The organism is Halosimplex litoreum (genome assembly GCF_016065055.1).
Classification (GTDB): domain Archaea; phylum Halobacteriota; class Halobacteria; order Halobacteriales; family Haloarculaceae; genus Halosimplex; species Halosimplex litoreum.
On record NZ_CP065856.1, the window covers coordinates 502,705 to 614,362 of the forward strand.

Below are 111,658 nucleotides of genomic sequence, written 5' to 3' on the forward strand. Positions count from 1 at the left end.
CGCCGTGGAGGTCGTCGAGCATCACCGGCTTCGTCAGGTAGTCGTCGAACGCCATCTCGACGATGTCGAAGTCGGGGTCGACGGCGGTCACCATCACGACACGGCAGTCGAGCTGTCGCTCGCGAAGCGCCTCGAGAACCTCGTCGCCGTTCATCTCCGGCATCTGCCTGTCGAGGAAAACGATATCGAGCTCGCCGTCGGCCTGCTCGAGTGCCTCGTGGGGCCCGTACGCTGTCCTGACCTCGTACTCCTCGGCCAGCCAGGTCGAGTACAGGTCCGCGATGTCGCGCTCGTCGTCCACGACGAGGACGGTTTCGTCTTCGGAGTTGCGATTCGGCGTTGTCATCGTGAGTCCCGTGATTTGGACGGACCGATTATCGAATGTCGGGTGAACGAGCGCATAAAACCACCCCATCGATTATCATGTGTGAGAATAGATTCGGCCCAGCCTGGGGGATTCGACCCGTCCGGCCGGTGCTACCGACGGCGTTATACCGGCGAGCGCCTTGGTCTCCGTCGATGGATGGAGCGTCTGACGACCCGCGGCGAATCCGGACGCTGGCGGTGACCGGCGAAGACGTGATCGCCGCGCTAGAAGCCCGAGCGCAGCGCGACCAGCCGGTCGTGTTGCGGGCGACGCCGCCGTTCAGCGGTCGGATGCGGGCCCGTCTGCACGTGGGGACCGGCGAGTACGACGAATCGCCCGCGCCGCTGCACGTCGATCCGGGAACGCTGCTCGACGACGCGGCCCCGACGTACCCACGGCCGGCCGAGACGGAAGACGAGCTCCGGGCCGAGCCCGACACCGAGTACACCGTCGAACGCCACCGCGACCGCCACGAGAACGCCGTCGCGGCCTGGCGGGAGTCGGTCCTCGACCACGTCCGCGACACCGCTCCCGTCGAGACGCCGCGGGGCCCGCACGAAGTCGGGGTCTCGCTGCTCGGCTGAGCCGACCGCCCGACGGATACGTTCGTCACTCTATCTCAGGGGACTCCTCGATCGATCGACGCGACCGGCGTTGCGCGTTCGATAAAACGTCTCGCCGCGTCTCAGTCGGCGATGAAAGGAAGTCGGGGATCCGTAAAACGTCCCTACGCACGCGTCGTTCGTGTGAAACGTTGTGAAATAACCGGAAGACTCGGACGGTTATAAGGTAATACCGGGACACGGTGGAAGTACGAGGTTCCCCCGCATGTCAAGTCGCTCGTCCGACCTCACGTCCTCGCTGGACCAGGCCGATGCCGGCGTCGCAGACGTCGGCAGGAGTATCGTCGCACCGATCACCGGTGCCGCCTTCTGGGCGGCGATCGCACTCCCCTTCCTCCACTTGCCGCTGTTGCTGACGACGGGGCTGTCCGCCGAGCCCTACACCGACGCGTTCGTCGCCCTGCTGGCGTTGAACGTCGTCGCGCTCCTCGTCGGCCACCCGCACTACCGCGACTAACCACCCGAACGACCGCCCGGCGCCCCTCCAGCTGGCCGGTCTTCGGGACCGTCCTCTCGCGGGACGGCTCCACCCGCCTCATCGTCACGTATCGGAGCCGGAGACCGCCGCTCGCAGCCGCGGTATCTCCCGTTCGAGCGCCCGGCGTTTGATCAGGACGAAACCGACGAAGATGCAGCAAAAGCCCGCCGCGGTCCAGCCGTCGACGACCTCTTCCAGGAACAGGAAGCCGGTGACGGCGGCGAACAGTGGCGCCACGTAGGAGACGAGGTTGATCTCGACGGGACCGAGCCGCTCCAACAGGTCGAAGTAGAGGAGGAAGCCGGCGGCGCTGGCCCCGAGCGAGAGATACGTCAGCGACCATAGCGCGGTCGACGACCACGTTATCGCACCGAAGGACTCGCCCAGTCCGAAGCTGAGGAGGTGCATCAGGCCAGCGCCGCCGAGCATCGACCACGCCTCCATGGTCTCGATCTCGACGCCCGCGTCGATGGACGTGGTCACGACGCTGCCGAGCGCGAACGAGAGCGCCGCGGCGAAGACGAGCAACTGCGGTAGCGTCTCCCGGGCCAGAAAGGTCGCCGGGTCGGGCTGGGCGACGGCGACCACCCCGACGAGTCCGAGGACGATGCCCGCGACACCGACGGCCGACAGCCGCTCGTCGGGGAGCAGGCCGCGGGCGAACACCGTCGTCAGCACCGGCGAGAGGCTGACGATGACCGCCGCGGCGGCGCTGGTCGTGCCCTGCTCGCCGACGAACAGGAAGGCGTGATACGCGGCGATCAGCAGGACAGCACCGACGCCGACGGTCAGCCACTCGTCGCGACCGCGCGGACGCCAGCTGTCGGCCCGCAGGACCGCGTAGCCCAGCATCACGGCGCCGGCCACGTCGTAGCGCAGCGCCGCGAACAGGACCGGTGGGAACGCCGACAGCCCCGCCTTGATCGCCACGAACGCGGAGCCCCACAGCGCCGACAGCGCCAGGAACAGCCCGAGGTTCCGGTACCTGGACACGCTCCGTGATTCGGGCGAGCGAGCCTGAAGCTTTCGCATCTGGACCTGCGACGATTTCGGATCCGGGCCTGAGAGGTGGGCCCGACTCCGGTGTCAGAGCCGACCGCGCCGAGCGGCCCGTCTCGTTTCGGCCGGCCTAAAATCCGGAACACATTTATATTATTTAGGTTAGCCTAAAACCATGGGGCTGGAGCCGTGCGCGTGGATCGACGGCGGCGAGCGGCGGGTCTCGGCGGAGGGACGATGAGCGGGGCACCGCAGTATCTCCTGGCGATCTACATCGAAGAACACCGGCGCGGTCCGCCGATTCCGCCGGGACGTCTCGCGGAGATGCTGGAGCGGTCGCCGGCGGCGGCGACGGAGATGTGCCAGCGGCTCGCCGAGGACGGCCTCGTGTCCTACGAGGCCTACGAGGGCGCCACGCTGACCGAGTCGGGGCGCGACCGGGCAGCGCAGTTGCACGAGACGTACGTGACCGTCTCGTGGTTCTTCCGCGGCGTGCTCGACCTCGACGAGTACGAGACGGAGGCGATGGCGTTGGCCGGGCTGGTCAGCCCGACCGTCACCGAGCGGCTCGCGGCGGCGCTCCCCGCCGACGCCGCGGCCGAGTCCGGGGTCGGAGGGTCGGTCGATGGCACCGACACGACGGACTCCGACCCGGACGATCCCGACGACCGGTAGCGCCGGGGCTCGCCCGGCTCGGCTCCGACGTCGACGACTGAACCATCGCCAGAGCGGATCGAACGCTCGCGACCGACGGGCCCGGACTTCGTGGTCGTCGTCCTCTTCGACGCGAGCACCCGGCGACTGACGGCGCTCGTCGGCGGCGACCGGGGGATCGAGGAGAACTTGCTCGACGAGCGATCCGGTGTCGGCGAGCGAAGCGGACCGTCAGAACGCCTCTCGGGTCCCGATCTCGACGCCGTCCCGGCGGAACTGCAGCACGTGCGCGAAGTCTTCGGCGGAGACGAGCCCGACCACGTCGCCGCCGTCCTCGACGAACGCGTACCCCGACGGGTTGGTACTCAGCTCGACGAACGCGTCGAAGGCGGGCGCGTCGAGCGCGATCCGCGGCAGGTCGTCGGCCGCGATATCGCGAACCCGCGTGGTGTCGTGGTCGTTCGAATCCGTCCGCCGGACGGCGTCGAGGGTGACGACCCCGACGGTCTCACCGGCGTCGGCGACCGGGTAGACGGTGCGGCGGTCGCGGATCATCCGGTCGGTGAACGCGGCGACCGACTCGTCGGCGTCGATAGGGTCGACGTCGAGCCGTGCTACGTCGCGCACGGTCAGGTCGGTGAGCAGACCCTGGAGCATCACGGTCCGGGACTCCGTCGAGGCCGCCCCGTAGATGAACAGCGCGAGCAGGAGCAGCATCGGCGCGACACTGAGGACGCCGACGACGGCGAACAGCACGGCGAAGCCGGTGCCGAAGCGGGCGGCGGTCGCGGTCGCCGTCTCGTACGGTCGAGTGCGGGCCAGCAGCGCCCGGAGGATCCGCCCGCCGTCCATCGGGAACGCGGGCAGGAGGTTGAACACGGCCAGCAGGAGGTTCGTGACGACGAGCCAGCCGAAGACGAACCCGACCACGGTAGCCGAGCCGGGGACGGCGAGCAGGAGCGCGTAGCAAGCCACCCCGGTGAGGACGCTCGTGATCGGGCCGGCGATGGCGATCCAGAACTCGCGGTTCCACTCGCGGGGCATCTCCTCCAGGGCGGCGATGCCGCCGAGCAGCCAGAGAGTGATCGACTGCGTGCCGATGCCGTAGCGGCGGGCCGCCCAGGCGTGACCGAGTTCGTGGACGCCGACGCTGGCGAACAGGCCGACCGCGGCGCCGGCGCCGATCACCCACGGCGTCGACCCCGCGGTGAGCGTCGCCACGTCGAACGGCGCCGGCGCGAAGGTGTTGACGATATCGGCGTAGACGTCGATCTGGGTCCCGCTCCCGATGATCCACGCCAGGATCGGGAGGAAGACGACCAGAGAGACGTTGATCCGGATAGGGATCCCCCAGACCGAGCCGACCGTGAAATCTCGCATCGGTCCCATCGACGGGATGAACCCTCAAAAGACAGGGGGACACGCCGACGGAACCGGCGGGGGCGCGTCGACCAGCGGTTCGACGGGGCGCCGCCCGGCTGCCCGGTAGTTTTTCCTGGCTCCTCGGGAGACAGTACGGTCGATGACGACAGCCTATCTCACCGTCGACGACGCTCCCTCGGCGACGCTCCCGGAGAAAGTCGCCGTCCTCGACGACTACGGCGTGCGGGCCCTCTTGTTCTGCGAGGGCCAGCGGCTGGCCGACCACGCCGACCACGCCCGCCGAGCCGTCGAGGCGGGCCACCTGCTCGGGAACCACGCCTATCACCACAACTCCGCCTCCGATATCGCCGTCGACGACTTCGCGGACGAACTCGACCGGACCGAAGCGGCCATCGACGAGGTGTACGAGAGCGCGGGCGTCGACCGGCCCGCGAAGCTCTTCCGGTTCCCCTTCGGCGACAAGGGGGACGACCGCGCCCCGGCGTTCCAGACCGTCCTCGCCGAGCGGGGCTTCCGCCCGCCCGCGGCCGACGCCATCGACTACGACTTCTGGGCCGACCACGCGGGCGACCGCGACTGGTTCTGGACCGTCGACGTGGAGGACTACAACGTCGACACGAAGGAAGCGCTCGCGGCGAACGTCGCCGACGCCGCCGACCGGCTCGACGCCGACTCGAACGACATCCTCCTCTTCCACGACGGCGGCAACTCCCCGGGACAGTTCGAACACTACCTGAAACTGCTCGACGAGCGCGGTGTCGCGTTCGGCGACCCGCTGGAACTGATCGGCGGCGACGCGTCCGCGGACGACTGACCGATGGTGGGCAGCGAGCGAGCGATGGCCGACCTGCGCACCCGCGCACTCGCGACGGTGCTCGTCGGCGAGCGGTCGGCCGCGGTCGGCGCGATCACGGTCGCCGCGGGACTGTTCGGCGCCGCGACGGGTCTCCAAGCGCTCGCGGCGAGCGGTGCCGTCCCGGCGGTCGCAGTCACACCCGTGACAGCGGTGCTGGCGACGACGACGGTCGCAGGGCCGGTGCTGGCGATCGGCGCCGCCTACCGGCGCGGCGGCCTCGCGGGCAGTCTGTCCCTCGCCGCCGCTCCGGTAGCAGGCCGGGTGGCCTACTTCGCGCTGTTCACCCCGAACGCGGTGGTCGCGCTCCCGGGATCGTTCGAGGGGTCCGGCGCCGCGACGTTCTGGGCGCCGGTCGTCCTCGCGCTCGGGGTCGTCGGGTTCACCGTCGGAGCCGCCGCGCGGCGGCTCCTCGACGGGTGAGACCGGGACCGCCGTGTACTCGCGGGTGTGGCCGGGACCGAGTCGCTTTTGCCGACACCGACGCAATCGTCGCTCGTGCTTTCGGTCGAACTCCACGCGCACTCGGCGGCCTCCTACGACGGCCGCGACTCCGTCGACATGCTGCTGGAGCGGGCGGCCGCGGTCGGCCTCGACGCGCTCGCAGTCACCGACCACGACGAGGTGTCGGCCAACGACGTGCTCGTCGACCGTGCGCCGGAGTACGGCCTCGTCGGCATCCCCGGCGTCGAGGTCTCCAGCGCCGCGGGCCACGTCCTCGGGCTGAACGTCACCGACGCCATCGAGCCCGGCCTGCCGTTCGACGAGACGATCGAGCGGATCCGCGACCAGGGCGGGATCGCCGTCGTCCCCCACCCGTTCCAGGAGATGCGCAGCGGCGTCCTCGCGAACGTCGGGAAGGCCGAACTGCGGGCGGCCGACGCCGTCGAGGTGTACAACTCGCGACTGGTGACCGGCTACTCGAACCGGCAGGCCCGCCGGTTCGCCGAGCGTTACGACCTGCCGATCACCGCCGGCAGCGACGCCCACGTCAGCGACATGGTCGGTCGCGCGGTGACGCTCGTCGAGGCCGAGGACGCGACCGTCGAGTCGATCTGCGACGCCGTCGCCGACGGTCGGACGACGCTGCAGACGCGGCGCACACCGTGGCTCGTCAGCGCGCGACAGGCCTACGGGAACACGCGACGGCGGATCCGCCTCGCGCTGGACGGGCTGTTCTCGTGAGCGACGCCCGCGCGTCGGACGCCGACGGCGACCGCCTCCGCGGCGCTGCATCCGACCGCGTCCGTCGGGCGCTCGCAGACGGCGACCCACTTCCAGGGACCGCCGGGTTCGCCGGGAGCGTCGACGACCGGATCGTCCGCGACGTCCTCGGGCGCCAGCCCGTCTTCACCGAGGCGGACGACCCGTCGACGTGGAGTTTCGACCCCGCGGCCCTCTCGGATCCCAGCCCCGTCCCAGCCGGTCACGCCCGCGGCCAAGAGGGAGACGAACGGGTCTGGTCGCTGCCGAACCCGGCCCCCGCGACCGACGAGCGGGCGGCCGTGCGAGCGGTGCGGTCGGCGGTCCGCGGGGCGGTCGACGACACCGCGACCGAGGGGCTGGCGGTCGCGTTCTCCGGCGGCGTCGACTCGGCGGCGCTGGCCGCGCGGCTCGACGCACCGCTGTACGTCGCCGGCTTCCCCGAGAGTCACGACGTGGAAGCCGCCCGGACCGCCGCCGCGAAACTCGACCGCAACCTCCGGGTCGTCGAGGTGACTCACGGCGACATCGAGCGAGCGGTCCCCGACGTCGCGGCGGCGACGGGTCGGACCAACGCGATGGACGTGAGCATCGCCCTCTCCCTCTATCTCGTCGCCGAGCGAGCGGCGGCCGACGGCTACGACCGGCTCGCCGTCGGGCAGGGGGCCGACGAACTGTTCGGCGGCTACGCGAAGGTCGCTCGGGCGCCCGCGGACGACCGCGTCGCGGCCGACACCGTCCGCGGCGCCCGTCGAGAGGTCGTCGGGACGCTCCCGGACCAGCTGGAGCGGGACGTGCTGGCGCTCCGGAGCGCGGGTGTCGAGCCCGTCGCGCCGCTGCTCGACGACCGCGTGGTCGCCGCCGCGCTCGACCTGCCCGGGGACCTCCTCGTGACCGACCGCGGCGAGCGCAAGTGTGCGCTGCGGCTCGCCGTCCGCGAGTGGGTCCCCGACCCGGTGGCCTTCCGCGAGAAGAAGGCCGTCCAGTACGGCAGCCTCGTCTCGCGGGAACTCGACCGGCTGGCTCGGCAAGCGGGGTTCAAACGGCGCATGGACGACCACGTGGGGCGGTACGTCGACTCGCTGTGTCGATCGCCGGAGGGAGACGGCGCGTGACCTATCGGTCGGCTAACGACAGGAGCTAAGGCGGTCGACCCGGTAGCGGCAGTAGGACGAATCGGCGATGACAGGACGCGTACTCGGGGCCGCCGACCGCGCCGTCTCTCAGGAGGGGATGGCCGCGCTCGGGTTCGGCCTCACGGTGTTGATGATCGCCGTCGCCGGCGGACTGTTGATGCAGTCCGGCGACTCGCTGTCCGACGGCGGGCCGATCCTCTCGACCAGCGCCGAGCCGGTCCACGCGACCGGACCGGACAGCGGGTGGGTCCGGGTCACACACGAGAGCGGCGACACCGTCGACGTGGCGGACGTCGACATCGTCGTGAGTCTGCCCGACCACGACAAGCGGGCCAGGTTACACGGTCTCCCGACCGAGCGGCTCACGCAGGACGACTACAGCGGCAACCACGTCTTCACGCGCGGTCGCGCCGGTATCGACGGCGCGATCGCCGTCGCCAGCGGCGACGACGCGAAGCTGGAGGCCAGCGACGAGATCGCCTTCCGGATCGAGCAGCGGCGCGTCCCCCTCGAACCGGGCCAGACCGTGACGGTCACGCTCCGTCACACCGAATCCGAGACCCGACTCGCGAGGGAACGGATCGACGTCGTGGAGTGACGGTCCGGTCGGGCCGAGCCGCTACTCCCGGACCGTCTCGATCGCCCGTTTCCCGATCTCGGCGACGTCCGGGTCGAGCGCGTCGGTCGCTTCGAGGTCGTCGGCCGAGAACCAGCGCCAGGCGTCGGCGGGCTGTTCGCCGTCGGCGGGGTCGATCTCGCGGGTGTCGGCGCGGGCGTAGTAGACCAGATCGACGTGCTGGTGGCCGACGAAGTCGTCGTGGACGTTCACGTCGGCCAGCTGGAAGTGCTGTGGCTTGGGGAGCGCGTCGACGGTCGCCGAGCCGACGTCGTCGCGCTCGGCGACGAGGTCGGCGTCGAGACCGGTCTCCTCGCGGACCTCCCGGAGGCCCGCCTCGTGGGGGAGTTCGTCGCGGTCGACGTGGCCCCCGGGCGGGAGCCACTTGCCGAGCCCGTCGTGTTCGTGGAGCGCGACGGCGCCGTCGCTGACGACGTAGACGGTCGTCGTGTAGTGTCGGGTCGTCTCCATGGGGGCCAGAGGGTCACCCGCGGCTTCGGTATTGTGAAAGCGACCGGCGCGAGACCGCGCTTCAGGGCGCGGTGAACTCCTCTTCGGCTTCGAGGAGCTCGTGGTAGCGGTTGCGGATGGTCACCTCGGAGATGTTGGCGACCTCGCTGACCTCGCTCTGTGTGACCTTCTCGTTGGCGAGCAGCGAGGCGGCGTAGACGGCCGCGGCGGCCAGGCCGACCGGGGACTTCCCGGAGTGGACGCCCTGCTCTTTGGCCGTGTTCAGGAGCTGGCGCGCCCGGCGCTCGACCTCGTCGGGCAGGTCGAGGTCGGAGACGAACCGGGGCACGTAGCTCTCGGGGTCGGCGGGCTGGATCTCCAGGGACAGCTCGCGGACGACGTAGCGGTAGGTGCGGGCGATCTCGTCCTTGTCGACGCGGGAGACCGCGGCGATCTCGTCGAGGCTGCGCGGCGTGCCGGCCTGGCGGGCGGCGGCGTACAGCGCCGACGTGGCTACGCCCTCGATCGAGCGACCGGGCAGCAGGTCCTCGTCGAGCGCGCGGCGGTAGATCACGGAGGCGGTCTCGCGGACGTTCTCGGGCAGGCCCAGCGCGCTGGCCATGCGGTCGATCTCGCCCAGCGCCTGCTTGAGGTTGCGCTCCTTGGAGTCGCGTGTGCGAAACCGCTCGTTCCAGGTACGCAGTCGCTGCATCTTCTCTCGCTGGCGCGAGGACAGGGAGTTGCCGTAGGCGTCCTTGTCCTGCCAGCCGATGTTCGTGGAGAGGCCCTTGTCGTGCATCATGTTCGTCGTCGGCGCGCCGACGCGAGACTTCTCGTCTTTCTCGCTCGCGTCGAAGGCGCGCCACTCCGGACCGGGGTCGATCTCGTCTTCCTCGACGACCAACCCGCACTCCTCGCAGACCGTCTCGCCGTGCTCCGCGTCCGACGCGAGGTTCCCCCCACATTCCGGACAGACGAGCGCTTCGGACTCCCCCTCGTCTCGCTCGCGGGCCTCTTCGCGTTCGCTCGTGTGGCGTCTGATAGTGGTGTCGGTCATTGGTTGCAAACTGTGCGGGGCGAACCCCGCCAAAACCGTCTCACCGGATTATGTGTTGAGTACCAGGCGACTTAAATCTTTCCCAAAATTGGCCCAAGATCGAACGTCTCTGCTCGAAGGTACTTAATCTATCGATCCGGGCAGCCCACAACCGCGGACCCGATGGAAGGAAACGGCCAAAACGGACCGATACAGGCCGTAAGGGCAGCGTATTCGCGTACCGAACACGATCGTTCGTCGCCGGACAGATCCGGTCGTGTTCGTCGACGATCCGGCGATCGGGGGTCGAAATCGGCGTTCTCGTCGGCAATCGCGGCTGGCGCGCGCGGCGGGGTCCGACCGCGATCCGGTGTGTGTGTGGGGCTCGGGGTCCCTCTATCGCGAGCGCGCGGTCGGCAGAGGGCGGGCATCGAAACCCTTACCGCCGGCCCACGCATCGCGTCGGCCATGAGCGAGGAGGAGAACGCGGTCGAACCCGAGGAGGTGCGCCACGTCGCGGAGCTGGCGCGCATCGACCTCGACGACGAGGAGGTCGACCGCTTCACCGACAAGTTCGCCGACATCCTGGAGTACTTCGAGACGCTCGACGAGGTGCCCGAGGTCGACGCCGAGGAGGAGTTGGCCAACGTCATGCGCCCAGACGAGGTGCACGACGGGCTCTCCCAGGAGGAAGCGCTCGACAACGCCCCGGAGTCCGAGGACGGCTACTTCAAGGGCCCGAACGTCTCGTGAGGACCGACCGCCAGCGATAGTTACACATGAGCACGGAGTACAACGGCTACATCACGACGGAGCGAATCGACGGCGCGAACGACGGTCCCCTCGCCGGGACGACCGTCGCCGTCAAGGACAACATCTCGACCGAGGGCGTCCGCACGACCTGCGGGTCGGCGATGCTCGACGATTACGTCCCACCGTTCGACGCGACGGTCGTCGAGCGGATCAAAGATGCGGGCGCGACCATCCCCGGCAAGACCAACATGGACGAGTTCGGGATGGGCACGACCACCGAGACTTCGGCCTTCGGCCCCACCGAGAATCCCGTCGCCGAGGGCCACGTCCCCGGCGGCTCCTCCGGCGGGTCGGCCGCGGTCGTCGCCGCCGGGGACGCCGACATGGCGCTGGGAACGGACACCGGCGGCTCGGTCCGCGCGCCCGCCGCCTTCTGTGGCGTCGTCGGCATCAAGCCCACCTACGGCCTGGTTTCGCGGTACGGCATCGTCGCCTACGCCAACTCCCTGGAGCAGGTCGGACCGATCGCGCCCACGGTCGAGGAGGCGGCGCAACTGCTGGAAGTCGTCGCCGGCCCCGACGAGCGCGACGCCACCACGCGCGACGCCACCGAGGAGGTCGGCGAGGGTGCCTACGACTACACAGCCGCCGCGGACGGCGACGTGGACGGCCTCGACATCGGCGTTCCCACCGAACTCCTCGACGGCGCCGACGAGCGCGTCACCGAGGTGTTCTGGGACGCCGTCGACGAGCTGGAGTCGCGGGGCGCCAGCTACCACGAGGTCGACCTGGAGTGTCTGCGGTACGCGGTGGAGGCGTACTACGTGACCGCCATGAGCGAGGCCTCCTCGAACCTCGCGCGCTTCGACGGCGTCCGGTACGGACAGTCGGGCGGCTACGACGGCAACTGGAACGAGACCTTCGCCCGGGCCCGCGAGGAGGGCTTCGGCGAGGAGGTCAAGTCCCGTATCCTGCTCGGTACCTACGCCCTCTCGGCTGGCTACCACGACAAGTACTACAAGAAGGCCCAGGACGCCCGCGCCTGGATCAAACGGGACATCAACGACGCGCTGGAGGACGCCGACGTGCTCGCCTCGCCGACGATGCCCGTCCCGCCGATGGAGATGGGCGAGAGCCTCTCGGACCCGCTGACGATGTACCTCGCCGACGCCAACACGACGCCGGTCAACCTGGCGAACCTGCCGGCCGTCTCCGTGCCCGCCGGCGAGACGGACGAGGGACTGCCCGTCGGGCTGCAGCTCGTCGGACCGGCCTTCGGGGAGAAGGAGATCATCCGCGCGGGCAGCGCGCTGGCCTGAGTTCGGGCGAGCGGAGCGAAAGACGGTCGGACACGAATTTTCAAGCCGCTGTAGCGACGACACCACCCGTATGAGCGACGGCGACGGCGGATCGACCGACCCGAGCGAAGCGTTCGGGCTGGTCGCGAACGAGACTCGTTTCTCGATCCTGCGGGCGCTGTGGGACCGCTCGGAGTGGGGCGACAGGGCGGAGTCGTTCGCGGCGATCCGTTCGGAAGCAGGCGTGCGCGACTCCGGACAGTTCAACTACCACCTCGACAAGCTCACCCCGGAGTTCGTCCGAGAGGTCGAGGAGGGGTACCGACTGACCGAGGCCGGCCGGCGGGTCGTCGGCGCGGCGGTCTCCGGCGTCTACACCGACCCCGACGTGACCGTCGGACCCGAGCCCGCCGGGGAGTGCCCCGGTTGCGGCGGCGGCCTCGAACTCCGCTACGAGGACGGGTACGTCCGCGTCGAGTGCGGCGACTGCGACGCGATGCTGTTCGACATGTCGACGCCGCCGGTGGTTGCCGCCGAGCGCGACGACGAGGCGGTCGGCGACGCGCTGGTCCGCCACGCGACCGCCGCGTTCCAGCGGATGAACCGCGGCTTCTGTATCTACTGCGACGGGCCGCTCGACCCGGTCGTCGAACCCCCGGACGACGCCGACGACGCGTCGGACCTCCGCGCCGAACTGTCCTGCCGAGCCTGCGGGCGGACCTTCGGCTGGAGCGTGGTCGCGGGGCTGCTCGACCATCCCGCCGTCGTCGCCATGCTCTACGAGGCGGGCATCGACGCCCGGGAGTTCCCCGTCTGGGGCGTCTACACCCGTCTCGACCGGGAAGTCGCCGTCGCGAGCGAGGACCCGATCCGGATCGAGGCGTCCATCGGCGTCGGAGACTACCGGATGGACCTTGTCGTAGACGGGGACCTGACGGTCGTCGACCACGAGCGAGCGCGGTGACTCGGCGGACCGGCCGCGGCCCACGTGCGACCGGCGGGCGGCGGCGGGGGTAACAATCAAGTCGGGGCTCGCGTACACCTCGCCCATGAGCGACGGCGAAGACCGGGCGACCGACCCGGGCGAGGTGTTCGCGGCGGTCGCCAACGAGACCCGCTTCGACATCTTGCGGGCGCTGTGGCACCTGACGAGGGCCTCGGAGGGCGAAGCGGCGTCGTTCGCGGAGATCCGCTCGGAGGCGGGCGTGCGTGACTCCGGACAGTTCAACTACCACTTGCAGGAGCTGATGCCCCGGTTCGTCGCCGAGGCCGACGACGGGGGGTACGTCGTCACGTACGCCGGAGCGCGACTCGTCGGCGCCGTGGTCTCGGGCGTCTACACCGACGACGGGACGAGCGTCGAGCCGCGTCCGGTCGGCGAGTGCCCGAACTGCGGCGGAACCGTCGAGGCGGGCTACGAAACCGAGCAGATGCGCATCGAGTGCGTCGATTGCGAGGTGACGGTCACGGACATGCCCGCCCCGCCGGTGGTCGCCGCGGGCCACGACCCGCAGGATCTCCCCTCGGTCTACAGCCAGTACCTCTACACGGAGACCGAACGGATGAACCGCGGCTTCTGTCCCTCCTGTAGCGGGCGGATCGACACCACCATCCGCGAACCTGACGGGGACGGCTCGGGGCTCGAAGCGTACCTCGACGTGGTCCACGAGTGTCGCGAGTGCGGCGCCCGCTCGCACTCGGCGCTGGGCGCGACGGTCATCGACCATCCCGCTGTCGTCTCCCTGTACCACGACGCCGGCATCGACGTGCGGGAGACGCCGATCTGGGAGCTGGGCGAACTGTTCGACACCCCCGGCGAGATCCTCGGCGAGGACCCGCTCAGAGTCGAGACGACGGTCGAAGTCGACGGCGAGGCGGTCGACCTCCTGCTCGACGGGTCCTCGAACGTGATCGAGTCCGAGCGCCGTCCGGTCGAGGCGGAGGACGACTGACCGGATCGGTTCGGTCAGGGCGCTTTTGTCGGTGCCCGCCCTTGCGCAGGTGTGACGCGGTCGATTCTCGTCTGGCACCGCGACGACCTGCGGACCGTCGACAACGCGGCGCTCGCCGCCGCCGCAGCGGACGGCGAGCCCGCGCCGCTGTTCGTCTTCGATCCGCGGTACTACGGCGATCGGTCGCTGGCCTGCGACGCGCGACTGCGCTTTCTCCACGAGTGTCTCGACGACCTCGACCGCCAGTACCGCGACCGCGGGTCGACACTCGCGCTCCGGCAAGGAGATCCACGCGAGGTACTGCGGTCGCTGCTGGACGCGGGCGTCGTCGACGAGATCTACTGCAACCGGTCGACGACGGCTCGGTACGGCCGCGAGGTCGGGGAGACGATCCGCTCGTGGGACGCGGTCCGGACGTTCTCTGACGACGGGATCCGGCGGACGGACGAGCGCCACCGCGACGGCACGGTCGCGGTCGACACCCGCGAGGGACGGGGCGACGGGGGCGAGAACGCCGTTCCGTGGCAGGACCACTGCGAGGCGTACTTCGAGCGCGAGCCGGCCGAGCGGCCCGAGGGTCTCCCGGACAACCCGGTCGATTCGACGACGAGCGTCGAGGCGGTCGAGGAGCGCTACGACGTGGCGCCGGAGAAGACGGACGTGCCTCGCGGCGGGACGATGGCGGGGAACGAGCGCCTCTCGGCCTTCTGTGACCGGATCAGCGATTATCCGAGGGTCGTCTCGCCGCCGGCGGCCGCCGCCGAGCGCTCCTCGCGGCTGTCCCCGTATCTGGCCTTCGGCGCGCTGTCGGTTCGGCAGGTGTACCGGGCCGTCGAGGCCGCACCGGACTGCCGCGGGAAATCGATGTACCGTTCGCGGCTGTTCTGGAACCGCCACTACACCCAGAAACTCGCCGACTGGCCGGGCTGGGCCGACCGCGCGGTCAACCCGGTGATGCGCGGCTTGTTCCGCGACGAACACGACCTCGAACTCGTCGCAGCCTGGAAGGAGGGGCGCACGGGCTTCCCGATGGTCGACGCGGCGATGCAGGCGCTGGTCGAGACCGGATACCTGAACTTCCGCATGCGGGCGATGGTCGCCTCCGTCTTCCACTACGTCCTCCGCGAGTGGTGGCGCCGGGGCGCCGACTTCATGTATCGACAGCTGATCGACGCCGACCCGGCGATCAACTACACGCAGTGGCAGTCCCAGTGCAACCTCACCGGCGTCCACCCGGTGCGGATCTACGACCCCGCCAAGCAGGTCCGCGAGTACGACCCCGACGGCGAGTTCGTCCGCGAGTACGTCCCCGAGTTGGCGCCGCTGCCGGACGAACACCTGGCGAAGCCCGAGAAAGCGCCGCTGGCGGTCCAGGCGGAGGCCGGCGTCCGGATCGGCGAGGACTACCCCCGCCCGGTCGTCGACTTCGAGCGACGCGCGGCCGAGACGCGGGCGCAGTACGCCGACTTGGCCGACCGAGCCGAGGAAGCGCTGTCGGACGCGCGCGTCCGGCGGCGCGGGTCGTTCTCCAACCGGCGACGCGAGGAGGGAGGGGCCGACGAGGGCGACAGCGACGAGGCGACGGGCGGGGAGCAGTCGTCGCTGGACGATTTCTGACGGGCTCAGACCGTCGCGAGGTAGTCCTCGACGGGCACGGCGCGGTCCCAGAAGTGGGTGTGGATGTCGCGGCCGAGTTCGACGGCACCCTCCCCGGAGCCGACGAGGACGGCGTCCAGATCCGAGACGCCGTCGCGTGTCGGGAGCGACAGGGCGACCAGGTCGGCGGTGACGGTGAAGGAGAAGGGCAGATCGGCGACGCGCTCGTCGATGCAGGAGGGCGCGTCGCCGTCGGCGTAGCGCTCGATGGCCTCGTCGACGAGGCGGTCGTCGGCGACGACCTGGGCGTCGAGGACGCCCCGGTCGGCGAGTTCGTCGACCATGCGTGCGAAACGTGGGTAGTACACCTGCGCGCCGACGCGGAGCCAGTCGGCCTCGCGGAACAGCTCGACCGCCCAGCGTTCGAGGTACTGGGGGTTCCGGGCGGGGTTGCGGTACAGCTCCCACTCGCCCGCGCCGGCGAGGCGCTGTCTGAATCGCCGCGGCAGCGCCGACACGTCGTGGTCGTCCCAGAACTCGTCGTCGAGCAGGTCCTCGACCGCGTCCTGACGGGCCAGTTCGTCCGCGACCAGGCGACCGCGGGCGGACAGTTCCCACCGGTCGGACTCGCGGACGAGCCCGCGATCGGCCAGTTCGTCGAGCGTCTTGTAGACGCCCGACTGGCTCACGTCGAGGTCCGCGTGGAGGGCGGCCGTCGTGCGGGGGTCGCGCTCGACGGCGCGGAGGAGGTCCGAGCGCAACGCCGACCGCGCCACGAAGGTGACCAGGGAATCACCGTTCATACCCACAAAACTGGGGATGGACGACTTTTAATCCGTGCGGTTCGTTCACGGACAGGTCCGTCCGAAGGCCCCGATTTCCCACCGTTCCGGCCTTCACACACCGTAGTACGTTACACGGCCCGTGGAACCGTCCAGCGACCGTCCGCGATTCCACAGAAAATTTAATATAATTTATACTTCCGGGCGCGCCACTCGATGCCATGGACGAGGACAAGTATCCGGCGCCGTCGAGTCGCCGTCGCTTCGTGAAGGGGATGGTCGGCAGCGCGGCACTGGGGTCGCTCGGCGTCGCTGGGTCCGGGGTGACGACGGTGCCGACGAATCGCAGCGGCGTCGGTGGCGGGAACGTCGAGGCGAAGGTCATCAAGAACACGGACGGTCCGGCGCCACGGGGGATGTCCCAGATCCCGGTGACCGTCGAGGACGGCTATCTCAAGGGCGTCTGGCCGACGGCGACCGAGAGCGGGGAGGTCGCCGACGGTGCGGCGAAGACGACGCTGGGCGGCGTGACCTACTCCAGCAAGTGGTTCCAGTACTGCGGCATCCAGACCCACCCGAAGCTCGTCCCCGACAGCGAGGCGGACAACTTCCTGCGGGCCGACCCCGGCGGCCGGTACGACTGGGAAGCTGACCTGGAGCCGGGGACGAAACTCGCCGTCGAACTGTTCGACGACTACGAGGAGTGGGGCAACGGCGTCGGCGACGACGGTCTCGGCAAGCCCGCGGCGGCCACCTGGCGCTCGGTCGAACCCGAGTCGACGCTCCCGGTGCAAGTCATCCGCAGCCCCGAGATCGAGCGCCTCGCGCAGGACGACGAGTGGCTCGCCGCGAGCACCGACCGGGGGTTTCTCGCCTGGCTCAACAAGTGTACGCATCTGTGCTGTGTCCCTTCGGGATTCAAGCAGTCGGCCACCGTCGACGGCGCCGAGAACGCCGTCTACTGTCAGTGTCACCAGTCGATCTACGACCCCTTCGACGTGGTCTCGAAGGTCGTCACCGCCTTTCCCCGCCCATCGAACTGACCGGTCGACGGACGGTCGGGTCCCGATCGAGACCACCGCGGTCCCGCGAAAACGTTTACTCGCTCGCGACTCACAGGAGGTTTTTCAGTATCTACCGTGTAGAATGAGGTGATGCCCCAGATCGAGGTTTCCGAAGACCTGTACCGCCAGATCGAGACGGAGTCGGTCGAGGGCGACATCGATACGGCCCTCTGGAAGATGGTCGGTGCCTACCGCCGCGCGAACAACCCCGAAGCCGACAGGACCTGATCGACCGGCCGATTGTTCGGCTCGGCGCTCGCCGCACCGACAGCGACAGTTATCCCTGCGGTGGTCGTCGTGTCCCCATGGTCGAGGACGCGAGCGGTGGCGAGGAGACCGGGAGGGACCGAACTGACACGGACGAAGCCGACGGCGACGAGGTCGACGGGTCCGGAATGGGAGTGGGGATCGCACTCGGCTCGGGGATCGGCGTGGCGCTGGGGACGGCGATGGACGACCTCGCGCTCGGTATCGCTATCGGGATGGGAATCGGTGTCGCCATCGGTGCGGGGCTGAGCCAGTCCGGCTTCGGCGGAGACGAGGGGTAAGTCAGCGCAACTGGTCGTAGACGCCCGCGAGGCGGTCGACGGAGTGTTCGACGCTGATCGCGTCGCGGCGGGCGAGACACTCCTCGCCGAGTCGGTCGCGTTCGGCGAGCGTCCGCGCGATCACGTCTTGGAACGCCGCCACGTCGTCCGGTGGCGCCTTGTAGCCGGTCTCGCCCTGGTCGATGGTGTCGGCCAGCGCCGCGCTGGCGACGCCCGCGACCGGCGTCCCGCAGGCGTTGGCTTCCAGCGCCGCGATCCCCTGGGTCTCGACCGGGCTGGGGAACGCGAACACGTCCAGGGCCGAGTAGAAGGAGGGCAGTTCCTCGCGGTCGAGCCAGCCGAGAAAGTGCGCGTCGAGGTCCGCGTCGGCAGCCGCTCGTTCGACGTCTTCGCGGGCCGGCCCGTCCCCGCTGAAGACGAGGGTCACGTCCAGGCCCTCGACCGCTTCGACGATGGCGGACAGGTTCTTCTCGTAGCCGTGGCGTCCGGTGTAGCCGACCAGCGGTCCCTCGGGGAGGTCGTGGCGGTCGCGGAACCGTTCGGTCTCGACGGGGCGGAAGAAGTCCACGTCGACGCCGTTGGAGACGACTTCGACCGTCGTCGCCGTGCCCACGGTATCGCGGACGTGGTCGGCGGTCCGCTCGCTGGGCGCGACGACCACGTCCGTCCGGTCGAGGAATCGCCGTTCGTACTCCTCGGCGCTGCGCTCGACCGCCCGCTCGATCGGGCGCGTGAAGGCGAGGTACTCCGCGTACTCGCTGGTGGGGGTGTGATACGAGGCGACCATCGGCAGGTCGTGTTTGCGGGCGAGGCGCAGGCCGGCGAGACCCAGGCTAAAGGGCGAGTGAGCGTGGACCACCTCGGCGCTGTCGACCGCCTCCGGGACGCCCGGGACGCCGACGCGGAACCCCTCGTAGAACGGGAACGGGAGGCTGCTGACGGGGTACTCCCCCTCCACGGGCTCGTGGTCGCTGCCGGGATACACCACGTCCATCCGACCGCCGCGGCGGTGCCAGCGGTCCCGCCAGGTCTGGATCGTGTAGGTGACGCCGTTGTGAGTGGGCAGGTAGGAGTCGGTGAACGCGGCCACCCTCGGCAGGTCCATGCGCCCACCGTATGCCGAGCGGGATTTAATGCGTTGCCATCTCCGCGCGCCGCCGAGACCGGCGACGGACTCCGCCACCGGATCCGGAACGGCTCGACGCCGCCCGAACGCAAAGTATACCTGCCGCTCGGGGACATCTCGGAACGTGGACACCGAGGCCATCGCTCGCGAGCGCATCGACCGCCTGTGCGACCTCGCCAGGGAGGCGACCGTCGACGGCGAGGACGACCGCGCCCGTCGCTACGTCCGCCGCGCCCGCCGCATCGCCGAGCGCAACCGCCTCGCGCTCCCCCGCGAGTTCACCCGCTTCACCTGCGACCGCTGTGACGCCTACCTCCGCCCCGGGAAGAACGCCCGCGTCCGCCTGGGCGACGGCCACGTCGTCGTCACCTGCGACTGCGGCGCCCAGGCCCGCTACCCCTACGACTGACCGATCGCGAGCCGCCACCGCCCGCGGACTGTCCGTGCCGCCGAGCCCCGGCCGCGCCCACCCGTAACCTTTGAACGGCTTCACTCCTACTGGTGGGTACATGAGCGATTCCACACGTGCACAGCGGATCCACGAACTCGACGTGACGGTCTGGGTCGGCAAGAAGGGCCTCGACCCCGTCGAGGCCGAACTCAACGACCAGCTGGCCGAGCGTGAGTTCGTCAAGGCGAAGTTCCACCGGTCGGCCCGCGGGGGGACCACCACCGAGGAGCTGGCCGACGACCTCGCCGACCGCGTCAACGCCGAGGTGGTCCGCACCCGCGGACACACGGCGGTGTTCGAGCGATGATCGGCGGCTTCGGCCCGCTCCAACAGACCGACCCGGAAGTCCTCCCGAACGGTGTCGTCGCCGAGTTCCTCGCCGACTCGTTCGGTCTCGAAGCCACGCTGGCCAACGCCGTCGGCTCGGCGGTCACCTTCGTCGTCGCGTTCGTCGCGCTGTACGTGCTCGGCCGCGTCGTCATCAGCCCCATCGTCGGTCGTTTCCTCTCCTCGCGCGACCTCGACGAGCACGCGCGCAAGCCGCTCCGGAAGCTCACCAACTTCCTCATCGCGTTCGGCGCGCTCGGCGTCGCCTTCGCGTTCGCCGACTACGGCAACATCCTCACCTCCATCGCCACCGTCGCCGCCGCGGCCACGCTCGCCATCGGCTTCGCGCTCCAGGACGTGCTGAAGAACTTCGTCGCCGGCATCTTCATCTACACCGACAAGCCGTTCCGCATCGGCGACTGGATCGAGTGGGACGGCTACGCCGGCGTCGTCGAGGACATCAGCCTCCGCGTCTCCCGCGTGCGCACCTTCGACAACGAACTGCTGACGGTCCCTAACTCCCAGCTCACCGACGGCGTCATCAAGAACCCCGTCGCGAAAGAGGAACTCCGCCTGAAGTTCCTGTTCGGCATCGGCTACGAGGACGACATCGACAAAGCCACCGAGATCATCGTCGAGGAGGCCGACGACCACCCCGACATCCTCGACGACCCGGCGCCGTCCGTGCGACTGACCGAACTCGGCGACTCCTCGGTCGGCCTCCAGTCGCGGATCTGGATCTCGAATCCCAGTCGCGCGGACTTCGTCAAGACCCGCGGCGAGTACGTCACCGCGGTCAAGGAACGCTTCGACGAGGAGGACATCAACATCCCCTACCCGAACCGCACCATCGGCGGCGGCATCGAACTCTCGAACGTCGAGGGAGTCGTCGAACCGACGGCCGGCGACGACTAGCCACTTTTTACTGCGAGGGGTTTCCTCGCTCGCTTCGCTCACGGCGCTTCGCGCCGTTCGCACCGAGGTGCTCCCCTCGGTCGCACCTCGCTCCGCTCGCTGCGGGAAACCCCTCGTTACAAAAACGTGGGGAAAAACTGCCGGTCGCTCCCTGTAGTCGCGACCGGTGAATCGCGCTCGCACGGCTCGCGCGAATGCTGGCCGCAGACCAGCCTGTCCCCGGGTCGCCGACGGAACGACCTCCCGGCCACCGCAACAGCACCGCTCTGCTCTGCAACAGCACCGCTCTGCTCTGCAACAGCACCGCTCTGCTCTGCAACAGCACCGCTCCGCCACCGCAACCGCCGCGACCGAGCTACGCTCCGCTTCCGTCCGACACCTCGGCCGTTTCCGCTGTCTCGCCCGGATAGACCTCCGCCAGCAGTTCGTGGACGGCGTCGGTGACGAACTCGAGGTTGTCGAGGTTCGAGGCGTGGCCGCCGCCCGGAACCGCGAGGAGGGTCGCGCCGCCGATCTCAGTCGCGAGACGACGGGCCTGCCGGCGCATGAACGGCGCCTCGTGCTCACCGTAGCAGACGAGCGTCGGCGCGGAGATCGCTGGGAAGCGGACCTCGGTGCGGTGGAACCCCGCCACCGCACCGATCACCTTCGCGAACTCGTCGGTCGACATCTTGGGTCCCGTCTCGCGGATCCGTTCGATGTTTTCGTAGTCGCCGCTGACGCCCTCGCCGGAGATCCGCTCCTGCAAGCGGACCAGCCAGCGCTCGACGCGTTCGTAGCCGAACAGGCGGACGAACGGCACCGTCGCACGGAGCAACAGCGACCGCTGGAGCCGTTCGCCGACGGAGAGATAGTCGGGTGCGAACGTGTCGGCCAGCACCAGCCCGGCGACCCGGTCGGGGTGGCGCGCGGCGTACACCTGGGCGATACAGCCGCCGGTCGAGAGCCCACAGATGACGGCCTCGTCGAATTCGAGCGCGTCCAGCAAGGCGTCCAGATCGTCGGCGAACAGGTCCACGGAGTAGCGACCGCGCTGGGACCCGCCGGTCCGACCGTGACCCCGTACGTCGTAGGCGATCGTCGTGTACTGGTCGCTCAGCGCTTCGAGCTGGGGGTCCCACTGGGAGTGGTCGACGATGGCGCCGTGGACGAACACGACCGGCGGGCCCTCACCGCGGCGCTCGTAGTACGTCTCGATATCGTTGGTTCGGACGGTGGGCATACCCCCGAATACGCCCTCGGCGGGGATACGGTCGTCGTCGGTCGCGGTGCTGAGCGGGGCGGTTGCGGTTCGGCGCAGTGGTGGTCGCGATGGCCGGGAGGCCGCTCCGTCGGCCGACCCGGGGACAGGCTGGTTTGCATCCAGCATCCGGCGCGAAGCGCCGGTTCACCGCATCGAGGCCGGAGGCCGAGATGCGGCTTTTTCACCCATGTTTTTCGACGAGGGGTACCCGCAGCGAGGCCGAAGGCCGAGCGAGGATACCCCTCGTCGAAAAAGATGGTTGCGTGATGAATGGACGGACTCCCGGGGTTGCCCGGTCGTTCGAGCGCGGGGAATCCCGCTTGCCTCCTCCACCCCGCGACCCTGCGAGCGACGGGTGTCCGAGGGTCCGCTGCTCGCTTCCGCGCCTGACGGAGTGCCCTCGATCAACCGCGGCCGCGCGTCCCTGCAGACGCGAAGCCGCGGACCGCCGTCCCCGCAGGACGAGGCTTCCACGTTGGCTCGCGGGGCCCACGCCCGTCGGACCGGACGCCACCGGTGTTCGGCCCCTGCTAAAGGCCATACCGCAGGTGACGAGCAGGGCCTAGCTGCCCGGCCTAGTCCATCCCAACGTACCCCCGTCCATCATAAGGGCCTTTCGGGTCACTCCGACGCGGCGGTCCCGAGATCGAACGATAGCGGTGGGATTCAGAGCAACCCCAGCGTCCGCGACCACCAGAGACTGGCGACCGGGATCAACGCGGCGACCACGAGCGTCGCCCATCGGTGGGAACTCAGCGCCGCCGGTCCGTCCATGCCGCCGATAACCCCAACAGGAACGGTCACCGCCCACACCGCGACGACGACGACCACGAAGAAGCCGAGCGCGATGCCGACGCCGGCCGCCAGCGGCGGGTCCGTGCGCTCGTCTCGACCCGCGGCGAGGACGATCGCGGCTACCAGCGCGAAGAACCCGCCGACGAGCGGGTTCAGGGCGCCCTCACCGTAGTAGGTCCCCACGGCCGACCCGACCGCGGTCCTGACCAACACGTAGGGGAGACCCAGCGACACGAGCACGAGCAGGCACCCGACGACGCCGACCAGCGGCGCGAGCCGCGTCTGCTTCATGTCCCCGACTCCGCACGCTCCGGGTTTAATCGCCCCGGTCTCGGTCCGCGTGCGCCCGCTCGTCCGACCCCGAGACGACCCGGTGACCGGCCGCCGAGCCGAAACACCGACAACGGGGGGGCCCGAACCCGCGGGCATGGGATTCGGTGACACCGCGAAGAAGATCCAGCGCGTGACCGACATCGCGGAGAAGCTCTACGAGCGACTCAACCAGGTGATCGAGCAGGTACAGGACCTCAAGGAACGCGTCGAGTCGACAAGCGACCAGCTCGACTCGATGGACCGGGAACTGGCCGAACAGCGCGCTATCGTCGAGGCGCTCGCCGAACAGCAGGGCGTCGACGCCGAGGCCGTCGTCGCCGAGCAGCTTCCCGACCCCGACGGCGACGGCCAGCCCGCCGAAACCGCGGCGGAGGGGAGCGGCGACGAAACGGCGTCGAACACCGGCTCGGCTGCAGCCGACGCCGCGAGCAGCGGTGACGCGACCGGTTCGGGCGACTCCGCAGCGACCAACGACTGAGACAGCCGCTCGCTCGTGGTGTCGCCACCGACCCGACGCTAGCCGAACAGCCGTCCGTGTTCTACCTTCAGACAGCGGTCCTGCACGAAGTGCCGACCGGCAGCCTCGGCGCGCTCACCGGCGTCGTCGTGGATGATTCCCAGCTGGAGCCAGACGGTCCCGACGTCGTCGCGCCCCAGCGCTTCGTCGACGATCCCCGGTACCTCGTCGGTCGGCCGGAACACGTCGACGATATCGACCGTCTCCTCGACCTCGGTGAGCGAGTCGTACGGTTCGCGGCCGAATATCTCCTCGGCGTAGGGGTTGACCGGTATCACCTCGTAGCCCTGCTCGCGCATGTACGCCGGGACGTCGTGGGCGGCCTTTCCCGGCGTACTCGACAGGCCGACGACGGCGATCGTGTCCCCGTCGAGTATCTCGCGAAGCGTGTCGTCGGAGTCGACTGGCATACTCGGACCGTGGGCCGAGACGCGCAAAAGACTGCCGGCTACCGCTCCAGGGGGCCGGGTTCCGCGTCGGGGATCGTCGTCGACACCGAGCCGTCCACCTCGACGGCGACGGCGTGGTCGAACAGTTGCTGGAGCGTGTTCAGCGTCTCGTCGTCGTGAGCCGTCGACTCGATGACGTGGATACCCATCGCGTCGGCGTTCTCGATCCGGCTCGTGAACACGTGCATGAACCGGAAGACGGTCTGGACGTCCGAATACATCAACAGCGTCGACAGCGAGTCCACCAGCACGCGGACGTTCTCGACCCCCCGCTCCTGACGAAACTCCTCGACGAACTCGGAGAACTTGATCCCGATCCCGGTCATGTCCTCGGGCGAAGAAGCGTACTTGACGATGTCCGTATCGCGGGCGCTCCGTCCCTGGTGTTTGGTCACGCAGTCGACGATGCCGATGTCGACCGACCCAGGGTCGGAGACCAGCGCCTCGTAGTCGTTGAGGACGCGACTCGCGCTGTCGCGGGTAGTGACCACGATCACTCCTTCTCCGCGTTCGGAACCGTGGGCCAGCACGTCGAGCGCCATGCGACGCTTGCCCGACAGCGGCGGCCCAGAGACCAGCAGGTTCGTACCTGGGGCCACCGTCGCGTTTCCGAACATCGATCCGAGGTCGTACATTCCTACGGGAGACACCACCGTTTCGCCACGAACCGCGACCGGTCCGTTCGATACATGTCGATTAGTCACGGCGGTCGTTAAAATCTTTATTATGCCCCCGGCCTCGCGGGTCGCTCCCACGGACGACCCAATCCACACGAACGTTCGGTATCGTCGAACCGGGTCGTGACCGCACTCCCCAGCACGGATCGGGACGTTTAAACATCGATGCTCGTGTAGAAGTTTGTGAGGGCGCTTAGCTCAGTTTGGACAGAGTGCTTGGCTTCGGACCAAGCTGTCGCGGGTTCAAATCCTGCAGCGCCCATGTTTTCGAAGGGTGTAATCACCAGACAGCAGCGGAGTGACCCTCCTATCGAACGGAGCGCCGTTGCTTTCGTTCGATGGACGAGCGGGGGTGTGATTCCAACCAGGGTTCGCGCACAGCAACCGGGGTTCACGTACAGCCAATCGGGTATCCACGGAAAGAATCAATCGTCGATTTGGGCGCTGGCGAGTTACTCGCCTTCGAGGGCGTCGTAGATGTCCCGGTTAACATTCCGGTCCTCAGCCGCGACCCGCCTGACAAGTTCCCGACGAATGTCCTCCATCACCTCGTCGAGCGGAGAGGTCGTTTCCGTCCCTTCCTCGGTGGCCATATCTGTATATATGCTTCCACCGTCGTTAATCGTTCGGATCCGACGAATCGCCGGTCAACTGGTCGATCCCGTACTGGATCAGATCGTCTCGCCACTCCTCGATTTCACCGGATAGATCCAGCTCTTCGGTGTGGGAGAGGAGATACTGGACGGTTTTTTCCTCATCGACGGCCGCCTCGTCAGTACCGAACCGTTTCAGGATCGTCCTGATTTCGTCGTCGTATTCGAACCGATAGCCGTTGAGGAAGTAGAAGACGACAGTCGAGTTGAGGGCGGTACGCTTGTTCGCATCGACGAAGGGGTGATTTGCGACGAGAAGCCGGAGGAGGTGAAACGCCTTCTGGTGGATCGTCTCGGGTGCCGTACCGAAGCTCCCCTCTTCGATGCAGTTCAGCGCGAACTCGATGTCTCCTCGATTCTGGACACCGGCGGGTGTATCGGGGTACTCCGAAACGATGTCGTCGTGGATGGTCACAACGTCCTCGACCGACGGGTACCACAACGAGTCAGCCATTCGGTTCCACGTCGATGCCGGAGACGTGTAGGGTTTACTATGAACCAGACTGATGAACGAGACCAGGGTCGCTTACGTCGCTGGTCAGCTTCATTCGTCGAGTTTAGGCCGACTCCTGGTCAACGCGCTTGCGTCCGCTCTGGTTGATCTTGTCGGCGATCTCCTGCACGTCGCGCTCGGTAGGTTCGCTCTCGTTTGTGAGTTCGTCCATCACTTCGAGCGCTTCGATTTTCTCTTGGATGGCCTGTCGCGTGACCTCACTCCAGTTGATCTCGGGGTGTTCGTCCATACGCTCTTTGAGGTCGTCGTCTACGTTGACCGTGATAGTCGGCATCTATGGATACACAGAACACTGTGTCTTTGGGTGTATCTGAGATCCGCTGATTTTGGCGGCCCCACGCCTGAAAGGGCGATTCGTTCGACAGTCGAACCGGAGCCTGCAGCGCCCATATTTTCGAGGGGTGTAATCGCCAGACAACGTCGGGGTGACCCGTTACTCGAACGGAGCGTCGTTGCTTTCGTTCGATGGTCGAACGACGGGGGATTTCGACGGGGGTCCGCGTACGTTCAAGCCGGTGGCAATAGCGAAAATCAATCGTTCATTGAGTCAGTGTGTATCGAACGACTCGATCACGTCACTCGTCGAGTGCGCCTCGACGAGGTCCTGTTCGTCGAAGTCGGAATCGTCGCTCCAGATGGCTGCATCGCTGGCTATCGCACACGCCAGATAGAGCACATCATCCGGATCTGTGTCACCGATCGCGTCATCCGCGCTCTCGATAGCCGGATAGAAATCGTCGGCAGGAACGACCTCGATGTACTGGAACAGGAGGTCGATGAACTGTGCCACTCGGTCCGGTTCCATCCCGGACTTCTCCACGATCAGATCTTCGTAGTTCTCGATCTCGTCGTAGACGAACGCGGGTGTCAAGAGCTCGGGTTCGAGCGTGACGATGAGTTCCCGCGTTTTCGAATCGGCGATGAGTGCGGAGATGACGACGTTGGCGTCGATGACCAGCTTCATTCGTCGAGTTTAGGCCGATTCTTCGTCGACGCGCTTGCGTCCGCTCTCGTTGATCTTGTCGGCGATCTCCTGCACGTCACTCTCGGTGAGCTCGCTCTCGCTGGTGAGTTCGTCCATCACTTCGAGCGCCTCAATTTTCTCCTGGATGGCCTGTCGCGTTACCTCACTCCAGTTGATTTCGGGATGCCGCTCCATACGCTCCTTGAGGTCGTCGTCCACGTTGACCGTGATACTCGGCATATAGAATTCTATGGACACACAGAATACTGTGTTTTTCGGTGCGCGTAGAATCCGCTGATTTTGGCCGCCTCAGGCCGCAGAGGTCGATTCGTTCGACAGTCGAACCGGAGCCTGCAGCGCCCATTTCTCGACGGTCGCCGTGGCTCGATACCGACGAGACAGCTGTAGACTGTTCGTCTCGTGTGGATACGCCGCACGAGATGGGGGGGAACCACTTTCACTGCGGGGTAGGCTGGCGTATAAGTACCCGCCGTCGAATGGCGGACACACGGATGAGCAGTGTCCGATGGTGGACCCTGACGTGACGTATCTGGCCGACACGCGCGATGCGACGCTGTCGTCGTTCGGCAACTGACGGCGGGGCCGGGTCGATTCCGCGGGTGTGCATACGGGCCGAATCCGGCGGCACGACGTTGCCGGGCGTACGCTCTCGTGGCGCGCGAGTGTAGTCGGTCGCATGCCGCCAACGCTTCGGGGTGAGGTCGAGGAGACGGACCGATTGCTCGCGCTCTCGGACGGCGTCGTCGCGATCGCGATCACGCTGTTGGTGCTCGATATCTCCGTGCCCGAGGTGCCGCCCGGGACGCCGTCGGCGACCGTGGAGACGCTCGTCTTCGACCAGTGGGACGATTTCGTCGGCTACGTGCTGGGGTTCCTCGTGATCGGGCTGTACTGGACGCTCCATCGGCGCGTGTTCACTCAGATCGAGGCACACGACCGCGGCGTCGTCTGGCTGAATCTGGTCTTCCTGCTGTTCGTGGCGTTCGTCCCGTTCGGGACGAGCGTGTTCAGCGCGCATCCGAACCGCTTCGGCGTCTCGTTCGTCGCCGGGGTGCTGGCGCTCACTGGTCTCAGCCTCGCGTTCCTGTGGCTGTACGCCTCGCGCAAGCGCTTACTTCGCGCGGGACTGGGGTCACGCGCCGTCAGGATCCAAGCGACCCGATTTCTCGTCTCCCCGCTGGTGTTCGCGTGTTCGATCGGCGTCGCGGCGTTCGACCCCGTGTGGGGGATGGCCACCTGGACGCTGCTCGTCCCGATCAACGCAGCCCTGAACTCGCGACTGGTCGAGAGCGCGGAGGCGGCGTCCCGGGCGGCGGAGTGAGTCCGCGGCCCGACTCACCCCACGCTTAACCGGTCGCGGACCAAGTACCGACCGATGACTACGGGCAAGCAGTCGGCGCGGCTCCTCCTCGTCGACGGCTCGGCGTCGGCCGCGGAGACCGGCGACCGGCTGACCGAACGAGTCGGGACGGTCGAGACGGCGGCGACCGTCGACGAGGCGCGGGACTCGCTGACCGGCGAGGGGTTCGACTGTGTCGTCGCGAACCGCGAACTGTCGGGGCGGGACGGGATCGACCTGCTGGCGGCAGTCAGAGAGACACATCCGAGAGTACCGGTCGTCCTGTACGCGCGAGAAGAGGGCGAAGTGACGGCGAGCGAGGCGGTCGTCGTCGGCGCGAGCGACGCCGCCCGGGGATCGAACGAAGCGGACCGTCGCGAGAGCCTGGTGGCCCGAGTCGAGAGCGCCGTCGAGGCGAGCCGTTCGGGCCGCTCCGGCGCGGCCGGTTCGGAGCGCTCCGAGACGGCTCACGACAGGGAGCGACATCTCTACGAGCAGATCCTCGCGGGGATGGAGGAGGGGGCGTGTCTGTACGACCGGGACGGTCGGTTCAGGGTCGTCAACGACTACCTGGCGGAGCTGTACGGGACGAGTCGGGACCGGCTGGAGGGCCGGGAGAGCGAGTTGGTCGAGGCGGTGCGCCGCGAGCAGTCGGGCGACCGGTATCGCGAGCTGCTCGACGGCGAGCGCGACGTGGTCAGGGGTGAGACGGAGATCGAGGTGCCCGGTGCGGGTCGGATAGCCGTGGACTACCGGCTCAGTCCGCTGCGAGTGGAGGGGCGGGTCGAAGGAGTCGTCGGCGTCGCGCGGGACGTCACGGACCAGCGAGCGCGCGAGCGGCAACTGGAACGCGCTCGCGAGGAACAGCAGGCGCTGATCGACGGGATGAACGACACCGCGTGGGTCATCGACACCGACGGGGAGTTCCTAGCGGCGAACGACACGGCCGTCGAGAGGCTGGGGTACTCGCGGGCGGAGCTGCTCGACATGCGGCCCCACGACATCGACGCGGGGCTCGACGACGAGGAGATAACGGGACTGATCGAGGACATGCCCGAGGACGGGCGACAGGTGTTCGAGACGGTCCACCGGACGAGCGACGGCGAGGAGATCCCCGTCGAGATAAGCTCCAGCCTGATACCGTACCACGGCGAGTCGGCGATCCTGAGCGTCGCTCGCGATATCACCGAGCGCAAGCGCTACGAGACGGAACTGCGCGAGCAGAACGAACTCCTCGAGCAGCAACGCGACGAGCTGGACGTACTGAACCAGGTCCTCCGTCACGACTTCAGGAACGACCTGCAGCTCGTGACCGCCTACGCCGAGGTGCTCGCCGAGCGCGTCGAGGGCGAGGAGGCCGAGTACGTCGAGACGATACGCGAGCGGGCCAACCACGCGGTCGAACTGACGCGGACGGCCAGGGACACCGCCGAGATGATGCAGACTCGCGAGGTCGACGACAAGCGGGTCGCACTTCGGCCTGTCTTCGAAGACGAGATCGCGGACCTACGGGAGATGTACCCCGGTGCGATCATCACCGTGGAATCGCCACCGCCGGCGAGTTCGGTCCGGGCCAACGAGATGCTCGGTTCCGTGTTCAGGAACCTCCTGACGAACGCGGTCCAGCACAACGACGCGGACGTGCCCGAGGTGACCGTCTCCGTAGTTGACCGTGACGAACGTGTGGCCGTCCGGGTGGCCGACAACGGGCCCGGCGTGGCCGACGAGCAGAAGTCGCAGATCTTCGGGAAAGGCGAGAAAGGGCTCGACAGCCCCGGGACCGGCCTCGGGCTCCACCTCGTTCGGACGCTCGTCGAGGGCTACGGCGGGAGCGTGGACGTGACTGACAACGACCCGAACGGGGCCGTCTTCACCGTCGAACTCCCGAAGGCCGACTAAAGGGCGGTCTCGCCACCCGGGTCGACGAACCGGCCGAGCGGGGTCCGAATCGGACGGGGTGGCTGAGCGGGGTCCGAATCGGACGGGGTGGCCGAGCGGTGCGCTCGGCTTCAGTCGGCGCGTCGCTCCCGGATCAGCTCGTCGGCCGTCCTGACGGCGTCGGCGACTCGTCGGGACGTGGCGTCGACGGGCTCGAGGTCCATCCCGTGGTCGCAGGCGACCTCGCCGACGGCCGTCAGGTGGGCGTCTTCGACGCCCAGTTCGGCCAGGCTCACGTCTAGGTCGAGCGCGAACAGGAGATCGAGCACCTCGGAGACCACGTCGGGGTCGGCGTCGCGAACGAGGAGTTCGGCGACGGTGCCGAAGCCGACGAGCAGGCCGTGAGGTTCGCGGACACCGGCGTTGGTGAGGCCGATCTGGACGGCGTGGGCGCCGGCGGTGCCGCCGCTCTCGAAGCCCAGCCCCGACAGGAGGGTGTTGGCCTCGACGACGCGCTCGACGGCGGGCGTCACGGCGTCGCGGCGGACGGCGGCCAGCGCGTCGGGTCCGTGCTCGCGGACGCGCCCGTACGCTTCCTCGGCGAGCGCTCGGGCGGCGAAGCTCGACGCCCCGTCCGCGTCGGTGCGGCCGCCGGTGGCGGCGACGGCCTCGGCCTCGAAGCGGGTCGCGATAGCGTCGCCCATGCCGTAAGCGAGGAAGCGGGCGGGGGCCTGGGCGACGACGGCGGTGTCGACGAGGACGAGTTCGGGGTTGCGGTCGCGATAGCGGACCTCGCGGAAGTTCCCGGCGTCGTCGTAGACGACGGCGACGGTACTCGTGGGCGCGTCGGTGCTGGCGATGGTGGGGACGACCGCGAGGCTCGCGTCGATGCGGTCGGCGACGGCGGTGGCAACGTCCATCGCGACGCCGCCGCCGACGCCGACGACCAGATCCGCGTCGGCGGCCGTCGCGGCGTCGACGTGGTCGTCGAGGACCGGGTCGGTACAGCGGTCGACGCCTGCGGCGGTGTGGGAGACCTCGACTCCGGCGTCGGCGAGCCCTGCCGAGACGGTGTCGCCGACGGCTGTGAGCGCGGTGTCGCCACCGAGTATAGCGGCGTGCTCGGCGTCGAAACGGTCGAATTCGGCACTGGCGTCGGCGAGGGCGCCGGCGCCCTGAACGTAGGCGCGAGGGGAGACGAATCGTCGGTGCATGGGCGGCGCTGGGGCGGGGAAGGGGTAAAGCGTTCGGGGGACGCGGTCGCCGGGGTGGTTCGATGGTCGTCGGGGACGAGCCGGCGAGTTCCTCGGTCGCGCGAACGCTTATGCGGGCCACGGACGAGGCGAGAGCATGGCCGGATCAGACCGGATCGTCGTGTTGAACCAGCCCGCACACGGGGTCCCGGCGAGCGAGTACGCCGCGGAACTTCGCTCGCGACTCCCGAGCTATCACGTCAAGCTCCCGCGGACGGAGGGGGAGACCCACGAGACGATCGGGACGGCCCGGATCGTCACGGGGATGCACATGGACGAGGAACTGCTCGCGCGCGCCGACGACCTCGAACTGTTCGCCTGTGGGTCGGCCGGGGTCGGGCACCTGCCGCTGGACGCCTTCCGCGAACGCGGCGTGGCGGTGACGAACGCCTCCGGCGTCCACGGTCCGAACATCGCCGAGCAGGTGATCGGCTGGCTGCTCGCGTTCGCCCGACGGCTCGACGAGGGATGGCGCCGCGAGCGGACCGGCACCTGGCAGCACTTCCGGGCCGACGAGTTCCAGGGCTCGACGGTGACGGTCGTCGGGATGGGCGCGATCGGCGAGGCCGTCGTCGAGCGCCTGGCGGGGTTCGGCGTCGAGACGATCGGTGCCCGCTACAGCCCGGAGAAAGGCGGTCCGACGGACGAAGTCGTCGGGTTCACCGACGAGGAGGCGTTCCAGGGAGCGCTGTCGCGTTCGGAGTACGTCGTCGTCGCGGCGCCGCTGACCGACGAGACGCGGGGACTCGTCGGTGACGACGAACTCTCGGCGATGCCGACCGACGCCGTCCTCGTGAACGTCGGCCGCGGGCCGATCGTCGACACCGACGCGCTGGTCGACGCGATCCGCGGGAACGAGCTGGGTGGTGCGGCGCTGGACGTGACCGACCCCGAGCCGCTCCCGGCCGACCACCCGCTCTGGGAGTTCGACAACGTCAGGATCACTCCCCACAACGCCGGATCGACACCGAAGTACTGGGAGCGACTGGCCGATATCCTGGCCGAGAACGTCGAGCGGACCGACGACGGACACACCGACGGCCTCCGGAACCAGGTCGTCGTCCCCGGCGGGGAGTGACCGCGCCGACCGAACGGCACCCCGGTAGAGCGCGGCGGATCGGTTCTCCCGTCGCTATCTCGCCTCCTGTGAACACGGTGTCTCCACGGTTGCCGTGAGTATTGGTAACACATGTATAAGTCGATCCAGTCCCAAGCTGGTGTCGAGGGTGCGACACCCGGAGGACAACAGATGTCGAGCAACGCAGACAACGACGGGGAACTGCCGGTGACCGCCGACGACGACGTGACCGTGGGTCGGTACCGCGCCGTGTTCACGGGCGCGGACCTCATCATCTACGACGACGAGGCCACCGACGGTTGGATCCAGAGCTCGGTTCCGCTGTGGCTCGACCATTGGCGGTAGGCGGCCGGCGGTCGCGCCGACACAGCACGCCCGGGATCGCCCCCGCTGCGCGTCGGTCGCGCGTCGGCCGGACACGCCACCAGCAGGTATTTTCCCGGACGGTCCCTGGCGGAGGTATGACCGACGGTGACGAGGCGCGGCTGTATCCGAACCGCGGAGAGCGCGGCGGAGCGGCGGACGGCGCCGGTGACGGGCGGGCGAGCGTCTCTCGGCGCGGCCTGCTCGCGGGCTCGGCGACCGCGGGTGCCGCGCTCACCGCAGGGTGTTCGAGCGGCCCCGGCGACGGCGCGACGGACACCGGAACGGCGACCGCGAGCGAGCGCGCCGACGGCGACACGGTCGTCGTCTTCAACACGGGCGACGCGACGGTGAGCCTGATCGACCCCGCCCGCGACGCGGTGGTCGACACCCAGCACGTCGGGCTTTCCTCGTCGTTCCCGTCGAACCAGTACGCCCCCGACCTGACCGCCGCTGCCGAGGATCCGCTGTGGCTGAACGTCGGCCGCGGCGTCCGCGCGGTCGCGGCGGGGTCGCTGTCGGAGGTCGCCCGCGTCGAGACTGGCTCCGGGTCGAACTGGCAGGAACTGACGCCCGACGGGGCGAACGTGGTCGTCAGCGCCCGCGAGCCCGCCCACCGGAACCTCCTGGTCGACGCCGACCGCGAGTCGGAGACGTTCGGCGAAGTGACCGCCGAACTCGACCGGACCGACGAGGGCGGCCGCGGCGACCGGGAGGGACCGGGGCCCTGCGACGTGACGGTCCACCCCGGTGGCACCGTCGCCTACGTCCCCGATCTGTTCGGCGACACGCTGACCGTCCTCCGACTCGACCCGTTCGAGATCGCGACGCAGATCGACGTGCCCGCGGCAGCGAGCGACGCGACCGGCGACTCGACGGACGGTGAGGCCGCGTCGGCACCGTGGATGGGGACGGTCGCGCCGAGCGGCGACCGCCTGATCGTCGAGCATCGGACCGGTGCCGAGAGCGTCTGGGACACGAGCGACCCGGCGAGTCCGGAGTTCCTGGGGCAGCTCACCCCCGGCGCCGACGGGCTCGGCGAGGGCGCGCTCACCAGCGAAGTCGGGCCGCGATCGCGCTACGGCTACGTGTTCACGCCGGGGACGAACGACGTATCGGTCGTCGATATCGAAGCACGGGAGGTGTCCGGCCGCATCGACATCGGCGGGTCGGCGTTCGCGGGCACGTGGGACCCCGCCCGCGAGGAACTGTACGTGCCGGTCCAGACGAACGACGAGGTGGCGGTGATCGACGCGGCTTCGCGGGAACTGGTCGAGCGGATCTCGGTCGGGTCGGCGCCCTACGGCGCGACGGCGGCGCGAGTTCGGCCCGAACCGGACGGGACGGCGAGCCTGCTCGCAGCGATGGCCGCCGTCGGACTCGACGTGGGCGAGGCCGACACGACCTACTGCATCGGTAACTGCGCCTGTGGCCACCGGCTGTGACGACGCGGTCGCGACGCGAGAGCGCCGGCGTGCGACGGGGCCGCTCGCGGCTCAGTGGACGGTGACTTCGCCGTCCTCGACGGTGATGTCGAGCAGGCTGGTCGCCTCGTAGTCGGTGTCGTCGAGGGCGCTGTCGCCGACCTTGTTGAGGACGACGACGATGTCGGCCACGTCGGCGCCGATGTCGTCGAGCGCTTCCGTGATCGCGGCGAGGGTGCCACCGGTCGACAGCAGGTCGTCGACGATCAGGACGCGGTCGCCGTCCTCGATATCGTTGATGTACATCTCCGAGGAGGAGTACCCCGTCGACTTCTCCAGGGAGACCTCTTCTGGGAGCCCGTACTCGCGCTTGCGGATGACGACCAGGGGGATGTCGGTCTGCAGGGAGAGGGCGGTTGCGACGTGGATGCCCATCGCTTCGGGCGCGACGATCTTGTCGACGTCCAGATCCGCGTTGCGGACGATGCCGACGACGACCTCGCGCAACAGTGCGGGGTCTAACATCGGTACGCCGTTGCTGATCGGGTGGACGAGGTACTCGTAGCCGTCCTTGTCGATGATAGGTGCCTCGTGCAGGGACTCGCGGAGCCGTTCCATGCCTGGCGGTATCCGAGCGACGGGAAAAAGCTCATCATTCGCCGGTCGCCTCGCGGCGGCCGACGGACGGTTCGGGGTCCGGGTCTACTCCGGAACGGAGCCCTCGACGCCCTCGACGTAGCTGCCCATGTCCTGGAACAGCGTCGCGTCGTCGGCGTCGGCGAACTTGCTGTCGGCCCACACGTCCGCGTCGCCGCTCTCGATGGCCGAGTGTGTCTCCTCGACGCTCGATTTCACGTCGTCGGGCACCTCCGGCCCCCACTCGGAGAGACCGATGACACCGGAGTCGAGCCCGTCGAAGTAGAAGTCCGACTCCCACGAGCCGTCGTGGACGGCTTCCAGCGTGGGGCCGTAGAACTCCTCCCAGTGCCAGATCGGGGAGGTGACGTAGTTGTCACCGCCCTGTTCGAGCATCGGCGCGTCGTAGCCGGTCGCCCAGATGTCCGCGTCGGCCGCGGCCTGGACCGCCGCCGCCGAGTCCTGATGCTGGGCCATCACGTCGACGCCCTGGTCGATGAGCGCGTTGGCCGCCTCCTGCTCGGTCGGCGGGTCGTACCACGTGTTCGTCCAGCGAACTTTCGTCGTCGCCTCGGGGTTGACCGAGCGCGCCCCGAGCGTGAAGGCGTTGATGCCGCGGACGACCTCCGCGATGGGCAGCGCCGCGACGTAGCCCAGGGAGTTCGCCTCCGTCAGCATGCCCGCGGCGATGCCGGCGAGATAGCGCGCCTGGTACATCCGGCCGAAGTACCGGCCGAGGTTCTCGCTCGTCTGGTAGCCCGAGCAGTGCTCGAAGAGGGTGTCGGGGCTCTCCTCGGCGACCGACACCATCGTGTCCATGTAGCCGAAGGTGTTGCCGAAGACGACGTCGTAGTCCTCCTGGACGTACTGCTCGAAGACGGTCCGCGAGTCGGCCGGCGCGACCGCCTCGGTGTAGGCCGTCTCCAGCCAGTCGTACTCCTCGGCGACCGCCTGTCGCCCCTGGTCGTGCGCCCACGACCAGCCCTGGTCGCCGACCTCGGAGTTGTAGACGAACGCGGCGCGCACGGAGTCGCTGCCGTCCGTGCCGCTGCCGCCGTCGCCGCTGGTGGCCGTGCCGTCGCCGCCCGACGAACAGCCGGCCAGTCCGGTCGCGCCCGCGAGTCCCAGTGCCTTGATCGCCCGTCGTCGTGTGATGTCTGTCGCCATTGTGTGTCCCGTGACTGTCGCCGCCGGCCCGCGACCCGTCGACTGGGTCCCGGCCGACCGCTCCTGTCCGATACGGATCGGTGATGGTCTATAAGGCTGCCTATAGCGGACTACAGAGTTCTATTAGGACTATCGAGACCCTCTAGGGTCTGGCGTCTGCGACCGCCTACCCCGCGAACCTGTCCCACGGCGGCGGTCGCGGAACGGTATATTCAAGGACGTTCGAAGCCGTCCGGTATCGTAATGGACGAGGACCCGTTCCTCCGGATGTCGGGCGTCCGAAAAGAGTTCCCGGGCGTCGTCGCCAACGACGACGTCGACTTCTCCGTCCGCCGCGGCGAGATCCACGGCCTCCTCGGCGAGAACGGCGCCGGCAAGAGCACCCTGATGAAGATTCTCTACGGCCTCTACGACGCCGACGCCGGGAGCGTCCACCTCGGCGGCGAGCCCCTCGATCTGGACTCGCCCCAGGACGCCATCGATCGGGGCATCGGCATGGTCCACCAGCACTTCAAGCTCATCCCGCGCCTGTCGGTCGCCGAGAACGTCGTCCTCGGCGAGCGCGAACCCGCCGGGCCGTTCCGCGATCGAGGTGGAGACGGTGGAACTGCCGGGGACGCCTCCGACAGTTGGCTCCCCGACTCGATCCGACAGAATCGCCTCGCCCGCGGCCTCGCCGAGCGGTTCACCATCGGCCTGGACGCCTCGGCGGCGGAGATCGAGGCGCTGGCCGACGACTACGGCTTCGGCGTGGACGTGCGCGCGCCGGTCGCCGAACTCGACGTGGGCGAGCGCCAGCGCGTCGAGATCCTCAAGGCGCTGTATCGCGACGTCGATCTCCTCATCCTCGACGAGCCGACGGCCGTGCTCACGCCGACGGAGGCCGAGCGGCTGTTCGAGACGCTGCGGACGCTGGCCGACAGCGGCATCTCGATCATCTTCATCACGCACAAGCTCGCCGAGGCGACGGCGATCACCGACCGGGTGACCGTCCTCCGCGAGGGCGAGACCGTCGGCACCGTCGAGACGGGGTCGGTCGACCAGGCGGAACTCGCGCGGCTGATGGTCGGCCGCGAGGTCCTCTTTTCGCTGGACAAAGAGCGCGTCGAACCCGGCGATCCGGTGCTGAACGCGAACGGATTGCGCGCCGAGGACGACCGCGGCATCGAGGCGCTGTCGGGGATCGATTTGTCCGTTCGGGCCGGCGAGATCGTCGGCATCGCCGGCGTGAGCGGTAACGGCCAGCGCGAACTGGCCGAGGCGCTCGCGGGCGTCCGCGACCCGACCGGGGGGACCATCGCGGTCGACGGCCGAGACCTGACCGGCGAGCCGGCGCGGGCGTTCGTCGACGGCGGCGTCTCGTTCGTCCCGGAGGACCGCCACGAGTACGGCTGCGCCGAGGAGCTGTCGGTGATGCACAACGCGGCGCTGAAGGAACTGCGCGACGACCGCTTCGACGACGGTCCGTTCCTCGACTACGACGAACTCGCCCGCTACGCCGAGGAGATCGTCGACGAGTTCGACGTGCGCGGCGTCCACGACGTGCGAGAGGTGCCCGCCGGCGACCTATCCGGCGGCAACCTCCAGAAGCTCATCCTCGGGCGTGAACTCACGCGGGACCCGGATCTGCTGGTCGCTCACCAGCCGACACGCGGCGTCGACGTGGGCGCCATCGAGTTCCTCCGCGAGGCGATCTTGGACCAGCGCGCCGAAGGCACCGGCACCGTCCTCATCTCCGAGGACCTGGACGAACTGTTCGATCTGTCGGACCGGCTGCTCGTGATCTACGAGGGCGAGATCGTCCACGAGACGACGCCCGAGGCGGCCGACCGCGAGCGCGTCGGCATGCGGATGACCGGCGGCGTCGACGACGCCACCGAAGCGAGGAGCGGCGGGGACGGTGACGCCGCCGATCGCGCGATGACGGACGGCGGGACCGGATCGTCGTCCGGAGGTGACCGTCGGTGAACCTCTCGGTCGAGCTGGAGGCCAGGGAGGACGTGCCGGCGTGGCTGGTCTACGGGACGCCCGTGTTCACCGTGGTCGGCGCGCTGGCGCTGTCGGCGGTCGCGCTGGTCGCGCTGTCGGTCAACCCCGTCGCGGCCTACGGGACGATGTTCGTCGAGACGCTGACCAACCCCTTCGGACTGCGCCAGACCGCGACGCGGACCGTGCCCCTCGTGCTGACCGGGCTCGCCGTCTACCTTCCGCTGCGGGCAGGTCTGTGGAACGTCGGCGCCGAGGGACAGCTGTACATGGGCGCGATCGTCGGCACGTGGATCGGTATCAACGTCTCCCTGCCGATGGTCGCGCTGATCCCCCTCGCCATTCTGGGCGCGGGAGTCGCCGGCGGCCTCTGGGCGGGGATCCCCGCCTACCTGCGGGCCAAGTGGGACGTCAACGAGATCATCACGACGCTGCTGTTGACGTTCGTCGCCGTCCAGATCGCCAGCTATCTCGTCCGCGGGCCGATGCAGGGCGGCCTCGGCAACATCCCGGGGAGCGCGGAGCTACTCGACGCGGCGACGTATCCCACCGTCCCCGTTCTGGAGGTCCACGCGGGCTTCCTCGTCGCTCTGCTGGCGGTCGCGGTTACGGCGGTCCTCGTCGCCCGGACGCGGATGGGCTTCGAGGTCACCTTCGTCGGCTCGAACCCCCTCGCGGCCGCCCAGGCCGGGATGAGCACGGCCCGCGTCTACCTGTTCGTCTTCCTCGTTGGCGGCGCGTTCGCCGGGATCGGCGGCTTCAGCGAGATATCCGGCGTTCAGGGGCGGCTCCGGCCCGCGTTCTCGCCGGACTACGGGTTCACGGCGATCCCGATCGCCCTGCTCGGGCGGAACGGCGCCGTTCGCGTCCTGCTCGCGGCGGTATTCTTCGCCGTGCTGTTCGTCGGCGGGTCGCGACTGGAGGTGTCTTACGGCGTCCCGGCGGCGCTGATCGACGTGATCCAGGCGCTGGTCATCCTCTGTCTGATCACCGCGGAGTTCTTCAAACGCTACAGCGTCGACGTGGAACTCGACGACGAACCGGCGCCGACCGACGGCGAGCCCGGAGGTGCGGCCTGATGGTCGGGTTCGCCGCGGGGCTGCTCGACGCGGCCGTCCGGGCGTCGACCGTCTTCATCTTCGCCGCGCTGGGCGAGATCATCAGCGAACGCGGGGGCGTCCTCAACCTCGGCGTCGAGGGGATGATGCTCGTCGGCGCGCTCGGCGGGTTCGCGACGACGGTCGTCACCGGCAGCTACTGGCTCGGCTTCGCCGCCGGCATGGCGATGGGCGCGGCGCTGGCGCTCATCCACGCGTTCCTCTGTATCACGCTCAAGTCCAGCCAGGTCATCAGCGGCGTCATGCTGACGCTCTTGGGGACCGGGCTGACGACCTACTTCGGGACCGACTGGGTCAACAGGTCGATCGACGGCTTCCCTCAGACGACCCTGCCCGTCGTCGGTCGGTACCTCGTCGAGATCCCGATCGTCGGCGAGGCGCTGTTCCGCTCGACCGCGCCGGACTTCATCGCGCTCGCGCTGGTCCCGGCGGTGTGGTGGTTCCTCTTCCGGACGAACCTCGGCCTCGAAGTCATCTCGGTCGGCGAGGACCCCGAGACCGCCGACACCATGGGCGTCGACGTGTTCAAGATGCGCTATCTCTGCGTGTTGCTGGGCGGCGCCTTCGCCGGCGCGGCGGGCGCGCACCTCTCGCTGGCGTTCTCGCAGCTGTGGGCGACCGGGATGGTCGCCGGGCGCGGCTGGATCGCGGTCGCGCTGGTCATCTTCGCGCAGTGGCGGCCCGAGCGGGCGCTGGTCGGCGCGTACCTGTTCGGCCTGCTCGACGCGCTCCAGTTGCGCTCGCAGGGCATCGACCTGGCGCTCGACGCCGGCGCACCGCTGGCGGGCGTCGTCAATCCCGTACTGGAGCTGTTGATGCACCCGACGATCATGTCGACGTACCCCTACCTCGCGACCATCGTCGTGCTGGTCGTGACGGTCGTCCGCTTCGACGACTCGCGACTGGGCGCGCCGTCGGCGCTGCTTGAGCCCTACAGCCGCGAGACGGACTGACAGGGCACCCGCTCGCTACAGGCCGACTCAGACCTTCTGGATCCGGTAGGGGTGGTCGAGCTTGAACGCGCTGTAGGCCAGCACGCCGTGGGCGACGACCATGACGGCGAGGAAGACCACGTTCCACAGCGGGTCGTTGTACCAGATCAGGTCGATCCCCCAGGAGCCGTCGATAACGGGCCACAGCGGCTCGATCGGCGTCGAGATGTCCGGCGCCGAGAGCATGTCGGCGAAGACGTGGCTCAGCCAACCGACGAGGACGGCGCCGGTGGCGAACACGAACGTGCTCGAGCCGTCGAAGTGCTCGTTGTCGACCCACTCGTCGACCCTGTCCGTGAGCAGCCAGGCGGCGAGCGCGCCGACGACGAGCGCCGCAGCGACGGCGAACACGACGGTGTGGGTGAGCCCGTGGTGGTGAAACGCGTCCGGGAACGCCATCGCGAGGTACTTGTCCCCGTCGGGTATCGGTGCCACGAAGACGGCGAAGGCGACGAAGACGGCGCCCACGCGGTCGTGCCAGACGAACCACGCCGGGAGCGCCCAGAGCAGTGCCATCGCCAGATGTCCCATCACGTCGACCATTGCGCCCGCGTTTGGCCGTCGAGCCGAATAGCCCGGCGGCCTGCAGGCGCAACCGACTCGCCGGAGATTCCGGCTCAGAAACCCTATTCGGGCGAATCGCGACCTCGGAGCGCCGCCAGGTCCGCGCGCGTGTTGACGTTCGTCGTCGCTTCGGCCAGCGGCGCCGCGACCGCGTCGGCCGCGACTCGCTCGACGGCCAGTCCGTCGAGCACCGTCAGCAACGCGTCGGTCGAGGAGCGGTCCGCGAGCGCGTCGTCGACCGCACCCCGGCGATAGAGCGCGTGTAACGGTTGGTCGTACCCGTCGACGACCGGCACGACGGCGTCCGCGTCCCCGCGCTCGCCTGCCCGGTCGTCGGCGCTCGCCGCCAGCCGCGCCCGCAGCGCCCCGACGCTCGCGGGCGAGACCAGCGGCATATCGCAGCCGCAGACGAACAGCCAGGGCGCGTCGGTCGCCGCGGCCGCGGCCGCCACTCCCGCCAGCGGCCCCGACAGCGACGGGTCGTCCCGGACCGGCTCGACGGCGCGGTCGCCGAGCGCGTTCGCCAGTCGTTCGCCCTGCTCGTCCGTCGCGACCGAGAGGATCGGCGGTCGCTCGGTCGTCTCGGCAACTGCGTCGACCACGCGGGCGACGAGTGGTCGACCCTCGAGCGTCGCGACGGCCTTGTCCGCGTCGCCGAAGCGGGTGCTCCGACCGCCGGCGAGGACGACGCCGCGGACCCGCGGCCGGTCCGAGTCGCTCATACTTCCCCTGGGACGGCCCCGGATTTGTGGCTGTCCATCGGACCCGTCGCTCGCGGTCACCGCGGTCGAACCGGTGACGCGGAATTTACAAGCCGCCGGGCCGCCGAGTTCGGGTATGCAGGTCCTGGGGATCGTCGGGCCGTCGGACTCGGGCAAGACGACGCTGGTCGAGCGCCTCGTGGGGCGCCTCGCCGACCGCGGAGCCGTCGCGACGGTCAAACACCTCAAAACCGAACCGACCGTCGACACGGAGGGGAAAGACACCGCCCGCCACCGCGCCGCCGGTGCGGCGGCGACCTACGGGATCACCGACGACGCCGGCTGGTTCGCCACCGGCGCCGACCGCTCGCTCGCGGCGACGCTCGACGACCTGGCCGCCGACTTCGACTACTGCCTCGTGGAGGGGTACAGCGACCGGCCGCTCCCGACCGTCGCGCTCGCCGGCCGCGACCACGACGGCGAGACCGTGGCGACGGCCGCCGGCGCCGACGCCGTCGATCTCGACTCGCTCGTCGACGCCCTCGACGCCCTCGAACCGTACGAGTCGCTGGCCTCGCTGGTCGCCGAAGTGACGCGCTCGCCCGACGCCCGCTACGCCGGCGCCGTCGCCACCTTCACCGGTCGCGTTCGGACCCAGGAGGACGCCGACGACGAGCCGACCGAGTATCTCGAATTCGAGAAGTACGACGGCGTCGCCGAGGACCGGATGGCGACCATCCGCGCGGAGCTGGAGGCCCGCGACGGGGTCCAGGAGGTCCGCATGCACCACCGCACCGGCGTCGTCGAGGCCGGCGAGGACATCGTCTTCGTGGTCGTCCTCGCGGGCCACCGACGGGAGGCCTTCGAGACCGTCGAGGACGGCATCGACCGCCTGAAAGACGAAGTGCCGCTGTTCAAGAAGGAGGTCACCGTCGACGACGCGTTCTGGTCGCACGAGCGACCGGAGTAGCGGAACGCTGGCCGAGCGCGAGCGACGTCAGTGGTGGGGTTCCCAGCGCTCGACGGCGACGGACTCGTCGGCGGTCACGCCTTCGAGGCTCTCGGGGACGACGACCCAGCCGTCCGCCGCGGCGACCGAGGAGAGGGCGCCCGCCCCGCCGCGTACCGGTTCGACCGTCCCCCCGCCGGTCTCCCGAACGCGGACGAACGAGCGCACGCCGACCTCGCTCGCGATCTTGCGGTCCAGCGTCGCTTCGAACGTCGGGAACGGCTCGGGGTCGAACCCGCCCGCCGTCGCGACGGCGGGCCGAAGCAGCTGCACGGCGGTCACGAGACAGGAGACCGGATACCCGGGCAGCGTCAGCACGGGCGTGTCGTCGACGACGCCGTAGCCGACGGGGTGGCCGGGCTTGAGCGCGAGGCCGTGACCCAGCACCTCGCCGAGGTCGGCCACCACGTCGGCGATGAGGTCGCGTTCGCCGACCGAAGAACCGCCGGTCGTCACCACGAGATCGTGGTCGGTGTCGCGTTCGACCGCCTCGCGGAGCGCGGCCTCGTCGTCGCCGACGATGTCGCGATACGTGGTCTCGCCACCCCAGCGCTCGACCAGTCGCGAGACGGTCAGGCCGTTGGTCTCGGTCGTCTCGCCGTAGCCGGGATCGAAGTCGACGAGTTCCTCGCCGGTCGGGATCACGCTCACCGTCGGCCGCTCGCGGACGGCCACCGAGCGGTGACCGCCGGCCTTCAGCAGTCCCAGGTCGGAGGGGCGCAGTCGGCGACCCGCGTCGACCAACTGGTCGCCCGCTTCGACGTCCTCGCCGGCCGGCGCGACGTTTTCGCCGGGCGGGACGGCGGCGAACACCTCCACGCGGTCCCCTCGCGTCTCGGTCTCCTCGACTTTCACGACGGCGTCGGCGCCGTCGGGCATCGGGCTCCCCGTGTGGACGTAGCGGGCCAGTCCGGCGCTGACCTCCCCGTCGGTCTCGTCGAGGACGGCCGGTGAGCGGCCGCTCGCGTCGTGTGTGTCGGTCGCTCGGACGGCGTAGCCGTCCATCGCCGCGCGGTCGAACCCCGGTACGTCGCGGCCGGCGGCGACCGGCTCGGCGAGCGTCCGGCCGTCGGCCTCGGCGAGGGGGAGAGACTCGACCCCCTCGGGCGGGTCGACGACCGACAGCAGTGCCTCGCGCGCGGCGCCCAGCCGCGTCACCTCCGTGAAGCCCTCGTGTCCCATTGCCGGCGGTTCGGCGGCGGGGACCTAAAGGAGTCCGGGACCGGCCGCCGGACACCGTCCGGTCCCTACCGCATCGACGCGGCGTCGACCACGAGGCTGCGGTCGACGGAGATCCACGTCGACATGCGCTCGATCCCCGTGGTGTCGGGCGGATGGATCGTACACCGGTCGGGCCGGTCGGCGTACTTGACGAGCACGAGTTCCAGCGTCGGCGGGTGGGCGCGACCGGGCTGGGCGGGGTCGGTCGAGGGGGTTCGGGGCTCGGAAGGGGAGTCGTCCGCTGACCGCGTGCGTCCCGACATCGTGTTACTCACTCGATGGATGGCCGCTAGCCCACAAGAGGGCTGCTATGAACTCACAATAGCCCAACGTAGCGGCCCGGAACCGACGGAACCGCTGGGAGGCCGGGACCGGGTCCGACCGGCCCTCCCGGAAGATGGCCGGCGGTGACCCACCTACGGCCGGACGGTCCGGAGGACCCAGGTCTCGGGGTTGCGCCGCTCGACCTCGAAGGGATCGAGGTCGCCGGGACCGTCGGCCGCGGCCGACAGCGAAGCGATAAAGGAGCGGACCGGCGTCGGGTCGCGGTCGGAGACGAGGACGAACGCCTCGCCGCGGTCGGTCGCGTCGAAGGCCTCGCGGACTCGGTCGTGGCGACCGTCTGCGTCGACGCCGCGCAGGTCGACCGCCTCGTCCGGCGCGTCGACCGACCACACCTCCTCGACGCGGTCGCGCGCGTCCGCGCCCAGTCGCTGCATCTGTTCCGGGAGGTCGCCGGGCCGTGGCGTCGCCTGAACGCTCGGGTCGAAGTCCAGCTCGGCGAGGACCGGCGCGTCGAGGTCCGAAAGCGGCTCGCCGTGTTCGAACAGGTCGTGCTCGTCGCCGCAGGTCGGACAGGTGAACCCCGCCATGTTGACGGCGACGCCGAGGACGGGCACGTCGTTCTCCTCGAACAGGTCCAGCGAGCGCGCGGTGTCGGTCACGGCCGCGTGGAACGGGGTCGTGACGAAGACGACCCCGTCGAGGTGGACCTCCTGCAGCGTCGTGAGCACCACGTCGCCGGTCCCGGGCGGGAGGTCGACCACGAGGGTGTCCAGGTCGCCCCAGGCGGTGTCCTCGAAGAGTTCGGAAAGGGCGTCGTGGGCCATCGCGCCCCGCCAGGCCAGCGGCGCGCCCGACTCCATGAGCCCGACGCTCATCACGTCGAGCGCGCCCGCCTCGACGGGCAGCGGGTTGCCGTCGTCGTCGGAGTAGACCGGCCCCGACACTTCCAGTACCTCCGGGACGTTCGGCCCGTGGATGTCCGCGTCGAACAGCCCCACGTCCTGCCCGGCTCCGGCCATCGCGCAGGCGACGTGGGTCGCCACCGTCGTCTTGCCGACGCCGCCCTTCGCGCTGGCGACGGCGATCACTCGGTCGACGTCGGCCAGCCCCGGCGACCGATCCTCGTCGGCGCCGTGAGCCGTCTCGCGCTCGACGTGGGCGTGTTCGACGCCTGGCACCTCCGAGACCGCCCGCAGCATCGCGCTCGTGACCTGCTCGCCCTCCTGGGGGCGGAAGTCGGTCAGGTCGGCGACGACCGTGACCGCGCCCTCGGAGACGGCGACGTCGGAGACGAGGCCGGCCTCGAAGACGTCCTTGCCCGCGTCGGGGTCGCGGACCTGCCGGAGCGCGGCTTCGACCTCCTCGGTCAGGTCGTCGTCGGTGGTCGTCCGCTCGGTACCGTCGGCGTCGTCCGTCGGTCGGTCGTGGTCGGTGTGTTCGGACATGAGTGGGGAGACAGCGAGAGGGAGTCAGAGGTCGGGCTGGCGGTTGAGGTGGTCCTCGCCGGGCAAGGTGGTGTCGCCGCGGTCGAGCGCGCCGGTGAACTGTCGGCGGAAACGGCCGGGGTCAGCTTCCAGCGCCCGCGCGGCCGTGCCGCGGACGATCCTGGGTTCGGACTCGTCGTCGGCGACCGCTTGCAGGGTCCGGCGGGCGCGGTCGTCGTCGACGCCCGCGAGCAGGTGGACGGCCCACTCTCGCACCCGCTCGCTGTCGTCGTCGACGGCCGCCAGCAGCGGCTCCAGCGCGTCCTCGCCGCGGCGCTTGAACACCGAGACGAGGGCGTTGCGCCGGACCGCGTGGTGGTCGGCGTCGAGGGCGTCCTCGATCCGGTCGGCGTAGGCCTCGCGGTCGATACGGTCGAGCGCGACGACGGCCTCCGCGCGGACCCACGGGTCGTCGTCCTCTGCGATCTCGGCGGCCGCGGGCCCGGCGCGCTCGCCGCCGAGCTTCGCCAGCGCTTCGACGGCGAACTGACGCACGTCGGCGTCGTCGTCCTCCAGCCCGGCGGTGATCAGCGCCTCGACGACGGCCGGGTCGCGCTCCTCCTCGGCCAGCGAGAGCGCCGCCCGCTGGCGCTCGACCGCGTCGCCGGTCGCCAGGCGTTCGAGCTTCTCCGTGGCCGTCTCGCTGGCGATCAGCGACGTGTCGGCCGCCGAGAGCTCCCGCGGCGTCGCCTCGCCGATGGTCACGTCCTCGCGGCTCACTTCGATGTCCTCCAGCCCGGCGTGGTCGACGTCGAATCCGGGGCTCTGCTCTGGGTGGACCCGCGGGTCGGTCGGCCCGTCGGTCGCTTCCTCGGGGTCACGCACCGGGACCACCTCCGTCGGTCGCGGTGCGGTCGCGGTCGGCCGTCGCGGTGCGGTCGGCGGGTGCGAGGTCCTCGCTCGCGGCCGGGCGACCGGCCGGCGCCCACTCGCGGACGAGCACGAGGAGCCCGAGCGCGAACGCGACGGCTCGGGGGAGCGTCGCCGGGACGCCGGCGCACAGGAGCAGCGCCGCGGCGATCGCGGGGCCGAACGCCCGCCGCCGCGCGTCGGCCGCGACCGTGGCGAGGGCGCCGCCGATCCCCAGCGCGAGCAGCGAGAGGGGAACCGTCCCGGCGTCGAACGCCACGAGCGCGACGGCGCCGGCGACGAACGGTGCGCTCGCCGCGGCGACGACCACCGCGAACGCGGCGACGACCCACAGCCCCAGATCGACCGTCCCGTCGAGCCGGCGGGCCAGCGGGAGCGCCGCCAGCGTCGCGAACACGAGCGCGGCCCCCGCCGGCCGGAGCGTCGTCGTCCCGAAGCCGGCCGACGCCGCGAGTGAGCACGCGAGCGCGAGCGTCCCCAGCGCGGCGACCGCACTCGGACGGGCGATCGGCGCGAACGCGGCCCGAAGCGAGTCGACGGCGCCGACGCGAGCGTGCGCTCGCTCGGCGAGCGCGACCGCGAGCCCGGCGGTGGTTCCGACGAGAACCGCAGCCGCGGCCGGGAACCACGCCGCGGCGTCGGCCGCGCCGACGAGCCCGAAGGCGCCGACCGCCGCCAGCGCCACCCGCTCGGCGCGGGCGTCGGCCTCGGTCGCGAGTCCCAGGACCGCCAGCGCCGGGACGACCGCCGCCAGCGTCGTCACCGCGGGGGCGACGGCGTGGCCGACCAGCGGGAGTCCGCCGAGCGCGTTCCGCAGGAGCCGCAGGGCCAGCACGCCGGCAGTCGAGACGAACGCGACGGCACCGAGGACCGTCGCGAGCGACGGCGCGACCGCGGCGTCGAAGCGGTCCCGGACCGCGGCGAGTCCGGTCGGATTCGCGGCCCGGTCGCCGGCGTCGGTGGTCGGCCGGCTCACGGGTCGCTCCCCTCCAGCCGGTCGGCCAGGTCGTCGGTGTCGGCGGCGACCAGTCGCCGACAGAAGTCGGCGAGTTCGCCGTAGTATCCCGTTCCGGGTTCGCCGTCGAGGGCGTCGGCGACCCCCTCGGAGAGGACCGCCAGGTGCCGGTCGAGGAAGTCCAGCCGCGCGCGGGCGGCGTCGGGGTCGACCGCCGCTTCGCGCCGACAGAGGTAGCCGGCGAACTCCAGCTCCAGCCGGTAGTGGTCGTGGTTCTCCCGGCGTTGCTCGTCGACCTCGACGCCGAAGTAGTCGTAGGCCCGTGCCAGGTCGAGGTTCACGTCGTTCCACGACGCCTCGGGCCGATATCCAGACTCGTACAGCGACACGCTCGGGCCCTCCGCGTCGATACTGCCGTCGGTGCGGTCCTCGACGGTCGTGTGGCCGAGCACGAACAGGTCGTTGAACCGGGCACACACCGTCTCGCGGTCGTCGTCGGTGGTCAGGTCGGGCGGCTCGACGTCGAGCGTCGTCCGGTCGAGCAGGCGCCGACACTCCCGGTCGAGCGCGCCGGATTCGAGCGCCTCGTGGAGCCGTTCGTCCGGTTCGGTCAGCGCTCGCGCGGCAAGCGCGTACAGCCCGCCCCGGGCCGCGGCGTCGGGGTCGGCGTCGGCCGGCGGCTCGTCGCCGACGGCCCGGCGGTCGCGCTCGGAGGTCCCCTCGTCGCCGGCCGCGCGGTATTCGGCCGTCGCGTCGTCGGTGGGTTCGGCGTCGCTCACGCCGGCTCACCTCGGGTTCGGCGGACGCCTTCGATGGTCACGACCGACACGAACAGGACCGCGAGCCCGGCGACCGTCCAGAGGATGGTCTCGTAGGGCGGCCCCTGCGGACCGGGTCCCATCGCGAGGTACTGCCACTCGCTGACGGCCTTGCGACCGGCGCGCTCGCCGTAGGAACCGTTCCACACCGCGACGGCGACATCCACGTCCCGTTCGCCCGACAGATCGGTGCGGTTGCCGCCCATCTCGGCTTCGCGCGTGAACGCGACGTGCCACTCGCCGTCCTCGCGGACCGCCTCGGTGTCGACGGCCGACCGGTCGAACGAGGTGGTGGTCCCCGCGCCGCCGGCGAGCAGCTCCTCGGTCCGGCTGGTCCCGGTCCAGTACCAGACGTTGACGCGGTTGCTCGTCCCGCCCATCGCGATGGGCGGGCGGGCGCTCTCGTTCTCGGGCAGCTGGACGGCGACCGCGTCGGGGAACTCGCGGAGGTCGCTGGCGTTGCGGTCGGCCGTCGCGTCCGGCCAGGAGACCCGGACGAACACGTGCGAGTCGTTGGTCGCCGTCCGGACCTGCGCCGTCGTGGTCGAGACGTTGCTCGCGCCCGGCAGCCCGCTCGGCGCGCTCGCCAGCGCCAGTTCCACGCTCGGCACCCCCGTCCACGACTCCGCCGTCGGATCCGTCGCGTTCGCCCCCACGTCGCCGACCGGCACCTCGTTAGCCGGCCGCGCGCTCGTCAGCGTCGGCAACACGGCCGCCCCGACGACCGCGAGGACGACCAGTGCGACGACGCCGAGCCAGGAGCGGTCCGGCGAGTTCGAGGGCCGCCGCTCCGGCGCCATCAGTCGAACACCCCCAGCCGGTACTGCTGTGCGGGGTTCTTGTCCTGAAGTATCTCCATGAGTTCGCTGTCCTCGCCGCGACTCACCCGGTCGCGATGGCGCTCGATCGTGTCGAGCGCCCCGTTGACGCGGTCGCCGAACAGCTCTTCGAGGTACTCCCGGGGGATGCGGTCGACCCCCTCGATGCTCTCGCCGTCTTCCGAGTGCTGGGGCGGCGCGTACGGCGGGATGTAGTAGACGTTCGGCACCGTCTCGAACTCCGGATGCAACGGCAGCGCCACCTCGTACTCCTCGACGAGCTTGTAGATGGGACCGTCCTCGTCGTCGAGATACCCGACCAGCCGGAGCTGGGGCGGACATTCCTCGGCGCAGGCGGTGGCGTGGACCTCCTCGTCCGGGCCGTCGCCCTCGATGCGGGGGTAGCAGAAGATGCACTTCTCCGATTTCTTCTTGGCGGCGTTGTAGTACACCTTCTTGTAGGGACAGCCCTCGACGCAGTAACGGTAGCCCCGACAGCGCTCCTGGTCGACGAGGACGATGCCGTCCTCCTCGCGCTTGTACAGCGCCTGGCGCGGGCAGGCCTCGACGCAGGAGGGGTGGGTGCAGTGATTGCAGATCCTGGGGAGATAGAAGTAGTAGCTGTTGGGGTACTCCCCGGCGCCCTGGTCCTCGTCCCAGTTGGGGCCCCACTCGGGGTCGACGTTCTGCGGCCGCAGCGGCTCGTCGCTGCCGTCGTACATGATCTCCGAGTGGTTGAACTCCCAGTCGCCGCCGTAGCGCTCCTTCTCGGGGATCTCGCCGGGCTGGCGCTCGCCGTGGTCGTCCGATTTCCAGCCGCCGCCGGACTCCTCCCAGTTTTTCGGGTAGCCCTCGCCGGGCTTGGTCTCGACGTTGTTCCAGTACATGTAGTCGCGGCCGCCGCCCTCCGTCCAGAGGGTCTTGCACGCGACCGTGCAGGTCTGACAGCCGATGCACTTGTTCAGATCCATCACCATCGCGACCTGGTGGTCGATCCCGTCCGCGATGTCGATGTTCGTGTCTTCCTGGGCGGCGTCGTCGGTACTCACGCCGAATCACCTCCCGGCGCCGCGTCCGGGCCACCGTCGTCGACTGGCCCGTCCGCCGGCGGACCGCCACCGTCGGCCAGCCGCAGGTCGGCCGCCGCCTCCTCGCTCTCGTCGCTCGATTCGCCTTCGGCGTCGTCTACGCCCTGGTCGGCCGGGCGCACGTCGACGCGCACGTCGGAGTTGACGCCGGTCGGCCCCCAGTAGTTGGGGAAGAAATAGAGGTGTTCGCCGGTGTCTTCGGGGTACTGGACGAGCTGAGTGGGCTTCATGTACATCGGGACGAGCGTGTTGAAGTTGTCCCGGTCGGGGTACTGGAACTTCTCCCAGGAGAAGAAGTGCCGAACCGTCCCCGGTTCGCTGGACGGGTAGATCTTCGCCTGCACCTCGACGCTGCCCAGGTCGTTGAACACCTCGACCGTGTCCCCGTCCTCGATGCCCCGCTCGGCGGCGTCCTCGGGGTTGAGGAAGACGGTGGGTTCGCCGCGCTGGAGGTTGAGCATCGTCTCGTTGTCGCGCCAGGTCGAGTGGATCGACCACCGGCTGTGGGGCGTGCTGTACGACAGCGGGTAGCTCCCGCCGGTGTTCGCCGGGCCGTCCTTGTGGGTCGGTAGCTCCTCGCCGAGTTCGAGGAACCAGTCGTGGTCGACGTAGTACTGCTGGCGCCCGGTGAACGTGGGCCAGGCCTGTTTGTCCTGCACGTAGTTCTTCCAGGGGGCGTAGGCCTCGCCGTCCTCGACGTCCGACGACCAGTGGCTCCCCGCTTCGAGCAGGCGCTGGGGCTGGTCGATCGTGTCGTCGAGCGTGATCTGCTCGTCGGTCCCCTCGGGGTTGGACTCCTCGGAGTGTTCGAGGATGTACTCGCAGGCCGCCCGATCCTCGGCGAGGGCGCCTTCCTCCCCCGATTCCCAGTCGCGCACGTAGTCGTCGTAGATAGTCGTGAGGTCGATCTCCCGGTCGAACTTCCGGTCGTCGATAGGCTCGACGCCCCGTTCGGTCGCGACTTCCTGGATCGTCTCGGCCAGATCCCGGAAGATCTGCCAGTCGGTCCTGGCCTCGCCCAGCGGCTCGACCGCGGGCGTGAACGGATGCACGTAGCTGTGCATGTCCGTCATGTTCAGGTCGTACTTCTCGTAGTGACTCGCCGCGGGGAGGACGATGTCCGAGTACAGCGCCGTCGAATCCATCCGGAAGTTGATGTCCACGACGAGGTCGAGTTTCGGCCACAGCTCCTCCTCGACGGCGACGTTGCCCTTGGCCTGGTTGAAGTAGTTGCCCCGCCAGACGAACATCGTCGAGGGGTCCGGGCGGGAGCCGTCCTCGCGCTCGGAGGGGTAGACCGGCATCCAGTCGTTGTCGATGGACTCGCGGATCTTCGCGGCGGTGTCGTCGTCGGTGTTGTCGAGGATGCCCGCGTGGAAGTACGTCCACAGCGTGGTGGGGACCCCGCGAACGCTGCCGGTCGGGAACGAGAGGGTCTGCCAGCCGTGGAACGTCCAGATCTTCTCCTGGCCGACGTAGTGGTCGAGGCCGGTGCCCTGCTCGCCGAGGTTGCCCGTAAGGGTGACGAGCAGCTGGATCGCCCGATTCCCGAGGTCGTTGTGGTACCAGTCGTTGACGCCCTTGCCGTGGATGATCTTCGCCTTGTCGGCCTCGGCGAACTCGCGGGCGACCCGCTGGTAGGTCTCCTCGCCGACGGTCGTCTCCTCTGCCACGAACTCGGGCGTGTACTCGGCGAGTTCGTCCCGGAGGTTGAGCCAGACCGAACGCACAGCGACGCTGTCGGCGTCGGCGCCGTCGCCGTCCGCCGACTCCGCGATGTCGACGTCGCGCTCGACCGCCAGTCGGGGGTCGAAGTCGAGCTCGATCGACGAGTCGGGGTCGTTCTGGCCGTCCCGATCCCCGAGCGATCCGGGCGCCATCCGCAGGCTCCCCTCGCTGTCGACCATCACGAAGGTCTTCTCGGGTCGGTCGACGCCCTCGCCGACGCCGGGTACCTCGCTCGCGCGGAGGAACTTCCCGGTGTCCTCGCGGACGAGCAGCGGCATGTCGGTCTGCTCTTTGAGGTGCGCTTCGTCGTACAGCTCCTCGTCGACGATGGTCCGTGCCATCCCGAGGGCGAGTGCGGTATCGGTGCCGCCCTCCGGGGAGACCCACTCGTCGGTGTGGATGGCCGTCTGGGAGTAGTCGGTGAAGACGCCGACGCGTTTCGTCCCGTTGTACCCCGCGTCGAGGAAGAACTTCGCGTCGGGGATGCGCGTGACGTTGATGTTCGACCCCCAGGCGATGATGTAGTCGGCGTTGTACCAGTCGGCGCTCTCGGCGTTGTCCGTCTGGGTACCCCAGGTGATCGGCTGGCCTGGCGGCAGGTCCGAGTACCAGTCGTAGAAGCTGTGAGAGACGCCGCCCAGGAGGTTGATCAGCCGAGAGCCGGAGGCGAAGCTCACCGGCGACATGGCCGGGATCGGCGTGAACCCGGAGATGGCGTCGTAGCGGCCCGCCTGCACCTCGTCGACGACGTGCTCGGCGATCTCCGTCAGCGCCTCGTCCCAGCTGATCCGCTGCCACTTGCCCTCGCCGCGCTCGCCGGTGCGGCGCATCGGGTACTTGATCCGCTGGTCGGCGTTGACGTAGTCGGTGTAACAGGCGCCCTTCTGACAGCCCCGCGGGTTCGGGTCGGGCAGGCTCTCGTCGACGGTTGGGTAGTCGCCGGCCTGCTCCTCGCGCCACACCTGGCCGTTCTTGACGTAGACGTTCCACGAGCAGGACCCGGTGCAGTTGACCGAGTGGGTCGAGCGGTGTTTGGAGTCCCAGTCCCACTCTTCCCGATAGAGGTCCTCCCACTCCCGGTAGGGGTAGTCGCCGATCGGATCGTTGACGACCTGCAGCCGCGTCATCTGGAGGAAGTCCTGGGCGAGGCCCGTCTGCGTCGCGCCCGCGCCGGCGACGCCGGCCGCGCCGACGCCCTTGAGGAAGTCCCGGCGGGACACGTCCACGTCGGAACCCCCGTCCGTCGCGGCTCCGTCGGCGGTTCCCTCGGCGAGGCCGTCGGTCGGTTCGCTGTCGGTGCTGTCGGTCGGCGGGTCGTCGGCTCGGTCGCGGTCGGTCGAGTAGTCGTCGGTCATTGTTTGGAAACGAAGATAGTCGCGAGTCCGCAGGCGACGCCGGCGGCGGCGAAGGCGATACCCGCCGGCGTGTGGCCGCCGGTGTCGAGACCGGCGGCTATCAGCGCGACGCCCAGCAGCTTGCTCAGTCGGTCGATCCAGCGATAGGAGCGCGCGGAGACGGTAACGGCGCTCATTCCTCGCCCTCCGCGTCGTCACCGTCGGCACTCGACGCGCCAGGTCCGTCGGCCGGCGCGGCCGAACCGTCGCCGCCGTCGGGCTCGTCGGCGTCGTCGCCGCGCAGCAGGCCGTAGGTGATGGCGGCACAGAGCGTCGGCCAGCCGACGAGCGCCCACCAGAGCACGGCGTTGACCGGGCCGGTGCTGGTTCCGAGCGCGTCCGCGGCGATGTTGTTCATGCCCGCGACGGAGGCGACCATGATGAACGTGACGCCGAAGACGCCGACAGCCGTCTGTTTCGGGCGGTCGAGCGGGTTCAACGCGAAGTGCTCGGGGTCGCGGTAGTAGTCGACGAACGGCCACGCCGCGACGGCCCCGAACACGAGCCCGGGCATGAGGATGCCGCCGACGAACTCGGCGTTGACCTCGCCGAGGATCGGGACGTGGAACGCGAGCCACGACGGCAGCAGCTTCAGGAAGCCGTACACCCACATCAGGAACCAGTCGGGCATGATGAGCGCCGGCGTGCCCGCGGGGTCGTTGGGGCCGTACTCGGCGACGTTGTGGACCGGGAGGAACCCGGCCAACAGCGACAGGGTCGCCAGCGTCAGGAAGAAGACGACCGCGCTCACCGCCGCCTGGTTCGGGAAGGCGGGCAAGCCGACGATGACGCCGTCGTCGTCGCGGTCGACGGCACCGACCACTTTCGCGCGGACCGTCCCGGCGACGCCGCCATCGGTGGCGGCACCGCTGCCGGCGGGGGTCGCGCCCTCTCCGGCGCCGTCGGCCGCCACACCGTCACCGCCGTCGGCCGCGGCCGTCCCACCGCTCGCGGCCGCGCCTTCGGCCGGCGGGGCCGGGCCGGGTACGTCGCCCTCGCGCTCGGCCTCGGTGTGTTTCTGGCGCATCAGGATCAGCATGTGGACGCCGATCAGCCCCGCGATGGCCAGCGGTATCACGAGCACGTGCAGGAAGTAGAACCTGGGGATGGTGGCCGAGGACGGGAACGACCCACCGAAGACGAGCTTCGCGAGCGCGTCGCCGGCGAGCGGGATCGATTTGGCGAGGTTGTACCCGATCCCCGTCGCGGTGCTGGCGAACTCGTCGAACGGCAGCGCGTAGCCGGTGTAGGCGGCGCCCATCGACAGGCCGGCCAGTCCGGTCCCGACGAGCCAGTTGGGTTCGCGGGGGTTGCGGTAGGCGCCGGTGAAGAAGACCCTGAGCATGTGCAACGCCATGGAGGCGATGAAGAGGTGGGCCGCCCAGTGGTGCATCCGGCGCAGGAGCATGCCGAAGGGCACGTCGTAGGTGATGTTCAGGACGCTCGCGAACGCCTCGGGCACCTCCTGGCCCTGGAAGCGCTCGACGCTGCCCTGGTACTCGACCTCGCTCGTCGAGGGCTCGAAGAAGAAGCCGAGGAACGTGCCAGTCAGCACGAGCACGAGGAAACAGAACAGGGCGACCTCGCCGAGCAGGAAGGAGTCCTCGGCGGGGAACGCCTTGCCGAGGATCTCCCTGTCGGAGTCGAGGTCGAGGCGGGCGTCGACCCAGTCGTAGGCGCGGGTGAGGCGACCGGTCCCGTCGCCGTCGTCGCTGGTCGCCATCACTCGCCCCCCGGGCCGACCGGCCCCTCGAAGTCCCCGGTCGCGACGAGATAGCCGTCCGAGGAGAGCGTGAGCGGGAGTTGCGGGAGCGCCCGCGGCGGCGGGCCGCCGACGACCGAGGCGCCGCTGGTCGGGTCGAACTTCCCGAAGTGACACGGGCAGACCAGCGTCTCGCCCTCGGTGTCCGAGACCATACAGCCCGCGTGCGTGCAGACCTTCGAGTAGGCGGCGTAGCCGCCGACGGTCGACTCCATGCTCGTCTCGCCGCCGTAGGCGTCCTCGGGGTAGCGGACGAGCAACGTCGGCGCGTCCGCGATGCCCGGCCGGGGCTCGGGGAAGACGGTGAGCTGTTCGCCCTCGGCGAGGGTGTCCTCGGTCACGCGCTCGCCCTGGCCGTCGACCAGCGCGACGCCGTCGGAGTAGACCGGGCCGGAGTAGCCCCGCTCGAAGACGCGGGTCAGGCCCATCAGCGGCGCCGCGAGGCTGCCGACGGCGGTCAGTCCGCCCATCGTCGCCAGCACCTTCGCGTAGTCCCGCCGCTCCATCTCGGCGCGAGCGTCGGTGTAGATGCTCGGACGGGTCGGTTCCTCGTCGCCGCAGCAGCCGTCACAGGTGTCACAGTCGTCGCTCATGGGTGGCTCCCTCCGCGAACCGCGGTGCTGTCCGTCGTGCGATACATCAGTGGTCCCTCCGTTCGGCGACTTCGATGTGGGGCATGAACCAGGCGTAGTAGGCGACGGTCGAGCCGGCCAGCGAGAGGAACATCCCCGCGGCGTAGACGCCGAAGTACTGCGTGCGCGCCAGCGTGAGGTACTCGCCGGTGAACAGCGCCGCGAAGACGATCGCGAGGACGGTCAACCCGCCCATCACGACCAGCCCCTCGATGGCCCCGCTGGCGTCGTGGTACTCGACGACCCAGCGCTCCTCGGTCGAGAGCCACGGGAAGCCGACCTGTCCGCCGTCGGGCCGGGCGTCGGCCGACCGCCCGTCGCTCCCGGTGGCCGCCCGTCCGCCGTCGGCGACGGCCGCGTCGTCGGCCGCGGTCCCGCCTGCAGCCGCCGGTTCGTCGGGCCTGACGGCACGGTTCATGAAGCGGTGTGCCGCCGAGAGGACGGCGACCAGCGCCAGCAGCGCCACCCAGACGATGACGCCCACCTGGCTGGGCGAGAGCTTGTTCGGGGTGTCGAGGAAACCGTCGAGCGGCCGCAGCTCGGAGACGCTCTGGTCGATGGCGATCTCCTCGCTCGGCGGCTCACCCTGGAGCCCGACGTACCACATCGGTAGCAGCGTCATCACGACCAGCAGGACGATGAGGTAGCCGTTGCGTCTCATCGGTGACGCGACCCTCCGTGTCGGTCCGACCCGCGGTCGGTGTCCTCGTCGTCGTCGGCGGTCGCGTCCACGGATCCACCGGACCGCTGTCGGGCGATTCGAGAGCGGGTCATCGCGTCGAATATGCGACACCCCACCGCAAAGCGATACGGCCAAAATACTCCGGTCGTTTTTGTACCCCCCGGCGGTCTCGGGGGTCGCTCGCGGGCGACGATCACGCCGACCCCTCCAGCAGCGAGTCGAGCACCTTCGACTGGGCCGACGCGAGGTGTTCGGCGAACGTCGAGGGAGAGATGTCCAGTCGTTCGGCCACTTGAGTGGCGTTGGCCGAGCGCGGGCGCTCGAAGTAGCCCATCTCCATGGCCGTCTCCAGCACCTCCTGCTGGCGGTCGGTGAGCCGCCCGCGGTCGACGAGCACCAGGTCGTCACCGTCCCCGTCGCCGGTGCGGGCCAGCCGGTCGATGCGGACCGACCCGAAGGCGGCGTCGAGGTCGTCGACGGCCGCCCGGACCGTCTCCACGTCGGTCGCGTGGAAGCTCAACCGGAGCGTGCCTCGCGAGGCGCTCACGTCGGTGACCGGCACGTCCAGTCGCTCGACGGCCTCGCAGACGCAGTCGCCGGACTCGCGAGTGAATCGCACCCGCTCGGCGCGGTCGGTCTCGAAGACGACCGATGCCTCGTCGGGGAGGTCGGTCGCCGTCGCGTCGCCGACGAGGTCGAACTCCTCGACGACCTCGCCCTCCCCGGCCGTGCTCCACCTGGCCGACCGGGCGATCGTGTCGCCACCGGTCGACGCCGCCACGGGACAGGCGTCGGCCGCCTCGACCGCGAGCCTGACCCGGATACCGCGTGCCGATTTGGCTCCCATGTGCGGCGGGTGGGAGGCTCGGCAATAGAACCCCGTTCGGCGCTCTCAGTGTCCGGGAACCCCCGGCGAACACGTTCGTCTGGCTTCTGTCGTCAGTCGGAGTCGAGGACCATCGACAGGACCGTCCGCTGGGCGGTCGCGAGGTGTTCGCAAGCGGTCGACAGCGCGACGCCGAGTTCCTCGGCCACCTCGCCGGCGTTGGCGCGCTTGGGCGTCTCGAAGTACCCCATCTCGAAGGCCGTCTCCAGCACCTCCCGCTGGCGGTCGGTCAGCTCGGCTCGGTCGACGGCCACGGGATCGTGGTCGGTCAGGTCGCAGTCGCGTTCGAGCCCGACCACGGCGACGCCGCCGAAGCGCGAGCGCAACACCTCGACGACTTCCTCCAGTCGGTCGGCGTCGGGGGTGAAAAAGGAGAGCCTGACCGCGTCGTCGTCGGCAGAGATGTCGTCGAGGGGATAGCCGAATTCCGAGAGGACACCGCAGACGCAGGCCGACTCGTCGACGCCGCGCTCGCGGTAGCGGACGCCCTCCTCCCACTCGAAGACGGGTTCGATGTCGTCGGCCGGCGCCGCGCACTCGCGGATCTCCTCGGCGTCGCCCCGGAGGGTGAACTCCTGGACGAGCCGCCCGTCGTCGACGGTCCGCGAGACGGCGTCGACGCTCGCGCCCGCCGTTCTGGCCGCTCGTGCGGGCGTACAGTGGCCCGGCTCGGTGACGCGCATCTCGACCCGGAGCCCGTCCGTCGACATGGGACCCCCTCCGACCGCCGGCCACAAAAGCGTGTCCGAATACAAACATGTTCGGGGGTGTCACCGGGTGGATAACCGACCACGGTGTCGCGGGTCGCGGGACAGAGCCCCAGTGAGAATCCGTTCGCGACGGTCCCGTCCTGCCCGAACGCCCTGGCGGGTCGACCGGTGCCGGGAGCGTCCGCGCGCCGGTCGGACCGCCTGGCGCGCGACCCGGACGGTCGACCTCGTCGCCGAGAAGACGGCGCGTCTGGAAGACGACGAGCAGTTCTACATCTTCGCCGCGATCGAGGCCGACGGTCCGGTCGCCCGCCACGGGCCGGGCCGTCGACAACCTCCCTGTCGACTCCGGCGAGCGCCGACGGATCGAGAACGGCGGCGCTCAGCGCACGGCCGCCCTCGTCGGTGTCCCCTGAATACGTCCCGTCTCCCGACACCGACCGACCCCGAGCGTATCTTATTTATATACATGACGGCTATTATATTGTATCTGTCCGATCGGATCGGGGCCTGAAACCCGAAGCGCGCCAGATACGGATTCTATCGGTGGAATAGCCGGATCGATTTTGATCCACTCACGTCGGAGACGTTCGAAAACTCCGAATTCGAGCCCTTATACCGATATTTCTGAAGGGAGCGATCCGACGCCACATCCAATCATTTTGACTGTATCGTAGATATTTAGAGTATCTGGTGTATACTACACGGAACGAGCGGCGGTGACCACCGCGGTAGGAGACTGTTACCGGCGCGCGGCCGGGTGGGACGGTCGCAACGGTAGCGGGCGGGGGTGGAACGGAACTCCGGATTTATTGTCGGGACTCGGGTAGAGGGACGCGCCTCCCCCACGTTCGCGGGTGGTGCACGACACATGAGACGGAACTTTCAGGGAACCGATAGAGGGAAGCGAGTCGTGGCCGACGACGGGACGGCCGTCGGGACGCTCGTGCGGACCGACGGGGACCGGGCTCGAGTCCTCCTGGACCCCGAGCGGTCAGACCCGGGCGATCCGACGGGCGAACGCGGGTCGCGGACGACGGTCGCGATCGACCGCAGAGGGGTCGCAGAGAGCACGAACGACCGCGTTCGTCTGACCGAGGGCGCCGACCCGACCGACGCACGGAGACGCACGTGAGGAGTGCGGAGGGAGTGCAGTTCAGATCTCCGTGATGCGGTCGTGATCCATCTGGACGGCCGACGCGTCCGCTTCGAGCAGCGCGACGACGAGGTACGTCGCGTGGTCGGCGAAGTACTCGACCAGCTCGGCGATCCGCTCGGCGTCGATGGCCTCCAGGGAGTCCAGCAGGAGGAACGGGCACCGCCGGTGGACGTCGTGGACGAGGTAGCCGGCCAGCGCCAGCACGAGCCCGACGACCTCCCGCTCGCTCTCGCTGAGGTTCGACGGCGAGTCCTCGAAGACGCCCTCGTCCCCTTCGCGGACGACGCGGATGTCGAAGGTGCCGACGTCGGCACCCGACCGGTCGGTCCCGGTGGTCCGTGTCAGGCGTACCCGAGTGACGTTCCCGTAGTCGAGGGCGTCGACCAGCGCGTCGGCGTGGTCGTTGAACGTCGCCACGGCCTCGGCCGCAGTTCGGTCGAGCCGCGTCCTGCGCTCGAGGAGGTCGGACTGGAGCTCCTCGCGACGGGTTTCGAGCCGGTCGCGCTCCTCGAGGCGTTCGTCGAGGGCGGTCAGCTCCGACTCGACGGCCGCCAGGTCCGACCGCCGCTGTTCGAGCTCGACCTGGCGCTCGTTGGCCCGCCGGTGCAGGTCCAGCAGATCCGAGTAGTCCTCGGTCCGCAGGTCTTCGACGGTCGCCTCCAGCTCCCGTACGCGTTCGTTCAGGTCCCGGCGGCGCCGTTCGAGTTCGCCGATGCGCTCCTCCCGGCGCGCGAGCTCGGATTCGACGCGGTCGCGTTCGGCTCGCAGGTCCGCCCGCCGCTCGCGGCGTCGCTCCAGCCGTTCGCGACGGGCGTCGAGCCTGTCGATCCGAGCGGTCAGGTCGCGACGCCGCGCGAGCGTCCGCTCGCGAAGGGCACGCAGCCGGTCGAGCGTCCCCTCTATCGCCGCGCGGTCGACGGTCGACCCGCACGTCCAGCAGGTGACCCGCCCGGCGCCCGACAGCTGGTCGGTCACGTGCTCGTCGCCGTCGTTCGACGCGAGTCCCACGGAGTCGTCCACACCCGCGATACCGTCGTCGTCCGCGATACCGTCGTCGTCCGCGATACCGTCGTCGTCCGCGATACCGTCGTCGGGGTCCCCTACTCGCCGAACTACCTCGGCCCGGTCGATCCCGTCGAGTCCGGCGAGGTGTCCGTCCTCGAGCTGCCTCTCGTTGAACCGGACGATCCCCTGGAGAGCGCTCACGTCGCCGTCGAGCCGGCGCTTGCGCTCGCGCAGCGTCGCGACGTCCGCGCCCAGTGCGTCGATCTCCGCCTCGTCGGCCGCCGAGACGGCCGACAGATCCCGTTCTATCTCCTCGCGTTCGCGTTCGACCGCCGCGAGCGTGTCCCGCTCGGCGTCCAGCTCCTCGATCACCGATTCGAGATCCGTCCGCGCCGCCCGCAGCTCGTCGAGTCGGTCCTCCAGGCGCTCGTCGCGCTCGATCCCGTCGTCCAGCGACGCGTCGGCCGCTTCGATCGCCGCCTCCAGGTCGGCGAGGTCGGATTCGAACGCTTCGATCTCCCCCTCGAGGCGGCGCCGCTCGGCGGCCAGCTCCGCCCGCTCCTCGTCCAGCCCTTCGAGGTCGGACAGGTCGTCGTCGACCCGCCGCTTCTCGGCGGTCAGCCGTTCGATCTCCGTCTCGATGGCGTCCGTGTCGACCGGCCGCATCACCACCCCGGCCAGGTCGCCGCCCGTCCTGACCGCCTGCCGAACGTCGTTGTCTTCGAGCAACACGGCGTAGGTATCGGCCGGTCCCGGGTCCGTGAGGTACGGATCGCCCGCCGCGACCACGCCGTCGTCGGTTCGATCGAACCGTCTGGTGTGCGTGTCGCCCCCGACGGTCAGCTCGACGCGGCCCGCGTCGGCACCGCGTCGTAGCGGCGTCGTCTCGCCGCCGAGCACCGCCCGGATCGCCCGCAGGAACGAGGTCCTGTTGGTCGCGTTGCGACCCGCCAGTACCGTCACACCTGGGTCGAGCTCGACCGTCGTCGCCTCGATGCCGCCGACGTCCCGGACCGAGACCGAGGCGGTACCCGCCCCGTCGTCGGTCGTCGACTCCGAACGGTCGTCGTCGGATCCGTCCGCCCCAGCGTCGCCGCCCATGCCCGCTCCCGGGAGCGGCGCGCGTAAATGCGTTCGTATCTCAGCGGGTGCCGTCGTCGGGATCGCACCCGCAGCCGCCGTCGCGGAGCAACGAGACGGCGTCGCGGTCGGCGCCGCAGTCGTGACAGATGACGCGTGCGTCGAGGAACACGTCGAACTCTCCGAGGGTGATCCGGTCGGCGTCACGGTGGCGGGTGAGCGTGCCCTCGGCGACGGTGGTCGTCCGCCCGACGAGCCGCTGGAGCGTCTCCACGTCGCTGTCGACAGGGTCGGTCGCCGACTCCGGCGGCGCGACCCCTCTGACCTCCGTGAGGTAGGTATGGACGGCCTGGTGGGAGACGAAGTCCTCGGCGAGCGCGTCCACGTCGACGCCGGCGCGGGCGAGGTCGTTGCGCATCTCGGCCCTCCGCCCTTCGCTCGTCTCGTCGTCGGTCAGCGTCTCGTAGGCGTCGGCGACCGCGTGTTCGGTCGGGTTGCGGTCGGCACGACGCATCGCCGACCGCAGGACGGCCCTGTTGAACTCGTCGGCCAGGTCCCGGAGACTCGTCCGCGCCCCGGTCGAACCCGTCCAGCTGTCGACCAGTCTGTCACCCATCCCATCCAGCCCGTAGGCGGCGACGAGCCGCTCGACTTTGCTCCGTCTGCCCTCGGGCGCGTCGTCCGACACCATGGCTGGGGCTCTCGGGGCGCAACCGTATACCTGTCGGTGGTCGTTCAGGTCTGGCGGCGAGAAACCGCGGTCGAACCGGCCGCGGCGCCGGCCCATCGGGTCACGGGCTGGGGGCCGGCACCACGGCCGCGGACCGCTGGTAGACGCAGCCGTCTTCCCGCGTAGCGCCCCGGGCGAGGAGCGCCAGACCGACGGAGCGGCCGACCGGTGGGCTGGGAAGCCGACGGGAACGGGCGTCACGTCGGCGATGCACAGGGGTTCGGGCGTGTCAGGTGGTTCCGGTCGTTGGGTCGACGGCGATCGATCGGAGGGGGGTGAGACGGTTAAACCGAGTCAATCGTTCACGGGGGTACGCACCGCGTAACGGGCCGCTGAGAGGCGACTGGCGATACCTTCGACCGCTTCGGACGAGTAGCGACTCGCTTCAGACCGCCGGCGTTCGCGGACCGGTTCCTCCGCGCGGAACGACCTGCGACCCCTTGCCGTTCGAAGCGAGCTCGGAGCCCGTCGCCGCGGTATCGAATTCGAAACCGGCCCGTACGCGGACGATAACCAAGTGTGACCCCTCGGTACCTCCGTGCGGGGGGTCGGGGGAGGTCCCACCGCCGTCCATTCGACTGCACGGACGCCCGCCGCCGGTCCGACGCCCGTCCCGGACGACGGCGGGCGCCGCCCTGATTCCCTGTTCCATTCTTTGAAGCCCGACCGCGATAGCGGCCGCGTTCGGCGACGACCGCGATAGCGGCCGCTCGCGGACACCGCGCCGTCGTCGGCCGTTTAGTCGACCCATTACTATGCGTATCGACCCCCTGACGGACGGACGATGAGCGAACGGACCGAACGCCTGGTCGTCGAAGGCGGGACCGTCGTCACGCCCGCGGCCGCACTCGAGGACGCCCGCGTCGTCGTCGAAGGCGACCGGATCGCCGCGGTCGAGGGGACCGAACGCGCCGGCGGGAACGACGGTCGGGTGACGGCCGACGGAGCCCGCGACGACGGGACGACAGAGCGGCGCCTCGACGCCACCGACCGGGTCGTCCTCCCGGGGCTGGTCGACCTCCACGGTGACGAGGTCGAACGCTATCGGTTCCCCCGGTCGGGCGAGCGCGTCGACGCGGCGACCGCGCTGGCGACGGCCGACCGGCTAGCGCTGGCGGCCGGCGTCACGACCAAGTTCGACGCGATCGCCTTCGAGGAGGCCCCGGAGAAGAACCGGTCGATCGAGGGCGCGACGGAGCTTCTGGAGGCGGTCGACACGGACGCCGACCTGGTGGCCGACCACCGCGTCCACGCCCGGTGTGAGGTCACCGATCCCGCCTCGGTCGCGGTCGTCGGCGACCTGGTCGAGCGACCGGTCGTCGACATCGCATCGGTGATGGCACACGCGCCCGGCCGCGGCCAGTTCGAAGACGAAGCGGCGTTCGCCAGCCGCTACGCCGACGGCCGGGGCGCCGCCGCCGACGAGGCGGCCCGGGCCGGGGCGGAACGGCGCGCCGTCCCCGAGCGGACCGTCAGAGAGCGGGTCGCCGACCTCGCCGAGGAGTTGTCGGCGGCGGACGTGCTGGTCGCCTCCCACGACGACGCCGACCCCGCCGCCGTCGAGCACGCGCTGGCCCACGGCGTCGATCTGTGCGAGTACCCGGTGTCGCTCCCCGCGGCCCGCCGGGCGAACGAGCGCGGCGCCGCGACCGCGATGGGCGCGCCGAACCTCGTCCGCGGCGGGAGCCTCTGGGGCAATCTCGACGCCCGCGAGGCGATCGACGCCGGCGTCGTCGACCTGCTCTGCTCGGACTACCGCCCCCAGGCGCTGCTGGCGTCGGTGTTCGTCGACACCGGCGAGCCCCTCGCCCGCCGAGTGGCTCGCGTCACGAGCGAGCCCGCCCGGGTCGCCGGCCTCGACGACCGGGGCGAGCTCGCGCCGGGTGCGCGGGCCGACCTGGTCGTCGTCGACCCCGATCCGGTGCCGACCGTGACCCGCGCCGTCGTCGCCGGACGGGACGTGTACCGTTGCGGGCGGTGACCGCCGGGCGACCGCCGTCGGAGCCGGTGGCCGCCAGGATGGCGACCACGGTGAGACGCGACGAGCCATCGATCCGAACAGTTTCGACAGTTTTCGCCAGTTCGGTCGTTTAACCGCCCTATACACTGTTTTCCGGCGCTGTAGACGACCAATTACAATGAGTCGACGCCGCCTCCGATGCGGTATGTCGACGGACACGACGCGCCAGACCGGCGGCGAACGCGAAGCGCCGACGTGGGAGCTACGAGCGGTCGTCGAGCGCTACGACGACGCACCGGACGAGTGTACCATCTACCCCGCCGGGGTCGACGAACACAAGCGGATGGCGACCTGGGTCTCGGCGACCGAACCGGCGTTCGTCGAGCTCGGCGCGGTCCGCTGAGCCGCGAAGCGGTCTCGTTTTTCGGATTCGTTCGATTCGACCGCCGAACCCGAGAGCCGAGACCGAACCCGGCGGTCGGTGTCGAACCCGAGAGCCGAGGCCGAGTCCGGTAGCTGGTGCTGCCCGAGTAGCAAAGAACGGAGACGTAACGGGGGAGACGCTACTCCTCGTCGCGGCGGTCGAGCGTCTGTGCGGCGGAGACGCCGACGACCCCGACGAGGACGACCGTCGCGACGACGGTCGGCGTCAGACCGACGGCGGCGGCGCCGAGCTGGCTCGCGACCAGTCCGAGGACGCCGGCGCCCGTGAGCGACCCGTAGTAGAGCGGCCACGGGCGGTCGAGGTCGTCGGACTCCTCGAGGTACTCGTAGAGCTGGGCAGCGTTCGGGCCGAGCGAGATCCGGCCGCGGTTCTGATTGAACTCGACGATGTCCATGTCGTCCATCTTCGGGAGGTGACACTGGTAGAGCCCGACGTAGACGCACTTGCGCTCGTTGGACGTCACCTGCGCGACGGTCGTCCCGTTCTCGACGGCGGCGACGTGCTCCGCGAGCTCCCCGAGCGAGACCGTTCCGCCGTGGTCTTGCAGGTAGTGAAGCACCGTCCGGCGCCGTTCGTTCTTGAGGATCTCGAAGACGTGGTCGAGCGGCAGGTCGGCGACCGACTGGGAGTCGGCCTCCGACTCGGGGGCGGATTCGGTCTCCGCGACCGCTTCCGGTTCGGGCTCGTCGGCTTCCTCGGCGAGGATATCACCGTCGCCCGCACGCTGGGACGTCGACGACATCAGGTCGCCACCTCCGGAGAGCCGCGCCTCCGATCCTCGGTCACGCTTCGGGCGAGACGTGGTCGCGAGCGCTCACTCATGAGTCGCCCGCCGAAACGTGTCCGTGACAGTTAGCGTTCGATTCGCGGTCGGTTCGTGGGATATGTCGGCATTCATGTGTCCGTACCCCCGGCGCTGGAGACCCCTCCACAGAGTGTGTTGCGCCGTCTGTCCGTGATGGCTCATGGCCACTTAATCTTTCTTGATTGAACAATCACCAGCGTTAGTATAACGCGGTGGTTACCCCGGCCCGTTTCGGCCGTCCGGGAGTAAGGCCGACGCTACGGGCGAACCGACCGGGGTATGCGATCCGTTCGCATCGTAAGGGTGGGGCTTCGCGATGCGTCGTGATCCCGAAGCTTCTTTGCGAGCGGGGAGAATTCCCGTGGTGTATTCGAATGGTGTCAGAAACGACTGCTGGAGCACACTGGGTGGTGTGAGGATGGCGGAACGAACGGCGGAGGGAGACGACCCCGTGGCGGTCCGGGAGGGCGGACCGCGCGTAGTTCACTCGCGAGCGGCCGACCGAGACCGGGAGACGGACCTGAGTATCGCCGTGGTCGAGGCGATCGCCGAGGCGAAGGCGATAGAGCCGACCGAGATGGAGGCGACCCTGTACGACGCCGTCGACCCGGACGCGCTCGACAGACTGTTCACCGACCACGGAGGAGCGGTCGCCGGCCGCGTCGTGTTCGAGATCGGCGCCCACGAGGTCACGGTGCAGTCGAACGGTGACGTGCTGGTCAGACAGATCGACCCTCGCTAGTCCTCCCCGGAGCCGTCACCGAACCGGACGACCGGGTGCCCGACAGCGTCGGCGTCGAACTGCCGACGCCCGTCGAGGACGACCGGGTCGTCGAACGCCGCCCAGGGGATCGTCTCGAACTCGTCGTGGGCCGTGGCGACGACGGCAAGGTCCAGTTCGCGGGCGCCGATGTCGTCCAGCGAAACGCGCTCGACGCCCTCCGGCGGCGAGTCCGTGGTGACGGGGTCGACCGCGTACACCGTCCCCGCGCGGTCGGCGAGTAGCTCCGCGATATCGACCCCGGGCGAGGCGCGCGTCTCGTCGACGCCGGGGCGGTAGGCGAGTCCGAACACGGCGACGGTAGCGTCGGACAGGTCCCGACCCTCGTCGGCCAACGCCTCGGCCGCCCGGTCGACCGTGTACTCTGGCATGTACTCGTTGACGTGTCGGGCCGTCTCCAGCAGCGGCGTCGCGCTCTCGAGCTCCGAAATGACGAAGTACGGGTAGTACGGGATGCAGTGGCCGCCGACGCCCGGGCCGGGGTCGTGGATGTCGCAGAAGGGCTGGGTGTTGGCCACCGCGATCGCCTCGGGCACGTCGACGCCGAACTCCCTCGAGAGCGTCGCGAGCTCGTTCGCCAGGGCGATGTTGACGTCGCGGTACAGCCCTTCGAACACCTTCACGCACTCGGCGGTCGCGGCGTCGCTCACCGCGTAGATCTCCGCGTCGGTGATCTGCCCGTAGACCAGCTCGGCGACCCGGGTGCTCTCGTCGTCGGCACCGCCGACGACCTTCGGGTGGGCGCCTCGGATGTCGTCGAGCGCCCGACCGCTCATAGTCCGCTCGGGGCAGACGGCGAGGCCAAACTCACCGAGTTCGAGGCCGCTCTCGGCTTCGAGCCAGGGGCTCACGCGGTCGCGACAGGTTCGCGGTGGGACGGTCGACTCGACGATCACCGTGTCACCGGGCTCGAGCCCCTCGCCGACCGACCGGACCGCCGCTTCCAGCGCCGAGAGGTCGGGCCGGTCGTCCTCGACGAGCGTCGGGACGATGACGACGTGGACGCTCGCCTCGGCGGCGGCGCCGACCGCGTCGGTCGTCGCCGACAGCGACCCGTCGGCAGTCAGTCGTTCGACCGCCTCGGGGAGCCCGGGCTCGCCCTCGATGGGGCACTCGCCGGCGTCGACGGCCCGGGCAACCTCGGGGTCGATGTCGACGCCGGTCACCGCACCGGACACCTCGGCGTAGACGGCGGCCAGCGGCAGGCCCATCTTCCCGAGGCCGTAGACGGCGACGGGGACCGAGCCGTCGGTGAACGCGCGTCGCTGGGCGGGTTCGTCGGCGTCGGCTCCGTAGAGTGCCGTCGGTTCCGAGCGCTGGCTGCTCATGGGCTGGGCACCTCCGCGGACGGGCGGTCGGACCCGCCCTCGGCGGCGGCCTCGATCCGCTCGGCGAGTTCGACCGCGCGGATGCCGTCCTCGCCGGTCGTCTCCGGTTCGGTCCGCTCGCGGACCGACTCGGCGAACGACGACAGTTCGTTTTTCAGCGGCTCGCCCGTCTCGACGGTCGGTCGTTCGATGACGCTCTCGTGGCGGTAGCGCACGTCGCCGTCGGTCGCGACGTACTCCGGCAACGAGTGGCGGTGGATCTCGACGGACTGGTCCATGTAGTCGACCTCGACGTGGCAGTCCTCGGCGGTCACCGCCAGGTCGCGGACCCGCTCCTGGGTGACGCGGCTGGCCGTCAGCGACGCGACGCGGCCGTCGGCGAACTCCAGCTGGGCGACGACGTGGCCGCCCTCGGCCGCGCCGGCCGCCGCCACGTCCACGACAGGCTGGTCGGTCAGCGAACAGATCACGTCGATGTCGTGGATCATGAGGTCGAAGACGACGCTGTCGACGCTGTCGCGGTCGACCGGTGGGCCCTGCCGTCGGGCGGCGAAGGCGATCGGGTCGGCGTCGACCATGACGTCACCCAGCGCGATGACGGCGGGGTTGTACCGCTCGATGTGGCCGACCTGGACGAGACAGTCCGCCTCGCGGGCGGCCGCGAGGAGGTCCCGTCCCACGTCGGGGTCGGCGACGAACGGCTTCTCGACGAGGATATCCGTCCCGGCGTCGATGGCCGCTCGCGCGACCGCCTCGTGGAACCGCGTCGGGACGACCACCGAGACGGCCTCGGTCCGGGCGAGGAGCGTCTCGCGGTCGCGTGCGGCCGTGTCGAACTCCGCGGCGACCTCGGCGGCGCGGTCGGCGTCGACGTCGGCGACCCCGATCAGGTCGACGCCGGGGAGTTCGCTGTAGACCCGCGCGTGGTGGCGACCCATGTTCCCGACGCCGACGACGCCGGTACGGACCTGGTCGCTCACGACCGCCCTCCGTCGCCGGCCGCGCCACGGCGTCGCGCGCCGACCGAGTTCGACCATCGCTCGACCCGCGTGAGCGCGCCGTTCGACGCGTTCCGGGCCCGGTTGCCTAACGGGGACCTGACCGCCGGTGTCGACCGTCCGTGCTTCATGAATCACCCGGGGGTAGCGCCGAGCGTCGGCTTTGTTATGCGTTTCCTTTGACTGGTAGCCCGTCGATACGGATCGGCCCGCCCAGCGGGTCGCTCACGGTCTCCCCGGATACGGCCCGAGAGCGCCTATCACGGCCGATAACCGGACCCCAGGCGGTCGCGGTTCGGGTAACCGGTTCGTAACAAAGTGAGACCCACTGATTTGCCCGTCTGTGTCGAGATACGACAATGGGGTGGCTGCCAGTAGTAACAGTCCACCGACATACCGACGCGAGGGCTGATGGTGGATGTCGACAGACGAGGAGGCGCTCACGCAGGACGTCGTCTTCGACATCCTCAGTAGCGCCAGACGACGCTACGTGCTCTATCTGCTCCGCACCGACGACGCGCCGGTCGAACTGACGGAGCTCGCAGAGGACGTGGCGGCCTGGGAGAACGACACGACTGTCGAAGATCTGACGAAACAGCAACGCAAGCGCGTCTACGTCTCGCTGTATCAGACGCACGTCCCCAAACTCGAGGACGCCGGGCTGGTTCGCTACGACCAGGACACCGGTGAGGTCGAGCTGACGCAGGCGGCCAACGACGTCGACCAGTACCTGAACCCGGGCGAGCGGGAGGTGCCCTGGCAGTACCTGTACCTCCCGCTGGCGCTCCTCGGGATCGCCCTGGTCGCCCTGTCGAACCTGAACGTCTGGGTCTTCGCGGACATGACCGACGTCACGCTCGGCGTCATCGTCTTCTCGGGCTTCCTCCTCACCGTCGGCGCACACATCGTCGTGTGGACCATGAACCGCCGTCAGGTCCCCGACGACCTCCGCAGACACTCCTGACGCCTCGTGGGGCGACGCCGCCTGCCGTGTCCTCTCGAGCCGTCAGTGCCCACCGACTCCGGGACGGGGCGGTGCCGACCGGGGGCGGCGCTGGTCGAACGAAGCGAGGCCGCCAGAACACGGCGGCGCGCCGAAAGTGACAGGAACCCGGGTCGACGGTGCCGGCGACTACTCCTCTTCGACGTCTTCGGGCAACAACTGCTCGGGCTCGCGCTCGTAGGCCGGCGTGTCCACGAACTGGGCGATTCGCTCCAGGTCGCTGTCGGAGATGTGTTCCGTCATCGGCTATGATCCCGTCCCACCGACCGATAGTAATCCGGCCCCTAAAGCCGCTTCGTGCCACGAGACCGTCGGGCGGCGTCTCGGCACGCGACTCGCAGGTATTCGCTAGTCTCCCCGCCGGAACGACGCGACACCGTGGAGCAGAGCCGCATCGTCGTCGCTCGCGCCCCGCACGGACTCGGCACGCGACGCGGCGCGCCCGCGCGTGACGCCGCCGATCGATCCACCGGTCCGGGCCTGCAGGCCTCCCGGAAGGGAGCGACCATCCCCACAAGTGTCACGAATGGAGCTGATTCCGAGCCGGACGGCCCGGGAACGGTCACCCTACTCGCGGGGTACCCATTACAAACCTATGCCTGTAAAGTCGAGCGCGGTTCGGACGGGAGTCGGACGCGAGAAACGGCGGTTCGGAGTGGGACGGCGTCGGGTAAGGGCGCCGTACTCGCCGGTCGAACGGGCGGTCCCCGGTCGTCACGGGTGGCGTGCGGAGCGACGCGAGGTGTCGCCGGCCGACGGCTGGGTCGGCCGCTCGCCAGCTGGTGCGCGGTCGGGCCGGATTCGCTCACACCATGTTTTCGGCTTCGATCTTGTCCCACACGTCGCGTCCCTGTTCTGTGAGGCCGTAGACGCGGCCTTTCTTTCGGTCGTCGGAGACGAGGAGGTCCACGAGCGACCGTTCTCGGAGGCGCTGGAGCGCCCGCGAGACGTGCGCGATACCCACGTCCTCGTCGGAAGCGATCTGCGACGGCGTCGAGGGGCCGTCTGCGAGTCGCTTGAGAACTGCGACGCGATACCGCGAACTGATGACGAAGCTGACGTCGTCCCAATCTGTGGTCATTGTTGCAATGTAGTGTCGGACGGGTGCATCCTGCTGCCGGTCGGTGACCGGGAACTCACGCGGACGTTGTCGTCGGGACCCGCTTGCGTCCCACTTTCCGCTGTACTCACACCGAGTCGGCTACCACGTAAAGAGGTTTCGACGCTCCAGAATTTTCGCTTTGCGTACCGCGATTACGGTGGTCTGAACGGTCGCGCCGACCGGCCGGCCGAGCGCGTAACCTCGACATAACGCACCCCCCGCCTGGCGCGGAGTCGCGCACGCGGTCGACGCCAGTTCGCGCCGGACGCTTTGGTCGGATCGTCCGGTGCGAGCCGGTCGTGTCCCGGAGGCGAGAGTATATAACAACGGAGTGAGAACTGACGGTATGGGGTCAGAGCAGCCACCGGAGAGCCGGTCGAGTGACGACGACCGGCGAGGAGGCGGAGATCCGGACGGACCGAGGGGGAAAAGCGACGCGGACGGCGAGAGCGCGACGAACGCGTCGGCGACCGAACCGGGGGAGGGCGACGCCGCCCGCGAGCGGTCGGTGTCGGTCGACGACCTGTTCGAGTTGCTGGCCCGTCCCGGCAACAGGTACACGCTGGCGTATCTGAGCCGGGCCGAGGGGCCGGTGCCCTACGAGGACCTCGTCGAGACTGTCGTCGACGGGGCGAATACCCCCGAAGGGCTCTCGACGGCCGACTTCCGCGACCAGGTCGCGACGAGGCTCGTCCACTCGAACCTCCCGAAGCTCGACGACGCCGGCCTCGTCGAGTACGACCGCGCCCAGCGGACGGTCCGCGCGACCGAGACGACGGCCGTCGCGGTTCCGTATCTCGAACTCGCGATGGACCAGTTTTCGACCGAGTGACGCGGGCGTGGCGGACCGCCGTCGTGGCGCGTACGGCCGGCGCAACACGTCGACCGGGGACGCGTCGTGACGGCCGCCCGCGCAAGCGCTCCATAACAAAGGTCGACCGGTGCCGACCGTCGACCGACACATGAGCGAACAGGACCTCTCGACCGTCCGAATCGGCGACGGCTGCGACGTCGCCGAGACGGCGGTCGTCGGCGAGCCCGGGGGCTCCGACGGCGCGTACACTCGAATCGGCGACGACGCAACCGTCCGCGGTGGTACCATCCTCTACACCGACGTCGAGATCGGCGACGGCTTCTCGACCGGCCACCACGCGCTGGTCCGCGGCGGAACCGAGATCGGCGACGACGTCCTCGTCGGAAGCCACGCCGTCCTCGACGGGGACGTGACCCTCGGTTCGCGCGTCAGCTGCCAGACCGGCGTCTACCTCCCGCCGAAGACGACCGTCGAGGACGACGTGTTCCTCGGCCCCCACGCCGTCGTCACGAACGATCCGTACCCGGTTCGCGAGACGAGCGACCTCGTCGGCGCCACCCTCGAATCGAACGTCTCCGTGGGCGCCAACGCGACGGTCCTCCCCGGCGTGACCGTCGGCGAGGGGTCGTTCGTCGCCGCCGGCTCGGTCGTGACCGAGGACGTACCGCCGAGGACGCTCGCGATGGGCAACCCAGCGCGTCACGACCCGCTCCCCGAGGCGCTCCTCGGAGGGAACGAGCTGTGAGCCTCGAAGACCACCGCCGGATCCCCATCGCCGAGCCCGCACTGGGTAGCGAGGAACGCGAGCGCGTCGCGGACGTGCTCGACAGCGGGATGATCGCCGACGGCGAGGAGGTCCGCGCGTTCGAGCGGGAGTTCGCCACGACCTGTCACGTCGACCACGGCGTCGCCACCTCGAACGGGACGACGGCGCTACACACCGCCCTGCGTGCCTGCGGGATCGGCGAGGGCGACACCGTCGTCACGACGCCGTTCTCGTTCGTCGCGACGGCCAACGCCGTCCGCTTTTGCGGCGCCGAGCCCGTCTTCGCCGACGTCGACCCCGACACCTACAACCTCGACCCGACCGCGGTCCGCGAGGCCGTCGAGATCCGTGGCGGCGACGTGGACGCCGTCCTCCCGGTCCACCTCTACGGGCTGCCCGCGCCGATGGACGAACTGTGCGGGCTGGCCGAGGAGTACGACGCCGTCGTCGTCGAGGACGCGGCCCAGGCCCACGGCGCCCGCTACCGCGGCGAGCCGGTCGGGTCGCTCGGCGACGCCGCCGCGTTCTCTTTCTACCCGACGAAGAACATGACCACCGGCGAAGGTGGGATGGTCGTCACCGACGACGAGCGGGTCGCCGACCGCGCGGCGCGGTTCGTCAACCACGGTCGCAACGACCAGTACGAGCACGTCGAACTCGGGCACAACTTCCGGATGACGAACGTCGCCGCCGCGATCGGTCGCGTCCAGCTCAAACGTCTGTCGCGGTTCGTCCGCGCCCGCCGGGACAACGCCGCCGCGCTCACCGAAGCGCTGGCAGACGCTCCCGTCGACCCCCCGACGATCCCCGACGGACTCGACCACGCGTTCCACCAGTACACCGTCCGGGCGCCCGACCGCGAGCGGTTGGTCGCTCACCTCGACGACGGCGGGATCGACACCGGCGTCTACTACCCGACACCGATCCACGAGCAGCCGGCCTACGAGGGCGTCGACGAGCGCTTCCCCGTCGCCGAGCGAGCCGCCGAGGAGGTCCTCTCGCTGCCGGTCCACCCCGGTCTCTCGGAGGCCGACCGAGAAGCGATCGCCGACGCGCTCGCGCTGTATCAGACGCGGTAGAGAAGAGGTGCGGCCGGGTTTCTCTCAGACTTCGACGGCCGACCGCCCGCGGGCGGCGGTGTCGTCGTCCAGGTGCCGACGCGCCCAGAGTTCCAGCCCCGTCAGCGCCGCGACCGGGGCGAACGTCGACAGATCGCGCGCCGCGAGGCGGTCGTGCAGAGCCGACACGGCGGCTGCGTCGAGGGGAGCGCGCTCGGCGACGCCGTCGAGGAGGTCGTCGACGAACCGCCGGAAGCGGTCGTCGGTCGCGTACCGGCGGGCGTACCCGTCACCGGCCGGCACTCCACGCTCGTCGCTCGCCGCGTCATCCCGTGGCGCGGCCGAATCGGCCCCGCCCGGTCCCGTCGGGATCACCGCCAGGTCGGAGCCGAGCCGTTCGGCGACCGCTCGGCGGATCGGTGGGGTGCCCGCGCCGACCGGTGCCGAGATGGGGAGCGTCCCGAGCCGATATGCGGTGGGCATCCGCGCGGCCGTGTCGAGTAGTGACCCGCTCGCGAGCGTTCTGGTGCCGACCTGCCGGCGCTGGACCGCGCGACTCCGCAACTCGGTCGCCGCCCGGACCTGTGTGGCCGCGTCGACCGCCGTCCGCTCGGCCGGCCCGTCGACGCAGTTCGCGACGACCGCGTCGACGGAGTCCAGCTGGTCCGCGTCGACCGCGAGCAGGTCGCGGACCGTCTCCGCCGGGATGACGGACTCGTGCTCGGAGAGCGCGCTCGCCGCCGAATCGTCCGCGGCGATGGCGCCCGCCCACGTCGCCGCGTCGAGGGCGGCGTCACCGTGGACGAGCACGTCGGCGTCGTCGTGGAGCCCGTCGGTCACGTAAGCGAGCGCGTCGACGGTCGACCACGCCACCATCGCGTCGGTCGCCGCCACGGCGTCGGCGACGGCGTCGACGAGGTGGTGATCCGGCTCGCCGTGATCCCCCGCGTTCGGCGTCCCGAGACGCGTGGCGACCGATGCACCCGTCTCCCTGTCGCCGCCGGTCGGACCCGCACACGCGAGTGTCCGAATCGGGGGCGACTGGTCCGCGAGCACCGCCGCGGCGATCCGACTGTCGGCGTCGCCCGGGAACCAGAGCGTCCGGTCGCGCGCCGTCGTCGCCACGTCCGCCAGCGCACGCCGGTAGTCGGCCAGCCACCGGTCGGGGTACCCCGACGGCGCCAGCCCCTCTGGGGCCGGTTCCCAGTAGCGCTCGGTCGACACCCCGTCGTCGACGGTCAGGCGCGTCGCCGGTGGGAGGCTCCCGACCTCGGTGAGGAGCGTCCGCTCGCCGACGACGCCGCCGAACAGCAGCAGGTCCCCCACCGCCCGAGGGTCCAGCGTCGGATCCGCCCGCTCGGCCGCCAGCGGCCCGAGTTCCGACGCGAAGGCGATCCCGTCGCCTTCGAAGCGGTCGCCGGCCCCGTCGGGGTCGCCGGCCGGCGCGTAGTAGAGCGGCCGGCTCCCGGCTTTGTCCGTCGCTAGGTGGACCACGCTCGCGCGAGTGTCGACGCAGGCGAGCGCGAACGGGCCGTCGAGCCGCGCAAGCGTGTCCCGGGAGTCGTCGGCGACCCCGCGGAAGAGGTCGCCCCACGACAGCGCCAGCCGGTCGCGGTTCGACACGACTCCGTAGACGACCCCCAGGAGACCGTCGCCCCGCCAGACGACGTTCGCGTCCGGGTCGCGCGTCCCGTGTTCGAGCACGCCCACGGCCGCCGCTCCTTCGCTCGCGGTCTCCAGTTCGTACCAGTCCTCCCGGACCATCGCTTCGGCCATCTCGTCCAGCTCCGTGTCGCCCGGCGACCGTCCGATCAGTCCCGTCATGGCCGCGACGTGACCGCAACCGGCTATTGTTATAGGCCCCCTGCGGACACCCTCTCGCCGATATCGATTCCGATACCGCCGACTCGGTCGAACCGATACGGTCTCCCGGTCCGAGCCCCGTCGATACGTTCGCCCGGACGAAAATATCGAATTTAGCAAAAGAAACGAAAACAGACAGATAGAGAGTGCGTTACGCCGGACGGAAGCCCGACCACGCGGAGTATCTACTAACTCACCGTATTCGCGCCCACAGACGCGATATATCTGCCTCTTCGGTGACCGCAGATGGGCCCGGCTCGTCGTGCCGGACCATCGTTTCGATATCGCGATATACGCTTTACGACCTGTTTCGGCCGCGTTCTGCGCCCCCGTAGCCGATCGGCGAGGTTCCGATTGGTCGAACAGAAATACAATCTTTGAATTATACCACCGTTTTTGGTAGTGCTGTCGATTACTCGGCGTCCTCTGCTCGCTCGCCTCGGTCGGGGGACGGGGCGGCGGAAGGGCGCGGCGGATAATCGCGGGATAACAATCAGTGCGTGCGGTCTCGGCTACCGCATGAAAGGGGGCCACGAGTCGTGGGATCGGTAGTCCTCTCGGTCGACGCGGAGCTGGCCTGGGGTTTCGTCGACTACGACGACCCACCGAGCGACCGGGTCGAGAGCGGTCGGGAGGGCTGGCGGACGCTTCGGCGACTCTGCGAGCGGTACGACGTGCCGGCGACCTGGGCGGTGGTCGCGCATCTGCTGCACGAGGACTGCGACGGCCGTCACGCCGACCACCCGATCGGCCCCGGATGGTTCGCTCGCGAGCGCGACGAGTGGGTCGACCGGCCCGACCTGACCCGGGGGCCCGAACTCGTCGAGCGACTCCGGACGTCGCCCGTCGACCACGATATCGGCTGCCACACGTACTCACACGTCGAACTCGGCGCTCCGGGGACGACGCGAGCGATGGCGGCCGCCGAGCTGGAGCGCAGTCGGGCGCTCATGGACGAGTGGGGGATCGACGGACGGTCGTTCGTCTTCCCGCGCAACAACGTGGGCCACGTCGACCTGCTGCCCGACTACGGCTTCGAGGTCTACCGCGGACGCCGCCCGGTCGAACGCCGGTCGCTCCCCGCGAAGCTGCGGACCGTCGCTATCGGGGACGGCCGCCCTCCGCTCGTTCGACCGACGGTCGACGACGGTGGCCTCGTGACGCTGCCGGCGTCGCTGTTCCTCTACAGCTTCGAGGGGCTTCCACTGCGAGCGAGCAAGCCCGTCGTCGGCGACCCCGTCGTCGAACTCGTCGAACGCGGGTTGGACGCCGCGGCCGAGGGCGAAGGCGTCCTCCACCTCTGGCTCCACCCGAACAACCTGGTCGACGACGACGCGATCGAACGGATCGAAGCCGTCCTCCGAGCTATCGACGAGCGCCGCGATACGGTCTCCGTCGAGACGATGGCCGACGTCGCGACCCGACGACGCCAGAGGCTGCAGTGATCCCGCTCTCGACTGCGGGACGCACCGCGCCCACCGGTCGCCCCACCGCGCCCACCGGGTCCGCACCGGTTCGGACACACCAGCCCGACACGGCCTCACCCGTCCGTTTCGACGACTGATTTTCGGGAACGCGGTCGCTACGAACGGTTCAATCGACACATAACTATGAGTACGGTGTGCCGAATGAAGCCAATGCGTGTCAGCGACCGCCCCGGTCCGCGGCGCTCGGCCCCGGACCGCGGAGACCGGTATCGACCCGACGCATCGACCGAACGGACGCCCGACGCGGGGGTGACCCGGCGTGACGACTGATCCGGCGAGCGAGCTCGGCGGGCAACGCGTCCTCGTGACCGGCGGGGCTGGCTTCGTCGGGAGCCACCTCACGGGCGCGCTGACCGACCGCTGTGAGGTCACCGTCCTGGACGACTGCTCGACGGGCGAGCCCGGGAACGTCCCCGACGGCGCCGAGCTGATCCGCGGCGACGTGCGCGACCCGACCGACCTCGAACGAGCGATGGACGGCGTCGAGGTCGTCTTCCACCAGGCGGCGCTGGCCGACGCCCGCGCCTCGCTCCGGTCGCCGGTCGAGGGACACCGCCGGACGGCGACGGGCACGGTGAAGGTCCTCGACGCGGCTCGGCGCGCCGACGCCCGGGTCGTCACGGCCTCCAGCGCCGCGGTGTACGGCCGACCGGACACGCTTCCGATCCGCGAGTCCGACCGGAAGACCCCGCTCACGCCGTACGGGATCGACAAGCTCGCAGCCGACCAGTACACGCGGCGCTTCGCCGACCGGTACGGGCTGGAGACGGTCACGTTGCGCTATTTCAACGTCTACGGTCCGGGACCGACGGGCCATCGGAGTGGCCCCGGCGACGTGGTCGGTACCTTCCTCGACCGGGCGCGCTCGGGCGACGTGCTCCCGATCGAAGGCGATGGAACCCAGACTCGGGATTTCGTCCACGTCGAAGACGTCGTTCGGGCGAACCTCCGCGCGGCGACGACCGACGCGACCGGGCGGGCCTACAACGTCGGCAGCGGTAGCGGCGTCTCGGTCCGGGAGGTCGCCGAGCGCGTCGTCCGGCTGGTCGACTCGGACAGCGAGATCGTCCACAACGACCCCCGCGAAGGAGCCAGCAGACACAGGCGTGCGGCGCTCGGGCGCGCGCGAAGTCGCCTCGGCTACGAGCCGGCGTACTCCTTCGAGGAGGGGCTGACGACGCTGGTCGACCGGGCGGCCGTCCCGGGCTGAGCGCTCGTTTGGCTCGGACCACGTCGTCGTATGAGAGCTATAACAAAGCCCACCCTTCGCCTAGTGCCGACCGACGACCACCACGCACATGTATCAGGACACGACAATCGGCGTCGTCGTGCCGGCGTACAACGAAGCGGGCTTCGTCGGCGACGTCATCGACTCGATCCCGACGTTCGTCGACCGCGTCTACCCCGTCGACGACGCCTCGACCGACGGGACCTGGGCGGAGATCCACGAGCACGCACAGCGCCAGAACGCGCCGACGCCGGAACTCGTCGGCGACGGCGGGACCCAGCGCCGGGTCGTCCCGATCCAACACAGCGAGAACCGGGGCGTGGGCGGCGCGATAAAGACCGGTTACCAGCGCGCGGTGGCAGATGGGATCGATGTCGTCACCGTCATGGGCGGCGACGGGCAGATGGACCCCGACGTCATCGAGCGCATCATCGACCCGGTCGTCGACGGTCGGGCCGACTACGCAAAGGGCAACCGCCTCCTCACGGACGACCACCACGACTCGATGCCCGCCTTCCGTTACGTCGGCAACGTCATGCTCACGTACCTCACGCGCATCGCCAGCGGCTACTGGGGGATCGGCGACCCCCAGAACGGCTACACCGCGATCTCGACCGACGCTATCGAGGCCGCCGACCTCGACGAGATGTACGAGTTCTACGGCTACTGCAACGACCTGCTCGTCCGGCTCAACGTCGCCGACATGCGCGTCGTCGACGTCCCGACGCCAGCCGTCTACGGCGAGGAGGAGAGCCACATCGATTACTCGACGTACATCCCCAGAGTCTCGGCCATGTTGCTCGGCAGCTTCCTGTGGCGACTCCGAACCAAGTACGTCGCCGACCGGCCCCACCCGGTCGCCCTGTGTTACCTGCTGGGCGCCGGTGGCCTCGCGACCGGGGTCGGCGCCGGCCTGCTCGTTCTCCTGCGCGGGACGGCGGTGGCCACCGCCGCCACTGCCGTCGGGATCGGCCTGTGCTTTCTCGTCCTCGCAATGGTTCTGGACAAGCGTTCCAACGATCACCTCACGAACGTCGTCTCGGCGACACTCGGCTGAAGTCGGTCCCAGAGACTCCGAGGTAAGCCGCTCCTACGCCGGCGCACGACATCGTTCGAGCGTCCCTGAACCTCCCGACTCCGGAGGTGTCCGCCGGTCGGCTCGTTCGGTGGTAGCAGGTATCACTGCAAGTATCCGGTAACTGTCTCGTCACCACTACGCAATCGTCTCTCGGACAAGTCAGTTCAGACGGACAGTAGCGTTATACGAGTAGGTGGGCATTACCGGAAACGTGACCCCCGAGTCGTGGCGGATCGGCCGCCACGCGGGACGAGCGACGGAGCAAGCATGACCGAAGACAACGAGAACGCCGACGTGTGGACGGACGGACAGACGAAGTCGCGGGGTGGTCAGACCCTCCCGGCGGACTGGTGCGACCAGCCCGTCGACCCCGACTTGGAAGAGAACCTCGGCTACGAGCTGATCGCGTGGGAGAAGATCAACGTCGTCGACGACCCGGACCAGGTCATCTTTCTGCCGGACTCCGAGGAGCAGTTGCGTGACGACGCCTTCATCGTCTCCGGGGAGAACGCGGTGTGTGACCTGGCGGACAAGCGGTGAGCCGTCGAGTGACGATAGCTCGCACACTCGGTCAGGAACGCGAGTAGCGCGGGGTCACTCCACCGTGACGCTCTTGGCCAGGTTGCGCGGTTTGTCGACGGGTCGGTCCAGCAACGTCGCGGTGTGATAGGACAGCAGCTGGAGCTGGACGTTCGCCAGGACGCCGACGAGCTCGGGATGGGTTTCTGGCACCCACAACACGTCGTCGGCGACCGCGGCGACTTCTTTCTCCGAGCGCGGAGCCACCGCCACGACCGGTGCCCCTCGTGCGCTCACTTCCTCGATACTCCCGACGAGCTTCTCGGTGTGCTGGCCCGTGCAGATGGCGAACACCGGGGTCGACGGCGTCACCAGCGCCAGCGGTCCGTGTTTGAGTTCGCCCGCTGGGAACCCCTCGGCGTGTTCGTAGGAGATCTCCTTGAGCTTGAGCGCACCCTCCAGCGCGACGGGGTGGCCCGTCCCGCGGCCGATGAAGAAGTACGCGTCGCTGTCGTCGTAGCGGGTCGCTAGCGCGCTCGCCGAGGAATCGGCCAGGATCGTCTCGACCCCGTCGGGCACGTCGTCGAGCGCGGCCGGTAGCCCCGAGGGGGCCGACCCCGACCCGCCCACCTCTCGAGCGATTCGCTCGGCGAGCAGCCCCAGCGTCGCCACTTGCGAGGAGAACGTCTTCGTCGCGGCGACGCCGATCTCCGGGCCGGCCCGGATCAGGACGGTGTCGTCGCACTCGCGGGCGGCCGTCGATCCGACGACGTTGGTCACCGCCAGCGTCCGCAACCCCTCCGAGGCACCCCGACGGAGCGCCGCGAGCGTGTCGGCGGTCTCCCCGCTCTGGGTGACCCCCACGAGGACCGTCCCGTCCTCGGTCGGCGGCGCCGTCACCGCGTACTCGCTGGCGAGGTACGCCCGGGCGGGGACGCCCCGGTCACGCAGCAGTTGCGCGCCGTACAGCGCCGCGTGGTAGGACGTCCCGCAGGCGACGAAGTGGATCCGCCGTGCGTCGGCGAAGGCGTCGGCCGACAGCGACTCGAAGGCGACCCGCTCACCGTCGGCACGGCCGCGCACGGCCTGGGCGATCGCCGTCGGCTGTTCGTCGATCTCCTTGCGCATGTAGTGGTCGAACGACCCCTTCTCGACGTCCTCGGAGGTCCAGTCGACCGTCTCGACGCTCCGCTCGACCGGCGTGCCGTCGGCGTCGGTGATGTCGTATCCCTCCGGCGTAACCCGGATCACGTCGCTGTCTTCGAGGTAGACCACGTCGTCGGTGAACTCCAGGAACGCCGGCACGTCGCTCGCGAGGTAGTACGAGTCGTCGCCGACGCCGAAGACGAGCGGCGACCCCTGGCGGGCGGCGTAGACGGCCTCCTCGTCCTCGTGGACCATAGCGATCGCGTAGCTGCCCGCCAGATCCTCGACCGCGCGCCGAAAAGCGCCCTCGACGCTCTCGCCCTCGGTGACGTACGTCTCGACGAGGTGGGGGACGACCTCCGTGTCCGTGTCGCTGGAGAAGGTGTGTCCCATCTCCGAGAGGCGCTCGCGCAGTTCGCCGTGGTTCTCGATGATCCCGTTGTGGACGACGGCCAGCTCACCGTAACAGTCAGTGTGCGGGTGGGCGTTGGCGTTCGTCGGCGGGCCGTGCGTGCTCCAGCGGGTGTGTCCCAGCCCGACTCGTCCGGCCATCGAACTCCGCGAGAGGAGGTCGACGAGTTCGTCGACTTTCCCCTCGCGCTTGAGGACCTCGACGCCCGCGCCGTCGGCGACGGCGACGCCCGCCGAGTCGTACCCTCGGTACTCGAGATTCTGGAGGCCGGTCAGCAGCGTCGACACCGCGTCGTCGGCGCCGATCGCGGCGGTGATGCCGCACATCAGCGCCACCCCCGGCCGGCTCCCAGCGCTCCGCCGGTCTCGGTCCGATCGGTTCGTGCGACAGGCGACTCTGTCATGCGTTCGCCTAGCCGAGAACGTGACATTGTTATGTATAGACTTGACGGGGCGAGAACGGGGTAGGCGGTCGGTACGTTCGGCGGCGCTCGGCGTCGAACCCGGTTACGGCTCGACGACCAGCTGGCGCTCCTCGCAGAAGTGGTGCAGTGCGTCGGCGAAGTCCGCGACCGCGTACTCTTGCCCGTCGATCCTGCAGGGGAACACGCCGGCCAGCGAGTCGTCGCAGTAGAGCGCGGTGGTCACGCGCGGCGGGACGAGCGCCCGCGCCGTCTCGTCGGCCATCGCCGAGTCGAGATCCCTGACCTCGAAGAACGGACTCGCGGTGGCATCGTGGTCGCCACCCCACTCGTCGAGTTCGGCGATGCGGTCGAGCAGCGCCCGCTCGGTGTCCGTTCCCGCGCAGGTCTCGCAGAGACAGAGCCGGTCGCCGGTGACCGTCACGGAGACGGCGTCGAGCGAGGACTCGTCGGTCAGTTCGTCGAGTCGCGCGATCAGCGCCTCCTGGCCCGACTTGGCGCCGAGCGGCGGCAACATCGAGCGGACGAACACCTCGACCCGTCGTTCGTCGGCCGACTCGAAGCGGTCGGCCGTCGCGTCCAGCCACGCCCGGAACGCCGGGCGGTCGGTCGTCTCCGAGTTCGAGATATCTATCGAATCCGAACGGTCTCGTGTCACGGTTGGGTCGGACAAGCCCTGGAACGGTCTTGAACGGCCCAGACCGTTCACCTCGCGAGCCGCGAGTAGGGGCCTCGGACGATCCGGTAACGACCGCCGGACGACCGTTAACGACTTCCGGAACGGTTGGGCCGGCGCGCCGTTTCGGCTGTTCGGACCGTCCCGTCTCGAACCGGACGCGTCCAGCGCGACTTCGGTCACCGGACCTGACCGGCCGGTCCCCGCTTCGAACCGACCGATCCCCGCTTCGAACCGACCGATCGCCGCCGATAGCGACGGTATCGATCGCGCACCTCTCGGTAATCGACGCCTTCCGGCGCCCCCCAGTTTTTTCCTCGCCGCGACCGACCCCGAGGTATGCCACTGACCAGCCGACTCAAGGAGAGCTTCGTGGCCGGGCTCATCCTCGTCGCGCCGCTGGCGGTCACTCTCTACATCCTCCGGATCCTGGTCTCCTTCTCGCTGCAGTTTATCGACCCGCTCGTCGCCGAACTCGGGCTGATCGAGACCGCCGCCAACGTCGAGCTCGCGGCGCAGATCCTGGCGGTCGTCCTGATCGTCGCGGTCGTCACCGCCCTCGGCCTCCTCGCCCAGTGGTCGATCGGGCGACACCTGTTCGGGAACCTCGGGCGGACGATCAACATCGTCCCCCTGGTCAGCACGATCTACGGCGGTGTCCGACAGGTCGCGACCTCGCTCGTCGACACCGGGTCCCAGTTCGAACGAACGGTCCTGGTCGAGTACCCTCGCGACGACGTCTACTCGATCGGCTTCGTCACCGGCGAGGGGACGGCCAGCTTCGACGAGGCCACCGGCGACCGGGCCCACTCCGTGTTCCTCCCGAACAGTCCGAACCCCACGGCCGGACGGCTCGTGATGGTCCCCGAGTCGGAGATCCACGAGACCGACATGAGCGTCCGCGAGGGGATGCGCATGATCGTCACCACCGGCATCGGGGGCGAGGCCGAAGGAGTCGACGCCTACGACGACTACGCCGTGCCCGAGCCCGAACGGGCCGACTGACTGGCGAGTCCTGCGGCTCGCGGGCGAGTTCGAAAGGACGAGAATCGAACGGATCGGGCCGTCAGGCCGCGGCTTCGAACGCGTCGGTGAAGTCGTTGGACTTCTCGATGACCCGCTCGGCGCCGGCCTCCAGCGCGTCGAGCGCGTCGGTCTGCTCGTCGGTCTTGATGGTCAGTACGGGGTCGGTCTGGCCCCCGGACTGTTCGGGATTCACGTCGTAGGTCGCCGCCGTGATCCCCTCGGTCTCCAGTAGCGCGCCCTTCAGCACGTTCATGAAGGTGTGACTCTCGCCGGCGATCTCGATAGAGATCATCGTCGGCTCTTTCTCGATGACCCGCAGTTCCATACGCGTATCCAGCCCCCTCGCTCGCATGAAACTTACGTTCCCGGCGTCCGCGCCCGTCGTTCCCGCGGACCGTCGGCAGCCGCCTGCGACCGCTCTCAGACGACCGCGTACACGATCAACAGCCCGAAGTACACGAGGACGAGCGCAGCCAGCGCCTTGAGTCGGAACCGCCCGAGCTGACCGGACTCGGCCTCGTAGGCCTCTTCGTAGGCCGTCCGCTCGGCAGCGGAGATCGCCGACTCGTGGGCGCGCCCGCGGTGGAGCGCGAGCAGTCCCTCGGACTCGAAGGGGCGCCCGCAGTACTCGCACTCGGCGACCGACGCGTCCGGCGGCACGTCGTAGGCGGTGTCGTCGGGGGCCGCGCCGTCCGCGTTCGATCCGTCGGGTCCCGCGGTGGTGGGTGATGTCTCGGTCATTGGAGGTATGGCAGGGGCACGTCCGGTCGGGTGACGATCCAGAGGCTGGCCATCGTGTAGAAGATCATGACGGCGATGAAGGGGTACTGACTGCGGATGGCCTGCAGGCGACCCGGAAACAGGTCGAAGGCAGTGACGTGGGCGGCGAGGATGGCCAGGATGTGCCCACCGAGCACGCCGGCGATAGCGACGCCGCCGAACCAGTTCGGAACGACGAGCAGTCCCGGGTTCACCGTCGCCAGCGGCGCGGTCACCGCGGCGACCAGCGCCGGGATCAGCGAGAGGAAGTACCCGAGGAAGTGCGCGACGTGGTAGCCGGCGGCGATAGCCAGTAGCGGCGGCGCGAACCGCCGGGCGAGGGTCTCGCTCGCGACGTAGGTCGGCGCCGTCCGGCGTGCGAGCCGCGACGCGAGCAGGTAGACGCCGAGGAAGAGAACGAAGCCGACGACCATCGCGCCCGGGTACAACGCCGCGATCGGGTAGCCCAGATTCACCAGCGACCGGGCGAGGGTTCGCCAGGCCGGCGTCGCGACGAACCCGTCGAAAGTGGTCACCCAGAGGATCGCGACGACGAACGCCGTCTCGTCGACGCCGTCCAGTCGGTCGCTCGTGAGCCCCGCGCCGGGGAATCGCAGCGAGAGCGATCCGTCGGCGTCCCGGCCGACCGGGGCGACGGCGCCGTAGTAGCGGAACACCCGCGAGACGGGGTCGGCCTGGCGGAACCACGTGTCTGTGCCGTAGACCACCGCGCCGGCCAGCGTCACGACGGAGTAGGCCACGACGGTGACCGCGAGGATCCGCGGGTCGTCGGCCAGCGGGCTGACCACTTCGACCCAGATGAGCGCGAGCAGACCGGCGACGCTCGGCCAGGCGCCGAGCGTCCAGCGGTACTCCCGCCCCAGGTCCGGCAACACCTCGGCGATCGCTCGCCAGGGGTTGACGGCCGGCCACGAGTTCCCCACGAGGTAGGTGCTCATCACGAACCCGGCCCACCAGCCAGCCCAGACGATCACGACGGCCGGATTCGAGAGCGGGTCCGTCGGCCCGACGAACCCAGTGACGACGATACCGACGAGCGTCGCCACGCCGAGCGCGCCGGCGGCCCACCGGAGCGCGGTCGGGGCCGGGAGCGCGAACCGCCGTCGGGCGTCGACCAACCAGTCCAGCGCCGAGCGGTCGGTCGCGAACGTCGCCAGCAAGAACGAGGCGCCGACGACCGCGCCGCCGGTCCCCAGCATCAACCACGTCGGCACGCTCAGCGACTCGCGGGCCGACCCGCCCAGCGACCCGCCGTGGGCGAGTACGGGTCGCGCGACCACGACCGTCGCGAGCGCGACCGCGGCCGCCGTCGCCGACCGAGCGGCCGCGACCGTCCGAGTCCGTCGTCGGTCCATCTGCCGGAGTTTAGACCCCCCTCCCGGTCAAAGTATCGAAGCGCGGTCGCCCAGCGGTCCAGGCCCGCGACGGCCGGCGGCCCGCACCCGAGACGGTCGACGAACACGTTCGGAAACCCGTGGGCGTGGACGGGTCCCGACACCGGGCCCGGCCGGTTTGGGAGGCTTTTTAGTGTTGCTGGCGCAAGTCCCGAGTATGAGTCTCGCGGACGATACGTCAGAGGACCACGGGGACCACGGCGGGCACCACCTGCCGGCGGTCGAGGACTGGCCGCGCGGGTTCGGCGAGGCCAGCTGGTGGCCGTTCGTCACCGCAGTCGGCGCGGCGGGCATCTACCTCGCCGCCGCGCTGTTCGTGCTCGGTCGTGGTCAGGAACCGCTCGTCGACCCGATGTACGGCCCGGTCGCGACCGTCGCCAGCGTCGGCCTGTTCCTGATCGGCCTCTACGGCTGGCTGTACCACGCGTTCGTCGTCAACTTCTGGGAGGGCGGCACGGACGAACACGGCAGCAGCACCCTCCGGGTGGCGATGATACTGTTCCTCGGCTCGGAGATCGCGACCTTCGGTGCCGGGTTCGTCTACTACTTCTTCATCCGCGCGGGTGCGTGGTCGACCGAGGGGTTCCCGGACTTGCTGGGTAGCCTCATCATCATCAACACGTCGATACTGATCGTCAGCAGCTTCACGCTGCACTTCGCACACACCGCGCTGCGGAAGAACAACCGCACCCGTTTCCTCCAGCTGCTCGGGCTGACTCTACTGCTGGGCGTCGTGTTCATCGGCGGCCAGATCTACGAGTACTACGAGTTCATCGTCCACGAAGGGTTCACCCTCACCGGCGGCGCCTTCGCCTCCGCGTTCTACGGCCTGACCGGCCTCCACGGGCTCCACGTCAGCCTCGGCGCGGTCCTGCTGGGTATCGTCTTCCTGCGCGGCCTCAAGGGCCAGTACTCCGCCGAGAAACACACCTCCGTCAGCACGGCTTCGATGTACTGGCACTTCGTCGACGTCGTCTGGGTGTTCCTCGTCGTCGTCCTCTACGTCGGCGCCGAGATCTGAGCGGGAGTTTCAAGACGATTTCTCCCCATCCTGGGGGTATGGAACCGCTCGACGTCGAGAACAGCTTCGACGTGCACGAGTACCGCCACGGGCTGAAACTGGTGAGTCAGGACCGGGCGACGATGCACCTCGAAAACCGCGACGACTTCGCCTGCCCCGCCTGCGGCGACGCGTTCGACGATCTCTTCGTCTCGGAGAAACGCGAGAACACCTTCGGGAGCCCCGGCGGCCCCTTCTGCGTCGTCCGCACCGACGACCAGGTGCTGTTGCTGACGCACTGACCGGATCGCGGGCGCTGCCGACGGCCCGCGTCTCGCTGCTCGTCACGCCGAGTCCTCACCCCAGACGCCCGCCACCACCAGCGCCAGCAGGAAGAAGTACGTCACCAACCCCCACCAGGCCACGGCGACGGCCCACGGCCCGCCCACCCACACCGCGAGACCTGCACCGCCGACGAGCGCGACCGCACTCCCGACCTGCACGACGGGGCGCTCCCACAGCTCCACAACCGGCGTCTCGGCGACGAACAGCGCTTCGACTGCCAGCCCGGCGGTGACACCCATCACGGCGACTGCGGGCCGAGCGAGCAGGGACAGCGACGCCGTCAGTCCGAGCGCTGCCGACAGCGCACAGACACACCCGGTCGCCAGCAGCGCGTCGCGAGTCGTCGACTGCACGGGTAGGTTGGGGCGGTCGCCGAAAATAGGGGTTCCGACGCTCAGGTCGTGAACCCGGACTCGGCCTCGTGCTCTTCGAGTACCCACTCCAGTTCCTCGATGGCCCGGAGGATCGCGACCTCCGCTTCGTCCTCGAGCTCCGAGGTCGGCGGGTCCGTTCTGTCGTACGCGTCCTCGAGTTCGGCGATCCGTTCCCGGATGTCGTCCTCTGACCGCATACTCCTACCGAGCGCGCGGATCCGCTTGATGCTACCGGTCGGCGCCGTCCGGAGGAGGCCACTCGCCCACAGTCTCGATGCCGTGACCGTGGTCGAGACCCCCGTTGTCCGCTGAAAGAGACGAACTTGGGGAGACGGCGAACGCTTCGCCGGGGTCGTCACCGGTAGAACTGACCCGAGAGCGATCTCCCGTAGTGGTTCTGCCCGAAGGCGGGCCAGTCGTGTCTGTAGAACGCGTCACTGATCGCGGTCCCGCTCGCGTACCGTCGAGCGGCGTATCCCAGCGTGCCGATCGAGGTCTCCCCGGCTGCGAAGGCCTCGGCGACCGCCGTGAGGTGGTCCACGGCTTCGTCCGTGCCCCACTCGCAGAGCAGGACCGACTCCATACTGTCGAACACGTCGACCGTCTCCGCGGAGAGCGCTACGTCCGGGTCGGAGTCGGCTGTCTGACCGACGTACGGGTCCATCAGTGTTCCCTCGACGTGTTCGTAGCCGAGATTGTGTCCGATCTCGTGGGCGACGACGGTCGTATCGACGAGGTCGTCGTAACTCCTGTTGAGTACGATATAGTCCCCGCCTAGCGCGGCGTAAGCGGCGATAGATCCGTCGGCCCACTTGTCTTCGAAGTGGGCCTGGTCGCGCCAGTAGATCCGGTGGGTCTTCGTCGACCGAGCCGTGAAATCCGGCTCCGTCGCTACGGGGAGTTCGTCCCTCTCCGTGTCGTCGACGAGTCGACACTTCGGAGAGCCGTCGTCGCTCGACGACCTGGCACACGCACCACCGACGCCCGCGGCCGCTACCGACTCGAGGAAGGTGCGTCGGAACATGACTGAAGAGATGAACTATCGTTGGTACCGAGAGAGAGGTCGTCGGATCCGGTACCGTCCGAGCCAGCGTGTTTCGGTCGGGGTCGCTCCCGAACGGGTGGTTCGAGTGCGACGTCGTCAGTCGGTCCCCCCGTCGGCGAGGCGCGATCTGTGTCTGGCATCACACGACAGTGACCCTGGGTTACTCAATAGTATGAGTGCGTTATTTTCGGAAGCGTTCGCTTGCCTTCGAGAACTGTGGACGACACCGTAATCGACAGATACGAGCCCACCACCGCGTTTCCACTCCCGAAACAGATCTACCCGCTAGTCGGCCGATTTCGGCGACTTCCTTCGGGGCGGTCCCGTCTGAGAAAGCCGGTGGAGGGATTTGAACCCTCGGCCTAATCCTTACGAAGGATTCGCTCTAGCCAGTCTGAGCTACACCGGCGCGTTCGGTGACTCCGTTTCAACGTACCGCCGATAACCGCAATAAGGGTTGCGAATCGGGCCGACTCTGTGAGAGGATCACTGGGCCCGCATCAGTCGCACGTCCAGACAGACGTTCAGCTCGTGGGGCGCGTACGACCGCACGGTGTGACGTCGTTCGACGGTCACGTCGTACTCCGGCTCGGCCGCCTCGCGGATCGCCCGCTCGCCCGGGCCGTAGGGGTCGTCCTCGTGCTGGAAGTCGTAGTAGTGGACGACGCAGTCGTCGCTCGCCAGCGCCACCGCGCTCTTGAGGAACTCGTCTGCGCTGTGGGGCAGGTTCATCACCAGACGCTCGGCCCAGTCCTCGTACTCCGAGGCGACTTCGCGCACGTCTCCCTGGATCGCCGTCACGCGCTCTTCGACGCCGTTGCGGCGGGCGTTCTCCCGCAGGTACTCGATGGCGTCCCCGTTGATGTCGACGCCGACGGCGGTCGCGCCGCGCTTCGCGAACGGGACCACGAACGGCCCGACGCCGGCGAACATGTCGAAGGCGCGTTCGCCCTCACGCACTTGCTCGGCGACGCGGTGGCGTTCGGTCGCCAGCCGCGGCGAGAAGTACACCGTCGCCAGGTCGAGGGCGAACTCACAGCCGTACTCGCGGTGGACGGCTTCCGTGCTCTCGCCGGCCAGCACCTCCCAGTCGCGCACGCGTTCGGTTCCCTTGACTTTCGACGCCCGGTTGACGACCGTCTTCACCGGGAGCGCGGACTCGACGATGGCGTCGGCCAGCGCCCGGGCGCGCTCGGCGTCGTCCTCGTCGACGATGACCACGTCGCCGAGGCGTTCGTAGGACGGGTCGAACTCGAGAATATCCGCCGGCATCGTCTGGGTCTCCCGCGGCTCGGCCTCGCGGCTGACCAGTTCGAACTCGTCGGGGACGGCCGAGGGGTCGGTGACCGGCACGTACAGCGACCCGTCGGCGACCGCGATCTCGTAGTCCTCGTCGACCAGGTCGGCGTCGGCCAGCCGCCGGCGCGTCGCCTCCCCCTCCTCGCGGGGCACCCGAACGCAGGAGACCTCCATAGCACCGATAGGTCGCCGTCCCGCGGTAAGCCTGACGCTTCGGACGTCGTCGGTCACGACCGATTCCCGCCCACCTCACCGACCACGTCGCGAGCGCTTCGCGGGGCTTAATCCGCTCGGCGACGGAGTCGGCGTATGCTCACCTTCGTCGGACTCGGTCTCTACGACGAGCGCTCGGTCACCGTCGCGGGCCGCGAGGCCATCCGCGCGGCCGACCGCGTCGTCGCCGAGTTCTACACCAGCACGCTCGCCGGCGCGACGCTCGCCGACCTCGAAGCCGCCCACGACACCGAGATCGAAGTCCGCGACCGCGCCGGCGTCGAGCAGTCTCCGGACGATATCCTCGACGACGCCGTCGACTCCGAGGTGGTCTTCTGTACGGCCGGGGACACGATGATCTCGACGACCCACACCGACCTGCGGCTGCGCGCTCACGACAGGGGTATCGAGACCCGCGTCGTCCACGGGACGACCGCACAGGCGGCGGCGAGTTCGCTCACCGGCCTCCAGAACTACCGCTTCGGCAAGGCGACGACGCTGCCCTTCGAGCGGTCGCACGCCGGCGACGACCTGCCGGAGAGCATCATCGACACTATCGAGCGGAACCGCGACCGCGGACTCCACACCCTGGTCTTCCTCGACATCGACGGCGAGAACGAGGCGTACATGCGCGCCGACCGAGCCGCCGGGCGCCTCGCCGACGCCTACGAGGACACCCTCGGGGTCGCCGTCGCGCGCGCGGGGAGTCCCGATCCCGTCGTCCGCGCCGACCGGCTCTCGGTGCTCGCCGAGGCGTCGTTCGGCGACCCGCTCCACCTGCTCGTGATCCCCGGCGACCTCCATCTCATGGAGCGCGACGCGCTCGCCGCCCTCGGCGACGCCCCGAACGAAGCCCTCGAAGCGCTAGTCGTCTGAGCGGGAACTCGCGCCCGTCTCCGCACCGGCCTCCGGTTCGCCCTCGACGGCGGCTGCCGGCACGTCCAGGGCGGCTCGGAGGTCGTACTCCGAGCCGGTCAGGACGAACAGCAGGTCTTCGACGACCGTCAGAACCTCCGGGAGCTCGCGGACGACGAGGTAGGTGATCCCGACGAGCGCCACCACCGAGAGGCTCTGGGCGACGATCCGGTCGACGACGATGTAGGAGACCTGCCGCGGGTCGGTGAGTCCGAACACCGACATGATGAGATCCGGGAACAGCTGGAAGCGCTGTTCGCCGAACCCGACGGCGATCATGACGTTCCGTCCGAGGTTCAGCGCGTAGATAATCGGGATCGACACCGCGAACGCGCGGAGCTTCCGGCGCAGCGGCGCTTGGACGGCGGCGATCAGCCCGACGAAGATGGCCATGCTCCCGATCCCCGTACAGGCGATGACGATCGTGTAGAAGATGGGGCTCTCCCCGTCCGCGAACACGAACGTGTTGTGATAGAGATGTTCCTTCTCGCCGACGATGTAGCCGTCGTACGCGACCACCGACTGGCCGTCGACGACCGCCTCGTACCCCGTGACGAGGTCGGGACTCGACCCGATCAGCGAGATCAACAGCGCGGTCTGGTCGGTGACCGTCTCGACTAGGAACTGCCGCAACACGGGGATCGACTCGAACGGGAAGAAGACCGCGCCCATCAGGAGGATCGCCCGCGAGAGGACGAACAGCGAGTCCCGCCCCGACCACAGCAGATACCCGACGTAGAACGAGGCGGGCACGGCGACGAGGGTCCCGACCCCCTCGATGACGCTCCGCTGGACGACCGCGAAGTGATAGATGAGACTGAACCAGAAGACGCCGAACAGCCCCCACGCCGCCACCCCGGCCTGTCGAGCGCGCTCGCGGCGCTCGGTCAGCTCCAGGACCGTCGTCGCGAGAAACGCTCCGAGTACGAGCCACGCGAGCGGGTCGGAAAAGCGCGTGGCCCAGTCCAGACCCGAGAGGACGACGTCGAGCATCGGTACTGACTCAACGTTACGGGATCGGGAGTATATGTTTTGTCGTTGCGTCCACGGTGGACGCACGACCGCGTTGGCGTACGGAAACACCGCGGAGCAGTCGCTGTCCGGGTAGCGTCGAAAGAAATGTCGAGCGGTTAGGGGTCGGGCGTCAGCCCGATAGTGCTACCGTTAGTCGCGACGGCGCGCCGTGAGGAGCGCAGCCGCGAGCAGGGCGATGAGCGAGACGGCGACACCGAAGCCGGGACCGTCACCGGTCGTGGTCGGCTCGGGCGTCGTCTCGCCGCCGTCGTCGGCCTCAGTCGGCGTCGGCTCGGCCGTCGCGGTCGGCGTCGGCTCGGCCGTCGCGGTCGGCGTCGGCTCGGCCGTCGCGGTCGGCGTCGGCTCGGCCGTCGCCGTCGGCGTGGCCGTCGCCGTCGGCGTCGCGCTGCTCAGGGAGACGGACGCGCTGTCGGTCACTGCGCTACCGTTGGCAGTGTACGGCGCGTCGGCCTCGGGGAAGTCGTACAGGTTGTTGGAGTTGTCGTCCAGGTGCGGCATGGCGACCAGCGTGGTCGTCTCGTTGATCGGGCTGTCGAGGTCGACGCGCACGTTGGAGTGCTGGCCGGCCTCGAGGTAGCCGCTGGTGCCGATGACGTCGCCGCTGGCACTACCCTCGTGGATGGCGATGAAGCCACCGTCGGAGAGCGTGGTGGAGTCGACGACGACTTCCTGGTTGCCCTCGGGGACTGCCTGGTCACTGAACGTGACCGTGGCGGTCGCTTGGGCCAGGATCATGCCGCTGTACTGGTCACTGATAGCGGAGCCGCCGCGGCGGACCGTGACAGTGAAGTTGATACCGGAACCGCGCTCGCTGAAGTCACCCGTCGCCGCGAACGTGCGGTCCTCGGTGACGTGGGTGTTCAGCGTCTCCAGGAACGGACTCGTGTCCGACTGGCTGTTGACGCGGAGGCCGAGCATCGTACCCGGGGCGACGTTCGTGTCGCCGCGCATGGTCTGACCGGCCTGGTTGCGGATGATAACTTCGTCGTCCGCGTTCGTGTCGAGCGTAGCCTCGGCGAGCTCGTAGGTCCAGACGGAGCTGACGGTGCCTTCACCGTCGCCGCCGATCTGCGGACCGACCGACTCGTACCCTTCGAAGGTGAACGAGGCGTTGTACTGGATGTCATCCTCGAGGACGTCGTCGGAGACACCCGCCAGGTCGACTGCGACGTAGTAGGTGTCGTTCGCGTAGTCCGGGATGACGACCGTGTTGCTCGTGTCGAGGTCGAAGCGCTCGCGCTGCGCGTTCGGACCGGGCTCCTGTTCGGAGAAGCTGGCGTTGAAGACGCCGACGTCGACTGCGCTCAGGTACGCGCTCGTCGCGTTGGCGCCGTTGTTCGTGCGGTTCTTGAAGACGCCTTCGAGACCGGACGCGGAGAGCTGGTGGACGATCAGCTCGTCACTGGCCACCAGGTCGGACTGCGTCAGGTTCCCGTCGATAGCGTCCTCAGTGTTGTCGGTGTTCTCGTCGATGAACTCGAAGTCGACCTGGTCCTTCTTGTCCGAGGGGACGACCCACACGTTGCTGCTCTCGGTGGAACGCTGGTTGATCCGCACTGCACCGACGCCGTCTGCGTCGATTTCGCTGAAGTTGAAGTTACCGCTGTTCAGCAGCTCGGCCTGGTCCTCGTCGTTCGCGACGATCGCGAGGTCGTACGAGGCCGGGTCGAGGATGCCGTTGCCGGCGAAGTCGAGGCTCGTGTCGTCGGTGACGTTACCGTCGCCGTCGAGGTCCTGTCGGACCGCCTCGACGAAGCCGCCGGACTCGCCACCGAAGGCGGTGACGTTGTCCTCACCCTGCGCGGTGAAGATGTAGTCCTCCATGCCCGTACCGGACATGTAGGTGTTCCATTCGAGGACGACCTCGCCGTCGCCGTCCTCGTCGGCAACCGTCACGTTCGTCACGTAGGCGGTGTCGCCGACGTTACCGATGGAGACGGTCGCCTGAGCGCCCTCCTCGCTGTTGGAGAGCGAGATCGGGATCTCGACGACGTCACCGCGTTCCTCCTCGACGACGCCGCGGTCGAAGGAAGCGGAGTCAGCCGTGGGGAACGTGTCGACAGTGAACTCGCCGGCACTGACGTCGACACCGGTCGCGACGTCAGTGACGGTGACTTCGTAGTCGCCAGCCGCGAGCGCGAGGCCGAGGTCGTACGTCTCCTCGAACTCGCCGCGGTTGTTGAACTGGGTCAGTCGGTACTCGCTAGAGTCCTCGTCGTCGTCGTCGGTCGGACCGACGATGTCGATGGCGACGCCGGAGTTACCACGGATGGACTCACCGCTAACGGAGAGTTCGACTTCCTCGTTGTGCTCGAACAGGGTGCCGTCCTCGTCGAGGGAGGCCGACATCCGGAGCGACGTGACGTTGAAGTACTTCTCGGTCTCGCCCTGGTTCTCGTTGAACGTCAGGCGGTAGGTCGAACCGGACTCGAGGTTGTCGGATTCGAAGACGATCTCGCGGCTGTTGACACCGGTCGAACCGTCGAGGATGATCTCACCGGTCTCGACGTTCTTCAGGAGGATGGCCGCGTTGTCGGCACCCGACTGGAACGAGACAGGCGAACCCTGGTAGATGCGCTGGGCACTACCGCGGGTGGTGTGAGCGTTGTCGGTCTCGAACAGAACCTCGGACGAGAGGTCCGCCGACACGTTGCCGGGGGTCGTCGAGTTGCTGTCCGAGACGCCCTGAGCGTCGGAGGTGTTGCCGATGTAGATGTCGACCTCACCTGCCGGGGAGATGTCGCCCAGACCGTGGGCGCTCTCGGCGATCTCGAAGCGAGCGCCGTTGGAGAGGGACGTGACGTCGCTCGCGCTCACGTTGGCGCGAACGGTGTCGCCCTGACCCGCCTGGCGCGCGTAGATAATGAAGTGCTGGTCGACGCTGTCGACGTCGTTACCCGTCGTCGCGTTGACGACCGGGCGGTCGAAGGCAACCGTGAAGTCGCCCTGGTACTCGGTCACGGCGATGACGTCAGGCTCGCCCGGCTCCGGGGCGTCCTGACCGTCCTGACCGTCCTGACCGTCCTGACCGTCCTGACCGTCCTGACCGTCCTGACCGTCCTGACTCTCGGCGACCTCGACCGTGGTCGTACCGAGGTCGACGCTAGTGTCGTTACCGGCCGTGAAGCTGCCAGCGACCGAAATGTTGGCAGCGTCGGTAGCGTTCTCCGCGGTCAGAGTGTACGTGACTTCGACGGTCGCGCCACCAGAGAGGTCCTGGAAGCTCGCGACCAGACCGTCGGAGTTAGCCTGGGGAGTGATCGCGAAGTCGGAGACTCCCGCAGCCTGTCCGTCGATCGTCGTCGAATCATACTCTGCACTCTGTACTCCTCCACTGAACGATTCGTTCAGCGTCAGGGCGCCGCCGTTGGCGTCCATTTCCGCTGTCGCTGTGACCGTAACCGTCTCGCCGGGCGCAACAGTCGCGTCGGCTGTGCGGTCGCCGCTTGCGACCCCTGCAGCCGCCGGACTGGCGGTGACAGCGAACACGGAAACGACCATCAGCGCAGCGAGGAAGACGCTGCGAAATTTGTCGTTCGTTGTATTCGTCATAGTTGTTGGATTGTTGTACATCGGGCCGATCCCGACACTGTGCATCCGGTGGATTGTATGCCGGTATTAAATGCTTTGTGTAATATCGTGCCCTATGCCACCCATTCTATTGCGACCTATGCAGGTGATCGACCAGGGAGAGCGCCCCGATATCGGGGAGTTCCGACCCGGAGAACCGAACCAAACTACCACTACCGGGACGAAATGTCACACACGAAACCGTTTCTGGCCCTATATAAAAAGCGCGAACTGGTGGGTGCTTACGCCCCAGCGAACGCCGAGGCGATCTGACCGAGTTCGGCGATCGATAGGTCGCCGTTTGCGAAGGTCTTGGCCGCGTTGCCGAGATCGGAGATATCGATGGTGCCGTCGTTGCCGGCGAACCGGTCGACCGGGTCCGCCTCGACGACGGTGACGGTCAGGGTATCGAACGTCGTCGACCGGTCGCCGGCGGTGACGTCACCGGAGACCGCTACCGCGGTGCCCGCGGAGGCGTTCTCGGGGACCGTGGCTTCGATCGCCACGGTCGCCGTCCCGGTGACGTTTTCGATGGTGACGACCGTCCCGTTCGCCTCGCTCGCCGCGACGATGGGGAGCACGCTCTCGTTGGCCACCGACGTGTCGGTAACGGAGACGTTCGCGAGCGCGGGATCGAATTCGTGAGTGACGGTCAAGTTGCCCGCGGCGTTGTCGACGGAGGCGGTCACCGTCACGACCTCACCGGGTGCGGCCTCCGCAGTATCGAGCGCCTGTGAGACGACCAGGGGGTCCTCCACGACGTCGATAGTCGTCTGGACGCTCTCGTTGCCTGCACTGTCCGTCGCTCGCCCGTCGATCGCCATCTCGCCCGTGGATTCGTTGGCCGTCAGTTCGTAGGTGACCGCGACCGTCGCCCCCTCGGAGAGACCCTGGAAGCTCGCGACCAGCCCGTTCGCGGTCGCCTGGGGAGCGATCGCGAAGTCGGAGACGCCCGCAGCCTCGCCGTCGATCGTCGCCGACACGTACTCCGCACTCCGCACTTCACCGCTGAACTCCTCGTTGACGGTCAGGCTACCACCGCTGGCCTGCGCCGTGAACGTCACCGTCGCGGTACCGCCCGGTGCAACTGTCTGACTGTCCACACTGCGGGACGTCTCGTTGACCGCCGCCGCGGGTGCGGCCGCAGCCGTCAACGCGAGCAGCCCCAGCGCGAGCGTCAGTACTGGAACGAGTGCTTTCGATCGCATACATCCGGTAAGTATATGCTACTACTTTTAGATTGAGGTCCCGGTCTCAACGAGGATACTCGGCGGCCCACCGCGGGCGAACGAGGCCGTCGAACACCGGTCCCATCGGGTCGGCCCTCTCAGCCGTCCACCGTCTCGCGAGTCGGTCCCCGGCCGTCGCCGCAGGACCCGGATCAGCTGGCCGAGAAGGCCTCGGCGACCGACCCGAGCTCGTCGATCGTGAGTCTGCCACTCGAGAAGGCATCGGCGGCGGCCCCGAGTTCGCCGATGTCGATCCGGCCGTCTGCGTCCGCGTCGTACTCGGCAGCCCCACTGCCGGGCTCGTAGACCACGTCCCTCGGGAGCTGTGTCTCCTCTTCGACCGGCAGCGTCACCGTCGCCGAATCCGTCGCCCCATCACTGGCTTCGACGGTCAGAGTCGCGGCGTACGTCCCCGAGTGGGCGTAGGTGAACGCGACCGTCTCGCCGGTCGCCTCGACCGCCGAATCCCCGTCGAAGTCCCACCGATACGCCGCGTCGTCACTGTTCGCGGTCGTGTTCGCACGGAACGTCACCGACTCACCGACCGCTACCGAGTCGGGAGCGACCCCGAACGCGGCCGTCGGCGTCGGGTCTCCCCCGTCGAGAGCCAACACCTGCGTCCCCTCGATCGACTCGGTGCCCGCGGTGAACCGCACCGTCACCGCTTGCCGTCCGGACGCCGGGGGCGTCCACTCGACGGCGTGGCCCGCGTCGACGCGTTCGAACGCCCCGTCACCGTCGGTGTCCCAGGACACTTCGACGCCGTCGAGCGGTTCCGCCAGCGTCCGGAGCGTCCCGTCCTCGGAGGCGAACATCGGCTTCGTCTCGAAGACCTTCCACGCGGCGGCCGGGTCGTCGGAACCCCCGCTCATCCACCGTTCGTGGAACGAGGCGAACGACTCGCCCGTCTCCGCGCGGAACTGTCGCTCGAAGTCGCTCCCCGCGGAGTCGGCGAGCAGGTCGAGCAGCGACTGCCGGCCGTACTCGGCGACGTACGAGGCGACGAAGTAGTGGGCCTGGTCGTAGCTGGCCGTCCACTCCAGCAGCGCGTCCTCGGAGGGCTTCGACAGGTCGTCGTAGTACGGGAGCGTCGAGGACTGCTCGTAGGAGGCGTGACCCTCGATCAGGAAGTTCCAGCCGCCGTCGGTCTCGGTGGTGGCCTCGTACTGCCCGAGATGCGCGAGTTCGTGGACCAGCGTCGTCCGGACCCCGTGGACGGTCTTCCCGTTCGCGACCACCACTGTGTCGGGCGCCACCGCGTACGACCGTGCCCGGGGCTCGGCCAGTTCGAACGTGACGGTCTCGGGCAGTTCACCGGCCCGCTGTTCGTAGCGCTCGTAGACCGTCGGGAGGTCCGGTTTCAGCGCGGCGAGGACGATCCGGTCGTTGCGCGAGAGGGGCTCGGCCGACCGCAGGACGAACCGCTCGGTGTCTTCGAGCGTCCCCGGTTCGTACGCGCGGAACGACAGCGACACCGTCTCCGTCGCGTCCCGATCGGTCGCCGCCATCGTCACGGTCAGTTCGACCGCGCCCGGGCCGGTGAACTCGAACGCCGTCGGCTCGGCCCCGACGCGGGCCACCGGCCCGCTCGCCGAGACGTTCGCCACCGTCGCACCGCTGCCCACTTCGTCGGTCGCCCGCAGTTCGAGTCGTTCGCCGGTGAGCACCCTGTAGCCGACCGACGACAGCGCCTCGCCGTCCCGGTCGACGAGCGTCTCGGACAGCGAGAGTTCGACCGGCGTTATCTCGACGGTCTCGGTGATCACTCGGTCGTCGACGTGGGCCTCGACGGTCACCGTCACCGGGGCCGCGCCCACGCGGACGGTACAGTTCGCGTGTCGGATGCAGCGGTTGGTCCCGAGTTCGCCGTCGTTGCGCCAGACGAGCGTCGCCCCGTCGGGCAGCGTCGCCTCGTCGACCGCGATCGTGACCGAGTCGTGGGGCTCGGGCGTCGGGTCGTCGACCGAGACCGCGAACCCCTCGCTCCCGGTCGAGCCCGCCGCCGCGTCGGCGGCCCCGCCCGCGGCGAAGAGGGCGGCGCCGACCAGCAACAGCGACAGCACCGCGGCGTAGTCTCGCGTCGGCATCACGTCACCGCGATGGGCCAGTCGGCGTATAAGCGTTGCTACAGCGCCGACGGTGGAACTGCCGTCGCTACGAAGCGCGAAAAAACGGAGAAAGTGCGTCGACCCGTGTCGGGGGTCAGTCGTGGTCGTGGCGGGTCGGCTTAGCTGGCCGAGAAGGCCTCGGCGACCGAACCGAGCTGGCCGATGTCGAGTTCGCCACTCGAGAAGGCCTCGGCGGCCGAACCGAGCTCGCCGATGTCGATCAGGCCGTCGTTGTCGCCGTCGTACTCGGCGGCCGCACTACCCGGCTCGTAGACCGCGTCTTCCGGGGTGTCGTCGGTCACCGCTTCGACGGTCAGCGTCGCGGTGACGCTGTCGTCGCCGTTGTCGCTGTCACTGACCTCGACCGAGAGGTCGGCCGTGGTCGTGTTCGCGACATCAGGCGCGGAGACCGTCACGTTGGCCTCGACGGTCAGGTCGCGGAACTCCGCGCTGGAGTCGGGCGCGACACTGAACGTGATGACGTTGCCGCTAACGTCCGGGCCACCGGACAGCGAGACGTTCTCGCCGTCGGCGTCAGTGACCGAGACGCTGTTGGCGCTGTCGAGCGTCGCGGCGTCCGGAATCGTCACCGTGAAGGTGTCCGTGTCGCCGTCGTCGCTGACGTTCATCGCGTCGAAGGTCAGCATGTGCTCGTTCGTCGTGTTCGCGTCGACCGTGCTCGGGTCGAGGTTGACGTTGTCGAGCATGACCGCACCGGGGTCGACGGGAGCCTCAACGGACACGTCGACCGTGTCGTTGACGAACGCCTTGCCGACCTGCGTGCGGGTCGGCTTGCTCGCCTCGACGGCGAACTCGCCGGCCGAGTCGAAGGTGACGTTCGCAGTCTGGTCGATCGAGACGGTGTTGACCACGTCACCGGACGCGTTCCGCACGGTCAGCGTACCGGTGGTCTGGCGGTCGAAGTCCTCACGGGTGAGCGTGAACATGACCGTATCGTTCTGCGCGATGTCGGTCGTGTTCGCGGCCAGCGAGAGGTTGACCTGCTCGTAGACGTTCGTGGTCGCGACCTGGAAGCTCGCATCATCGGACGCCTGCGCGGTGTCCGTCACGAGGTCGACTTCACTGCCGGTGATCGAGTCATCGACAGTGTAGGTGATCGTGCCGGATTCGGTGGTCGTGAAGTCGAAGTTGACCAGGCCTTCGTCGGTGAGCTTCGACTGGGCGCCACCATCGAGGGCGCCGCTAATCTCCACGCCAAGGAGGTCGAGCTGGTCACCGTTGGCGTCAACGGCGTTCAGCACGAGCGAGTAGTCCGAGCTCGGCTCGAGGTCCTCGGGCGTGTCTTCGAGCGTGATGTTGCCCGTGTTGATAGCGATCTGTCCGTACGCCCCGTTAGCCGTATCGAGCGAGGTCGAGACGTTCAGCGTCTGCGGCGCGGCCTCGGCGGTTCCCTGCTCGGGCGCGACCGACACTGCGCGCGTACCGTTCTCGTTGACCGTCACGGTCTCAGAGTTGCCAGCAGTCGTCGCGTCCGGACCAGTCTCGTCAGAGAGGTCGTCGAGCTGGAAGCTCGCGTTGACTGCACTGAGATCGACATCGACCTTGCCGAGCGCGCTGCCGTCGCGCGGGTCTTCGACGGTAACGTTCATCTCGGAGACGAGACCGAACGTCAGGTCGTCGCCACCGAGGGTGGTGGTGATCTCCGGCTCGACCACGTCGAGGGTCGTGGAGCCAGTCCGGGATTCACCGTCGTCAATCGTGATGTTCAGCGGTGCGGTCGAGTTCTCCGCGCGGAGTTCGACCTGCAGCGCGTCGTTGGTGCCGTCACCGTCGGTGTCGACGGATGACGGGGCCGTGACTTCCGTCACTTCGGCCGCCGGTTCGTATGAGACCGTGAAGTCGTCGAGGGCCGTCCCGTTGACGATGTCACCATCTTCGGTGATCGTCAGGTTGTGGACCTCATTCGCGCCCGCGAGGGCCGCCGAGCGGTTCGACGAGATCTCGTAGGATTCGACGCCAGTAACCGAGATCGCAGCTGCCTCATCGATCCGACTGTCGTCGTACGCACTGTTAGCGACTTCCAGATCGATGCTACCGGTGGTGTCGAACGAGACGTTCTCGGCGATGTAGTCACCGTTGTTCACGGAGCTGAAGTCCTGAACAACAGTGCCGCCAACGCCGCCAACTTTCACCTGACCATCCGGACCGTGGATGACGAGCGTGGTGTCAGTCTCGTAGTTGTTAGCTGTCTGGGGCGAACTGGCGTTGAAGGTCACACCGGTTAGTACGACGATGCGGTTGTTCAGCGGCGTCCCATCGCTGTCCGTGACCTGCAGGCTTACATCCTGCCGGGCGTCGTCGATAGTGGCCTGGCTCGGACTCAGACTGTTGTAGCTGTCACCGAGGACGGGGAGCGTCAGCGACTCGCTGACTTCCGCGCCGTCGTCCGTGTGTCCTGTCACATCTATCGACACTTCGCCAGCCTGTTCGGGGTTGAGGCTGCCGAAGGTTGCCGTACTACCGTCCTGGCCCTCGTTGGCGCCATCGAGGAGAACGCTCTGCTCCTCAATGCCGATGTCGGGTGCGCTGATGGTCACCGTCGCGTCTGCCAACGCGTTGCCATCAGCAGGCTTCTGGTTGTCACTTCCGACAACGTCAACGTTGATGGACTGAGCACCATCACCGTCAGCGGCGCCGGTCACCGAAATGTCGCTTTCCTGAACGTTGACGATGAGGTCCTGATCCGCGGTCGCCGTAGCCGCGGAGTCGTCACCGAGGAGGTCCGGGGCCGTAGGCGAACTGAACGCCGTGTCCTCGTAACCGTCAATCAGGTCCGTCCCGTCGTCGGTTTCGAGCTGTGCAGTCACTTCCGCAGCGTTCACCGTCGGCGTCGCTTCGATCACGACAGCCTCGGTTCCGGCACCATCACTCTGCGCAGGCACGACGTGGATGTAGTTCGTCTCATCCTGGTCGCCATCAGTATCCGAGTTGAGCAGCGTACCCTGACTGATGTAGACATCAGCTGTTGAGTCGGTGTCGGATACGACCGTGCCGTCGAACGGGCCCGTGATGTTGAGGTAGTTGGCACCGGAGCTGTCGTATGCTCCAGCACCTTCTCCTGCGAAAGTGCCAAGCGGGAGAACATTCCCGGCCTCGTCCTTAGCCGTAACCGTGTAGGTCTCGGAGAAGCCCTGGAAGTTCTCGCCATCAGCGGTGATCGTCACGTTCGCGTTAGCAGCGCCAACGTCGATAGTTTCGACATCGGCGGTGTCACCAGCGTCGTGGACGTACCACGTGCGTGCGTCGTTCAGCGTTGCGGTAATCGAGAAACCACCGTTGGAGCCGGTAGTGTCGACACCGACCAGACTACCGGCACCGCCGCTCTGCGTGCGGATCTCGATTGAATTACCAGTTACAGGATCACCATTACTGTCCACCAGATTCCCGCTAATCGTCACTTCGTCGTTGTAAGCGGGGCTACTGGGGTCGACAGTGAAGTTCTCGACGATATTGCGGTCTTCAACCGTGACCGTGGCACCGCCTTCGTTGTTAGCAGCAGTACTGTCGATGTTGACAGCGTCAGTAGTGGTGCTGATACCAACGAACCAGTCGCCAGCACTGTCGAAGACACCGTCAACGGAGAACGCACCGGTACTCGTACTCCCTGTCTCCTGGGTGGCATCACCCTCGTCAACCAGTGCGTAGTTGATGCTCTCCTGATAGAGATCACCGGTTTCGGCTTCAGTATCGTACCACTGGTAGACGTTCGCGTCGATGGTGTTCTCCGTACTCAGGACGACCGTACTCGGATCGGCCGTAACGTAGTAGTCGTCAGTCGTATACGCCGCGTTGTCGACTTCGCTTCCAGCAACAATGAGCGACCCGTCCTGGTTGGTCGCCTTCGCCTGGGAGAACGTTGCATCCGTTGTCGTGCCCGTCAGCGTGATCTCTTGGTCGTTGTAGTTGTGACGGACAACAACCTCACCACCGATGTCTTCCGGATTATCGCTGACACGGAAGGTAACGTCGTCACCGGCGGTGGTTCCTTGTGAATTGACGGCGATCGTCGGCTGAGAGAGTGCCTGATCAACCGTCTGCGATGTCGTCGTATCTTGTAGCGATGAGGTGCCACTCGTTGCGATAACGTACGTGTCAGCAGTCACAGTGACAGTGTACGTCCCGCCACTAACGCTGTCGAACGAGTAGTCCCCGTTCGAATCCGTTGTCGTGGTTGCGACGACCTCAGCAGCGTTGTCGTCGGTAAGTTCGACCGTCGCGCCCTCGATTGCTGACGCGTCGCCAGCATCAGTAATGGAGCCCGAGATACTCCCTTCCGCGAAGGCAAACGTGGCGCTATTGGCTGAGTCACTGGCGCTAACGTCCGTGACTTCGTAAGTCAGCCCACTGGCGCTCGCATCTGCACCGGAGGTATCGAGACCAGAGAGGGTCAGGTCGAAGTCAGCGGTCCCATCAGTGCCGTCAAGCTGTGTGACGTCAACAGTAACAACGCCGGTTGTTGTGTCGAAGCCTGTTACAGAAGCAGCAGCGTCACCATCACTTCCGGGGTTGATCGTAACCCCAGCATCGGCGCTACTCAGATCAACGCCATTCTCCTGTAGAGCGGAGACGTCAATCTCAACATCGCCTGTTGTATCGACTATGATATTATTCGTTACATGCTGTGTGCCAGCATCGGCTGACCCAACGACGAGGTCGTTAGGTGTACCGGCATCACTGACTGCGGCCGCCGCCGTCCCACTCACTGCCACAGTCGCCCCGAAGACGGAGCCGACCATGAGCAGGGAGAGGAACAGCGCGCGCAGCTTCTCGTTGGTTCCTGTCATATGTTTTTGTAGTTTGTCATTAAGTGTCTGATTCGTCCATGTCGAAGTGCTGTCGGAGGATATCCTCCAGCTTGACACTGACGTTTGATCCTTCAGCGACGGCCTCGGCACGTACTTGGCGCCACACTTCTCGATCGATCTCGATCGAGGTGTGTGTCGTGTCGCTGCCGCCCGAACTGTTCTCGTCGGTCATCGCCGTTGTCATGACCTCATGTTTGATTGTAGCGCTGGACTATTGCAGTGAGTTACTGAACACTACATCACGGACCATTACCGTCTGCCGTATTATAGCTTGTGGGAACGGAGTAACCTGCAAGTACCACCAAATCTGCTGTTTCAGCCCCTCTCCGTCGATTTTATGCGCCGAATTATCCCCGTATTAACCGGTCTATACCCCCGATTTGACGGCCTACACCGCCGGGAACACACCGATTCGTGTTTTTACGGCAACTCGACTGCGAGCGCGTGCGTCGCGTTCTCATATTCGAGATTAGTGTCAACCGAACAGTCACTCCCAACTACCGAACGCCCCGACACGGGTCTCGGCGGCCCGCGAGCGAGCGCGGCCGTTCGCCCACGTCGGCGTAGCCGGCGTCGACCAGCGTGTGGAGATGGCGGCGGATGTTGGTCCGCGTGATCTCGTAGTCGGCGTCGATCTCGGGCGTCGGGCGCCACCCCTCGCCCAGTGCGACGAGCGTCTCGAGCACGTCCCACGGTTCGACATCGGTCGGGGTGTCGTAGTCGGCGAAGTACTCGGCGACGGTCACCGGCCCGGGCTCGGGCAGGTCGGCGTCGGCCAGCCGCGCCCGCCCGGCGTCAGTGAGGTATAGTAGAATTTGAAAGACATCGCTTAGGCGATCGCACACAGTCGTGCGATCGACTGTGCAAACGCTTTCAAATTCTACTATAGTACATGTGCGGCTCCTGATCTTCGTCACGGTCGACGTCGCCGTTCGCAGAGAGACGCTTGACGCGGTAGAGCGCCACCTGGGAGCCGATCGGCAGCGGCTCGGCGACCGACGGGACCGTCCCCAGCTCGTCGCCGGCCAGCGGCCACAGCACCTCGATATCGTCGACCTCGGTAGCCATACCTCCATCGTGCCCGCCGACGGGATCGAGTCTGTCGGATCGCCCCGCTAGGTGTGTCGTCGCCCGCTCCGTCGGAGAGTGGCCGGGTACCAGCTGTCCAGTCCCGGCTCACACGGGTACATCCGCGCGCGGCCGCTCTCGCGTGCGCTCGCGAAAATTTTCCGCCAGCGACCGTCTCCATCGAGTAGCGGACGACGAGCGCTCCCGTCGAGTAGCGGGGGCTACCGGGACCCGAGCGGTCGCCCACCGGGCGGTGAGGAGCCGCCAGAAACACACCACACACACGAGTCGTAAGCGGTGTATACGCATCGTGAGCGGCGAAAGCCGTTTGAGGATCCACGGCGTACCGTTACGTACCACACACGATGCACGCAGCTGGCCCACGATAGTAGCGCCGTGGGCCAGTGTGTGTGGTCTCGCCGAGTCAGAGGCGAGCATCCGCCTGGATGGCAGTATCTGACTCTTGTCACACCGCCCGTGCCAGAGGCGGCTGCCCCAGCCCGGGCACCAATATCTGGCTTTCAGCGTCGCTAAATGCTTTGTGATCAGTTACGTCCCTGGTATGGCACATTCGCAGTCATGTTCGTGCCCGCTTCGCAATCGATAACTCAGCCCTTCGCGTTCTGTCTCCGACTCTCTGGTCTATCTCGGCGAAGAGACGTTGTACTGGCCAGGAATGGAGCGCATAACAATACCTCTCTGGTGAGTACTCTGCCACTGGGGGAACTTCCGGGGCTGTGCCACCGGGGATGCCAAATCTCGTTGTGGATGCCTGTACGCCCCATTTCCAGGGGGCGTCTTCAGACTGTGAAACTACCGCCGCGTGTTTAAGAATCAGTTGCCCCTAGAGCAGTCTGTCTGCACGGTGCGTCTTCCCCGACCCCTGTGTGCAGACATTCCCCCCCATCCCCCCTAATTGCCCGATGGGCGCTCCCCCCGCGCCCATTGTTTTCAGCACCGAGTCGCCCACTCGTGCCAGCAGCCCCAGCTGCAGAACCGGAGGTGCAGCTGTGTCTCCACCGTCCGATCCTCGCGCTCCTCGACGAGGCAGGCCCGTGCTTCGACGACGGAGTCACGGCCGAGGTGGACGGGCTCCTCGCAGTGCCAGCACGGCCGGCTGGTGGTCGTGGCGGTCGCCGGGTCGATCTGTTCGACGGCCCTGATCCAGCCGGTGTCGGCGTCGGGCGGCCCGTCCCGCAGCGAGCGGTAGCGCTGGGCGGTTCGCTGGTTCATAGAATAGCGAGGCGGAAACCCACCCGTTCACGGGTGGGAGGAAGCGCGTCCACTCGGTGGTACAATCCACCGACGACAGCAGGGCCGACTTCCAAACGCTTTTGAATTACTAAGATTACATATGGTATATGGGGAAGCGGCGCACTGTCCCCGTGCGACTCGACGTGGACAGTGACGATGTCGCGCTTCTCCGCGACACTGTCGACGAGTTCCTGTGGGCCGCCAACTACGTGACGCGCCACGCTTTCGAGGGTGAATACGTCACGACGAGTAAAACAACGCTCCACGATGGCACCTACGAAGACGTGCGCGATGAAACGCACTTGCACAGCAACCACGTCCAAGCCGCTCGCAACAAGGCCGCCGATGCCTGCAAGAGCGCCGTCGAAAAGTGGAAGCACGGCAAGAAAGCGTCGATGCCCCACTTCACTAGTCCACACCTCGTCTACGATCACCGCACCGCGACGTTCCACGACGACCACGTGAGCCTCGCCACGCTCGATGGCCGGATTGTAGCCGAGTACGTGCTCCCGGATGACGAGCGAGATACGCCCCACGCCGAGTACTTCTTCTCGGACGAGTACGAGACGACAGGCGCAGAATTGCACTACACGAACGGTAACTGGATGCTCCACGTCCACTGCAAGGTGGAGGTGGAGTCCGACACGTCGGAGCAGGCAACACCCGAGAACGGAGCGGTTCTCGGGGTTGACCTCGGCGTGAATCAGCTAGCTGTCACTTCGACTGGCACGTTCTGGACGGGCGACGAGTTCGACCACTGGCGCAGAGAGTACGAGAACCGCCGTGGCGACCTGCAAGAGTGTGGAACGCGGTGGGCACACGAGAATCTGCAGGCTGTCGGACGCAAAGAGACAAATCGCTTCAAAATCACACTCCACCGTATCAGTGATGCGTTAGTCGCGGAGGCCCGCGACCACGAGTGTTCAGTGATAGCCTTCGAGGATTTGACGGACATCCGGGAGCGCACTGGTGCGTCGTGGGGCCACAAGTGGGCGTTCGATCGCCTCTACGAGTACGTCGAGTATAAAGCCGCAGAGTACGGTGTCGACGTAGAACAGGTAGATCCCGAGAACACGTCACTGCGATGCTCGACGTGTGGGTGCACAGACCCTGACAACCGCGACGGTGAGGACTTCGAGTGCCTGAAATGCAGCTACGAGAACCATGCCGACTACAACGCCGCGAAAAACATCGGTCTGCGGTATCTCCGTCGGGACCAAACAGGCTCCGGTGGAGGCGCACCCGTAGGCGTGTGCTTGAACAGCGGGACGCTGAACGTGAACGGAGAGTATGACCCTCCTGCCGATGATTCGGCTAGAACGGGAGTCCACGCTGAAAGCCCACGGCTTTAGCCGTGGGGTAGCTTACGTCTCCGACCAACTCCATCAGCGCGCGAGCCCGTTCGGGAGCGCTTCTGTTCGTTTGGCTCGAGCGCGGTAGCCGGCTGCTTCCGATGCCGGAATCGCCTCGGTATCACACCGGTTCGACCGCGCTCTCGCTCGCGCGCGCACCGATATCGGCCCCGACGGTGCCACCGTTTCGGACGGCTCGTTCGTCCACCGCGACGGTGGTGTTGCCCAGAGTGTACCGGCCGGGGTAGGGGACGGTTACCGCGAACGCCCCCGTGGCGTTCGCGCGGACGCGACGCTCGTAGCGGACGGTCCGGCCGTCGACGGTGACGTTCGTCGCGAGGGTCTGGGTCCGGTTGGGCGCGGCGGTACCGACGAGGCGGGCGCCGGGGACTACGCTGGCGACGACCCGGCCGTCGGGCCCGCGGTAGCGGACGCGGTAGTGGGCCAGCCCCGGCGCGTCGGCGGTCCGGCCGCCGAAGCTCCCCGCGAGGCGCGCGCCGACCGTCCCCGACTCGAAGCCGCTCCCCTCGACGACGACGTAGCCGACGCGGTCGCGCAGCCGCGGGTACCACCCCGAGGCGTTCGCCGCCGAGGCGAACGGCCCGAAGTTCGCCCGGGCGAACCCGTACGACCGCGACTGGCCGCTGACGACGTAGTTGTACATCCGGTTGTCGCCCCATCGACTGAACACGTAGCTGTCGGGGGAGGCGAGCCCGCGCTCGGCGGCGTCGTCGGCCGTCCACGCCGCCGCGCGGTAGGCGTCGCCGTCGGTCGTCACCTGGCTGGTCTTGACTGGCACCTGGACGACCCCAAGGCCGGCGACGAGGACGAACAGCGCGAGCACCTGTGCGGCCCGCCGGCCCGTCGGGATCGAGAGCGACCGCGGCCCCGTGCGGTCGGGGTCCAGCGGCGCCGGCGGCGCGCCGAGGTCGACGACCGACGCGAGGTGGACGAACCCGAGGCCGGCGAAGGCGGCGGCGAACACCGCGAGCTGGCCGGCGAAGCGCACCTGGACGGCCGCGAGCAGGAGGAACCACCACCCGTAGGCGACCGGGACGGCCCATGCGGCGTCCGAGCGGGTCGCCCGCCGGGTCGCCCACGCCAGCCACGGGGCCGCGAGGACGAGCACGAACCCGAACAGCAACAGCCAGCCGACCGACCCGCCGTCGAGCAGCGACCGCGTCTCCGCGATCCCCCGCGACGCGAAGAGGTCGCCGAACCGCCCGGTCGCTCGCGTCCAGACGGCCGGCGCGGCGACCGCGACCGCGGCCAGGCCGGCGATTCCCGCGACGCCGCTCGCCGGTACCACCGCCCACGGCGGCGCGTCGGCGCGACCGACGAGTTCGGCGACCGCGAGGACCCCGACGACGGCCGCCAGCAACAGCGCGGGCGTGACTGCGACGACCGAGTCGTGCCACCCCAGCGCCGCGTGCGCTCCGGCGACGACGACCGCCGCCGCCCCGACCCCGGCGACGACCGGGAGTCCTCGACGCGCCGGCGAATCGCCCGCTCGAACGTCTTGGACCGCGCGGACGGCGACGTACCCGACGACCGGGACCACGAGCAGGGGGCCGGCCGACCACCCGAGGATCTGTCCGGCGAGTCCCGCCGCGACGACGCCCGCCCCCAGCCACGCGCGGCGGTCGCGGAGGCCGTCCGTCCCGTCGACTGCGACCAGCCCGTAGGCGGTGACCGCCAGCGGGACGTAGTCGAAGGCGTGGTGGTCGGCGAACCCGAGGCTGGTCCGCATCGCGTGGCCCGGCGTGACCGCCAGCAGTACGACGGCGGCCAGCGCGACCCGACGGTCGTCCGTGAGTGCCACCACGAGCGCGTACAGCACCGCAGCGGTCGCGACCGCGGTAACGACGGGGTACCACGCCAGCGTCCATCCCGCCGCGGCGGGCGTCCCGCCGAACAGCGACGCGACAAGCGTCGTGACCGCGACGAACAGCGGCTCTCCCGTCTCGGTCGGCCCGACGCCCGTCAGGACGGGGCCGATATCGAGCGGTCCCGAGACGTTCAGGAGCGTCCGCTCGACCCAGTACCGATAGGCGTACGGGTCGTTCCCCGAGAGGACGACCGTCCCGTCTCTGAACACCGATGGGTAACTGATCACGCGCGCGAGAACCACCGCCGAGAGTGCCGCGACGAGAGCGCCGACCCGACGTGAGTCGAGATCGACGGTCGAGAACGTCGGTCGCCCGACCCGTGGCCGGTCGTCGGTCACCCCGTCGTCTCCCAGTGCCTGGCGAACCGCGTCGGGGTCGGCGAGGCGGTATCCGTCGCCCTCCTTTTCGACGACGTCGCGCTCGACCAGTTCACCGAACGTCCCCGAGTCGACCTCGGTGTCGTCGAACGTCCACGTCTCCGCGGCCGCGTCGACTTCCAGAAGGGTTCGCAGATCCTCGGTCAGATCCGGCCGATCCTCGATGAGCGACGCCGCCGCGGATCGCTCACTCATACCACCACTCACCTCCGACCGGCGAATAAGCGTATCGCTCCGGTGACCGACCTGCAGTACGTCGCCCGAACACGCGCCGTCAGTCTTCGGTCAGTACGATCTCGATCTCGACGGTCCCGTCTTCACCGTCCCGGTCGCCTGATTCCTCGGTCTTGTGTCCGTCGGCCAGCAGCGCAGTAGCGGCGACTGCCATCGCGACCGCCGGGAGCCCGAACCCGTGTCGCCGTTCCATATCCGAACCAGGTGAATCAACGGATAAACACTTTGTGGAAGATTTTCGGCGGAACGACAGCCGGTCCGGGCGCGCGGTCACTCGTCGGAGAGGACGACGTCGAGGGTGACGGTGCCGTCCGCCGCCTCGGCTCCGATACGACCGATGTCGGAGTCGTCCTCGGCCTCGCCGGGGTCGGCACCGATGGTCGCCAGCGCCCCGAGTCCGGCGACCGCCGACAGCAGTTCGCGCCGTTCCATGTTCCATGCCCTCTCGCCGACTGGTAAACCTCTTGTGGCTACCGACTATCCAGCTCCGTGTCGGGATACGGCCGTCTGCGAACGGCTCGCAATCAGCCCGCGAGGAGAGCTAACGACGCGAGTTCCGACGGCTTCGCCCGCTGCATCCGATGCGACGGCGCTCAGCTCGCGGCGTACGCTTCGGCGACGGCTCCCAGACCCCTGATCGAGAGGTCGCCGCCCGCGTACGCCTCCGCTGCCGCCCCGAGCTCGGTGATCCCGACCAATCCGTCCTCGTTCGTGTCGAACTCGGCGGCCACGCTACCGGCCTCGTAGACCGCGCCCTGGGGCAGCCCCGCCTCCGTCACCGTCACGGTCGCGGTGGCGTTCCCGTATCCCGCGGCCGATACCGTCAGCGGGTAGGTCCCGGCGGACGCCCGGACCGATACCGTCGCGTTCCCCTCGGACCCGGTCGTCTCCGTCACGCCGAGTGCCGCCGACGTGACCGACGCATCCGCCACGGGGGATCCGCTCCCGTCGGTCACCGTGACCGTGACGTTCGCGGAACTGTTGGCCGCGACCGTCGAGGGCGACAGCGAGACCGAGAGCAGGTCCGGCGCTGCCGGCTCGACGGTCAGCGTCGTGTTCGCGCTGGCGGTGCCGCGCGCGCTGTCCCGAACGGAAGCCGTCACCCGAACCGAGGCGTTCCGGTCGACCACCGGCGAGCGAAGCGAGAGCGCAACCGAGACCGTCCCGTTCAGGTCGGCGGTCGGCGAGATCTCGAACAGCACCCGGTTGTTCGAACCGCCGTCGGCGTCGGTCAACTCCGGACTCCCGGTGACGGCGACCGCGTTCCCGTCGGCGTCGGTGACGGAAGCGTTCAGGCCCTCCGCGACGACGCCCACGTCGGTCGGGAGCGTCACCGAGACCGTGTCCGTGTTCCCGTCACCGCTGACCTCCCCGACCTCGAACGACACCGTCCCGTCGACCGTCTCGTTCGCCGAAACGGTGGCCGGCGATATCGACAGGTTCCCGACGGTCACGGGCGGCGTGGACTCCGCGGTCGAGGTCGCGTACACGCTGGAGAGGTCCGACGGGATCGACGGCGCATCCCGGGTCCCTGTGAAGCGGTCGAGCGAATCGCCCACCGACGCGTTGGTCACGGCGACGACCTCCTCCCTGAACGTCGCGTAGGAGACACTGGCGTTGTCGACCGTGTTGATCCGGCGAAACACCGTTTCCAGCGTGGCGTTGCCCCCGAACCCGCGTATCGTGGCGTCGAGCGAGCCCAGCACGCGCCGTCCCTTGTAGTAGTTTTTCAGCTGTGTGGTGTCCACGCCGTCCCGGAGGACGCTGTCGGCGTACCGCGTGGTCTCGTCGTCGAGATACGACCGGAAGCCCGCCTCGCTCAGATAGCCCGCCCGCCAGGCGTAGTACCCGCCGTAGTAGTCCGCCGACCCCTCGGTGAACCAGTCGAGGTCGGAGTCGACGTCCTCCGGCAACCTGTCCCCGTCGAGCCACGCCTGACGGGTGTGAATGTACTCGTGTGCGACCGTCTCGGCGAATCGCGACGTGGACGCGCCCACCCAGAACGCTCCGCCACCGCCCCGACCCCCGGGTCGGATCGGCTCGGGGAGCAGGAACGCCGTCACGTCGGGGTCCCTGTCACCGATAGCCAGCTTCCCGGAGACGTTCGCCACGTATCCCGCGGTCGTCGACGCCGACAGCGGCGGCGCGGCGTCCGCCCCCTCGACGACCGTCACCGTCTGGTTGGTTCCGGCCGCCTGCGAAGTCCCGTGCTCGCCGAGGAACATCCGACCGTCGGCGCCGTATCCCGACCGGACCGCTTCGTAGGTCGTGTCTATCGACGGGTCGTCACCGAAGGTCAAATACCCAAGCCCGTTCGTGAGTTGCTGACCGTCGATGAACGCCCAGTCGTCGGTCTCCACCGTATCGTATCCGCCCGAAGCAGTCACGTTCGTCGCGACGGTGTAGACGAGTCGCCCCGTCGTGCGTTCGCCGTACGACGACCTGAGTTCCCATCGCCCCTGTTCCGTGTCGTAGGTGAAGTTCTCGGACGAGGTGACCTCGTACTCGACCGGGAGGCGACTGACCGTGGGGTATAGTTCTACAACGTCGCCGGGGAGCGTCGCCTCGTAGGTGACCGTCACCTCTCCCGGGACGCTCGGCGTCCGATTCACCTCGAATCGTTGTCGGATCGTGGGCGCCGCGTCGGTCCGCGCGCGGTCGGAACCCATCTCGACGTAGCTGACCGTCGAGTTGTTCGCGGCCCCGACGGTCGCGGGAGCACCACCGATCAGATCGGTCGGCCCGGACGAGTCGACGGTCCCAACCGCGGCCGCGGCCCCCGGCGAGACCAGGCTCGCGAGCACGGCGAGAGCGACGAGAACGAGCGCCGTTCGACCCGGCGAG

The 111,658-nt window shown here is 68.7% G+C and carries 111 protein-coding genes, 2 tRNA genes, 1 other RNA gene and 1 pseudogene (2 of these 115 running past the window's edge); 47 read left to right on the forward strand and 68 right to left on the reverse strand.

What is annotated here, in order from left to right; all coding sequences use genetic code 11:
* Positions 1–346, reverse strand: partial view of a response regulator transcription factor gene (locus tag I7X12_RS02520; RefSeq protein ID WP_198062316.1) — the 5' portion only. The gene continues 245 nt to the left of window position 1, outside the view; only the first 346 of its 591 coding nucleotides appear in the window; its start codon is at positions 344–346; its stop codon lies off the left edge, out of view.
* A 173-nt stretch (positions 347–519) separates the two neighbouring features.
* On the opposite strand from I7X12_RS02520, the gene I7X12_RS02525 reads away from it, so the two are divergent.
* On the forward strand, positions 520–951 hold the full coding sequence (locus tag I7X12_RS02525; RefSeq protein ID WP_198062317.1) for a hypothetical protein: 432 nt from the start codon (positions 520–522) through the stop codon (positions 949–951).
* A 244-nt stretch (positions 952–1,195) separates the two neighbouring features.
* On the forward strand, positions 1,196–1,447 hold the full coding sequence (locus tag I7X12_RS02530; RefSeq protein ID WP_198062318.1) for a hypothetical protein: 252 nt from the start codon (positions 1,196–1,198) through the stop codon (positions 1,445–1,447).
* Between the two features lie 84 nt (positions 1,448–1,531).
* On the opposite strand, the gene I7X12_RS02535 is transcribed toward I7X12_RS02530, so the two are convergent.
* Positions 1,532–2,461 carry a DMT family transporter gene (locus I7X12_RS02535; RefSeq protein WP_232342987.1) on the reverse strand — a complete coding sequence of 310 codons (930 nt, stop codon included), beginning with the start codon at positions 2,459–2,461 and terminating at the stop codon, positions 1,532–1,534.
* A gap of 243 nt (positions 2,462–2,704) precedes the next feature.
* On the opposite strand from I7X12_RS02535, the gene I7X12_RS02540 reads away from it, so the two are divergent.
* Complete coding sequence (locus I7X12_RS02540; protein ID WP_198062320.1) at positions 2,705–3,142, forward strand: metal-dependent transcriptional regulator; 438 nt, start codon at positions 2,705–2,707, stop codon at positions 3,140–3,142.
* 210 nt (positions 3,143–3,352) lie between these two features.
* Here I7X12_RS02540 and I7X12_RS02545 read toward each other — a convergent pair whose 3' ends face one another.
* Positions 3,353–4,501, reverse strand: coding sequence for a site-2 protease family protein (locus tag I7X12_RS02545; RefSeq protein WP_198062321.1), 1,149 nt, complete (start codon positions 4,499–4,501; stop codon positions 3,353–3,355).
* Between the two features lie 142 nt (positions 4,502–4,643).
* Here I7X12_RS02545 and I7X12_RS02550 point away from each other — a divergent pair, with 142 nt between their 5' ends.
* The 5 genes from I7X12_RS02550 to I7X12_RS02570 all read left to right on the forward strand — a co-directional run bounded on the left by I7X12_RS02550 (position 4,644) and on the right by I7X12_RS02570 (position 8,294).
* The gene (locus tag I7X12_RS02550; protein ID WP_198062322.1) at positions 4,644–5,318 is read left to right on the forward strand and encodes a polysaccharide deacetylase family protein; all 675 of its coding nucleotides are present in this window, start codon (positions 4,644–4,646) and stop codon (positions 5,316–5,318) included.
* A gap of 3 nt (positions 5,319–5,321) precedes the next feature.
* Positions 5,322–5,780, forward strand: a complete 459-nt coding sequence (locus I7X12_RS02555) for a hypothetical protein (protein ID WP_198062323.1) — start codon at positions 5,322–5,324, stop codon at positions 5,778–5,780.
* 75 nt (positions 5,781–5,855) lie between these two features.
* Entirely contained in the window at positions 5,856–6,542 is a 687-nt protein-coding gene (locus I7X12_RS02560; RefSeq protein WP_198062324.1) for a CehA/McbA family metallohydrolase, read from the forward strand.
* Positions 6,539–7,675, forward strand: a complete 1,137-nt coding sequence (locus I7X12_RS02565) for an asparagine synthase C-terminal domain-containing protein (protein WP_198062325.1) — start codon at positions 6,539–6,541, stop codon at positions 7,673–7,675. Before I7X12_RS02560 ends, I7X12_RS02565 begins: the two co-directional genes overlap by 4 nt.
* Before the next feature lie 67 nt (positions 7,676–7,742).
* Positions 7,743–8,294: a hypothetical protein gene (locus I7X12_RS02570; protein WP_198062326.1), complete on the forward strand. Its 552-nt coding sequence runs from the start codon at positions 7,743–7,745 to the stop codon at positions 8,292–8,294.
* 21 nt (positions 8,295–8,315) lie between these two features.
* Here the strand turns inward: I7X12_RS02570 and I7X12_RS02575 are convergent, their stop codons facing one another.
* Both I7X12_RS02575 and I7X12_RS02580 read right to left on the reverse strand, forming a co-directional pair.
* On the reverse strand, positions 8,316–8,783 hold the full coding sequence (locus tag I7X12_RS02575) for an NUDIX hydrolase (protein WP_198062327.1): 468 nt from the start codon (positions 8,781–8,783) through the stop codon (positions 8,316–8,318).
* A gap of 61 nt (positions 8,784–8,844) precedes the next feature.
* A complete protein-coding gene (locus tag I7X12_RS02580; RefSeq protein ID WP_198062328.1) occupies positions 8,845–9,819 on the reverse strand; it encodes a transcription initiation factor IIB in 975 nt (324 codons plus the stop codon).
* A gap of 447 nt (positions 9,820–10,266) precedes the next feature.
* Here I7X12_RS02580 and gatC point away from each other — a divergent pair, with 447 nt between their 5' ends.
* The 5 genes from gatC (at position 10,267) to I7X12_RS02605 (ending at position 15,418) form a co-directional block, all read left to right on the forward strand.
* Positions 10,267–10,551 carry an Asp-tRNA(Asn)/Glu-tRNA(Gln) amidotransferase subunit GatC gene (gatC, locus tag I7X12_RS02585; RefSeq protein WP_198062329.1) on the forward strand — a complete coding sequence of 95 codons (285 nt, stop codon included), beginning with the start codon at positions 10,267–10,269 and terminating at the stop codon, positions 10,549–10,551.
* 26 nt (positions 10,552–10,577) lie between these two features.
* Complete coding sequence (gene gatA, locus I7X12_RS02590; protein WP_198062330.1) at positions 10,578–11,870, forward strand: Asp-tRNA(Asn)/Glu-tRNA(Gln) amidotransferase subunit GatA; 1,293 nt, start codon at positions 10,578–10,580, stop codon at positions 11,868–11,870.
* A gap of 70 nt (positions 11,871–11,940) precedes the next feature.
* Positions 11,941–12,813 (forward strand): DUF7351 domain-containing protein, encoded by an 873-nt coding sequence (locus tag I7X12_RS02595; RefSeq protein WP_198062331.1) that lies wholly within the window; start codon positions 11,941–11,943, stop codon positions 12,811–12,813.
* 85 nt (positions 12,814–12,898) lie between these two features.
* Positions 12,899–13,801 (forward strand): winged helix-turn-helix domain-containing protein, encoded by a 903-nt coding sequence (locus I7X12_RS02600; RefSeq protein WP_198062332.1) that lies wholly within the window; start codon positions 12,899–12,901, stop codon positions 13,799–13,801.
* Positions 13,802–13,852: 51 nt separating this feature from the next.
* On the forward strand, positions 13,853–15,418 hold the full coding sequence (locus I7X12_RS02605; protein ID WP_198062333.1) for an FAD-binding domain-containing protein: 1,566 nt from the start codon (positions 13,853–13,855) through the stop codon (positions 15,416–15,418).
* A gap of 5 nt (positions 15,419–15,423) precedes the next feature.
* Here the strand turns inward: I7X12_RS02605 and I7X12_RS02610 are convergent, their stop codons facing one another.
* On the reverse strand, positions 15,424–16,200 hold the full coding sequence (locus I7X12_RS02610) for a helix-turn-helix transcriptional regulator (protein ID WP_198062334.1): 777 nt from the start codon (positions 16,198–16,200) through the stop codon (positions 15,424–15,426).
* A gap of 200 nt (positions 16,201–16,400) precedes the next feature.
* Between I7X12_RS02610 and I7X12_RS02615 the strand changes: the two genes are divergently transcribed.
* The 3 genes from I7X12_RS02615 to I7X12_RS02625 all read left to right on the forward strand — a co-directional run bounded on the left by I7X12_RS02615 (position 16,401) and on the right by I7X12_RS02625 (position 17,791).
* Entirely contained in the window at positions 16,401–17,222 is an 822-nt protein-coding gene (locus tag I7X12_RS02615; RefSeq protein WP_198062335.1) for a Rieske (2Fe-2S) protein, read from the forward strand.
* 111 nt (positions 17,223–17,333) lie between these two features.
* Positions 17,334–17,471, forward strand: a complete 138-nt coding sequence (locus I7X12_RS02620; RefSeq protein WP_198062336.1) for a hypothetical protein — start codon at positions 17,334–17,336, stop codon at positions 17,469–17,471.
* Between the two features lie 77 nt (positions 17,472–17,548).
* A complete protein-coding gene (locus I7X12_RS02625; RefSeq protein ID WP_198062337.1) occupies positions 17,549–17,791 on the forward strand; it encodes a hypothetical protein in 243 nt (80 codons plus the stop codon).
* Between the two features lies 1 nt (position 17,792).
* Here the strand turns inward: I7X12_RS02625 and I7X12_RS02630 are convergent, their stop codons facing one another.
* Complete coding sequence (locus I7X12_RS02630) at positions 17,793–18,896, reverse strand: glycosyltransferase (protein ID WP_198062338.1); 1,104 nt, start codon at positions 18,894–18,896, stop codon at positions 17,793–17,795.
* 145 nt (positions 18,897–19,041) lie between these two features.
* Here I7X12_RS02630 and I7X12_RS02635 point away from each other — a divergent pair, with 145 nt between their 5' ends.
* From I7X12_RS02635 to I7X12_RS02645, 3 genes are all read left to right on the forward strand, one after another.
* Positions 19,042–19,326: a ribonuclease P protein component 4 gene (locus tag I7X12_RS02635; protein ID WP_198062339.1), complete on the forward strand. Its 285-nt coding sequence runs from the start codon at positions 19,042–19,044 to the stop codon at positions 19,324–19,326.
* Positions 19,327–19,426: 100 nt separating this feature from the next.
* The gene (locus I7X12_RS02640) at positions 19,427–19,675 is read left to right on the forward strand and encodes a YhbY family RNA-binding protein (protein WP_198062340.1); all 249 of its coding nucleotides are present in this window, start codon (positions 19,427–19,429) and stop codon (positions 19,673–19,675) included.
* Complete coding sequence (locus I7X12_RS02645; protein WP_198062341.1) at positions 19,672–20,610, forward strand: mechanosensitive ion channel family protein; 939 nt, start codon at positions 19,672–19,674, stop codon at positions 20,608–20,610. Before I7X12_RS02640 ends, I7X12_RS02645 begins: the two co-directional genes overlap by 4 nt.
* Before the next feature lie 355 nt (positions 20,611–20,965).
* Here I7X12_RS02645 and I7X12_RS02650 read toward each other — a convergent pair whose 3' ends face one another.
* From I7X12_RS02650 to I7X12_RS02660, 3 genes are all read right to left on the reverse strand, one after another.
* Entirely contained in the window at positions 20,966–21,832 is an 867-nt protein-coding gene (locus tag I7X12_RS02650) for an alpha/beta fold hydrolase (protein WP_198062342.1), read from the reverse strand.
* Positions 21,833–22,125: 293 nt separating this feature from the next.
* Positions 22,126–22,439: signal recognition particle sRNA (gene ffs, locus I7X12_RS02655), an RNA gene on the reverse strand.
* Between the two features lie 80 nt (positions 22,440–22,519).
* Positions 22,520–22,939 carry a DUF7548 family protein gene (locus I7X12_RS02660; RefSeq protein WP_198062343.1) on the reverse strand — a complete coding sequence of 140 codons (420 nt, stop codon included), beginning with the start codon at positions 22,937–22,939 and terminating at the stop codon, positions 22,520–22,522.
* Between the two features lie 136 nt (positions 22,940–23,075).
* Here I7X12_RS02660 and I7X12_RS02665 point away from each other — a divergent pair, with 136 nt between their 5' ends.
* Positions 23,076–23,459 carry a DUF5798 family protein gene (locus I7X12_RS02665; protein ID WP_198062344.1) on the forward strand — a complete coding sequence of 128 codons (384 nt, stop codon included), beginning with the start codon at positions 23,076–23,078 and terminating at the stop codon, positions 23,457–23,459.
* 38 nt (positions 23,460–23,497) lie between these two features.
* On the opposite strand, the gene I7X12_RS02670 is transcribed toward I7X12_RS02665, so the two are convergent.
* Positions 23,498–23,908 carry a CoA-binding protein gene (locus I7X12_RS02670; RefSeq protein ID WP_198062345.1) on the reverse strand — a complete coding sequence of 137 codons (411 nt, stop codon included), beginning with the start codon at positions 23,906–23,908 and terminating at the stop codon, positions 23,498–23,500.
* A 38-nt stretch (positions 23,909–23,946) separates the two neighbouring features.
* On the reverse strand, positions 23,947–24,582 hold the full coding sequence (locus I7X12_RS02675) for an RAD55 family ATPase (RefSeq protein ID WP_198062346.1): 636 nt from the start codon (positions 24,580–24,582) through the stop codon (positions 23,947–23,949).
* A gap of 229 nt (positions 24,583–24,811) precedes the next feature.
* On the opposite strand from I7X12_RS02675, the gene I7X12_RS02680 reads away from it, so the two are divergent.
* Positions 24,812–24,886, forward strand: a tRNA-Arg gene (locus tag I7X12_RS02680).
* Between the two features lie 190 nt (positions 24,887–25,076).
* On the opposite strand, the gene I7X12_RS02685 is transcribed toward I7X12_RS02680, so the two are convergent.
* The 5 genes from I7X12_RS02685 to I7X12_RS02705 all read right to left on the reverse strand — a co-directional run bounded on the left by I7X12_RS02685 (position 25,077) and on the right by I7X12_RS02705 (position 26,995).
* Positions 25,077–25,217, reverse strand: coding sequence for a hypothetical protein (locus I7X12_RS02685; RefSeq protein WP_198062347.1), 141 nt, complete (start codon positions 25,215–25,217; stop codon positions 25,077–25,079).
* Between the two features lie 25 nt (positions 25,218–25,242).
* Positions 25,243–25,731 carry a type II toxin-antitoxin system death-on-curing family toxin gene (locus I7X12_RS02690; RefSeq protein ID WP_198062348.1) on the reverse strand — a complete coding sequence of 163 codons (489 nt, stop codon included), beginning with the start codon at positions 25,729–25,731 and terminating at the stop codon, positions 25,243–25,245.
* Between the two features lie 103 nt (positions 25,732–25,834).
* On the reverse strand, positions 25,835–26,065 hold the full coding sequence (locus I7X12_RS02695; protein WP_198062349.1) for a hypothetical protein: 231 nt from the start codon (positions 26,063–26,065) through the stop codon (positions 25,835–25,837).
* A 273-nt stretch (positions 26,066–26,338) separates the two neighbouring features.
* Entirely contained in the window at positions 26,339–26,755 is a 417-nt protein-coding gene (locus I7X12_RS02700) for a PIN domain-containing protein (protein ID WP_198062350.1), read from the reverse strand.
* Between the two features lie 9 nt (positions 26,756–26,764).
* On the reverse strand, positions 26,765–26,995 hold the full coding sequence (locus tag I7X12_RS02705; RefSeq protein WP_198062351.1) for a hypothetical protein: 231 nt from the start codon (positions 26,993–26,995) through the stop codon (positions 26,765–26,767).
* 457 nt (positions 26,996–27,452) lie between these two features.
* Here I7X12_RS02705 and I7X12_RS02710 point away from each other — a divergent pair, with 457 nt between their 5' ends.
* Positions 27,453–28,097 (forward strand): TMEM175 family protein, encoded by a 645-nt coding sequence (locus I7X12_RS02710; protein ID WP_198062352.1) that lies wholly within the window; start codon positions 27,453–27,455, stop codon positions 28,095–28,097.
* A 54-nt stretch (positions 28,098–28,151) separates the two neighbouring features.
* Positions 28,152–30,014, forward strand: coding sequence for a hybrid sensor histidine kinase/response regulator (locus I7X12_RS02715; RefSeq protein ID WP_198062353.1), 1,863 nt, complete (start codon positions 28,152–28,154; stop codon positions 30,012–30,014).
* Positions 30,015–30,124: 110 nt separating this feature from the next.
* Here I7X12_RS02715 and I7X12_RS02720 read toward each other — a convergent pair whose 3' ends face one another.
* Positions 30,125–31,207, reverse strand: coding sequence for an iron-containing alcohol dehydrogenase (locus I7X12_RS02720; protein WP_198062354.1), 1,083 nt, complete (start codon positions 31,205–31,207; stop codon positions 30,125–30,127).
* Between the two features lie 136 nt (positions 31,208–31,343).
* Between I7X12_RS02720 and I7X12_RS02725 the strand changes: the two genes are divergently transcribed.
* The 3 genes from I7X12_RS02725 (at position 31,344) to I7X12_RS02735 (ending at position 34,132) form a co-directional block, all read left to right on the forward strand.
* Positions 31,344–32,324 (forward strand): D-2-hydroxyacid dehydrogenase, encoded by a 981-nt coding sequence (locus tag I7X12_RS02725; protein ID WP_198062355.1) that lies wholly within the window; start codon positions 31,344–31,346, stop codon positions 32,322–32,324.
* 171 nt (positions 32,325–32,495) lie between these two features.
* On the forward strand, positions 32,496–32,669 hold the full coding sequence (locus I7X12_RS02730) for a hypothetical protein (protein ID WP_198062356.1): 174 nt from the start codon (positions 32,496–32,498) through the stop codon (positions 32,667–32,669).
* 116 nt (positions 32,670–32,785) lie between these two features.
* The gene (locus tag I7X12_RS02735; protein WP_198062357.1) at positions 32,786–34,132 is read left to right on the forward strand and encodes a YncE family protein; all 1,347 of its coding nucleotides are present in this window, start codon (positions 32,786–32,788) and stop codon (positions 34,130–34,132) included.
* Positions 34,133–34,183: 51 nt separating this feature from the next.
* Here I7X12_RS02735 and hpt read toward each other — a convergent pair whose 3' ends face one another.
* A complete protein-coding gene (hpt, locus tag I7X12_RS02740; RefSeq protein ID WP_198062358.1) occupies positions 34,184–34,729 on the reverse strand; it encodes a hypoxanthine/guanine phosphoribosyltransferase in 546 nt (181 codons plus the stop codon).
* An 84-nt stretch (positions 34,730–34,813) separates the two neighbouring features.
* Positions 34,814–35,914: a BMP family ABC transporter substrate-binding protein gene (locus I7X12_RS02745; RefSeq protein ID WP_198062359.1), complete on the reverse strand. Its 1,101-nt coding sequence runs from the start codon at positions 35,912–35,914 to the stop codon at positions 34,814–34,816.
* 243 nt (positions 35,915–36,157) lie between these two features.
* Between I7X12_RS02745 and I7X12_RS02750 the strand changes: the two genes are divergently transcribed.
* From I7X12_RS02750 to I7X12_RS02760, 3 genes are read left to right on the forward strand one after another with little or no spacing between them, the layout of a single operon-like run.
* On the forward strand, positions 36,158–37,882 hold the full coding sequence (locus I7X12_RS02750) for an ABC transporter ATP-binding protein (RefSeq protein WP_198062360.1): 1,725 nt from the start codon (positions 36,158–36,160) through the stop codon (positions 37,880–37,882).
* A complete protein-coding gene (locus I7X12_RS02755) occupies positions 37,879–38,979 on the forward strand; it encodes an ABC transporter permease (RefSeq protein ID WP_198062361.1) in 1,101 nt (366 codons plus the stop codon). The genes I7X12_RS02750 and I7X12_RS02755 overlap by 4 nt, the downstream gene beginning before the upstream one ends.
* The gene (locus I7X12_RS02760; RefSeq protein WP_198062362.1) at positions 38,979–39,971 is read left to right on the forward strand and encodes an ABC transporter permease; all 993 of its coding nucleotides are present in this window, start codon (positions 38,979–38,981) and stop codon (positions 39,969–39,971) included. The genes I7X12_RS02755 and I7X12_RS02760 overlap by 1 nt, the downstream gene beginning before the upstream one ends.
* A 27-nt stretch (positions 39,972–39,998) precedes the next feature.
* Here I7X12_RS02760 and I7X12_RS02765 read toward each other — a convergent pair whose 3' ends face one another.
* Positions 39,999–40,553: a metal-dependent hydrolase gene (locus tag I7X12_RS02765; RefSeq protein WP_198062363.1), complete on the reverse strand. Its 555-nt coding sequence runs from the start codon at positions 40,551–40,553 to the stop codon at positions 39,999–40,001.
* An 83-nt stretch (positions 40,554–40,636) separates the two neighbouring features.
* Positions 40,637–41,296: a molybdenum cofactor guanylyltransferase gene (gene mobA, locus I7X12_RS02770; protein ID WP_198062364.1), complete on the reverse strand. Its 660-nt coding sequence runs from the start codon at positions 41,294–41,296 to the stop codon at positions 40,637–40,639.
* Between the two features lie 115 nt (positions 41,297–41,411).
* Between mobA and I7X12_RS02775 the strand changes: the two genes are divergently transcribed.
* Positions 41,412–42,245, forward strand: a complete 834-nt coding sequence (locus tag I7X12_RS02775) for a molybdopterin synthase (protein ID WP_198062365.1) — start codon at positions 41,412–41,414, stop codon at positions 42,243–42,245.
* Positions 42,246–42,272: 27 nt separating this feature from the next.
* On the opposite strand, the gene I7X12_RS02780 is transcribed toward I7X12_RS02775, so the two are convergent.
* The 15 genes from I7X12_RS02780 to I7X12_RS02850 all read right to left on the reverse strand — a co-directional run bounded on the left by I7X12_RS02780 (position 42,273) and on the right by I7X12_RS02850 (position 57,617).
* Entirely contained in the window at positions 42,273–43,466 is a 1,194-nt protein-coding gene (locus I7X12_RS02780; protein WP_198062366.1) for a molybdopterin molybdotransferase MoeA, read from the reverse strand.
* Between the two features lie 65 nt (positions 43,467–43,531).
* Positions 43,532–43,768: a DUF7511 domain-containing protein gene (locus I7X12_RS02785; protein WP_198062367.1), complete on the reverse strand. Its 237-nt coding sequence runs from the start codon at positions 43,766–43,768 to the stop codon at positions 43,532–43,534.
* Between the two features lie 153 nt (positions 43,769–43,921).
* On the reverse strand, positions 43,922–45,235 hold the full coding sequence (locus tag I7X12_RS02790) for a P-loop NTPase (protein WP_232342989.1): 1,314 nt from the start codon (positions 45,233–45,235) through the stop codon (positions 43,922–43,924).
* Between the two features lie 24 nt (positions 45,236–45,259).
* Positions 45,260–46,099: a HEAT repeat domain-containing protein gene (locus I7X12_RS02795; protein WP_232342991.1), complete on the reverse strand. Its 840-nt coding sequence runs from the start codon at positions 46,097–46,099 to the stop codon at positions 45,260–45,262.
* Positions 46,092–47,120: a hypothetical protein gene (locus tag I7X12_RS02800; RefSeq protein WP_198062369.1), complete on the reverse strand. Its 1,029-nt coding sequence runs from the start codon at positions 47,118–47,120 to the stop codon at positions 46,092–46,094. Before I7X12_RS02800 ends, I7X12_RS02795 begins: the two co-directional genes overlap by 8 nt.
* Positions 47,117–47,878: a molecular chaperone TorD family protein gene (locus I7X12_RS02805; RefSeq protein WP_394355623.1), complete on the reverse strand. Its 762-nt coding sequence runs from the start codon at positions 47,876–47,878 to the stop codon at positions 47,117–47,119. Before I7X12_RS02805 ends, I7X12_RS02800 begins: the two co-directional genes overlap by 4 nt.
* The gene (locus I7X12_RS02810; protein ID WP_198062370.1) at positions 47,875–48,717 is read right to left on the reverse strand and encodes an ethylbenzene dehydrogenase-related protein; all 843 of its coding nucleotides are present in this window, start codon (positions 48,715–48,717) and stop codon (positions 47,875–47,877) included. The genes I7X12_RS02805 and I7X12_RS02810 overlap by 4 nt, the downstream gene beginning before the upstream one ends.
* The gene (narH, locus tag I7X12_RS02815) at positions 48,717–49,784 is read right to left on the reverse strand and encodes a nitrate reductase subunit beta (protein ID WP_198062371.1); all 1,068 of its coding nucleotides are present in this window, start codon (positions 49,782–49,784) and stop codon (positions 48,717–48,719) included. The genes I7X12_RS02810 and narH overlap by 1 nt, the downstream gene beginning before the upstream one ends.
* Positions 49,781–52,906 carry a nitrate reductase subunit alpha gene (locus I7X12_RS02820; protein ID WP_198062372.1) on the reverse strand — a complete coding sequence of 1,042 codons (3,126 nt, stop codon included), beginning with the start codon at positions 52,904–52,906 and terminating at the stop codon, positions 49,781–49,783. The genes narH and I7X12_RS02820 overlap by 4 nt, the downstream gene beginning before the upstream one ends.
* Positions 52,903–53,082: a hypothetical protein gene (locus tag I7X12_RS02825; protein ID WP_198062373.1), complete on the reverse strand. Its 180-nt coding sequence runs from the start codon at positions 53,080–53,082 to the stop codon at positions 52,903–52,905. The genes I7X12_RS02820 and I7X12_RS02825 overlap by 4 nt, the downstream gene beginning before the upstream one ends.
* Complete coding sequence (locus I7X12_RS02830; protein WP_232342993.1) at positions 53,079–54,668, reverse strand: cytochrome b; 1,590 nt, start codon at positions 54,666–54,668, stop codon at positions 53,079–53,081. The genes I7X12_RS02825 and I7X12_RS02830 overlap by 4 nt, the downstream gene beginning before the upstream one ends.
* Positions 54,668–55,300: a QcrA and Rieske domain-containing protein gene (locus I7X12_RS02835; protein ID WP_198062374.1), complete on the reverse strand. Its 633-nt coding sequence runs from the start codon at positions 55,298–55,300 to the stop codon at positions 54,668–54,670. Before I7X12_RS02835 ends, I7X12_RS02830 begins: the two co-directional genes overlap by 1 nt.
* A 46-nt stretch (positions 55,301–55,346) precedes the next feature.
* A complete protein-coding gene (locus I7X12_RS02840) occupies positions 55,347–56,000 on the reverse strand; it encodes a hypothetical protein (protein ID WP_198062375.1) in 654 nt (217 codons plus the stop codon).
* Positions 56,001–56,214: 214 nt separating this feature from the next.
* Positions 56,215–56,868: a helix-turn-helix domain-containing protein gene (locus I7X12_RS02845; RefSeq protein ID WP_198062376.1), complete on the reverse strand. Its 654-nt coding sequence runs from the start codon at positions 56,866–56,868 to the stop codon at positions 56,215–56,217.
* A 92-nt stretch (positions 56,869–56,960) separates the two neighbouring features.
* The gene (locus I7X12_RS02850) at positions 56,961–57,617 is read right to left on the reverse strand and encodes a helix-turn-helix domain-containing protein (protein ID WP_198062377.1); all 657 of its coding nucleotides are present in this window, start codon (positions 57,615–57,617) and stop codon (positions 56,961–56,963) included.
* Between the two features lie 871 nt (positions 57,618–58,488).
* Between I7X12_RS02850 and I7X12_RS02855 the strand changes: the two genes are divergently transcribed.
* Positions 58,489–58,752 (forward strand): hypothetical protein, encoded by a 264-nt coding sequence (locus I7X12_RS02855; protein ID WP_198062378.1) that lies wholly within the window; start codon positions 58,489–58,491, stop codon positions 58,750–58,752.
* Between the two features lie 21 nt (positions 58,753–58,773).
* Here the strand turns inward: I7X12_RS02855 and I7X12_RS02860 are convergent, their stop codons facing one another.
* Positions 58,774–60,882 carry an archaea-specific SMC-related protein gene (locus tag I7X12_RS02860; protein WP_198062379.1) on the reverse strand — a complete coding sequence of 703 codons (2,109 nt, stop codon included), beginning with the start codon at positions 60,880–60,882 and terminating at the stop codon, positions 58,774–58,776.
* Between the two features lie 40 nt (positions 60,883–60,922).
* Entirely contained in the window at positions 60,923–61,552 is a 630-nt protein-coding gene (rdfA, locus tag I7X12_RS02865) for a rod-determining factor RdfA (RefSeq protein ID WP_198062380.1), read from the reverse strand.
* Between the two features lie 823 nt (positions 61,553–62,375).
* Here rdfA and I7X12_RS02870 point away from each other — a divergent pair.
* Together I7X12_RS02870 and I7X12_RS02875 are read left to right on the forward strand one after the other, a co-directional pair.
* A complete protein-coding gene (locus I7X12_RS02870; RefSeq protein WP_198062381.1) occupies positions 62,376–63,572 on the forward strand; it encodes an alpha-D-ribose 1-methylphosphonate 5-triphosphate diphosphatase in 1,197 nt (398 codons plus the stop codon).
* A gap of 184 nt (positions 63,573–63,756) precedes the next feature.
* The gene (locus I7X12_RS02875) at positions 63,757–63,954 is read left to right on the forward strand and encodes a DUF7511 domain-containing protein (protein WP_198062382.1); all 198 of its coding nucleotides are present in this window, start codon (positions 63,757–63,759) and stop codon (positions 63,952–63,954) included.
* A 160-nt stretch (positions 63,955–64,114) separates the two neighbouring features.
* Here the strand turns inward: I7X12_RS02875 and I7X12_RS02880 are convergent, their stop codons facing one another.
* Positions 64,115–64,738: a DUF7344 domain-containing protein gene (locus tag I7X12_RS02880; protein ID WP_198062383.1), complete on the reverse strand. Its 624-nt coding sequence runs from the start codon at positions 64,736–64,738 to the stop codon at positions 64,115–64,117.
* Positions 64,739–65,219: 481 nt separating this feature from the next.
* On the opposite strand from I7X12_RS02880, the gene I7X12_RS02885 reads away from it, so the two are divergent.
* Positions 65,220–65,543 (forward strand): HalOD1 output domain-containing protein, encoded by a 324-nt coding sequence (locus tag I7X12_RS02885; protein WP_198062384.1) that lies wholly within the window; start codon positions 65,220–65,222, stop codon positions 65,541–65,543.
* Here I7X12_RS02885 and I7X12_RS02890 read toward each other — a convergent pair.
* Positions 65,540–66,910: a nucleotide sugar dehydrogenase gene (locus I7X12_RS02890; RefSeq protein ID WP_198062385.1), complete on the reverse strand. Its 1,371-nt coding sequence runs from the start codon at positions 66,908–66,910 to the stop codon at positions 65,540–65,542. The genes I7X12_RS02885 and I7X12_RS02890 overlap by 4 nt on opposite strands.
* Positions 66,907–67,890: a Gfo/Idh/MocA family protein gene (locus tag I7X12_RS02895; RefSeq protein WP_394355624.1), complete on the reverse strand. Its 984-nt coding sequence runs from the start codon at positions 67,888–67,890 to the stop codon at positions 66,907–66,909. The genes I7X12_RS02890 and I7X12_RS02895 overlap by 4 nt, the downstream gene beginning before the upstream one ends.
* Before the next feature lie 436 nt (positions 67,891–68,326).
* On the opposite strand from I7X12_RS02895, the gene I7X12_RS02900 reads away from it, so the two are divergent.
* Positions 68,327–68,872, forward strand: coding sequence for a DUF7344 domain-containing protein (locus I7X12_RS02900; protein ID WP_198062387.1), 546 nt, complete (start codon positions 68,327–68,329; stop codon positions 68,870–68,872).
* An 844-nt stretch (positions 68,873–69,716) separates the two neighbouring features.
* Here the strand turns inward: I7X12_RS02900 and I7X12_RS02905 are convergent.
* The gene (locus tag I7X12_RS02905) at positions 69,717–69,992 is read right to left on the reverse strand and encodes a winged helix-turn-helix domain-containing protein (protein WP_006885155.1); all 276 of its coding nucleotides are present in this window, start codon (positions 69,990–69,992) and stop codon (positions 69,717–69,719) included.
* Between the two features lie 367 nt (positions 69,993–70,359).
* Here I7X12_RS02905 and I7X12_RS02910 point away from each other — a divergent pair, with 367 nt between their 5' ends.
* The 3 genes from I7X12_RS02910 to I7X12_RS02920 all read left to right on the forward strand — a co-directional run bounded on the left by I7X12_RS02910 (position 70,360) and on the right by I7X12_RS02920 (position 72,672).
* Entirely contained in the window at positions 70,360–70,845 is a 486-nt protein-coding gene (locus tag I7X12_RS02910; RefSeq protein WP_198062388.1) for a DUF7344 domain-containing protein, read from the forward strand.
* A 130-nt stretch (positions 70,846–70,975) separates the two neighbouring features.
* Positions 70,976–71,572, forward strand: coding sequence for an acyltransferase (locus I7X12_RS02915; RefSeq protein WP_232342995.1), 597 nt, complete (start codon positions 70,976–70,978; stop codon positions 71,570–71,572).
* On the forward strand, positions 71,569–72,672 hold the full coding sequence (locus I7X12_RS02920) for a DegT/DnrJ/EryC1/StrS family aminotransferase (RefSeq protein ID WP_198062390.1): 1,104 nt from the start codon (positions 71,569–71,571) through the stop codon (positions 72,670–72,672). The genes I7X12_RS02915 and I7X12_RS02920 overlap by 4 nt, the downstream gene beginning before the upstream one ends.
* A 24-nt stretch (positions 72,673–72,696) precedes the next feature.
* Here I7X12_RS02920 and I7X12_RS02925 read toward each other — a convergent pair whose 3' ends face one another.
* On the reverse strand, positions 72,697–74,475 hold the full coding sequence (locus I7X12_RS02925) for a class II glutamine amidotransferase domain-containing protein (protein WP_198062391.1): 1,779 nt from the start codon (positions 74,473–74,475) through the stop codon (positions 72,697–72,699).
* Between the two features lie 578 nt (positions 74,476–75,053).
* On the opposite strand from I7X12_RS02925, the gene I7X12_RS02930 reads away from it, so the two are divergent.
* The 4 genes from I7X12_RS02930 (at position 75,054) to I7X12_RS02945 (ending at position 78,847) form a co-directional block, all read left to right on the forward strand.
* Positions 75,054–75,959 carry a polysaccharide deacetylase family protein gene (locus I7X12_RS02930; protein WP_198062392.1) on the forward strand — a complete coding sequence of 302 codons (906 nt, stop codon included), beginning with the start codon at positions 75,054–75,056 and terminating at the stop codon, positions 75,957–75,959.
* 301 nt (positions 75,960–76,260) lie between these two features.
* Positions 76,261–77,211: an NAD-dependent epimerase/dehydratase family protein gene (locus I7X12_RS02935; RefSeq protein ID WP_198062393.1), complete on the forward strand. Its 951-nt coding sequence runs from the start codon at positions 76,261–76,263 to the stop codon at positions 77,209–77,211.
* 88 nt (positions 77,212–77,299) lie between these two features.
* Positions 77,300–78,286, forward strand: a complete 987-nt coding sequence (locus I7X12_RS02940; protein ID WP_198062394.1) for a glycosyltransferase family 2 protein — start codon at positions 77,300–77,302, stop codon at positions 78,284–78,286.
* Positions 78,287–78,574: 288 nt separating this feature from the next.
* Positions 78,575–78,847: a hypothetical protein gene (locus I7X12_RS02945; protein ID WP_198062395.1), complete on the forward strand. Its 273-nt coding sequence runs from the start codon at positions 78,575–78,577 to the stop codon at positions 78,845–78,847.
* A 54-nt stretch (positions 78,848–78,901) separates the two neighbouring features.
* Here I7X12_RS02945 and glmS read toward each other — a convergent pair whose 3' ends face one another.
* Together glmS and I7X12_RS02955 are read right to left on the reverse strand one after the other, a co-directional pair.
* Positions 78,902–80,710, reverse strand: a complete 1,809-nt coding sequence (glmS, locus tag I7X12_RS02950) for a glutamine--fructose-6-phosphate transaminase (isomerizing) (RefSeq protein WP_198062396.1) — start codon at positions 80,708–80,710, stop codon at positions 78,902–78,904.
* A gap of 180 nt (positions 80,711–80,890) precedes the next feature.
* The gene (locus I7X12_RS02955) at positions 80,891–81,463 is read right to left on the reverse strand and encodes an HTH domain-containing protein (RefSeq protein ID WP_198062397.1); all 573 of its coding nucleotides are present in this window, start codon (positions 81,461–81,463) and stop codon (positions 80,891–80,893) included.
* 357 nt (positions 81,464–81,820) lie between these two features.
* Here I7X12_RS02955 and I7X12_RS02960 point away from each other — a divergent pair, with 357 nt between their 5' ends.
* Entirely contained in the window at positions 81,821–82,486 is a 666-nt protein-coding gene (locus tag I7X12_RS02960; protein ID WP_198062398.1) for a DUF502 domain-containing protein, read from the forward strand.
* Positions 82,487–82,547: 61 nt separating this feature from the next.
* Here the strand turns inward: I7X12_RS02960 and I7X12_RS02965 are convergent, their stop codons facing one another.
* The 3 genes from I7X12_RS02965 to I7X12_RS02975 all read right to left on the reverse strand — a co-directional run bounded on the left by I7X12_RS02965 (position 82,548) and on the right by I7X12_RS02975 (position 84,642).
* Positions 82,548–82,832 (reverse strand): DNA-directed RNA polymerase subunit L, encoded by a 285-nt coding sequence (locus I7X12_RS02965; RefSeq protein ID WP_198062399.1) that lies wholly within the window; start codon positions 82,830–82,832, stop codon positions 82,548–82,550.
* Positions 82,833–82,927: 95 nt separating this feature from the next.
* The gene (locus I7X12_RS02970) at positions 82,928–83,248 is read right to left on the reverse strand and encodes a C2H2-type zinc finger protein (protein ID WP_232342997.1); all 321 of its coding nucleotides are present in this window, start codon (positions 83,246–83,248) and stop codon (positions 82,928–82,930) included.
* Positions 83,245–84,642, reverse strand: a complete 1,398-nt coding sequence (locus tag I7X12_RS02975; protein WP_232342999.1) for a hypothetical protein — start codon at positions 84,640–84,642, stop codon at positions 83,245–83,247. Before I7X12_RS02975 ends, I7X12_RS02970 begins: the two co-directional genes overlap by 4 nt.
* A 196-nt stretch (positions 84,643–84,838) precedes the next feature.
* On the opposite strand from I7X12_RS02975, the gene I7X12_RS02980 reads away from it, so the two are divergent.
* Together I7X12_RS02980 and I7X12_RS02985 are read left to right on the forward strand one after the other, a co-directional pair.
* A complete protein-coding gene (locus tag I7X12_RS02980; protein WP_198062400.1) occupies positions 84,839–85,702 on the forward strand; it encodes a cytochrome c oxidase subunit 3 in 864 nt (287 codons plus the stop codon).
* A 38-nt stretch (positions 85,703–85,740) separates the two neighbouring features.
* Complete coding sequence (locus tag I7X12_RS02985) at positions 85,741–85,983, forward strand: DUF7385 family protein (protein ID WP_198062401.1); 243 nt, start codon at positions 85,741–85,743, stop codon at positions 85,981–85,983.
* Positions 85,984–86,025: 42 nt separating this feature from the next.
* On the opposite strand, the gene I7X12_RS02990 is transcribed toward I7X12_RS02985, so the two are convergent.
* From I7X12_RS02990 to I7X12_RS03010, 5 genes are all read right to left on the reverse strand, one after another.
* On the reverse strand, positions 86,026–86,379 hold the full coding sequence (locus I7X12_RS02990) for a hypothetical protein (protein ID WP_198062402.1): 354 nt from the start codon (positions 86,377–86,379) through the stop codon (positions 86,026–86,028).
* Positions 86,380–86,420: 41 nt separating this feature from the next.
* The gene (locus I7X12_RS02995; protein ID WP_179911711.1) at positions 86,421–86,597 is read right to left on the reverse strand and encodes a hypothetical protein; all 177 of its coding nucleotides are present in this window, start codon (positions 86,595–86,597) and stop codon (positions 86,421–86,423) included.
* Positions 86,598–86,755: 158 nt separating this feature from the next.
* The gene (locus tag I7X12_RS03000; RefSeq protein ID WP_198062403.1) at positions 86,756–87,424 is read right to left on the reverse strand and encodes a M10 family metallopeptidase domain-containing protein; all 669 of its coding nucleotides are present in this window, start codon (positions 87,422–87,424) and stop codon (positions 86,756–86,758) included.
* A gap of 355 nt (positions 87,425–87,779) precedes the next feature.
* Positions 87,780–87,854 (reverse strand) — tRNA-Thr (locus I7X12_RS03005).
* 77 nt (positions 87,855–87,931) lie between these two features.
* A complete protein-coding gene (locus I7X12_RS03010) occupies positions 87,932–88,918 on the reverse strand; it encodes a class I SAM-dependent methyltransferase (RefSeq protein ID WP_198062404.1) in 987 nt (328 codons plus the stop codon).
* A 135-nt stretch (positions 88,919–89,053) separates the two neighbouring features.
* On the opposite strand from I7X12_RS03010, the gene dph5 reads away from it, so the two are divergent.
* Positions 89,054–89,833 carry a diphthine synthase gene (gene dph5 / locus I7X12_RS03015; protein ID WP_198062405.1) on the forward strand — a complete coding sequence of 260 codons (780 nt, stop codon included), beginning with the start codon at positions 89,054–89,056 and terminating at the stop codon, positions 89,831–89,833.
* Here the strand turns inward: dph5 and artA are convergent.
* The 10 genes and pseudogenes from artA to I7X12_RS03060 form a co-directional block, all read right to left on the reverse strand.
* Positions 89,822–90,865, reverse strand: a complete 1,044-nt coding sequence (artA, locus tag I7X12_RS03020; protein ID WP_198062406.1) for an archaeosortase A — start codon at positions 90,863–90,865, stop codon at positions 89,822–89,824. The two genes, dph5 and artA, sit on opposite strands and share 12 nt — an antisense overlap.
* Positions 90,866–91,036: 171 nt before the next feature.
* Positions 91,037–94,285, reverse strand: coding sequence for a DUF7282 domain-containing protein (locus I7X12_RS03025; protein ID WP_232343012.1), 3,249 nt, complete (start codon positions 94,283–94,285; stop codon positions 91,037–91,039).
* Between the two features lie 111 nt (positions 94,286–94,396).
* A pseudogene (locus I7X12_RS20830) lies at positions 94,397–94,504 on the reverse strand (hypothetical protein); the annotation flags it as partial.
* A 215-nt stretch (positions 94,505–94,719) separates the two neighbouring features.
* A complete protein-coding gene (locus I7X12_RS03030; RefSeq protein ID WP_198062408.1) occupies positions 94,720–95,685 on the reverse strand; it encodes a hypothetical protein in 966 nt (321 codons plus the stop codon).
* Between the two features lie 173 nt (positions 95,686–95,858).
* On the reverse strand, positions 95,859–97,793 hold the full coding sequence (locus I7X12_RS03035) for a PKD domain-containing protein (RefSeq protein ID WP_198062409.1): 1,935 nt from the start codon (positions 97,791–97,793) through the stop codon (positions 95,859–95,861).
* A gap of 140 nt (positions 97,794–97,933) precedes the next feature.
* Complete coding sequence (locus I7X12_RS03040; RefSeq protein WP_198063772.1) at positions 97,934–102,619, reverse strand: beta strand repeat-containing protein; 4,686 nt, start codon at positions 102,617–102,619, stop codon at positions 97,934–97,936.
* A 19-nt stretch (positions 102,620–102,638) separates the two neighbouring features.
* Positions 102,639–102,812 carry a hypothetical protein gene (locus I7X12_RS03045; protein WP_198062410.1) on the reverse strand — a complete coding sequence of 58 codons (174 nt, stop codon included), beginning with the start codon at positions 102,810–102,812 and terminating at the stop codon, positions 102,639–102,641.
* 325 nt (positions 102,813–103,137) lie between these two features.
* Positions 103,138–103,485, reverse strand: coding sequence for a hypothetical protein (locus I7X12_RS03050; RefSeq protein WP_198062411.1), 348 nt, complete (start codon positions 103,483–103,485; stop codon positions 103,138–103,140).
* A gap of 28 nt (positions 103,486–103,513) precedes the next feature.
* Entirely contained in the window at positions 103,514–103,708 is a 195-nt protein-coding gene (locus tag I7X12_RS03055; RefSeq protein WP_198062412.1) for a hypothetical protein, read from the reverse strand.
* Between the two features lie 951 nt (positions 103,709–104,659).
* Positions 104,660–104,941, reverse strand: a complete 282-nt coding sequence (locus I7X12_RS03060; RefSeq protein WP_198062413.1) for a hypothetical protein — start codon at positions 104,939–104,941, stop codon at positions 104,660–104,662.
* Positions 104,942–105,069: 128 nt separating this feature from the next.
* On the opposite strand from I7X12_RS03060, the gene I7X12_RS03065 reads away from it, so the two are divergent.
* Positions 105,070–106,314, forward strand: a complete 1,245-nt coding sequence (locus I7X12_RS03065; RefSeq protein WP_198062414.1) for an RNA-guided endonuclease InsQ/TnpB family protein — start codon at positions 105,070–105,072, stop codon at positions 106,312–106,314.
* Positions 106,315–106,435: 121 nt separating this feature from the next.
* Here the strand turns inward: I7X12_RS03065 and I7X12_RS03070 are convergent, their stop codons facing one another.
* From I7X12_RS03070 to I7X12_RS03085, 4 genes are all read right to left on the reverse strand, one after another.
* Positions 106,436–108,775 (reverse strand): phospholipid carrier-dependent glycosyltransferase, encoded by a 2,340-nt coding sequence (locus I7X12_RS03070; RefSeq protein WP_198062415.1) that lies wholly within the window; start codon positions 108,773–108,775, stop codon positions 106,436–106,438.
* 79 nt (positions 108,776–108,854) lie between these two features.
* Complete coding sequence (locus I7X12_RS03075; protein WP_198062416.1) at positions 108,855–109,007, reverse strand: hypothetical protein; 153 nt, start codon at positions 109,005–109,007, stop codon at positions 108,855–108,857.
* Between the two features lie 77 nt (positions 109,008–109,084).
* A complete protein-coding gene (locus I7X12_RS03080; protein WP_198062417.1) occupies positions 109,085–109,246 on the reverse strand; it encodes a hypothetical protein in 162 nt (53 codons plus the stop codon).
* A 161-nt stretch (positions 109,247–109,407) separates the two neighbouring features.
* Positions 109,408–111,658: the 3' portion of a M61 family metallopeptidase gene (locus I7X12_RS03085; protein ID WP_198062418.1), read on the reverse strand. Its footprint extends 23 nt past the window's final position; 2,251 of the gene's 2,274 nt are visible here — the last part of the coding sequence; its start codon lies beyond the right edge, outside the window; it ends in the stop codon at positions 109,408–109,410.

Coding starts and splice junctions, on each gene's coding strand:
- I7X12_RS02525 (WP_198062317.1), top strand. CDS start 520: ATGGATGGAGCGTCTGACGACCCGCGGCGAATCCGGACGCTGGCGGTG.
- I7X12_RS02530 (WP_198062318.1), top strand. CDS start 1,196: ATGTCAAGTCGCTCGTCCGACCTCACGTCCTCGCTGGACCAGGCCGAT.
- I7X12_RS02540 (WP_198062320.1), top strand. CDS start 2,705: ATGAGCGGGGCACCGCAGTATCTCCTGGCGATCTACATCGAAGAACAC.
- I7X12_RS02545 (WP_198062321.1), bottom strand. CDS start 4,501: ATGCGAGATTTCACGGTCGGCTCGGTCTGGGGGATCCCTATCCGGATC.
- I7X12_RS02550 (WP_198062322.1), top strand. CDS start 4,644: ATGACGACAGCCTATCTCACCGTCGACGACGCTCCCTCGGCGACGCTC.
- I7X12_RS02555 (WP_198062323.1), top strand. CDS start 5,322: ATGGTGGGCAGCGAGCGAGCGATGGCCGACCTGCGCACCCGCGCACTC.
- I7X12_RS02570 (WP_198062326.1), top strand. CDS start 7,743: ATGACAGGACGCGTACTCGGGGCCGCCGACCGCGCCGTCTCTCAGGAG.
- I7X12_RS02575 (WP_198062327.1), bottom strand. CDS start 8,783: ATGGAGACGACCCGACACTACACGACGACCGTCTACGTCGTCAGCGAC.
- I7X12_RS02580 (WP_198062328.1), bottom strand. CDS start 9,819: ATGACCGACACCACTATCAGACGCCACACGAGCGAACGCGAAGAGGCC.
- gatC (WP_198062329.1), top strand. CDS start 10,267: ATGAGCGAGGAGGAGAACGCGGTCGAACCCGAGGAGGTGCGCCACGTC.
- gatA (WP_198062330.1), top strand. CDS start 10,578: ATGAGCACGGAGTACAACGGCTACATCACGACGGAGCGAATCGACGGC.
- I7X12_RS02595 (WP_198062331.1), top strand. CDS start 11,941: ATGAGCGACGGCGACGGCGGATCGACCGACCCGAGCGAAGCGTTCGGG.
- I7X12_RS02600 (WP_198062332.1), top strand. CDS start 12,899: ATGAGCGACGGCGAAGACCGGGCGACCGACCCGGGCGAGGTGTTCGCG.
- I7X12_RS02610 (WP_198062334.1), bottom strand. CDS start 16,200: ATGAACGGTGATTCCCTGGTCACCTTCGTGGCGCGGTCGGCGTTGCGC.
- I7X12_RS02615 (WP_198062335.1), top strand. CDS start 16,401: ATGGACGAGGACAAGTATCCGGCGCCGTCGAGTCGCCGTCGCTTCGTG.
- I7X12_RS02620 (WP_198062336.1), top strand. CDS start 17,334: ATGCCCCAGATCGAGGTTTCCGAAGACCTGTACCGCCAGATCGAGACG.
- I7X12_RS02625 (WP_198062337.1), top strand. CDS start 17,549: ATGGTCGAGGACGCGAGCGGTGGCGAGGAGACCGGGAGGGACCGAACT.
- I7X12_RS02630 (WP_198062338.1), bottom strand. CDS start 18,896: ATGGACCTGCCGAGGGTGGCCGCGTTCACCGACTCCTACCTGCCCACT.
- I7X12_RS02640 (WP_198062340.1), top strand. CDS start 19,427: ATGAGCGATTCCACACGTGCACAGCGGATCCACGAACTCGACGTGACG.
- I7X12_RS02645 (WP_198062341.1), top strand. CDS start 19,672: ATGATCGGCGGCTTCGGCCCGCTCCAACAGACCGACCCGGAAGTCCTC.
- I7X12_RS02650 (WP_198062342.1), bottom strand. CDS start 21,832: ATGCCCACCGTCCGAACCAACGATATCGAGACGTACTACGAGCGCCGC.
- I7X12_RS02660 (WP_198062343.1), bottom strand. CDS start 22,939: ATGAAGCAGACGCGGCTCGCGCCGCTGGTCGGCGTCGTCGGGTGCCTG.
- I7X12_RS02665 (WP_198062344.1), top strand. CDS start 23,076: ATGGGATTCGGTGACACCGCGAAGAAGATCCAGCGCGTGACCGACATC.
- I7X12_RS02670 (WP_198062345.1), bottom strand. CDS start 23,908: ATGCCAGTCGACTCCGACGACACGCTTCGCGAGATACTCGACGGGGAC.
- I7X12_RS02675 (WP_198062346.1), bottom strand. CDS start 24,582: ATGTACGACCTCGGATCGATGTTCGGAAACGCGACGGTGGCCCCAGGT.
- I7X12_RS02685 (WP_198062347.1), bottom strand. CDS start 25,217: ATGGCCACCGAGGAAGGGACGGAAACGACCTCTCCGCTCGACGAGGTG.
- I7X12_RS02690 (WP_198062348.1), bottom strand. CDS start 25,731: ATGGCTGACTCGTTGTGGTACCCGTCGGTCGAGGACGTTGTGACCATC.
- I7X12_RS02695 (WP_198062349.1), bottom strand. CDS start 26,065: ATGCCGACTATCACGGTCAACGTAGACGACGACCTCAAAGAGCGTATG.
- I7X12_RS02700 (WP_198062350.1), bottom strand. CDS start 26,755: ATGAAGCTGGTCATCGACGCCAACGTCGTCATCTCCGCACTCATCGCC.
- I7X12_RS02705 (WP_198062351.1), bottom strand. CDS start 26,995: ATGCCGAGTATCACGGTCAACGTGGACGACGACCTCAAGGAGCGTATG.
- I7X12_RS02710 (WP_198062352.1), top strand. CDS start 27,453: ATGCCGCCAACGCTTCGGGGTGAGGTCGAGGAGACGGACCGATTGCTC.
- I7X12_RS02715 (WP_198062353.1), top strand. CDS start 28,152: ATGACTACGGGCAAGCAGTCGGCGCGGCTCCTCCTCGTCGACGGCTCG.
- I7X12_RS02720 (WP_198062354.1), bottom strand. CDS start 31,207: ATGCACCGACGATTCGTCTCCCCTCGCGCCTACGTTCAGGGCGCCGGC.
- I7X12_RS02725 (WP_198062355.1), top strand. CDS start 31,344: ATGGCCGGATCAGACCGGATCGTCGTGTTGAACCAGCCCGCACACGGG.
- I7X12_RS02730 (WP_198062356.1), top strand. CDS start 32,496: ATGTCGAGCAACGCAGACAACGACGGGGAACTGCCGGTGACCGCCGAC.
- I7X12_RS02735 (WP_198062357.1), top strand. CDS start 32,786: ATGACCGACGGTGACGAGGCGCGGCTGTATCCGAACCGCGGAGAGCGC.
- hpt (WP_198062358.1), bottom strand. CDS start 34,729: ATGGAACGGCTCCGCGAGTCCCTGCACGAGGCACCTATCATCGACAAG.
- I7X12_RS02745 (WP_198062359.1), bottom strand. CDS start 35,914: ATGGCGACAGACATCACACGACGACGGGCGATCAAGGCACTGGGACTC.
- I7X12_RS02750 (WP_198062360.1), top strand. CDS start 36,158: ATGGACGAGGACCCGTTCCTCCGGATGTCGGGCGTCCGAAAAGAGTTC.
- I7X12_RS02760 (WP_198062362.1), top strand. CDS start 38,979: ATGGTCGGGTTCGCCGCGGGGCTGCTCGACGCGGCCGTCCGGGCGTCG.
- I7X12_RS02765 (WP_198062363.1), bottom strand. CDS start 40,553: ATGGTCGACGTGATGGGACATCTGGCGATGGCACTGCTCTGGGCGCTC.
- mobA (WP_198062364.1), bottom strand. CDS start 41,296: ATGAGCGACTCGGACCGGCCGCGGGTCCGCGGCGTCGTCCTCGCCGGC.
- I7X12_RS02775 (WP_198062365.1), top strand. CDS start 41,412: ATGCAGGTCCTGGGGATCGTCGGGCCGTCGGACTCGGGCAAGACGACG.
- I7X12_RS02780 (WP_198062366.1), bottom strand. CDS start 43,466: ATGGGACACGAGGGCTTCACGGAGGTGACGCGGCTGGGCGCCGCGCGC.
- I7X12_RS02785 (WP_198062367.1), bottom strand. CDS start 43,768: ATGTCGGGACGCACGCGGTCAGCGGACGACTCCCCTTCCGAGCCCCGA.
- I7X12_RS02790 (WP_232342989.1), bottom strand. CDS start 45,235: ATGTCCGAACACACCGACCACGACCGACCGACGGACGACGCCGACGGT.
- I7X12_RS02810 (WP_198062370.1), bottom strand. CDS start 48,717: ATGGCGCCGGAGCGGCGGCCCTCGAACTCGCCGGACCGCTCCTGGCTC.
- I7X12_RS02820 (WP_198062372.1), bottom strand. CDS start 52,906: ATGACCGACGACTACTCGACCGACCGCGACCGAGCCGACGACCCGCCG.
- I7X12_RS02825 (WP_198062373.1), bottom strand. CDS start 53,082: ATGAGCGCCGTTACCGTCTCCGCGCGCTCCTATCGCTGGATCGACCGA.
- I7X12_RS02830 (WP_232342993.1), bottom strand. CDS start 54,668: ATGGCGACCAGCGACGACGGCGACGGGACCGGTCGCCTCACCCGCGCC.
- I7X12_RS02835 (WP_198062374.1), bottom strand. CDS start 55,300: ATGAGCGACGACTGTGACACCTGTGACGGCTGCTGCGGCGACGAGGAA.
- I7X12_RS02840 (WP_198062375.1), bottom strand. CDS start 56,000: ATGAGACGCAACGGCTACCTCATCGTCCTGCTGGTCGTGATGACGCTG.
- I7X12_RS02845 (WP_198062376.1), bottom strand. CDS start 56,868: ATGGGAGCCAAATCGGCACGCGGTATCCGGGTCAGGCTCGCGGTCGAG.
- I7X12_RS02850 (WP_198062377.1), bottom strand. CDS start 57,617: ATGTCGACGGACGGGCTCCGGGTCGAGATGCGCGTCACCGAGCCGGGC.
- I7X12_RS02855 (WP_198062378.1), top strand. CDS start 58,489: ATGAGACGGAACTTTCAGGGAACCGATAGAGGGAAGCGAGTCGTGGCC.
- I7X12_RS02860 (WP_198062379.1), bottom strand. CDS start 60,882: ATGGGCGGCGACGCTGGGGCGGACGGATCCGACGACGACCGTTCGGAG.
- rdfA (WP_198062380.1), bottom strand. CDS start 61,552: ATGGTGTCGGACGACGCGCCCGAGGGCAGACGGAGCAAAGTCGAGCGG.
- I7X12_RS02870 (WP_198062381.1), top strand. CDS start 62,376: ATGAGCGAACGGACCGAACGCCTGGTCGTCGAAGGCGGGACCGTCGTC.
- I7X12_RS02875 (WP_198062382.1), top strand. CDS start 63,757: ATGTCGACGGACACGACGCGCCAGACCGGCGGCGAACGCGAAGCGCCG.
- I7X12_RS02880 (WP_198062383.1), bottom strand. CDS start 64,738: ATGTCGTCGACGTCCCAGCGTGCGGGCGACGGTGATATCCTCGCCGAG.
- I7X12_RS02885 (WP_198062384.1), top strand. CDS start 65,220: ATGGCGGAACGAACGGCGGAGGGAGACGACCCCGTGGCGGTCCGGGAG.
- I7X12_RS02890 (WP_198062385.1), bottom strand. CDS start 66,910: ATGAGCAGCCAGCGCTCGGAACCGACGGCACTCTACGGAGCCGACGCC.
- I7X12_RS02900 (WP_198062387.1), top strand. CDS start 68,327: ATGTCGACAGACGAGGAGGCGCTCACGCAGGACGTCGTCTTCGACATC.
- I7X12_RS02905 (WP_006885155.1), bottom strand. CDS start 69,992: ATGACCACAGATTGGGACGACGTCAGCTTCGTCATCAGTTCGCGGTAT.
- I7X12_RS02910 (WP_198062388.1), top strand. CDS start 70,360: ATGGGGTCAGAGCAGCCACCGGAGAGCCGGTCGAGTGACGACGACCGG.
- I7X12_RS02915 (WP_232342995.1), top strand. CDS start 70,976: ATGAGCGAACAGGACCTCTCGACCGTCCGAATCGGCGACGGCTGCGAC.
- I7X12_RS02925 (WP_198062391.1), bottom strand. CDS start 74,475: ATGACGGGACTGATCGGACGGTCGCCGGGCGACACGGAGCTGGACGAG.
- I7X12_RS02940 (WP_198062394.1), top strand. CDS start 77,300: ATGTATCAGGACACGACAATCGGCGTCGTCGTGCCGGCGTACAACGAA.
- I7X12_RS02945 (WP_198062395.1), top strand. CDS start 78,575: ATGACCGAAGACAACGAGAACGCCGACGTGTGGACGGACGGACAGACG.
- glmS (WP_198062396.1), bottom strand. CDS start 80,710: ATGTGCGGCATCACCGCCGCGATCGGCGCCGACGACGCGGTGTCGACG.
- I7X12_RS02960 (WP_198062398.1), top strand. CDS start 81,821: ATGCCACTGACCAGCCGACTCAAGGAGAGCTTCGTGGCCGGGCTCATC.
- I7X12_RS02965 (WP_198062399.1), bottom strand. CDS start 82,832: ATGGAACTGCGGGTCATCGAGAAAGAGCCGACGATGATCTCTATCGAG.
- I7X12_RS02970 (WP_232342997.1), bottom strand. CDS start 83,248: ATGACCGAGACATCACCCACCACCGCGGGACCCGACGGATCGAACGCG.
- I7X12_RS02975 (WP_232342999.1), bottom strand. CDS start 84,642: ATGGACCGACGACGGACTCGGACGGTCGCGGCCGCTCGGTCGGCGACG.
- I7X12_RS02980 (WP_198062400.1), top strand. CDS start 84,839: ATGAGTCTCGCGGACGATACGTCAGAGGACCACGGGGACCACGGCGGG.
- I7X12_RS02985 (WP_198062401.1), top strand. CDS start 85,741: ATGGAACCGCTCGACGTCGAGAACAGCTTCGACGTGCACGAGTACCGC.
- I7X12_RS02995 (WP_179911711.1), bottom strand. CDS start 86,597: ATGCGGTCAGAGGACGACATCCGGGAACGGATCGCCGAACTCGAGGAC.
- I7X12_RS03000 (WP_198062403.1), bottom strand. CDS start 87,424: ATGTTCCGACGCACCTTCCTCGAGTCGGTAGCGGCCGCGGGCGTCGGT.
- I7X12_RS03010 (WP_198062404.1), bottom strand. CDS start 88,918: ATGGAGGTCTCCTGCGTTCGGGTGCCCCGCGAGGAGGGGGAGGCGACG.
- dph5 (WP_198062405.1), top strand. CDS start 89,054: ATGCTCACCTTCGTCGGACTCGGTCTCTACGACGAGCGCTCGGTCACC.
- artA (WP_198062406.1), bottom strand. CDS start 90,865: ATGCTCGACGTCGTCCTCTCGGGTCTGGACTGGGCCACGCGCTTTTCC.
- I7X12_RS03025 (WP_232343012.1), bottom strand. CDS start 94,285: ATGGACGCCAACGGCGGCGCCCTGACGCTGAACGAATCGTTCAGTGGA.
- I7X12_RS03030 (WP_198062408.1), bottom strand. CDS start 95,685: ATGCGATCGAAAGCACTCGTTCCAGTACTGACGCTCGCGCTGGGGCTG.
- I7X12_RS03035 (WP_198062409.1), bottom strand. CDS start 97,793: ATGCCGACGCGAGACTACGCCGCGGTGCTGTCGCTGTTGCTGGTCGGC.
- I7X12_RS03040 (WP_198063772.1), bottom strand. CDS start 102,619: ATGACAGGAACCAACGAGAAGCTGCGCGCGCTGTTCCTCTCCCTGCTC.
- I7X12_RS03045 (WP_198062410.1), bottom strand. CDS start 102,812: ATGACCGACGAGAACAGTTCGGGCGGCAGCGACACGACACACACCTCG.
- I7X12_RS03055 (WP_198062412.1), bottom strand. CDS start 103,708: ATGGCTACCGAGGTCGACGATATCGAGGTGCTGTGGCCGCTGGCCGGC.
- I7X12_RS03060 (WP_198062413.1), bottom strand. CDS start 104,941: ATGAACCAGCGAACCGCCCAGCGCTACCGCTCGCTGCGGGACGGGCCG.
- I7X12_RS03065 (WP_198062414.1), top strand. CDS start 105,070: ATGGGGAAGCGGCGCACTGTCCCCGTGCGACTCGACGTGGACAGTGAC.
- I7X12_RS03070 (WP_198062415.1), bottom strand. CDS start 108,775: ATGAGTGAGCGATCCGCGGCGGCGTCGCTCATCGAGGATCGGCCGGAT.
- I7X12_RS03075 (WP_198062416.1), bottom strand. CDS start 109,007: ATGGAACGGCGACACGGGTTCGGGCTCCCGGCGGTCGCGATGGCAGTC.
- I7X12_RS03080 (WP_198062417.1), bottom strand. CDS start 109,246: ATGGAACGGCGCGAACTGCTGTCGGCGGTCGCCGGACTCGGGGCGCTG.